Origin of the sequence: Jeotgalibacillus proteolyticus (assembly GCF_002926065.1) — a bacterium.
Classification (GTDB): domain Bacteria; phylum Bacillota; class Bacilli; order Bacillales; family Jeotgalibacillaceae; genus Jeotgalibacillus; species Jeotgalibacillus proteolyticus.
In genome coordinates this window covers 1-115,343 of sequence record NZ_PREZ01000007.1, presented here as the reverse complement: position 1 = coordinate 115,343, position 115,343 = coordinate 1, and the positions used below count along the sequence as shown (strand labels likewise).

Genomic DNA, 115,343 nt, shown 5'->3' with positions numbered 1-115,343 from the left:
TCGGGATGTTCATTGCCAGGGTTTCAAAAGGAAGAACCGTTCGTGAGTTTACCGTAGCCGTTCTGTTGATTCCAACTGCCTTATGTGCATTTTGGTTCACGGTATTTGGAGGAACAGGTATTCAGATGGAACTATTAAATGGCATTGATATCTCAAGCCAGCCAATTGAAACAGCCCTGTTTATGGTATATGATCAATTGCCTTTAGGCGCAGTTTTATCCCTGATATCAGTGCTGTTGATTTCCACCTTTTTTATTACCTCTGCGGATTCTGCAACGTTTGTATTAGGAATGCAGACCACTGGGGGGATGTTAAATCCGCCAAATCGTGTGAAAATCACATGGGGACTGATTTTATCAGCTTCTACGCTTGTGCTGCTGTTTTCAGGAGGACTCGACGCTCTGCAAACGGCCATTATCGTAAGTGCTTTGCCGTTAACGTTTATCTTACTTGTTATGGCATACAGTCTATTAAAATCATTTAAGCAGGAGCTGAGGGCAGGACGCACAGCCCAGCCGCGCCGGAAAGAAAAGATTTCGTCATAACAAATTAAGAGAACCATTCGCAATGAATTGTATTGCGGATGGTTCTTTTTATTTTACAAAACAGTTGACGAGGAACCTTTCTTGACTTATGGTTATATACATAACTATATAACCATATAACAAAGAGAGGTGAGTTCTCATTGAGCCATTCATTTAACGACAGTAAGCCAATCTTTATGCAAATTAAGGATCGTATCGAGGACCAGATCGTTAATGATCAATTAAAGACAGATGATCAAATTCCATCCACCACTCAGCTTGTGACCTTCTATAAAATTAATCATTTAACCGTTGCGAAAGGAATCAATTTACTTGTAGAAGCAGGTGTTATTTATAAAAAAAGGGGAGTAGGAATGTTCGTTGCAGAGGGGGCAAAAGAAATGTTAATTGAGCAAAGGAAAAAAAGCTTTGTGGATCAATTCATGCTGCCAATGATTCAGGAAGCACAAAAGCTCGGGATACCTGAAGATGAATTAACGAGATTGATTAAACAGCTGAAAGGGCGTGAGCGAGAATGAAGAAGGATGTTGTTTTAAATCATGTCACAAAGACGTTTGGAAACGTTAATGCAATTGAAAATGTGTCGCTGCAATTTGATGAAGGAAAAATATACGGGCTAATTGGCCGGAATGGTGCTGGTAAAACTACACTCCTTTCACTTCTTGCGTCATTTTCTGAGCCTTCCCAAGGAACCATTGAAATGGACGGAAAACCACTTTTTGAAAATGCTGACCTTATGGAGCAAATAACCTTCGTCTATGAAAGAGACTATCAGGAAAATTCAGAAAAAGTGAAAGAGCATTTAGAGGCAGTTGAAGCGTACAAACCTTATTATGATAAGGATTATGCTATGGAACTGATAAAGGATTTTAAGCTTTCTCTAAAAACGCCTTTAAATCAATTGTCAAAAGGTATGAAGTCTGTGTTAAATGCCATTATCGGCCTTGCCAGCCGTTCTCCAGTCACGATCTTTGATGAAATCTACAGCGGAATGGACGCACCGACACGGGAACTTTTTTATCAAAAAGTGATCGAGGATCATGCGCTTCATCCAAGAACGATGATTTTATCCACTCATCTTGTGTCAGAGATGGATTACTTATTTGAAGAAGTGGTAATTCTGCATAAAGGAAAAATGCTGTTAAAGGAACCGGCTGATGAGCTGCTTGATAGAGGAGTTTCAGTTACGGGAGCTGCAGAGGGTGTCGATCGGTTTATTCAAGGGTTGAAAACAATTAATACGCAAACGCTAGGCGGCACGAAATCAGTAATGGTTATCGAACAGCTTACTGAAGAGCAGCGCCGTAACGCCAGACAGGAAGGTTTGGAGATCGGTCCTGTTTCGCTCCAGAATTTATTTATTCACCTGACGAAAGAGGGGGAGCATAATGAAGAAAATTAATCGTAATGACTTCAAGGTTGCCTACGATATGATCTTTGTTCAGCTGGGATGGGCTGCCTGGATGATTTCAATTGCACTTGTGGTATATATTGGTCTTCGGTATTTTTTAGGCACTGATGGTATTGGGAGTGGATTTTTCAGCTTTATCGAAAATCCCTATAAGATCTTTATGCTGGTCGTTGGTATCCTTTCCGTGCCCAGCTTCTTAAGCTACTACGTAAAGCTTGGGGTCACTCGAAAGCATTATTTCACAGGAGCCGCTCTTTCCTCTGCAGCATTATCTTTGATCTTTATGATTATTGCTGTGATCATCACCGGGGTCGAGCAGATAATTGCAGCTACTGATGTTGAAACCTTTTTGGGAGTTAACACCTCGTGGATGTTAATTTTCTTCGTATTCAGCTTAAATATCTTTATTTATTATGCAGCCGGCTGGCTTATTGGTGCAGGTTATTACCGTTTTGGAGGGTGGGGACTTACCTTTTCGATTAGTGGAGCGCTTCTCTTAATTTTTATGATGGACCTTCTTTGGTCAGGTGAATTAAATACACCGCTCCATAGAGTACTTTCTATATCGGCACCTGAAAACCTTTCTCTTATCTTGTCGTTTGGAGGATCATTTCTTCTGGGCGGTCTTGCAGTATGGGGTATTCATAGAATGACGAAGAGAGTGCGAGTGAAATTGTAGGCAATGCTTAGTATGGGTCATCAATAAAAGAACAGAAAAAAGAGCCAGAGACATAACAATCATTTTAGAAATGTAAGGTGAACAGAGCTGCCGATGATGGGGAAGTTTGGTCTCGAACGGGAGGAAGCCTATCGTGAGAATGACGGTCATCAGAAAGTGAAGGATGTATTCAGCCCGGAATTCCAGAAGATTTAAATTAGTTAAATTATAACTCTGATGTCCAGGTTCGCGGCTATTATCCCTCCTATGCATTTAAGGAGTTTGAGAGAGAGAGGGGTACCAGATCAACTTTGAAAAAGAAGATGAAGAGATCCTTCGGAATGGTAAGGTAGATTATCTTGGCTTCAATTATTATATGTCTACGACGGTAAAAAGCGATATCGAAAGTGATAACCGAGGCGACAACGTGAACGGCGGTCTGCCAAACGGTGTGCCAAACCCGTATGGGCTATACTCCTTGGGGAATCATCGATATTGTTTCCTTACAACCGGAGAAATGAAAAAGCGCTACGGCATGATCTATGTTGACCGGGATAACGAAGGCAATGGCTCGATGCAGCGCTATAAGAAGGATTCCTTTGAGTGGTATAAAAAAGTTATTGAAACAAATGGACAGGACTTGTCCTATAAGAAATAAGGAACGATTAGTAAAATATAAGGTTTTTCAAAGTTTAATAAACTTTGAAAAACCTTTTTTATATTATTAAGAAGCTTGTAAATAGTGTTATCTACCGCATAAAGCTTTCACGTTTTCTAGATTATTAGGGGATAGCATGTATTATCCTTTTAAAAGCAGGATATTTTAAATAGAGAGCGAACAATGAGGGAGGAATACTTACCTTAAAAAGGAGTGATCTTTCTTGGATAAAAATACTGGTAAAGAACTCACGCAGGAGCAAAAAGAGGAGCTTATGCAAACGCTGAAGGAACGCTTTACTCAAAACATGAATCGTCATGGAGGACTGGAATGGGCTGAAATTGAGGCAAGGCTTGAATCGGATGCATCAAAATTATGGTCGCTCAGTGAAATGGAGAAGACAGGAGGGGAGCCTGACGTCATAGGATTTGATGAAGAGAAGGACGTTTTTCTATTTTGCGACTGCTCAGCGGAAACTCCCAAAGATCGCAGAAGCTTTTGCTATGACCGTGCGGCACTGGAATCAAGAAAGAAAAATAAGCCCATAGATAACGCAAAAGACAGGGCTGCTTCGATGGGGGTTGAACTATTAACAGAAGAGCAGTACCGGAGGCTTCAAACACTTGGCGAGTTTGACCTGAAAACCTCAAGCTGGGTTCAAACTCCTGCTGAAGTGAGAGATCGTGGAGGTGCCCTTTTTTGCGACAGACGGTTCGGGCGGGTATTCCTTTATCATAACGGAGCAGAATCCTACTATGCTGCCAGGGGATTTCGTGGGTTCTTGGAGGTTTAAAAGCTGGAAGAACTTTGTTAATAAACGAGCTGACTCGTTTAGGAGAAACCTTTGCAGGGTAATGAGCAAAATAGAAAGAGTAGATATTATCCAGGGGGTGAGAGTATGAGTGTTGATCAAAAGTTCAAAGTTACGTATCATCTTTCAAGCGGAGCAAAGGTTGTAGATAATGTGGAAGCGGAAGATAAACATAGCGCCGCTTTAAAGTATGGTCATGACGAAACGAAATTCGTTGAGAATGAAGACGGAATCCTTCACAAATTTAATCTGAAGGACGTTGTTTTAATTTCTGTAGATCCTGCTTAAATAGCATTTAAAAATAAAGCATCCTGCGGGGTGTTTTATTTTTGAGCATTTTGGCCCCCTCCTTATTAGTACACTTACGAGATTGCTTAACACAGAGGGGTCATTCCAGCTGCAAAACATTCATTCCAATAGTTAATGGTCCATGCCTCTTCATATGGTACGATTAAATTATCACTGAATAGAGGAGATAAGGCATGGCACAACTACACTTTCACCTCGCAGACTATACCGTTACGTGGAATGGAGAGAGCATTCCCTTGCTTCGAAAAGAATTTTATCTTCTTCAATACCTCTATGATCATTCCCCCCAGGCCTTCTCAAGAGAGCAGCTTTTGTCAGCTGTGTGGCCGATGGAAACTCCATCTGACCGTACAGTCGACGATCATATTTATAGGCTGAGAAAAAAGCTGGGCAGTTGGTTTGGTACAGTCAAGATTGAAACGGTTAAAGGGTATGGCTACAAACTAAGCTATGAGAAAGAGAATCATGCACCTTTACCTGTCATTCAAGACCCTGAATTTCAGGAGCTGCTTCAGCAGGTGCTGGGGAAATATCATCTGTATGGTCAGGGAGAAGCGGTTAATGCCTTTCTTTCAAAAAAGGAAATGGGTATTGAAGCTCCTCAGGGGTACGAGGTAATTCTGGCTTACTTGAGAGGCGATCTATGGTGGTTTGTAGAAGACCAAAAGCTTCCCATGAATGAAAAGCTATATTTTATCATTATTATTTATCAAAGTCTGACAAGGGATTATGCCAAAGTCATTTCGTATTTTGAACAAGGAATTAAACAAAATGCGTTTTCACCTAAAACACATTTTGAAGCTAAAACGCTCGGTCTGTTTTTTTCCTACGTTTTCAATAAACAATTTAGACGTGCCAATGACTATTACAGTCAGCTGACAAAGGATATTGCCCCGGAAATAACAGATGAAGAGCATGGCTTCTATCCATATTTAATGAATGTGAGGCTGATGCTGGCTCTTTGTGAAAAAGACCAGGATGAAGTTGACTTGCTTTTGATTAAAATGGAAACGTTCTTCGAAAGAAAGCCGTATCAACGTGAACTTGGGGTCTTTAACATCATAAAAGGCGTTAATTTACTCCGAAATGGTGAGAACGTAAAAGGAAGAGAAATGATTGAAAATGGATTTAGTATAACAAAGGGAACTCATTTTAAGGGGCATCTTTTTCTCGCACTGGATCTCACTCTCTTTTTTCTTGAGCTGGATGGTACTGACCCCGGGTTATTAAAGATGATACAGGAGAGAAAAAATAAACTTAAGCTTGAATATCATCCTTCAGAGTTAGTTAAAGAAATAGTAAAGATCCTGGATATTCATTTTATTTGACCATATGATATTCCTCTGACATTGGGAGCTTATTCTGTAAAAAAAGAGATAACAGGATAGGTGAAGACAATGAAAGAAAAAAGTTATCATCCTTCAATCTGGCGCAATACCGTTTTTATGAAGCTGTTTGCGTCGTATTCAGTTTCGATGATGGGAAATTATTTTGATGCGATTGCCATCATGATTATTTTTGGCTATGTGTGGCAGGCGGAGCCGATAATGATTGCCTTTATTCCAGTTGCAATCGCCCTGCCCCAAGCGCTTCTTGGACAGTTTGCAGGGGTGCTGACGGACAGGATGAACAAAGTTAAACTCATGATGATTGCTGACATTTTAACTGCCCTGCTAACTCTTTTGTTAATGGTTACTCCAAATCCATGGCTTGCACTGATCGTTATTTCGATGAGGTCTGTGGTGAATGTCATTCATTTTCCTGCCCAGCAGGGATTAATTAAGCAGGTGGTCGGCGAGGAGCATCTTGTTAAAGCTTTTTCACTGAATGGAATGATGATGCAGCTGTCAAAAATTATAGCGCCTCTTCTTGGGGGGATGGTAGCAGGTGCAGCTTCACCTCAGCTGTGTCTATTAATAAATGCAATTGCTTTTTCTCTGTCTTCACTCATTTTGTTCTCGATTTACAGGAAACAAGAAAAACCGGATTTCTTCTTGAGCAAAACAGAGAATAATGACCAGATGTCGTTCTGGCAATCTTGGAGGGAAGGCTGGGGCCTTGTGCTTCAAAGCAGGATCCTGTTCGTCAGCTTCTGTTTTTCTTTTACAGGGCTCCTGTTTATCCAAATGATTGATGTGCAGTTTATTACATGGTTTAGGGATCTAGCGCCAACACGTCCTGAAATGATCGGCTGGCTTTTTGCTTCTTCAGGATTCGGAGCCGTAGTAATGATTATGGGGTTAAATCGATTTAAGGCATTTCGAAGTTATGGCTGGCTTCTTGGAGGAAGCATGTTATGTATCGGAATTGGCTTTGCCGGTGTAGGGCTTTTAAAGCCAGGGTTTGATTTGTGGCTGCCTGTCCTATATGGAATAGTCGTCGGCCTTGGGGTTGGCTTGTACACGATTGGTTTTCAATACATTATCCATAAAAACACGACCGAGGATTCAATAGGCAGGGTTTCTGGAATTAGCAACTCCATCGCCAGCCTATGCGTGGTGCTGGCGCCTCTCATCGGGGGAGCGTTAGTGCAGGCATTCGAAGCGGGTGCGGTTTTTACTGGAGTTGGGGCTATCTGTTTAGTTCTTGGCATCATAGGGATATTATTTCAGAAGTTCCTTTGGGCGGAGACTGTATTTCTTAAAGTATCAAGCAATTAACCGGACGAAATAGGTTGAGACATCACATTTGTCTCAGCCTATTTTATTTCGTTAATTTACGATCGAAACTTTTTCCCTAAATAAACGCAAAATAAAAAAATATCACCACAAAACCAACAGCTGAAAGAATCAAAGAAAAAAGCAAAGAAGAACGTTTTGCTGATTCTCCGAGGATCTCCCTTACCGTAACCATCACAATTAATCCTACTGCCACACTGGTCACATACGCCCACAGCATTGGATGGTCAAGTCCAATGAAGCTCCCGGCAAAGGAACCGAGTCCAACAGGCAGGGCAACGAGAAGTGAGAAAAAGAGCCAGGTAAAAAAGCCAAAGCCAGCCAAAAATAAAGGAGTAAACAGTATCATTCCTTCAGGAACATTGTGAAACATAAGCGTTTGAAGGAAGGAGACCGTAAGCGACGAGGTAGTAGTCGAGCCAAGAATGACACCAAGAGGGAAATTATGAACAGAAATACTTAAGGCTAAAAGCATGCTGGCATGAATCATCATATTCTTTTCAGCGCTAGTGGGATGGAAAGTGATCGAATGTGAAGCTCTATGTATCAATTCATACAATAGGGCGCCCGTCAAAAATCCGAGGAAAAAAATGATCCAGTCACCTAATTCTACGGCTTCGGGTGCCATTTCGAGGCTGACAAGACCAATAATTAATCCTGAGCATAAGGAAGAAATAGAATGAATGCTTCTTTGGAACCCTTTAAGAAACCATGCCAACACACCACCCAGACCAATACCTGCTGCAGTCGAGAGAAAACCCGCCAGCCAAATGAAGGACATATCCTCACACCTTTTCAATTAGTAAACTCGAGCTTGCGCCACTAAACATATGTCCTGCAGTGGACAAACATGCCAATCCTTTGGTCATGATACTATCAAGGTGCGGTTTTCTTAAATATGGAGTATGTATTGTTTACAAAACTGTAGAAAATAACAGGAAATAGTTGGACCCTAAGATGATAAGATTGAAAAGACCTTTTTTCATCCTTAAAAAATTTCGAGAGGTGTTCACATGCCAAATAAAAAATTTCAACTGATTATCCTTGCTGCTTTGCTTGTATTTGCGATCGTGACTGTGGCTGTTGTTGTGGTCAATAATAACCAAAGCAATGAGACAGTGCATGATGATCAGCCGTCCATTGAGGGGCAGCCAACCATTGGAGAAGCGGATGCGCCTGTTCAGATTGTAGAGTTTGGAGATTTCAAATGCCCTTCCTGCAAGGCTTGGGAGGAAGTGATTTTCCCTCAGCTTGAAAATGATTATCTTGATAATGGAGATGTTTCATATTCGTTTATTAATGTGCTTTTTCATGGGGAAGAGTCTAAAATAGGATCATTAGCTGCAGAATCAGTTTTAGAGCATGACCCTGAATCCTACTGGACATTTCATAAAAAAATGTTCGAGGAGCAGCCTGCACAAAATCATGACAGTCTCTGGATTACTCATGACAAAATGGCAGAAATTGCAGAAGAAACAACTAGCATGAATGTCAGCCAGCTAATGAGTGATCTCGAGCAGGAAACAATGGCAGAGCAAGTCAATCAGGATATGGATCTTGTAGAAGAGTTTGATGTTCAATTTACACCAAGCATTATGGTCAATGGAACCATGATGGAAGATCCGTTTGATTATGAAGCGTTAAAAGCGCTGATTGATCAGGAACTTGAGGGGTAATCAGCATGAGCTCAAATCAAACGAAAAGTCAGCTTTTTTTGCTTCTCGCCTGGCTGGTATCAATGGTGGCCACATTAGGGAGTCTTTATTTCAGTGAAATCCGGGGATTTATCCCATGCGATCTTTGCTGGTTCCAGCGAATCTTTATGTATCCCCTGACGATTATCCTTGGAGTAGGTGCGTTTCAGAATGATTTGTCCGTTAAACGATTTGTATTTCCAATGGCACTGATTGGCGGTTCAATTTCTGTGATGCATTATATGGAACAAAAGATTCCAGGCTTCGGCGGAATTAAGCCGTGCGTGAGCGGTGTACCATGCAACGCTCAGTATATTAACTGGTTTGGCTTTGTCACCATTCCATTTCTTGCGTTAACCGCCTTTCTTTTGATTACGATCTTTATGGTATTGGCGCATGTTTACTCAAAGAAAGTCGATTAACCAAAAGGGATTAAACGAATTTAGCTATATAGTCACTGAACGTTAAAGTGAAGCGTCCACTTGATAAGCAGTGGTCCAGTTTTAAAGAGGTTGAGACATCTGCATGTCTCAGCCTTTTTGTGTTAAATAAGTCTTAACGAAATGATGCTTTTAAGAGATAATTAAGTTAAAAGAACAGGAGGAACCACTATGGAACTCTTTACATCATACATAAAAGGCTTCGATAATCCTGAACACCGGGAAAGGCTGGAAGAGATTTATGCCTGGATGGCTAATACTTTTCCTCAGTTAGAGCCTGTGCTGAAATGGAATACACCTATGTTTACCGATCATGGTACCTTTATTATCGGCATTGACGCTGCAAAGCACCATATGAGCTTTGCGCCGGAAGCAGTCACGATGACCCGCTTCGCTGATGATATAAAAGAGGCCGGATACAGTGCCACAAAGGGCTTGTTTCGCATTAAGTGGAATCAGCCGGTGGATTATGAGCTGCTAAAACGTATGATTGAATTTAATATTGAGGATAAGGCTGGGCATGAGGGGTTTTGGCGTTAGTGTGTATACCTGAAGTTAAGTGATCAGAGATAGAAAATCTTTGATCTCTTTTTTTACAGTAATAAGAGAAAACCTTTAAAAACAGCATGAGGAATAGGCGTCTTAGTGGTAAGATGGAAACAGATGGGATCGTTTTGGTACATACTGCAATAGGACACAGATAAAAGCATCATGAGAAGGTGAAAAGGGGGATTACCAGTGGATAAAAGATACTTAGACCTGCTTGCTGAAAAATACGACCGGGAAGAAAAAGTCGTCACTGAAATCATTAATTATGAAGCCATTCTTAATCTGCCAAAGGGCACTGAGCATTTTGTCAGTGACCTGCACGGGGAGTATCAGGCCTTCCAGCATGTTTTGCGTAATGGATCGGGTCGTGTGAAAGAGAAAATACGGGACATCTTCAGCGGGGTCATTTATGAAAAAGAAATTAATGAACTCGCAGCCCTGGTATACTACCCGGAAGAAAAATTAAAGTTGATAAAAAACAGTGTTGAAAATGAACAGGAGCTTAATAAATGGTATAAAGACAGCATTGAACGCATGATTAAGCTGATTGCTTATTCTTCTTCAAAATATACACGCTCCAAATTGCGTAAGGCGCTGCCTGAGCAGTTCGCTTATATAATAGAAGAGCTTCTTTATAAAACAGATGAATTTGCCAATAAGGAGCAGTATTATTCTAAGATCGTCCAGCAGATTATCACGCTTGGCCAGGCAGAAAAGCTCATAATTGGCCTTGCCTACAGCACGCAGCGGCTTGTGGTGGATCATTTGCATGTTGTTGGTGATATTTATGACCGGGGACCTGAGCCTGATAAAATCATGGAGGCTCTCATAAACTATCATTCTGTTGATGTTCAATGGGGAAATCATGACGCGCTGTGGCTAGGTGCTTTTGCCGGTTCAAAGGTTTGTCTTGCAAATATTATCCGGATCTGCGCCCGTTATGACAATCTTGATATTATCGAAGATGTTTATGGCATAAATCTCCGACCGCTATTAAATCTGGCAGATAAATACTACGAGGATAATCCGGCATTCAGACCGAAAATCCATTCAGATAAAAAAACATCTGATCACGAAAAGCTGCAAATCACAAAAATCCATCAGGCTATTGCGATGATTCAGTTTAAGCTTGAAAGCCCAATTATTAAAAGACGTCCGAATTTTAATATGGAAGGCCGGCTGCTGCTTGAAAAAGTAGATTACGAGAAAAGTGAGATCACGATTAATGGCGTGACGTACCCACTTGAAGACACCTGCTTTAAAACGATTAACCCGGAAAAGCCTGATGAGCTGCTTGAAGAAGAAGCGCAGGTAATGGACAAGCTGTTATTTTCTGTGCAGCATTCAGAAAAGCTCGCAAGACATATGAATTTCCTTATGAAAAAAGGCAGTCTTTATTTACGATATAATGGGAATCTCTTAATTCATGGCTGTATTCCGCTTTGTGAGGATGGACCTATGGAGAAGATGGAGATAGAGGGAAAAGCGTATAAAGGACGTGAACTGCTTGATGTATTCGAGCAGTACTTACGGAATGCATTTGCCCATCCTGAAAAAACAGACGATCTGGCAACGGATATGGTCTGGTATTTATGGACCGGTGAGTATTCCTCCTTATTTGGAAAGCGGGAAATGACCACCTTTGAACGGTATTTTATTAAGGATAAAGCCTCTCATAAGGAGAAGAAAAACCCTTATTATTCGTTGCGTGAGCAGGAAGAAACATGCCGCAGAATCCTTGAGGAGTTTGATCTGAATCCGGATAATGGTCATATTATCAATGGCCACACACCCGTAAAAGAGATTGACGGTGAAAACCCAATCAAAGCAAACGGCAAAATGATTGTGATTGACGGAGGATTTTCAAAGGCGTACCAATCCAAAACCGGAATTGCCGGCTATACCCTTCTTTATAATTCCTACGGTATGCAGCTCGTTGCCCACCAGCACTTTAACTCGAAAGAGGATGTTCTTATTAACGGGACAGACGTGTTATCCGTCAAGCGCCTGGTTGATAAAGAGCTTGAGCGTAAAAAAGTGAAGGAAACGAACAATGGAGAGGAATTGCTACAGAAGGTTGAGCTTTTAAATCGGTTGATGGAATATCGTTATATGAAGTAATGAAGGCATTAAAAAAGACATTGAAAGCTTCACTTTCAATGTCTTTTTTTCTGAATTAATCAGCTTCATCCTCACCAAGTGCAAGATAGAGATAATCAGAATCAGTGATCAGGTCAATTGTTGTTTCTCCATTCTGGTAAGAAACCCAAGCTCCCTCCCGATTTGTTTCTTCCCAGCCGGCAAATTTAATTTTCATTTCATAACTAAAAGGAATTCCCTCATCGCCTGATGCTCGTCCCCAGGTAAAGGTCATCGAACTGCCCGTCTCTCCAGCTACTTGTGCACCCTTCGGAACAGGGAACTCGTCCAGCTTAGCGGAAACGTCATAAGAGAACGTGACAAAAAGTATGAAAAGAACCGGAATACCAAGAAGCACAGTGAAAAGCCAGGTGAAAGATTTTTTACTCATATAGAACCTGCTTTCTTTTTCTAAAATTGTTTTATATACCCATATTACTCGTCGTTTGGGTAATAGGAAAGAAATACTTTTTTTCAAGCAGAGAAAAAATATCGTTATAATAATGAAGAAGAATTCTAAAATTAGGAAGCGAGTGAGAATACATGAAAAATGTTTCTAAAATGAGGATTTACACGTCTGCCAAAGAGATTTTTGAAGCGTTTGTTGATCCTGAAAAGATTGGGCGTTTTTGGTTCTCATCAAGCTCTGAAAGATGGGAAGAAGGAAAAACAGTCACATTGCGCTATGAGGAGTATGAAGCGGAAGGGGATATCTTTATTAAAGTAATTCAAGAGAACCAAAAAATTGTTTTCGAAGACGATGACGGTCATAAAGTCACAATAAATATTTTAGAGGAAGCCAAAGACAATTCGATAATTGAAGTGATAGAAGAAGGGTTTGATTCTAGAAGTGATCATCTCATCGATCAGCTAGTAGATAATAAAGAGGGATGGATATATATGCTAACCTGTTTAAAAGGCTATCTGGAATACGGTGTTAACCTCAGAGCCTCGTTGGAAAAATAAAAGTAAATCACTAGTAAATTCTTTTAAAAAAGGGAGCCATAAAGAGTTACAGGGTTTTACAATAGGAAAAAGAAGGAATGAAGGGAAGAGAGAGGATATCATTTAATTGTTTCTCTTTAATTCTTATATAAACTGGAGGCTTCCACAATGGTAACTGCTAAAGCTAGAGCTGTAAATGGTCCGGACCAATCCTTCCGTGCTGCTGAAATTGAGCGGCGGAATCTTGACGTGAGTGACGTTTTGATTGAGATTAAATTCGCTGGAATCTGTCATTCTGATATTCACACTGCTCATGGAGAGTGGGGAGAAGTAAATTACCCGCTTGTCCCAGGACATGAAATTGCAGGAATTGTCTCAGAGGTTGGATCTGAGGTAACAAAGTATAAGGTTGGCGACAGAGTAGGCGTTGGCTGCATGGTTGACTCATGCGGCGAGTGTGAGAACTGCCAAAAAGGTGAAGAACAATATTGCCTTAAAGGAAATATCCCTACTTATGCCGGTGTCGATAAATACGGGGAGCCTACTCAAGGCGGCTATTCCTCTCATATCGTCGTAACGGAGGATTTTGTCGTCAGGATTCCTGACAACATTGAACTAGATGCTGCTGCACCATTGCTTTGCGCAGGGATTACGACTTATTCTCCGCTAAACCATTGGAATGCCGGACCGGGCAAGAAGGTAGCGGTGGTCGGAATGGGCGGTCTTGGTCATGTGGCTGTTAAGATTGCCCACGCTATGGGAGCAGAGGTTACGGTTCTTTCCCAAACCTTAAACAAGAAAGAAGACGGGCTGGCATTTGGTGCTGAAAGCTACTACGCAACAAGCGATTCAGAAACCTTTGAAAAACTTGCCGGCACCTTCGATTTAATTATTAATACGGTAAGTGCGAAGATTGATATCAATGCCTATATCTCATTGCTGGCTTTGGATGGAACACTGGTAAATGTAGGTGCTCCTGCTGAACCGCTTGAAGTGAATGCGTTCTCGCTGATCCCTCATCGCCGTTCTTTTGCAGGCTCTATGATCGGCGGTATTCGAGAGACACAGGAAATGCTTGACTTCTGTGCGGAGCATTCAATCGCTCCCCAAATTGAAGTAATCTCAGCAGATCAGATTGATGAGGCTTACGAACGCGTTCTTGCTTCTGATGTGAAATATCGATTTGTGATTGATAATAGCACGCTCTAAGAATACTGAATGATGGCCCTCTGTCTTATTAGGCAGAGGGGTTTTTTACGTTCTTAAAAAATACAGTCCTCTAACAAAGTAATCATACATGTGTCATCATTCTGCATTAGCTGCACCTATCTATCCTCCTGGTTAAATAAGAATGTTTCACTGCCTTTTAAGTTGAGCTTTGGTCAAAGTAATAAATCCATCCTTCTTCTTTAATGAGGGCGTTCTTTTCTTTAGGCGGGTGCTTTATTTTTGGCAGTACTTTTCCGTTGCTTCCAAAAGCCACAGCAAAAAGGGCACAGAGGGAGGCGTCATAAGCATCTGTACCTGGAGAAGTGTCTTCAGGTAAAAAGCGTGTTAAATAGGTATGCGCTTCTTCAAATCTTTTTTCCTTCACCAAAGCAGGATAGACTTCGATAATCAGACGGTGATCCGTGTCACTTGCTTCTTTTAAAGGCAGTGTTTTGAAGCCTGCTTCTTCTTCCCATCGTTTTGTATGAATCATCGCTGCAGTTGCATTATTTCCAATCCGGTCATAAGAAGCCGATAACGGTTTCTTTCCGAATACCCTATAAATCTCCTGGTCCGTAAACCGATAAGCGAGCGGGTTGAAAATTTCTTTCTCGGGTTTTTTCATTTCGGGTCTTTCTCCATTAATAAGACGGTTAAAAGCTGCAGGGTAACCTAAAGGAGCATCAATACCAATGATTACTAACGTGTCGGAGTCAACTGCTTCAAGTCTGAAGGAGGGATCAACTTCTGAAATGAGATGATCCAGAGTCAACAGCCCCCGGTCTGGAATCGATATTTCTGCAGCTTTGCCTGACCAGGAGATCTCATTTGTCCTCCGATCCCACTGACACATCGCCACACCGTGGTTATTTCCCATCCAGCCGCCAACATCCCAGCCAAGTCCGATTACTTTTGAAAATGCCATATATATCTTCCTTTTTATGAGTATTCGAGTTTGTATCTTCCCTTTTAATTATAGGATCAAGCCTAATCTTTTTAAAAGGTACCTGACTTGTTTTCGTCATTTGCCCAAACCAAGGAAGAGCAGTTTTAGATGCTTGTAAAGTTCAAAAAAACAGGAAGTAGAAATTAAGAGGATACGGGAATGAGTGTACACTCACTTCCAATACTTAAATTCTGTTCCCTTAAAGCAAAAATGGACATGTTTCTTTTTCATTAATCAATTAAGATTAATACATGGGGTGAGGAATATGAACTGGATCCAGTCTCTTCAGGCATCAATTGATTATATAGAAGACCATCTATTAGAAGACATTGAAATTACAAATGTTGCTAAACAGGCAATGGTGTCCCCGTTCCATTTCCAACGGATGTTTGGACTGCTTACAGGCATGCCGGTCGGCGAATATATTCGCAGAAGAAGATTAACTCTTGCAGCGCACGAGCTAGTAAAAGAAGATGTGAAAATTATTGATGCAGCCCTAAAGTTTGGGTACAACACTCCGGAATCATTTTCAAAGGCATTTCGAAAACAGCATGGACTTTCACCAAGAGAAGCAAAAAGCGGGAAAGGAAAGCTTCACTATTATCATCGCCTGGTAATCCAGGTGACTTTGAGAGGAGAAACGCCGATGAAGGTTGAAGTGATTGAAAAAGGTTCGGTGCAAGTCGTTGGAATCAGGCAGGAAGTGTCCTGTGCAGATGGAGAGAATTCTAGAGAAATCCCAAAAATCTGGGGAAGAGTAAATCAGGATGGAACAGCTGACAGTCTGGCTTCAATAAATAATGGGGAGATCAAAGGAGTATTAGGCATTTGTGTAGACAAAAGCAAAGATAAGCCCGACACGATTGACTATTGGGTGGCGGCTGCCCATGAAGGCGACCGTCCGGAACGATTTGAAACAATGGAGCTGCCCGCTTCTAAATGGGCAGTGTTTGAAGTAAGAGGGGCTATGCCGCATGCGATTCAAACGATGTGGAATCGGATCTATACAGAATGGTTCCCGGCAAGCAATTATAAACATGCCGGAACACCGGATCTCGAGGTCTACTCGGGTGGTGACCCCATGTCAGAAGAATACATTTCTGAAATATGGATTCCTGTAAAATAGGATAATAGGTAAGATTAGCAGGGGGAGCCGTTCATTGCGAACGGCTGTCGCTGCTTTTTTCTCGTTTAATTTAAGTGTTTTGTCCGGAAAGAAGGGTATCGTAAAGTAGGATTGTTATGTACTTAATGAATGGTAAAAACGTTAAAAGACCCCTACGGAATGAAAGGAGCTCTCTCTATGGCTGTGATTGAAACAGATGTCATTATCATTGGGGCCGGGCCAGCCGGGCTGATGGCTGCGAATGTCCTGCAGAAAAGAGGAGTGGATTTTGTCTGTCTTGAGAAGAAGCCGGGACGCTCTGTGCTATCAAAGGCGCTTGGGATTCAGGCAAGATCGCTTGAATTGTTTGAGTTTTTAGGTGTGAATAAGCCATTTGTAAAAAGAGGCTATCCGGGACCTGGAGCAAAAATTCATTTAGCCGGCAAAAAGCCCTCCTACGTGGAAATGTACCATGTGAAAAGCAGATACCCTTACTTATTAATTATTCCTCAGCATGAAATTGAAGAAATTCTTGAAACTCATTTAAACGATCGGGGTGGTGTAATCTCAAGGGAGCATGAGGTCCTTAATGTGGTTCAGGAACAAGAAGGAGTTTATGTCACCGCGAGTCATAATGGGGAAACTAAACAGTATTTAGCTAAATATGTTCTTGCCTGTGACGGCGCCCACAGCAAGGTCCGGCAGCTGTTAGATGTTGAATTTGTCGGAGAAGATGAGGGCATCACGTTCTTCACAGGAGATGTTGAAATTCCTGAAATGAAGGAAATTCATATAAACCTGCACATTAATGACCGGGGGGCTGCCGCCTTTTTCCCGTATAAGGATGGTTCTTACCGGGTTGTAGGCTTTGACCGTACAAGACAAAAAGGCCCTCGCAGAAAAGAGATGAAGCTGCAGGAGCTGCAGACTTCACTCGACACGATTTTAACGACCTCCTATCAGGTGGAGAAGCCAAGGTGGCTCGGCTATTTCGGAACAGCTCACAGACAGGTACCAAATTACCGGGAAGACCGCGTCTTTTTCGTTGGTGATGCTGCTCATATTAACAACCCGCTTGGCGGCCAGGGAATGAATATCGGACTTGAGGACGTGGCGAATCTCTGCTGGAAAATCGATACGGTTCTAAAAGGATACGCAGGGAGCCCCTTTCTTGATACGTATCACGAAGAACGCGCACCTGTTGCGAAAGAGGTAATCCGAAATACTACACTCGAGCTTAAAATGATTCAGTTAAAAGGTTTTCCCGGTAAAGTCCGCAACTGGGCAGGAAAAGCAGCGCTGACACAAAACTGGGTACAGGCCATTTTTGCAAAAGCCCTGTCCCATGTTCATAATGATTATGATAAAACACCGATCAACCGGTCATTTAAGGACAAATCCCTACCAAGAAGAGCAATTCAGGCAGGAGAACGCGTGCCGGATCAGCTGCTGTTTATGAACGGAACAACAGATGAGCGGCTTTTCCCTCTTATCCAGCGCCTCGGCTATGTGTGTTTAATCTATATTGATTCCTATCAGCCGGATCTTGTTGACTTTGCCTATGCTTTTGCAGAAAAAGCAAATGAAGCCTTTCCGGATATGATAAAGGTTTTCCTTGTGGCAAGAGGCGGAACCGTTCTGACCGAACGAAACGAACTTCCGATTATCTATGATTCGTACCGTCATCTCGATCGGAATTTAGGAATGAGAAAGGGAAGCATGCTTTTCATCCGACCGGATGGGCATGTTGGATTCCATGACGGATCAGCGGATTTGAAGAAGGTGATGGGGAAATTGAAGAGGTATTTTATTTAAACGAAAAAACGGCTCGCTGGGATATTCAGCGGGCCGTTTTATTTAGATCGTACGTTTAAAAGCCTTTACAATCACGCCGTCATTGGCGGGTTCAAAGTCGTACTGAGGCAGCCGTTCAAATCCATGCCTCGTGTACAGGTCAATGGCTTCTTCCATGAATTCACCAGTATGAAGGCCAATTGCGGGGTAGCCTTTTTCTTTTGTCCGGTCGATGCACGCCTGAATAAGAGCTGAACCAACGCCTTTTCCACGCGCTTTGCGGGAGACAGCAAGCACCCGGAGCTCCGGATAATCAAGCTCATCAACGTACCCTTCATAAGCATCCGTCTTCGCAGGAAAGAGTGCGACACTGCCTGCAATTTCACCTTCCCATTCAGCAACGAGCAGCTCCACGCCTGGCTGCTGGTCTGCTTCTGAAGAAATGGCTTTTTTAAGCGCCTGCCAATGCTCCTCAGAAATTCGGTTTGTATGCTCGCTATAGGCTTCGATCCGCTGCTTTCGAATCAGCGGCAGCTCTTTTTTTTTGGCTTCCCTGATATGAATAGTCATGTCGTTACTCTCCTTGTCTACGAAACTTACCTTGTCTGCTGCTTAAATGCTCGCGTCCATGCGGTTTTTCCCATAAAGACAAGTCAGGTCCTTTTGGCAGTATTTTCGTTTCTGTTTTATCTGCATTGATTGTTATAGACAAATGGTAATGACGCTTAATCGCATCAAAATCCGTCGTGTCGCCAAAGCCGGGTGTCTGGTACAAATCACGTGCATAGGCCCAGAGGTTTGGCATTTCACGAATTAAATTTCGATTTGTATTAAATCCGTTATAGTAAGCAGCATCAAACCGGGCGAGTGTGGTGTATAACCGTACATCAGAATCGGTAACGAAATCGCCGTGAAGAAAACGGCGGTCTGAAAGCCAGTCCTCAAGGTAGTCAAGCTTGGCAAAGAGCCGGTCAAAAGACTCTTCATAGGCTTCCTGCGACTGAGCAAAGCCGCATTTATAAACACCGTTATTAATGTCATGAAAAATTTCTTCATTTAAGGTGTCAATTGTTTCCCGGTGTTCCTCAGGGTATAAGTCGGGAGCATCTTCTTTATGAAACTCCTTCCATGCAAGTTCATAGTAATTGGTTAAACGCGGGTAATCATTATTAACGGCTTTTTTATCCTTTAAATCTACCATAACAGGCACCGTTGGACGCCCATCATAGTCAGGGTCTGCATTCAGATAAACCTCACTGACATATTGAATCCCGAGAATCGGGTCAACATTCTTTTCATCAAGCGAAAACTCCCAGTCCACCCGGCCGATAGCAGGCCTCATAGGGCTTGCCGTTCCTAAGCTGATGGCATCCTCCAGCCCCAGTAAGCTCCGGACAATAACTGCGCGGTGAGCCCATGGACAGGCTGGCGACCAAAGCAGGCGGTAGCGGTCTTTTTCAACAGGCAGCTCACCTTCATTTTGACCGAATGCTTTAGTAAAACGATTTGTTTGCCGCTTAAATGATCCATCCTGGCTTATTTCTTTTGGTTTTTTGTCAGTCATGATTAATTCCCTCATTTCAGATATAAATATATATCGCTTATTCAGTTATCCCATGTTCTTTCATGACAGTCAAAAATAATTAACTATTCTGAATGTATTTGTTGTTTTATGAAACAAAATGTAAGGTTATTCCGTATAATTATTACGACTGGAGGCGAGAGAAATGAAAAAATACATAATGCTGATTTTAACTGCTATCCTGCTTTCTGCCTGCTCAGATACGGGAGGAGAAGTAGAAGCACCGGTACAGAATGACCCGGCTGAAGAAACTGAAGAAGAAAGGGAACAGGCACCGGAGGAAAATGAAGCTTCAGATGATGACCTGGAGACAGTTGAGACTCTCGGGCTTGTGTCCTCTTTTGAAGATTTAACAAAAAATGAAAGCGGCGAATTGACAAAGGAGTATTCATTGCGTGATGAAACGAACAGCTTTGCTGCTATTAATCCTTTAGAAGGAATTGAAGAGGATTTTATGGCGCAAATGCAGGGAAAAGAAGAGATTGAAGATCCAGAGCGTGTACTAGAGCAGCTGCAGGCTTTACTTGGAAATGGAGCTGTTGGTGCATTAGCCGAAAAGCTGAACAAATTTAAACCCACTTTTTCTGCACCGCTTCTTCCTGAGCCGGAAGAAATGGACGCAGGAGCAGAAGGAGAGGAGCCCCCTGCACATGCCATGATTCTTTTGGATGCGAGCTCGAGTATGCTTTTGGATGTGGACGGGGAACAGAAAATGATGGTGGCAAAGGATGCGGTACTTGATTTTGGAAAAACGATCGGTGCAGCAAGTGAGGTTTCCCTGTATGTGTATGGACATGAAGGAACGCAGGAGGATGAGGACCGGGAGCTATCCTGCTCAACGATAGATGAAATCGTGCCGATGGGTGAGTATAACGAAGAGAAATTTTATGAATCAGTAAACGGGGTTGAAGCAAAGGGCTGGACTCCGTTGGCAGAAGCGATAAAAAAAGCCAAAGAAGACAGCAGCCAGTACGAAGGTAAATTGACTGTATTTATCGTCAGTGACGGAATGGAGACCTGTGGGGGCGATCCGATAGCAGAGGCGGAAGCATTTGTCGAAGAGGATGAGGATCGCAAAGTGAACATTATTGGATTTAATGTGGATGAGGAATCCGAAGAGCAGCTCAAAAAAGTAGCAGAAGCAGGCTTAGGAGACTATCTTGCGGCCGACACCGCAGAAGATCTGCAATACAGCATGAAGAAAACATGGGTGCCGAGTGACATGGAAGTGATTAATAAATCACTTTCATCCCCTAAAAACGGCTTCGCTGTTCCGTTTCAAAATCTCGAAATTAACGACACTGCTATGGATTTAGGCTTCGCTCTGAGCCGTGAAAATGCGCGATTTAAACGCGGTGTTGAAATACTGAAAAATGAGGAAGTAATTACAGAAGAGATTGCCCGGAAAACAGTCGAGCTCATCGATTCTCAAAATGAAGTTAAAAAACAGCTGATCGATGAGAAGAAGGAAGAAAAGCTTCAGGCAATTGAGGATGAAGTAAACAGAATTGATGAGGAGATCAATGAGTGGGTTGAGCGAATGGAGAAATTGAAGGAGGAGCAGGGGTAAAGAGGATTTCCCGGATCTGGGCAAGGATCCGGGGATTTTTTTTTGCATTGTTTTTTTCTAAGTAAATTTTACAGTGGATTTATGGCCTGCTGGGGTTCCAGTTTTATGCTTAAAAATGAAGTTACAAAGCGGCTAAGTCATCTTTATACCAAGATGATTCGACAGATTCAATGAGTACGAACTATCCGTTACTTTTTTGGAAATTTCCTTTTAAAGTTAGTTTAATCACTATACAAACTATCAAAAGACTGATAGAATATTTTTGTGAAAACGATTTCTTATAAAAAGGAGGTAGGGGTAGTTACTAATTCTGCTCTGAGAAAAATGAAAAAGAATAAGAGTCTTTATATCATCATGATTACACTAGTGGCTACACTTGGCGGACTGCTTTTCGGATACGATACAGCCGTCATCTCCGGGGCGGAGTCGTCACTCCAGGCCTACTTTGCTGATGGGTTAAACTTAAGCTCCCTTGTACATGGACTGACGGTTTCGAGTGCATTAATCGGATGCATTATCGGCGGGCTGCTGTCAGGTTATTTCTCTACCCGGTTCGGTCGGAAGAGAACGCTGATTTTAGCGGCTGTTTTGTTTTTGTTATCTGCTATCGGTTCCGCTTATCCTGAGCTGTTGTTCTTTACGGCAGGTGAGCCTACGTATTCTCTGCTTATCACATTTAATCTTTACCGAATAATTGGAGGAATTGGTGTAGGGCTTGCTTCGGCTGTCGCTCCGATCTATATCGGTGAGGTAGCACCGTCCCATATTCGGGGTAGGCTGGTGTCTTTAAACCAATTTGCGATTATATTTGGAATGCTTGTTGTTTATTTTGTGAACTGGGGGATTGCCAGAGGACAGACGGAGGCCTGGGTAAATGATATTGGCTGGAGAATGATGTTCGCATCTGAAGCAATTCCGGCACTTCTATTTTTGCTGCTGCTATTTTTAGTGCCTGAAACCCCTCGTTATTTGGTATCCCAGCAGAAAAATGACGAAGCGATGAAAATACTTACAAGGATCTACGATACAACGATGGCCAAGGCCACCTTATATGAAATCAAGCAGTCATTTGATACGAAAAAAGGAAAGCTGTTCTCCTATGGTGTACCAATTGTCGTAATTGGAATTTTGCTTTCCGTTTTTCAACAATTTGTAGGAATCAATGTCGCCTTGTACTATGCCCCTCGAATTTTCGAAAGCATGGGTGCAGCGAGGGACGCATCTATGTTCCAGACGATTATTATGGGACTTGTAAATGTTGTTTTCACTATAATTGCGATTTTAACGGTCGATAAATTCGGCAGAAAGCCGCTGTTAATCATCGGTTCGATTGGAATGGCCATCGGAATGATCGGTGTGGCAGGCTTAGCATTTGCCAATGCGATTGGGATTGCCACGCTCGTATTTATCATTATTTATACAGCATCCTTTATGATGTCCTGGGGACCAATTGTCTGGGTGTTAATTTCAGAAATATTCCCAAATAAAATTAGAGGGCAGGCAGTAGCAATTGCTGTTGCAGCTCAATGGGCAGCAAACTATTTCATTTCCTCAACCTACCCGATGATGATGGAATTCAGCGGAGGATTAACCTATGGCTTTTATGCGCTCATGAGTATTTTATCAGGACTATTTGTTTGGAAGTTTGTACCTGAGACGAAAGGCAGATCACTAGAAGAGCTAGAGATGATTTTAAAGAATAAACGTTCTGCAGAAGAAAAGAAAAGATCCTACGCTCAATAAGATCTAAAGGGTGAAAAATGCTATTAATTATTTTTTAAATTCTTTGTTTATCGAATAGACAAACTAATTTAAATCTGATAATCTTTAATTAGCAAATAAAGAAAGCGGTTACGAAAATAAAAAATTAACTACTATTTTCTATAATTTAGGAGGAATTATGAATGGCTTATTTTAATTCAGTTGAAAAGATTAAGTATGAAGGCGCAAGATCATCCAATCCTTTTGCATTTAAGTTTTATAATCCTGAAGAAGTAATCAACGGAAAATCAATGGAGGAGTACCTGCGATTTGGCATAGCATACTGGCACACTTTTACAGCAGATCTTTCCGATCCATTTGGTTCAGGTACAGCGATCCGGAAATGGGACAATTATTCAGAAATGGACAAAGCGAAAGCCAGAGTAGAGGCAGCTTTTGAATTTTTTGAAAAGCTGAGTGTTCCTTACTTCTGCTTCCATGATGTGGATATTGCTCCTGAAGGAAACAGCTTAAGAGAATCAAATGAAAACCTGGATACAATCGTTTCGATGATGAAGGATTATATGAAGGACAGCAAAACGAAGCTTCTTTGGAATACAGTAAATAATTTTACACATCCAAGATTCGTCCATGGTGCAGCTTCTTCTAACAACGCAGATGTTTTTGCTTATTCAGCTGCGAAAGTAAAAAAAGGGCTTGAAGTAGGGAAAGAATTAGGAGCAGAGAATTATGTGTTCTGGGGCGGACGCGAAGGCTACGAATCTCTGCTTAATACAAACATGAAGCTTGAACAGGACAATTTAGCACGCTTCTTCCAAATGGGAATAGATTACGCAAAGGAAATCGGATTTGATGCACAGTTTCTAATTGAGCCAAAGCCGAAGGAGCCAACCACTCACCAATATGACTTTGATGTGGCAACAGGTTTATCCTTCCTGCAAAAATATGATCTTAAGGATCATTTTAAATTTAATATTGAAGCAAACCATGCAACACTTGCAGGCCATACGTTTGAGCATGAGCTTCATACTGCGCGTATTAACGGCGTTCTTGGCTCAGTCGACGCCAACCAGGGCCATCCGCTGTTAGGCTGGGATACGGATGAATTCCCAACGGACCTTTACTCTACTACGCTTGCAATGTATGAAATTATTAAAAATGGCGGACTTGGGAGCGGCGGCTTGAACTTCGATGCGAAAGTCCGACGTGGATCCTTTACACCTGAGGATTTATTCCATGCTCATATTGCAGGAATGGACAGCTTTGCAGTCGGCTTAAAAGTGGCACAAAAACTCTATGATGACCGCGTTCTTGAATCAATCATTGATGAAAGATACAGCAGCTTTGACAGCGGAATCGGAAAAGATATCGTGGAAGGCACAACTGATTTCCACAAGCTTGAAGAGCATGCGCTGCAATTAGGAGAAATTGAAAATCAGTCCGGTCAGGTTGAACGAATTAAATCAGTCATCAACCAATATCTGCTTACGTCCTACGCAGGGGAATGATGACAGTGAGCTATGTAATTGGAATTGATTTGGGAACCAGTGCGGTGAAGCTGCTGCTTTTTAATAAGCAGGGAGATATTGCTTATCAGGTTTCAAAAAACTATCCGCTAATTCAAGGGAAAAATGGCTACAGTGAGCAGGAGCCTGAAGCCTGGGTGCAACAGACCTTTGCCGGACTTCGCCAGCTTATTCAGGAGGGGCCTTGTTCAGCACAGGAAATTGAAGGAATAAGCTTTTCAGGTCAAATGCATGGCTTGGTGCTGCTTGATGAGCAAAACAAACCATTGAGAAACGCCATCTTATGGAACGATACAAGAACCACTGAGCAATGCAGGCAGATTTATCAAGCCGTCGGTGAGGAACGATTATTAAGAATTACTAAAAATCCGGCTCTTGAGGGCTTTACTTTACCTAAGATTTTATGGGTAAAGGAGCATGAGCCGGAACTGTTCCAACAGGCGAAAACCTTTTTGCTTCCAAAGGATTACTTACGCTACCGCATGACCGGTGAAGTTGCAATGGATTATTCTGACGCTGCAGGAACTCTTCTATTAGATATGGAGAAAGGGCAGTGGAGTGATGAGCTCTGCCGGATTTTTGAACTGAACTTAGCACTGTGCCCGCTGCTTGTTGCTTCCTACGACCAGACGGGGACAGTTATGCCCGAGGTGGCTGATGAAACTGGGCTGTCCGCTCAGACAAAGGTATTTGCAGGTGGTGCAGATAATGCATGCGGTGCAGTCGGGTCTGGTATTTTAGCCGATGGCCAGACGCTTTGCAGCATCGGCACCTCAGGCGTTATTCTTTCCTATGAAGCAAGCAGTGACAAGGATTTTAACGGTAAGGTTCACTACTTTCATCACGCGGCGCCGGATGCCTATTATACGATGGGGGTTACCCTGGCTGCAGGCTACAGCTTAAGCTGGTTTAAGGAGGTCTTTGGAGCAGAAAGCTCCTTTGAAGAGTTTGTCAAAGACATTGAAACCGTTGAACCGGGATCTAATGGATTGCTTTTCACCCCGTATATTGTTGGGGAAAGATCGCCTCATGCAGATGCTGTCATCCGGGGAAGCTTTATTGGAATGGACAGCTCTCACAGGCAAAAAGAGTTTGTTCATTCGGTGATGGAAGGAATCACATTTTCGTTAAATGATTCGGTTGAAATTTTCAGGGAGAATGGCAAAAACATTCACTCGATCGTTTCAACAGGCGGTGGTGCAAAAAATGAATATTGGCTGCAGATGCAGGCGAATATTTTTAACGCAGATATCGTAAAATTATCGAGTGAACAGGGTCCCGGTGTAGGGGCTGCCATGCTTGCCGCTTATGGCTGCGGGTGGTTTGCAACTCTCAAGGACTGTGCAGATCAATTCCTTCAGGTGGATCGCGTGTATTCTCCACAGGAAGAAAAGGTTCAGGTTTATAAAGAGCTGTTTGCGATTTACCAGGATGTGTATCATCAGACAAATTCGTTAAATGAAAGGCTAAAAGCCTATAGAAAGTAAATTAAAAAGCTGTCGGGGAAGCTCCCGGCAGCCTTTTAATCTTCTAGATAGGAAAAACCGTAATTCACAAAGCTGTTAATCATCAGCGCCATCTCGCCAGGGGTCTGATCCATGTCATTATCTATCCAGTCCTTAATCACATGAATCGCTCCGCTGATCACAAACGTACTCAGGAACTTCGATTTTTCCTCTTCTACATTGCTTTCCTTCATCCAATTATTCAGCATGTAACGGCGGGTCAGCGTCATCATTTTTTGTTCGAAATGCAGTGAGCTGTTGCTGTTTAAAAGGGTTCGCAGAATTAATTTGTTGTCATTAATATATTCAAGTATTTTTTCAGTAATTTGAATCGCTTCTTCTTCAACCTCATAGCTGTAGCTGTTCAGGTAGGCATCCATTTCCTCGGTCACTTCATTTTCTATTTTGTTTAACAAATCCAAGTGATCGGAGTAGTGGGTGTAAAAAGTCGACCGGTTAATGTCGGCTTTTTCGCAAATTTCCTTAACAGTAATCGACGAAATGGGCTTTTCCTGAAGAAGGGAAATGATGCTTTTCTTTAAAACATTCCGCGTGTATTTTTTTCGGTTATCTAATCTTTTGCTCATTATCCACTCATCCTTTTGTTAACGATTTGTGAAAATCCAACACAAAACAACATTGTGTTGGATAACTGACGCTGCTGCCGATACTGTTTGTTGAATATCCAACACAGTGTCAATACAATAGTAGAATGTAGACAGTGTATATGCAAGAGAGGATGACGCTTTATCGACTGGACAGGACAGGTCATTAAACATAAAAAAGGAATTGTTATACTATTTTTCATCATTGCAATGCTTTGTGCAGCGGCACAATTTGCTGTATCAGTTAATTACAACATGGCCGATTATCTGCCGGAGGATTCTCCTTCCTTACAGGCAGTTGACCTGATGGAAGAAGAGTTTGATGACCCAGTGGCGAATGCAAGAGTCATGATTAAACATGTCTCAGTGGCAGAAGCCCAGGATTATAAAGAGGAGCTTGAAGCCATAGACGGAGTAAGCGGCGTTATGTGGCTCGATGATGTCGTAGATTTAAAAGTTCCGCTGCAGGTGGCCAATCAGGATACAGTCGAAACCTATTACAAGGACGACACTGCACTGATATCTATAAGTATTCGTGATGGAGACGAAGTGGAGGTCACGCAAAAAATTTATGACCTGATCGGTGAGGACAACGCCATCACCGGTGAAGCCGTCACCACAGCAGTTTCGCAGGAAATGGCAGGGGAGGAATCCATGTATGCGGCCCTCCTGCTTGTGCCAATCATTATATTAATTTTAATCCTATCTACGAATTCATGGGTTGAGCCGGTGCTGTTTTTAACGGCAATCGGGGTCTCGATTCTGATTAATCTTGGAACGAATATTTTTATTGGGGAAGTATCGTTTATCACCCAGTCGGTGGCTCCGATCCTGCAGCTGGCTGTGTCGCTCGATTATGCCATTTTCCTTCTGCACAGCTTTTCAGATTACCGCAAAAAAGTGGCAGATCCGACTGAAGCGATGAAGCTTGCGATGAAGCGTTCATTTCCAGCTATCGCAGCTAGCGCATCCACGACCTTTTTTGGCTTTATGGCACTGACCTTTATGGAGTTTGGCATTGGCGCCGATTTGGGCGTTAACCTGGTAAAAGGTATTTTATTGAGTTTTATTTCTGTTATTGTCTTTTTACCGGCACTTACTCTGCTTTGCTATAAATGGATTGACCGGACAAAGCATCGTCAGTTGATCCCTGACTTTAAAGGAGTAGGCAAGCGTGTGATCAAGCTGCGTGTGCCTAGTCTAATTATCGTCATGCTGCTGATAGTCCCGGCCTTTTTAGCGCAAAGCAACACCACTTTTATCTATGGTGCCGGTGAGCACCCAGAAAACATGCGCGCTGGTCAGGATGCTAGAGCGGTAGAAGAGGTCTTTGGAAAAGAAATGCCGATTGTACTTTTAATTCCTGAAGAGGACAGAGGAAAAGAAGAGGAGCTTGTCCAGGAGCTTGAAGGTCTGCCAAAGGTTTCAAGCGTCATTTCCTACGTTAATATGGTTGGCGCTGCCATCCCTCCTGAATACCTGGAGGAATCAATGATCGACCAGTTTTATTCCGGTAACTATGCGAGAATTACACTTTACACGGAAACAGAGGCAGAAGGAGAAGAAGCGTTCTCACTGATTGAACAAGTGGCAGAGACAGCTGATTCCTATTATGACGAAACTCATCTGCTGGGTGAGAGTGTTACCTTATATGATATGAAAAACATCGTTCAGCACGATAATACCTTCGTAAATGTAATGACGATTGTAACGGTGGCACTTGTTCTGCTGATCACCTTCCGCTCGTTGTCTGTTCCGGTGGTGCTGCTGCTGACGATCCAGGCGTCTGTTTGGATTAACCTTGCGATTCCATATTTTACAGACGATCCGCTTGTTTATATAGGCTATCTGCTGATCAGCACCATCCAGCTTGCGGCTACGGTTGATTATGGAATTTTGTTTACTGAGAATTACTACAAGCTCAGACAGGAAATGACGGCTATGCAGGCTATTAAGAAAACCGTGGATGAAAAGCTTTTTGCGATTTTTGTATCAGCATCCATTTTGTCGAGTGTAGGGTTTATCTTATGGCTGACTTCCACCAATCCGGTTGTCTCATCCATCGGATTATTATTAGGCAGAGGAGCGCTTTTAGCGTTCATTATGGTCGTATTCCTGCTGCCTGCCTTATTGGTTTTATTTGACCGTGTGATTGAAAAAACAAGCTGGAAAGCAAACTTTTATAAGGGGAAATGACGATGAAATTTAAACGCACAGGTGCTGCCTTTACAGCCATTCTTCTCGCAATGCCGACACTGCTTGTATCAGCTGAAACAAATGATACTTCAAAGGAGGAAGATTCTCCTCAGGGCGAGGGATCTTTTTCAGCAAAGCATGAAGTGGTTTATGCGACGTTAACTGCCACAGGTGAACCGGGAGAGATGTATGTCGTTAACAACTTCACTGTTGAAGAACCGGGAAAATTGATGGATTACGGCCCTTATAGCAGTGTTCAGAATTTGACTGACCTGACCGGGATTGAGCAGGAAGGGAACGAGGTCCAATTTACTGCAAAGGAAAATGAATTCTACTATCAGGGGAATCTGGACAATATGCCGCTTCCCTGGAACTTTACTGTTACGTATCTTTTAGATGGAAAAGAAATAGATCCTAATCAGCTCCCTGGAGAAGATGGGGAGATTGAACTTCAAATTGAAACAACGAAAAATGACAGTGGTGAGGAGCTTTTCTTTGAGAATTACCTGATGCAGATTTCATTGACATTAGATTCGAACCGCTTTAAAAACATTGAAGCGGAGGATGGAGCGTTAGCAAATGCTGGGAAGGACAGGCAGGTGACCTTCACTGTACTGCCTGAGAAGGAGGAAACCTTCTCTGTGAGGGCAAATGTAACGGACTTTGAAATGAACGCGATTGAGATCGCGGCTGTTCCTTCCTCCATGTCAATTGATGCTCCTGACACAGATGAGATGCAACAGGAAATGATGTCATTATCCGATGCGACAGCAGAAGTTAATCGTGGAGTTGGCGGGCTTAAGGATGGAATCTCTGAGCTAAACAGCGGAGTTGCCATGCTCTTTGACGGATCTGCTCAATACCGCGACGGCATCTCACAGCTTCAGGCAAACTCATCCGAGCTTGTGAACGGCTCAGCATCTATTCAGTCAGCGCTTCAGCAGATGAATGATGCAGTTGGAGGAGCCGGCTCTGGAAGCGGCATGGATGTCAGCCAGTTTAGCCAGCTTGGAGAAGGACTGCGGCAGATTGCTGGAGGACTTCAGGAAGTTGAAAATGGTCTTTCAAATCTTAGCGGACAATACGCCCAGGCCAACGAGGCACTGGGCCAGTCAATTAACTCCATCCCGGAGGCGTCAGTTTCTGAAGAGGACATTCAAGCGCTATATGAAAGCGGAGCAGATCCTGCCGTTGTAGACGGGCTAGTTGAAAACTACCAGGCTGCACAAACGGTCAAAGGCACCTATGCCGCTGCGGGCGAAGCATTCCAGGCCATTTCACCGGCACTTGATACAAGCGCTGGCTCACTTAATGAAATGAGCTCAAATTTAACTGCAATGGCCGACCAGCTTGACAGCAGTCTTGCTTCGGTTGATATTGATGAATCGATTGCTCAGCTGCAGGGAGGGCTGGAAACTCTTTCAGCCAATTACAATGCGTTTCATTCCGGGCTGACAGAGTATACAGGCGGAGTTGATCGTCTGGCTGGCTCTTATCAGGAGGTCTATTCAGGAATCTCCGGCTTAACAGGAGGAACTGCAGAGCTTGAAGGCGGAGCGTCCCGCCTTCATAATGGAACGGCTGAACTCGCTTCAGCGACAAGCGATTTGCCTGATCAGATCCAGGTGGAAATCGATGAGATGATCAGTGAATTTGATAAATCCGATTTTGAACCAGTATCCTTTGTTTCAAACGAAAATGAAAACGTTGAAGCTGTTCAATTTGTAATTAAAACAGAAAGCATCCAGAAGGATGAAGACGATCAGGAAGAGGAGTCTCAGGACGAAGAAAAAAGCTTTTGGGACCGTCTGCTGGATTTGTTTAGATAACCACTAACACAATATATCTTCAGAAACGTTATGCGAACGAAGCGGAAAGCGTTAACCTGAATGCAGTGAACCGGTTGAAAAAGGCTGAGACATACATTTGTCTCAGCCTTTTTACTTACTATGTTTTTTTAGAAAATTTAAAAAACAATTGACACCTTACTACCAGGGTAGTAAGGTTAAAAATAATAATATACTACTCTCGTAGTAAAAAAAGAGGGGTTTTGTATGGAAGAAGTTATAGTGACATTAAAAGAATTCGGAATGACAGAATATGAAGCGAAGATTTATTTATCCCTTTTGCAAAATCAGCCTTCAAATGGAAATAGTATTGCAAAGCTATCAGGAGTTCCTGCGCCAAAGGTATACGGGGCATTACAAAAAATGAAGGAACAAGGCCTGGTGTTTACCGTATCAGGAGGAAACAACGGGAAGCTCGTTCGATATAGTCCTCTTCCATATAAAGAGCTTTTGAAAACGAGGAAGAACACCTTTCTCGATCAGCTCGAATTTTTGGATGAATCCCTGGCAGAGGTTTCTTCAAAGAGTGATGTAAATTGGTCTGAATTATTTTTAATTGAGGGTTACTCCGCTTCAATGGAGGTTGTCCAGTCAGCTATTTCGGAATGTGAAACGGAGATTATTATAAGCTGCTGGAGCAGAGAGCTTGAGGTATTAAAAGAACTTCTGTTTGAAACACATGAACGCGGAATAAAGATTGTCACCCTGGTTTTTGATCGAAAACAGATGGATGTTCCCTGGAAAAGCTTTTCACATTACAAGGGAGACTCTGCATTAAATCGCCACAGCGGTGAGTTTTCAATTGTCGTTGATAATAAAAAAGCCATCCTTCTTCAATCTCTTGAAGGTTCTCCACACTCAGTCGTTTCAAGCCACCCTGTCATGGTTTCGACGACAAGAAACTATATAAGGCATGATATTTATGTTAATCGAATGCTTGCTGATTTTGAAAAAGACGTCACCACGTACTATGGAGATGAGTTGGAAAAATTAATTGATGATTTCTAAGCTGCCTTAGACGTCATGACCATTTTTTTGAAAGCGCTTTAATACTTTGAACTATTTTAGGAGGAGATACATATGGAAAAACTCATTATTACCGTTGCTCCTACAGGGGCTCAAACTACACGTGAACATACCCCTTATGTGCCGTTATCCCCGGAGGAAATTGCTGATTCAATTTACGAATCCTATAAGGCAGGGGCCTCGATTGGTCATGTGCATGTAAGAGATATTATGGGTGAAAACTCAATGGACTTAAGGATCTATCAGGAAATTATCGACCGCGTTCAGGAAAAATGCGATATCATTTTAAACTTAACAACAGCAGGGGGATTAGAAACGACTGAAGAAGAGCGCTTGCGGGTTTGTGAGCTTAATCCGGAAATGGCTACATTTGATGCAGGCTCAATGAATTTCGGTTCAAGTGTTTTTCTGAATACCCCAAGCTTTTTAGAAAAGCTGGCTGCTGTGACAAAAGAGCGCAATATAAAGCCCGAAATTGAAGTGTTTGAAGTGGGAATGATTCAAAATGCATTGCGTATTGCCAAAAAGGGGTTAATTGAAGAACCATTTCATTTTCAGTTTGTCTTAGGGGTGCCGGGCGGAATGCCGGCAACGCCGAAAAATCTCATGTACCTTGTTGAAAATCTGCCAGAAGGATCCACCTGGTCAGCCATTGGGGCCAGCAAACAGCAATTAACCATTAATACTATGAGTATTTTATTAGGCGGTCATGTACGGGTGGGGATGGAGGACAGCGTTTATTTTCGTAAAGGAGAATTAGCCAAAACCAATGCCCAATTTGTTACACGTATAGTGGAGCTGGCAAAAATAGTTGGAAGAGAAGTGGCAACACCTGATGAAGCGAGAGAGCTTTTAAAGCTTAAGACGAATAATAGAGTAGGTGGCAAAGCATGAAAATAGCCGTTTTAGGGGCCGGTTCCCTTGGAATCATTATTGGTGCATTAATTACAGAAGCCGGGCACGATGTTGAGTTAATCGATATTGACCAAAAAAACGTAGATGCCTTAAATGAAAACGGGGCAAGACTTACCGGTTTTTTAAACAGAACAATACCGGTCACAGCAAAGCATCCGAATAACCTGAACTCCCAATATGAAGTAGTTTTTTTACTTACAAAGCAAGTCTTCACTGAAGCATCTTTAACGAATATACTTCCTTACCTTCACAATGAAAGCATAGTTTGTACGCTGCAAAACGGTGTGCCCGAGGAGTATGTAGCTTCAATTGTCGGCAGCGAAAGAACAATTGGAGGGGCAGTAGGCTTTGGGGCAACCTGGGCAGGCCCTGGTGCTTCTGAACTGACAACTGAAACCGAAACGATGAAGAAATATGCATTTGATGTAGGTGAAATAAATGGTGAGATCACTGACCGGATCAAACAGGTGAAGAACATTTTAGACGCAGTTGGCCATTGTGAAATTACCACAAACATCAATGGGGTGAAGTGGTCTAAGCTGCTAATGAATGCAACCTTCAGCGGAATGTCAGCTGCTCTTGGCTGTACATTCGGAGAAGTGCTGAAGAATTCAGATGCAATGACCTGTCTCGCTACTATTGCTGATGAAACCATTAAGGTTGCCCGCTCTCATGACATAAGGCTCGAAACCATGCAGGGGAAGGATTTTGAACTTCTGGAGCTGAAGGATCAGAACAGTATCCATGAAAAGCTCCCGTTTTATCAGGAAGTATGGGGGCCTCATGCAAATCTAAAAGCGAGCATGCTTCAGGATCTAGAAAAAAGAAAACCCACAGAAATTAATTATATAAATGGTTATATTGCTGAAAAAGGAAAACAAAAGGGTGTGCCTGTCCCTTATAACGATTTCGTCTGTCAGCTTGTCCGTGAGGCGGAGAAAGAAAGGAAGACACCTGATTTTAATGAAAATCTTACAAAATTCAAAGCTCTTTTCAAAAATAATGTAAGCGTATACAAGTAATTCTTATTTTAATACTAAAAACGGAGGTGTGATCAAATGTTTATTGCCTTTTTAATCTGGATCATCATCATTATTTTTGCCCTGATCCTTGGAACGTATTTATGCTACAGAATTGAAAAGCATGGAGTCAAACGCTGGGGAGCTACAGGAAGCCTTTTTAAATATAATCCAAAAAGTGAGGAGTAAATAAGATGATCTATTTAGTTATTCTTGGTTTATATGCAGCCTTTATCGTTTGGACCTCGATTAAAAGCCTGAAGCAGGCTGAATCAATGTCTGACTTTACAACCGGCGGCCATCGGATGGGACTCCTGCTTGGTATTGGAACTACCACAGCCACCTGGGTCAGCGTTGCATCTGTCATGGGGGTCCCGGGTTACCTATACAGCAACGGAGTCTCAGCAATTATCGGCTGGGTTGCCGGGTGGTTTTTGGCAACATCTCTCATACCATTAGTAGCGTACAAGATTAGAAGACCAAAAACACCTGCCCGAACGTTTCCTGAATACATACATCTCCGGTTTGAACCATTTCGAAAGGTTAGTCATTTACGGACAATCGTAGGGCTGACTATGTTTGTTGGGTACTTTTTGTTCGTGCATCTTCAGGTAGTGGGCTTTGGTATCGTTTTTTCTACTATCACAGGAATTGATTACAAGTTTGCTATCTTTGCTTTTCTAATTTTCCTGCTCTTCACTAGTATTGGAGGCTTCTGGTCAGTTGCAGCAACCGATACATTGAATACTTCCTTAATTGTCATAGGCGTTATTCTTGGCGGCGCATCTGTGCTGGTCGCTGCAGGAGGCTGGGATTCGATCGTTAATACGATTTCTACAACGACGAGCCCGACAAATATAGGGGGAGAAGCATTGGCTGCCGGTTCCATGATATCTCCTATCGGTACATTTGGTCTTGGTGCTTTATTTGCGATCTTTATGTCTAATGCGGTAGGTTCCATTGTTTCGCCGCACTGGGTCACAAGGATGCTTGCGCCTAAAAACATTAAAGTTGCTGTTCTTCAGATTATGGGATCTGTTTTAGTCCTGACTGTCATATTTATTCCTTTAATTATTATGGGTCTCGGGGCAAAAACACTAATACCGAGTTTACCTGAGGGACAGACAACAGATTATATTATTCCCGTGATCATCCAGCAATACACGCCGCCGCTAGTCGGTGCTCTTACACTCGTCGCCCTTTGTGCGGCAGCTGTTTCTTCAGCAAATTCAATGCTTTTACATTGCGCAACATCTGTCTACTATGACGTTTACTTAAATATTTTCAGAAATAAGAAGGTTACAGAAAAGAAATTTAATATGAATCTGAGAATCGGCATGTTCCTCATCGCGGTCATTGCTGTATTTAGTGCCATCACTCCGCCATGGTTCCTGGCAATGGGCTTTACCTATGTTTATGGAGGGTTTGGGGCCGTATTCTTTGCTGTTGTGATCCTTGGACTCTATTGGAAGCGTATGAACAGAGCTGCTGCTTATGTGTCCATGCTCGTTGGACTGGCGACTTATGTCATCGCCATGATCGCCAGTGCGACCAATCCGTTCCTCATCGCATTAATCGCTTCTTTGATTGGTGTTATGGCGGTTGTATTTCTTACCAAAAAACCGCCTGTGGAGGCGTATGAGCCATATTTTGAAACTGATATCAGCCCATCAACAGAACAGGTTTTTACAAATGTCCAGCGAAATGAAGATAAAATCGTGGCCGATGGAGAGGAAAAGATGATTAAGAAAGATGCTTAAAGACTGAATGAAAGATACCGAGGTGAGAGAAATGAAATTGACAAATAAAACGGCTGTTATTACCGGAGGCTGCAAAGGGATCGGTTATGCAACAGCCAAAACATTTCTTGAAGAAGGGGCAAAAGTGGTCATTATTGACCTGAAAAAAGAAGAGATCATCAAGTCTATTGAGAGCCTTAAGCAATTTGGAGAACATATTGAAGGGTTTGCTGCTGACGTTACGAGTAAGTCCTCAATAATGGCAGCGATGGATTTTACCCTGAATACATTTGGATCCATTGATATTTTGATCAATAATGCAGGGATCGTTGCAGATGCACAATTATTAAAAATGGAGGAGGAGCAGTGGGATAGGGTGATAAATGTTAATCTAAAGGGTGTCTTTATCACCACTCAGGCGGCTGCTTTACAGATGAAAAAACAAAAAAGCGGCGTGATCCTAAATGCATCCTCTGTTGTCGGACTTTATGGTAATTTTGGTCAATCAAATTATGTGGCTGCAAAGTCCGGAATAAACGGCATGACAAAAACCTGGGCCAGAGAGCTTGGGCGCTATAATATACGGGTAAATGCTGTTGCCCCTGGCTTTGTCTTAACGGATATGGTAAAGCAAATGCCTGAGAAGGTCACAAGCATGATGAAGGAAAAATCCCTGTTAAATGAAATTGGGAAGCCTGAAGACATTGCTAACGCTTATGCATTTTTAGCATCAGACGAAGCTGCCTTTATTACCGGCACAGTACTTAGTGTAGACGGCGGATTAACACTTTGATTGCCAAACCCCATCCATTTCCCTTAGGTTATGGATGGGGTTTTTCGTTTAAAAATAAACATTAAGGAATCAACACATCGATTCCTTCCTCGAGAACAATTTTCCCACCAATTGCCTGCAGGACCAAACCCATTGCTGAGGTCAGATTTCCTTTTATAGAAAGCTTTCCTCCCTCAACAAACAAAGGATGATTAATATTGATTGCAGTTACCTGCTTCGCCACCCCAAGTGATGTCATAAAATCTCCGATGGTTTGAATCCAAACGCCGAAAAGAATAAAGTCTTCACCCTCTGACTCGGGCTTCAGTCTGTAGGATTTCGTAATCAGAACAGCCTCAGTAAGCTTAAGGCCAAACTGGATCCAAAGTATACTGGAAACCTTTCGATCCAGTTCAAGTATTTCAAGGTCATTATTGTCCACACACATCACCTGCTATTTTGTAAATGGATCAAGTGATTTTTCTTAAGAAGGGATGTGAAAGCCTCTTTTATATTCTGATGGGCTTCTGCGAGCAGATAATCTAAACCTGTATGGGAATCGTCATCAAGCGCTTCATATACGGAAAGAAGCTTTTTAAAAGCTTTTACTAAATCAAAATGCTCCATTGAAAATTCAAACGGCACCTGAATCCCTTCAAGCTGATCCACTATAGCAGCACAAATTTTTGCGCTCTCACCAGGTGATCGCTTGTCATAGCTTACACACGATTTCGCAAGCGTATTGCCGATATGCGCTAATGATCGTCCATAGCTGACAATGTCCATAAAATCACTCCTGCCACGGTTGATATCTTTATCATATGCGAGCGAAGAAGAAATGACTGTTGAAGTAAAGGACACTCGCTCACAAATCAACGGAGATTAAAATCACGCTCATAAATATCAAATATGGTCCATAAAATTGGGATCGCGCTCACAAATCTTCAGGTACGGTTTATAAATCTAAAATAACCTCATAAACCCTCACTTTTACTAAGAATAAATGCTTTAACATAATTTCTTTATACTTTTACCATGTTTATTTTCAAAAAATTCATTCAAAATCAGTAGATAGTTCGCCGGTGATTTGAAATAATTATCACAAGGGTAAAAATAAGCGGGATGAGGGTTTTAATATGCAGAAGCTGTTTGAATATAACTGGCAGGTGCGGGAGGACTGGTTTAAATGGTGCAAGGCCGTGCCGGAAGAAGAGTTAGTTAAAGAACGTACTGGCGGAGTAGGAAGTATTTTGTTTACGCTGGTACATATTATCGATGTTGAATACAGCTGGATACTGGAGCTGCAGGGCAAGGAGGTACCCCCTGCACCAAACTCTGAGGAAATAAAAAGCGTAGATAAAGTAAGGGAGTTTTCAGCCCAATGCCACGAGGAAGTGAACGCTTTTGTAACAAGCTGGACGAGTGAACTGGAAGAAAAGGTCTTGGAGGAAACAAATTCATCCGGAGAAATTGAGCGTTTAAAGTATGGGGAAGTGATGCGTCATGTCATTGCTCATGAAATCCATCATATTGGGCAGCTGTCAATCTGGTCTCGGGAAATGAATCGGCAGCCGGTTACTGCAAATTTAATTAGACGTGGATTGTTTGAAAATTAGTGCACATACGAGGAGGAGATTTTATTGCAGCAGACCTTATTAATAATCGATGCACAGCAGGAATTAATAGAAGGAAATAGGGAAGAAGCAGGTGTTGCTGACATAGAAAACCTGATCCAAAATATTAATACAGTAATTAACAAAGCAATAGGTGAGGAGATATCTATTGTATTCGTTAGGGATTTAGATGTTTCAAATGGAGAAGGACCAGGATTCCAAATCCATAAAAATATACATGTGCCGGAAACCGTACATATCTTTGACAAAGCCGCTACAAATTCATTTTACGGCACACCGCTGCTTGGCCATTTACGTGAAAACGAGGTTGAGCATCTGGTTATTATGGGCTGTAAAACTGAACACTGTATCGATACGGCAGTAAGAACGGCTACTGTTAATAGATTTGACGTAACGTTGGTAGGAGATGCCCATTCGACTGCCGACTCCGCGGTATTACCGGCCGCACAAATCATTGCTCATCACAACCAGATACTTCATGGCCATTATAATGTAGATCATTTTTCAGTTGTCAGAAATTCTGACGAAGATCTGTTTAATCCAATCCACCATCAATACCGCTAATCATTAGTTATCTGCAGAATTAGGGCGCTTAATCCTAAGCGTCCTTTTTGTCATTCTAATGAGTTTTTCGATTTTGGGTAAAATAACATCCACAATCACAAAAACGGGAGGGGTTATGCATGATTATAGGCAGTCATGTTTCGATCAGGGAAGGCTACACAGGAGCAGCGAGAAAAGCAGCTGCCTTACATGCAAATGCCTTTCAATATTTTCCGAAAAATCCAAGAAGCCTTATTGTAAAAGAATTTGATAAGGAGGACGCGGGGCAGTGTCAGGAATTTTGTACAAAGAATAAACTTGTATCCGTTGCCCACACACCCTATCCAACAACGCTGACTCCCTCAAGCGATTCCAAAAGAGAGCTGGTTGTCGCTTCGCTATTAAATGATTTAGAAATTGCTGATGCCTGCGGTTCGTTAGGGGTTGTTGTTCATTTCGGGAAAGATATTTTTCACTCTGACCAGCTGAAAAGCTATCGATTAATGATCGACGTATTAAATAATGTGTTAAGCGAGTGGCAGGGAAAGTGTAAAATCCTTCTGGAAAACATGGCAGGGAAGCCGGGTGCGATGGGAACAACTCTTGAAGAACTCGTCCAGCTTAGAGCATTGTGTGAGACTCCTTTGAAAATTGGTTTTTGCTTTGATACATGTCATGCTTTTGCAAGCGGACTTTGGGATGGGAACAACTGGGCGGAGGTGGAAGCGAATGGCGTAAAGCTTGGCTACCTGGATCACCTGGCTGTCGTTCACCTAAACAATTCAATGTATGAATCAGGATCGGGCAAGGACCGGCATGCAAATATCTTTGGGCAAGGGTACATAAAAGAAGAACAGTTTGATCAATTAATTACGTCAAAGAGGTTAAAACCAATACCATTTATTCTGGAAACCCCAAAAGCAATAGTTTCCCACGAAATGGAAATTCGTCAGCTGCAGAAAAAGTGGGGAAGAGAAAAGTAGCAAAAGCTTATTCTTTTTGCTTCCTGCCCAGTAACATCATTCCCCCCTTGTATCATACACTGATCTAGGGGTGAGAATATGCCAAGAGTTAAATATACGGATTCTGATGTTGCTTTAATGGCAAGGATGATGAGAGCCGAGGCAGAAGGTGAAGGAAAAACCGGTATGCTGTACGTTGGAAATGTTATTGTGAATCGGGCGAAAGCAGATTGTTTGGATTTCGAAGATGTAAGAACCATTCGTGATGTGATCTTTCATGTCCAGGGAAATAACTATTCATTTGAAGCGGTTCAAAAAGGAAATCTGTTTTATAATCGGGCAAGATCGGTTGAAAAAAGATTAGCCAAGAAGAATCTGGATTACTGGACACAGCACCCTGCAAAATATGCTCTTTGGTATTTCAATCCATACGCTCCATGCCCGCCAACCTGGTACGGCCAGCCCTTTTCAGGTCAATTTAAAAACCACTGCTACTACGAACCCGCACCCGGAACCTGCGAAAGCGTCTATATCGGAGGATAACCACTATCCACATAAAAATCAAAAAGGAACCCCTCAACTGAGGAGTTCCTTTTTATCGTTTCTGTATTAACTACTGCTTAGGATGAGCGGTTGCAAACAAGAAAAGTATTCACCCATAACATTTCCCTTATTAAGCAGTAAATAAATTACCCAGAAGTTGATTGCAGTGGAAGGGGCTGACTCCTGCGGGAAGTAGCGGGAAGGCTGAGATCCACTTGCGACAGCAAGTTAGCTCAGCTCCCGCCCCGCGGAAAGCATGCCCCTGCAGCGGAAATCAACATGCTTCATTTAAAGGCATTTATTCATAACTCTACATTTGGACCGTATTTAATCCGCAATCAAACCTTATTCACAGAAGCATCATAAATCGAATCCACCGCTTCCTTCAATGCATCATTAAACTCTTCTTCCGTCTGGCTAGCAGTAAGCTCAGCAGACAAAGCGCGTGAAAAGCTTGCAACCAGGCCATCATTCTCCTGCAGCTTCTCATTAGCATCCAAGCGTGAATAACCGCCCGAAAGCGCCACAACGCGCAGCACACGTGGATGTTCAACTAAATCCTTATACGCATTCGCTTTCGTTGGAATCGACAGCTTCAGCATGACATACTGATCTTCAGATAATGCATTTAACTCATTAAGTATTTCTTCACGCAAAATTTCTTCGCATTTTTCCTTATTCTCACTATAAATATTCACTTCAGGCTCAATAATCGGAACGAGTCCGGAAGCAATAATCCGCTTTCCGATATCGAATTGCTGCTGAACCACTTCTCTAATTCCGGTTGTGTTCGGCTCATTTATGACTGAGCGCATTTTGGTGCCAAAAATGCTCCGTTCTCTAGCCCGGCCGAGGGTCTCGTCCAAATTATCAATCGGCTTCATCAGCTGCACGCCATTTTCCTCTGAAGCAAGTCCCTTATCGACCTTCAGGAAAGGCACGATGTCTTTCTCAGCAAGATAATCTCCTGTGTACATTCCTTCAATTTTGCGATCCATCGTCTGTTCAAAAAGAATAGCTCCAAGAATACGGTCACCGTTAAAAGCAGGGGCTGTAATGATTCTTGTCCGCATCTCGTGCACCAGGTCGAACATTTCTTCCTCACTCGAATAAGAATCCTCCGAAACTCCATAAGCTGCCAGAGCCTTCGGGGTGCTGCCTCCGCTTTGGTCGAGCGCTGCGATAAATCCTTTTCCATTTTTAATTTTTTCGAATTGATGTTCGTTCATGCTACCACTCCTTTTTAGAAATGAAGAATCCATTATACTCTTCCCGTTTATCTCTTTCATGTAACTAAAAAATGGCAGGTTATTTTTAATCTTTAACCAGAGTCATCCAGCAAACATAAAAAAGAGGACCCATCCCCATGGATCCCTGCTTTTACGGTTGATAAGGATAATGATAATTGTAGGAGTAGCCCTGAGGGTACCAGTAAGGTGAGGCGGTTTCGGTATATGGTCTATTCTGTGCCGGTGCACAGCTGGGACCTATATACGTATTCGGGTTCACAGTGGCTGTTGTTTTAATCCATTGATTTTCATCCATGCAATAGTTATGAGCCATTACGTTTGAAGGAGTAAATTTTAAAATGTTTGAACCAAGGATGACCAAAGGAGTCGGTGCATCAAAAATAGCGAGCAAGTGAGTGCGGTCTGCTAATGCCTCCTCGTAATGCCACCAGCCCTGCGGAACATTGGCTACTTGCCCGGGCGTAATCGGGTAGGTTTGAATTTCGTTGGTAAAAGGATTGAGCATGGAAACATTGGCCTTACCGGAAATACAATAAACAAGCTCAGAAGCATTTTGATGGTAATGGGGCTCAACAAAATTAGATTTACTTAGGAAAATGTCAAGAAGAGAAGAGCCCTCGAGTGTGTTTAATTGATTAACACCCAGTACATTTATCAGGTTGTAGTTGTCTTTTTTATATAGATTGCTTGTATTCAGATCAAAGGTGAACTGAGTATCAGGAGAGGTATAGTCCATGTATTTTGTCAATTTAAACTCACACTTTCTGCATGGCTGCTTTTTGTCCTTAGTGTATGAGCATATTTATCGTTAGGTGATTATCTGTTTTTAGTTTAAGCTTACGGACATTTTTAGTGAAACCGCATAGGATAATAAATCATCACTAAAGGAGCTGAAGATTGTGTACGATCAATATGGTTATCCGTATTATTATTATCCACCTGGTTATGGATGGGAAGGCCAGCCGGTTTACGGAACATATCCAGATCAGGCAGATTGGAGCGGTCAAACGAACTCCTACCGTTATCCAATTAGCACCCCTTTAACAGATTATGGGCCACAGCCTTTTGTGATTAATATTAATGCAGCGACAAAACAGAATAATACGTTCCGAACCGCTTTGTGGACAGGGAAGCATTTACAGGTAACCTTAATGAGTATTAATCCGGGCGAGGATATTGGCCTGGAAATTCATCCTGAAGTGGATCAATTCCTTCGTATTGAACAGGGAAGGGGGATGGTTCAAATGGGTAGTGATCCAAACAATTTATCCTATCAAAGACATGTCTTTGATGATTCTGCCATCATGATTCCTGCAGGGACCTGGCATAATGTCACCAATACGGGAAATATTCCGTTAAAGCTTTATTCTATTTATGCGCCGCCTAACCATCCATTTGGAACGGTCCATCCGACAAAAGCAGATGCAGAAGCGGCTGAGGGTGGTCAGTAGCTTTCACTAAAGTACATGAAGAATGCCTGCTATTCGTCCAATAAGGACAAAAGCAGGCTGCTTCTGCTGCTATTCATTTTCTTTTGTTTCTTCCTCTTTCTCTCTACGGTCCTTAATGTACTGGTACCGCTGCCGCTGTCTGTAGCCATAAGTTGAGGATAAAACAACCTCCTCCTCCTCAAGTGCTGAACCCAAGGCACCGATAATAGTCGAAATGCTCGTCGCGGTCCAGGCGATATAAAAATAATTGATATAGCCTACTTCCCCTGAAACCTCTGACTGGAGCAGACTGATCGGAATAAGTATAATAACTGCGACTGAGAAAAGAATAAACAGTAATGAATAGTATAAGCTGACGGATACAAATAAGGTCAGTGCTGTTGTTGTATTATAAAGATTTCGAATATAGTCTGTCTGGTTTGATGATGATTTTTTCTCCCAAAGCTTATGGGCAGTTATAATCCAGGTAACCATTGCCGAAATGGAAATAACGGTAAGCAGTAGCATCCGCCAAGGGCTATATTCATTGCTTAGCGTCCATAACGTAGGAAAGACAAGGGCGTAGGCACCAGTCGTAAACGCCAGAATAATGACTTTAATAAAAGAGGGAAACAAGGTCCATGGCCGGTTTGCCCGAACCATGCCGGTCAAAAGTCGAATGGCGCTTCCAAAATAGGAGTCGACTTTAAAACGTACATCAATATGCTCTTCATTTTCCTCAGGTGCTTCTCTTTTAATAGGAGAAAGCCTGTCAAAACCATGTCTGCCAACAAGGCGTTTTGGATGCCTGTTTTTCAGATTCTTTTTATTCTCCCTGTCTTTTTTCTGCAGTCTTTTTTCTGCTTCTGCACGGCCTTCCTCAGAGCTGTCAAAGGTCATTTCGTTTACAAGCTGCAAAATGGAATCCCTGATCCTTCTGCCAAGTGGAACTGCGCCAAGTCCGGGCAGGCTGATTAACGCAATGCATTCTTCTTCTAGTGCTTCAGCTATGATGACCTTCTTGTTTTTAAGCAGAGGAAGATCTGTGATTGCAACGGTAAAATCCCATTCATTTTTACTTTTAAACTTAACAACCTCCCGTAAAACCTCCTCGGAATTATCTGTTCCTCCTGTAAGAGAATCAACCGTCAATTCAATTTTCCATTCACATTGATCGTCTACATAGTAGCTGAGAAGCTCAGGTAGATCGTCCTTTATTTCAGTAATTAATTTTTCCGGGTAGCCGGGGGCTGTAATCAATCCCAGTTTATTGATTTTACCACTCATATTTTCACCCCAGATCCTTCAGCCGTTTTTTGTCAAAGTCTCTTTATGTAATAGCCTTAAATAAGTGTTTTAAAAACAAAGCAGAAAATATTTCACTGAAATTTTTCTTTTAGGCTGAATAGGGCTAAAAATAATGAAAATTTTGTAATTTAAGTTTAGTTAAGGAAGAAGAGGATCAAGTATACTAGAAGCAGGAAGAGATAGGGGAGCAGGATGATAATACGGCAGGCGCACTTGTCAAAAGTTGCTTTAGAATTTCTTTTAATATTGTTGTTAAGTCTAAGTTTAAAGATTCTCCAAGAGTAAAGAAATTGACATTGATCATTAAACCAACGCTTGCGATTTTGCTCGCTGTGGTGGCATTTCAGTTTTTTGAAACATCATGGGAAAAGTGCTCTAGCTTATGGGGCTATTATTCTTTCGTAGCTTTACGTCTATTGGCTGATGACGAAGTATGTATTCAAAGGCTTAAAATCGCTTTTTCTGTTTACATACTTTTTACAAAATATAATTCATTCTTTCTCTCATCAAATCAGAATTATCTGATATAATAGATTTACATTTCACCCAGAGGAGGATGTTCCATGACAGATGTTGATGGCCGCGAAAAAAAGCAGACCGAGCAATCTAGAGAAAATAAATCCTCATTTGATCTTCTGAAGGAAAAACATGAAAAAGAAATGAACGAACTATATGTAAGACTGCAGGAGCTGCTGGACGAGTTTAAAATGTGTCATTATTTTAAGAACAATCGTCACGTGAGATAGATAGCAAAAAGGCCTGGCTCAGGAGTTAGGCTTTTTATTATGGGGAAATACTATTAAATAAAAAGATAAATAGTTTATAAATATATTATTTAATGATAAAATTTTAACTAATAGTAAAATACAGAGAGCATATACAAGTGTAAATAGTATGCTTAAAATCTGCAAAACCCCCCAATTTTAAATCGAAAAGTGATTGTGATTTCATGTTTAATTCGTGAATGCTAGGAATATTTAGGGGGATAATGTAGTATTTTGTAATGAAAGTGAAATATGACTGTTATTCTCTTGTAACTCTTACCGATTATACTAGGTTTACATTCTAGCAATCGGGGGTAAAATACTTTGTTAAAAAGAATACTTGGAGTTTTATTGATTCTTGCATTAGTACTTTCCGTCGCACCGTCATTTGATAAGGCTTCAGCATCTGGAGCTACTTACTATGTTAATATAGATTCCGGGAATTTGAATTTACGTAAATCTGCTTCCACTTCGTCAACGATTATAGGCAAACTGCAACGAAATCAATCCTTAACTGTCCACTCTCAGTCAAATGGATGGGCTAAAGTAACGGCTATTGGAAAAACAGGTTATGTAAGTACACAATACATAGCGAAAAGTAAGCCTAAAGCAGCCGCAACAACAGATTATAAATCAAAAGCAATTTCAGTTGCAAAAAATAATATAGGTGTCAAATACGTATGGGGTGGAACAACTCCTAAAGGCTTCGATTGTTCAGGTCTTGTAAAGTATTCATTTGCACAGGCTGGAAAGACACTTCCACGTACAGCTGCTGAAATGTATGGACAAGGAACAAAAGTTAGCACTTCATCATTAAAAGCAGGAGATTTAATGTTTTATGCAACATCTGGCGGTTCAAAGGTTACTCATGTTGCGATTTATATCGGAAATGGACAAATCATCCATTCTACATCAACTAATGGCGTAAGAATTGATAATATCAGCAACTCTTACTGGAAGCCTAGATTCGTTGGAGCTAAACGTCTTTAATAAATAGAGAATTAAGAGATGAATGATATACTCCCCTTTAAGGAGACAGATTTAATCAACAAAAATCTGCCTCCTTAAAAGGGAGTTTTTATTTTGACTTCAAGTATGCAGATGTTTCCAGATGTTAAGGCCTATCATACATTACTCACATACACAGCCATAATATTGACATGACCAACCTCATTCAGTATATTTCTTCTTACAATAATACTGGATTAATTAGAGCCTTCCCGGAATTAACCTTGTAATTTTGTAAAGATCTTTTATCTGTCTGCCAGTTATTGGCGCACACTATTAAAATAGAAGATTTTTTTGAAAAAAATGAACAGCAGGAGGAACAGCATGAATAATGAATCACCTAAGAGCAATCCTTATGCTCTTATTCCATTTGGTCTTTTTATCTTATTATTTATAGGCTCAGGCTTAGTGACCGGAGACTTTTACGTAATGCCAGTGCTGGTAGCTCTTTTTACAGCTATTTTACTGGCCCTAATGATGAATCGTAAAACTGATTTTCAAACAAAGGTACTGCAATTATCTCAGGGGGGAGGCCATCCCAATATTATATTGATGGTCCTTGTTTTCCTGTTGGCAGGAGCTTTCGCATCGGTTGCGGACGGGGCAGGCGCAGTGGAATCAACGGTTAATCTCGGGCTGACACTGCTTCCTCAAAACCTTCTTGTCGTTGGATTATTTGTCATAGGCTGCTTTATTTCTATTTCCATGGGGACATCAATGGGAACGATTGTTGCCCTCGCACCGATCGGAGTCGGGATTTCTGAGCAAACAGATATCGGTGTCGCGCTTGCTATGGGTGCGATCATCAGCGGAGCAATGTTTGGTGATAATCTTTCCATAATTTCTGACACCACTATTGCAGCAGTTCGAACGCAGGGAGTAAAAATGAAAGATAAATTTAAAGCGAATTTCTTCATTGTTCTTCCGGCGGCTATTCTAACTGCCATTATTTTTGGGGTAATGACAGCCGGGTCTGAAGCAGCTATTGGAGGATCCCATCCATTTAACATCGTACAGGTTCTCCCGTATTTAGCCGTTCTTATTTTTGCCCTTGCCGGAGTAAATGTCATCTTAGTGCTGATTGGCGGAATCTTATTTGCCGGAGGTGTTGGACTGGCACTTGGAGAATTTGGCTTTCAGGATTTTATCGGTCTTATCGGCAGCGGTTTTACGAATATGCAGGAGCTCGCTTTAATCGCGATTTTACTCGGAGGGCTAGTTGAACTAATTAGACAAAATGGAGGAATTACTTATTTACTTGAGGCTGTGACCAATCGGGTCCGAACGAAAAAAGGCGGAGAGGCTGGCATTGCAGGTCTTGTAAGTATGGTGAACTTTGCCACAGCAAACAATACGATTTCAATCATTACAGCAGGGCCATTAGCAAAGCAGATTTCAGATAAATACCAGATAGACAATCGGCGTTCTGCCAGTTTGCTTGATATCTTTTCAAGCTCGGTACAGGGGGTTATTCCTTACGGGGCGCAGCTTCTTGCTGCAGCAGGAGTGGCGGCTATTTCACCTGTCGCACTTATTCCATTTTGTATCTATCCGATTTTAATCGCCATCTCAGGTATGATTGCTATCGCTGTTCAATACCCTCGTTTTACAGCTAAGGCAGAGAGTAGGGAAGGATAGGGAATACGCTTGTTTATCCATAAGTTGAACTTTAATTCACTGATTAAGATTTTATAGATTAAAGATCATGCCTTAAGGGTGTGGTCTTTTTTTATTTTAGAATGAAGTTAGACGTTCATTCATTCTTAATAAGTATATTAGCAGAAAATTTCACTTGGAGAGGTTAAGTCTCGTACTAAATTGGTTTATAATGATAAGACTTTATCTATTCACACCAACCCTATATAATGATCAATTGATAACACTAACAAGAAAGGCCAAGTGACAATGAAACGATTATTTATTACTTTTTCTTCTATACTTATCATTTTATTTATATCCCTCCTTTTTTTTGAAAGCAGAGAATGGGGAGCTGCAACCAGAACCAACTTAGCTGAAGAAGAGTGGATTGGTGCCTGGACTGCTGCCATGCAGGAGCCTGCTGAAAAGGGACCCTCGAGGGAAGGATTTGAAAATAAAACAATCAGACAGGTGATTCATCCCCATCTTGATGGAAAAAGCATGCGTATTCGTCTCTCGAATGAATTCGGAACAGAGCCGCTGATGATTGAAGAGGTACGGGTAGCCCGTTCAAAAAGCGGAGCGGAACTTATTTCCGGTTCTGATCAGGCGCTTACCTTCAACGGACAAAAAAAGGTGACGATTCCTCCAGGGGAGAAATTGCATAGTGATGCACTGTCATTTGAGGTGACTGCGGGACAAAATCTTGCAGTCAGCATTTATGTCCAGAAAGCAACGGGACCGGCAACCTTTCACGCAAGATCGATGCAGACGACTTATATTGCCAAAGATAATCACCTCAAAGATTCCGGAACCCAGGCTTTTACGGAGGAGGAAGAAACATGGTTTTGGCTTGAGGGCTTGGATGTTGTGCCTGCTTCGTCAGTAAAGGGAGCGCTTGTCATCGTGGGAAGCTCCATTGAAAATGGCAATTACTCAACGGTTAATGCAAATCATCGCTGGCCGGATTTTTTAGCAAAACGATTTAATGAATCTGCTGGTGAATGGTCGGTGTTAAACGCAGGGATATCAGCAAATCATTTAATTAAGAGTCATGCAGATAAAGGGGAAAACACGCTGAATCGCCTGGAGCGCGATGTTTTCAGTCAGCCAGGGGTAAAAGCAATGATTTTAAATCAGGGGATTAATGATATTCGCCATTATCCTGATTACACCTCTGAGGACCTTATTAATAAGATGGAAGAAGTTATTCAGGCGGCTCATGATAAGGGGATCGCTATTTACGGAGGAACCTTGATGCCTTTTAAAGGTTCAAGTAAGTACTCAGATGAAAAAGAAAAAATCCGTGTAGAAGTCAACGAATGGATCCGCACAAGTGGAGAATTTGACGGAGTAATCGATTTTGATGAAGCGTTAAGAGATCCCGATAATCCAGAACGCTTTCATCCTGATTTCGACGCGGGAGACCATCTTCATCCTAATGATAAAGGATATGAAAAAATGGCAGAGACGGTAGATCTGACGATGTTTGAATAACATAACTTCAAAAGCTGCTTCCGTTAAGGATGCAGCTTTATTACCCTCTATTCTGCTTCCTGTTGTTGGGTGTTGAGAGGAGACTTTAAATCGTCCAGCATTTGCATTACCCGTAGAAGATCCTCCTCAGAAAATTCCTTTGCCTTTCGGAGAACCAGCTTTGACTTTTTCGTACCTAACTCCCGGATCAGCTTTTCTATCTCCGTATCATTGCCCATAGAATTACGCTTACTTTCTCTTTCAAGCAGCTCTGATGCAGGCACGTCCAGGACAGTAGAAAGCCTCAGAATCGTCCTGGTGTCTGGCACCCGGATGCTTGCTTCATACTTTTCAATTGTCTGAAGACCTAAACGTGCCTGGATGGCCAGCTCTTTTTGAGAAATATTCCTTTCTTCACGAATTCTTCTTAAATTATCACCAAAGTGCGACATGCTGATTCCCTCCCTGGTTTTATTTATTCCTTCTCCTTCTATTTTATCATTACATGGAAAAAATAGTCTCTTCTCCCATGAACAAAATAAGACAACATTAAAAAACTTTATCGACAATTCTTTCTTTAATCAGTTTGACATTCAATGCAGGATAAAATATACTAGGTGAAATTGAATTTTCGAATAATTATCAAATTAAATAGGGTCTTATCAAGAGAGACGGAGGGATTGGCCCTTTGATGTCTCAGCAACCAGCTCTAAAGGTGCACGGTGCTAATTCCAATGGGTAAACAGCCTAGAAGATAAGAAGAATGTTTGTAAACCCGGACCTTCTTCTTATGAAGAAGGTTCTTTTTATATGGGTGTATATCCGACTAAATCTATTGGTTTATTAATTTACAGGGAGGAAGAATCAAACTAACGGAGGCCAGCAATTAAGAGTAAAAGCAAGAAAGCAAGAAAGCTAAAATAAATGTTTATGAGGTGGGAAATTTGCAGCTGCATGTGAAAAATAGTCCTTTCAATGAAGAACAAACGGAACTTATTAATCGTTTAATCCCGACGTTAACTGACCATCAAAAAGCCTGGCTGACAGGTTATTTATCAGCAGCTCAGGCAACACAAGCACTTCCTTCAGCAGATCCTGCTGAAAAGAGCCAGGTGCAGCAGGGAGCAGGTTCACAGGGAACAAGTCCTGCTGTCACAAGAGAAGTGACTCTGTTAATCGGGTCGCACACCGGGAACGGTGAGTCAGTGGCGAATGACGTAGAAGAAACATTAAAGAAAGAACAAATAAAGGTGTCCCGCTTTTCCATGGATGAGTTTAAGCCAAAATCTCTTAGTAAAGTGGAAGATCTGCTTGTTATCACGAGCACACATGGAGACGGTGACCCGCCTGATAATGCACTTGAATTACATGAGTTTTTGCATAGTAAACGGGCGCCAAAGCTTGAGGGAGTAAGGTTTTCTGTTCTTTCACTTGGAGACAGCTCCTATGAATTCTTTTGTCAAACCGGTAAAGACTTCGATCAGCGTCTTGAAGAGCTTGGCGCAAAAAGGCTATTTGACCGTGTAGATTGTGATCTTGACTTTGAAGAACCGGCAGCCCAGTGGCTTTCTGGGGTTCTTGGCGTTCTGAATGAATCAAAGGCAGCGGATGTTTCTGCACAGGAGACGTCAGAAGCTGCGGAAAGTTCTTCAGTGAATCAGCCGGCTTACTCCCGTACAAATCCTTTTCATGCAGAAATATTGGAGAATATAAACCTTAATGGACGCGGCTCAAATAAAGAAACCCGTCATATTGAATTGGATCTAGAAGGCTCTAATTTGTCCTATCAGCCAGGGGACAGCCTCGGAATCATTCCGGAAAACGATCCCGCACTTGTCGATCAATTGATTGAAGCGGCGGGGTGGGACCCTGATGAGTCTGTATCAATTAATAAAGACGGGGACATTCGCTCATTGCATGAAGCATTGATCAAGGTTTTTGAGATTACAAGTCTATCAAAGCCTCTAATTGAAAAAGCAGCAGCTTTAACGGGGAACGAGGGGCTTAAGGAGCTTTTGAAACCTGAACAGAGCGAAAAGCTAAAAACATACATTTACGGACGCGACCTGATTGATCTAACAGAGGATTATGGACCTTGGGAGGTTCCTGCCAAGGAATTCGTAGGCATTCTTCGTAAAATACCGGCAAGGCTTTATTCCATTGCCAGCAGCCCAAACGCTAATCCTGATGAAGTTCACTTGACAATTGGAGCCCTGCGCTATGATTCAAATGGACGCAACCGTACAGGTGTCTGCTCAGTGCAATGTGCAGAGCGATCAGAACCTGGCAGCAGCCTGCCTGTATTCGTTCAGTCCAATAATAACTTCAGACTGCCGGAAAATCCGGATACGCCGGTCATAATGATTGGCGCGGGCACAGGTGTTGCGCCTTACCGTGCCTTTTTAGAAGAAAGAGAGGAAAGCGGAGCGAGCGGGAAGTCCTGGCTTTTCTTTGGCGACCAGCATTTTGTGACGGATTTCCTTTATCAGACAGAATGGCTGAAATGGCTGAAAGAGGGCGTACTTACCCGCATGGATGTGGCCTTTTCACGGGATTCAGAAGAGAAGGTTTACGTACAGCATAGAATGCTTGAAAAAGGCAAAGAGCTTTTTGAATGGCTTGAAGCGGGTGCGAATGTCTATGTTTGCGGTGATGAAAAGTTCATGGCAAAAGACGTCAATGCGGCTCTTTTATCGATTATTGAAAGAGAAGGAAACCTGACTTTACAGGAAGCAGAGGCATACCTGGCCAATTTACGCAGTCAAAAACGCTACCTGCGAGATGTGTACTAAAAAAAGATTATCCTTAAAACGAGGGGAGATACACCATGACCAATAAAGAATTATCCCGCCAGGATGGACCGCCTAATGAAATGGAAAAGATCAAAGAAAGAAGTAATTTTCTCAGAGGAACGCTTACAGAAAGCTTTGAAGAGCGCCTTACAGCATCCATTCCTGATGACGACGGAAAATTACTGAAGTTCCATGGAAGCTATATGCAGGATGACCGGGATATTAGAAATGAGCGTAAACGCCAAAAGCTTGAGCCGGCGTATTCATTCATGATTCGTGTACGCCTTCCGGGAGGAGTTGCAACACCGGAGCAGTGGCTGACGATGGATCATCTTGCAAATACTTACGGAAATGGAACGCTTAAGCTGACAACACGCCAAACATTCCAGCTGCACGGCATTTTAAAATGGAATATGAAAAAAACGATTCAGGAGATGGACCGTGCGCTGATGGATACCATTGCAGCATGCGGGGATGTAAACAGAAACGTAATGAGTACATCCAACCCATACCAGTCAGACGTTCATGGAGAGGTGTATGAGGTCTCGAAGAAAATCAGTGAGCACCTTCTTCCAAAAACCCGTGCGTACCATGAAATTTGGCTGGATGAAGAAAAGGTTCTTGAGAGTGCAAAAACAGAAGAAGAGATCGAGCCTATCTATGGAGCGCTTTATCTGCCGCGTAAATTTAAAATTGGGGTTGCTATCCCGCCCTCCAATGATGTTGATATTTATTCACAAGACCTTGGCTTTATTGCCATCATTGAGGATGGAAAGCTGCAGGGCTTTAATGTAACAGCGGGAGGCGGCATGGGGATGACTCATGGCGATACGAATACGTACCCTCAATTAGCGCGGGTTGTCGGCTTCTGTCCGACTGAGAAGGTTTCGGAAGTAGCTGAAAAGATTCTTACGATTCAGCGTGACTACGGAAACCGTTCTGAACGAAAAAACGCACGTTTTAAATACACGATCGATAAAAGAGGCCTGCCTTGGCTGAAGAATGAATTAAATGAACGGTTAGGGTGGGATCTTGAAGAAGCCCGCGCCTTCCATTTTGATCACAACGGTGACCGATATGGCTGGCTTGAAAACGATGGCAAATGGCATTTGACGCTGTTTATTGAAAACGGACGGGTAAAAGACACTGAAAATTACCCGATAATGACAGGTCTTCGTGAAATTGCGAAGGTTCATAAAGGATATTTTCGCCTGACGGCTAATCAAAACCTGATTATCAGCAATGTGAGCCGTAGAAACAAGAAAAAAATCGATGAACTGGTGGCACAATACGGACTTACGGACGGCAAAGAAAATTCTGCTCTGCGCAGAAATTCAATGGCCTGTGTGGCCCTGCCTACATGCGGACTGGCCATGGCGGAAGCTGAGCGTTATCTGCCAGTACTCGTGACAAAAATTGAGGACCTTCTAGAAGAAAATGGTCTTCGGGATGAAGAAATCATTATCCGCATGTCCGGCTGTCCAAATAGCTGTTCAAGACCGGCGCTGGGTGAAATCGCCTTTATTGGGAAAGCTCCCGGCAAATACAATATGTATATGGGCGCGGGCTTTGCAGGGGATCGCCTGAACAAGATTTACCGCGAAAATATTGGTGAAGAGGAAATCCTGGAAACATTAAAGCCAATCGTTTCACGCTATGCGAAAGAACGCCATGAAAACGAACATTTTGGTGATTTCGTTATTCGTGCAGGCTACGTTGAAGAAGTGACATCCGGACTGAACTTTCATTCATGAGTTTTAGTTGATTGGAGTGTTTTATGTTGAAGTATAGCTACGTTTCCCACCTCTATTGTCCAAAATGCGGGAATGAGTACGATACAGCGGGAAAGCAGCAGCTTTGCTCGTGCGGGTCTCCACTTTTAGTAGAGTATGAGTGGGATGAACTAAAAAAAGTACTAACACCTGAACAGCTGACAAAAAGAGAGAACTCCCTATGGCGGTATCATGAGATGCTTCCTGTTGAAAATGAGGAGCATGTTGTTTCCCTTGGAGAAGGGATGACTCCGCTGCTAAAGCTGCCTGTTCTCGGAAAAGAAATGGATATTCATAACCTCTACATGAAGGATGAAGGGCTTGTTCCCACCGGAACCTTTAAAGCGAGAGGTGCTGCAGTCGGCGTTTCAAAGGCAAAGGAAATCGGTGTAAAGGAATTTGCCATGCCGACAAACGGCAATGCCGGAGCAGCCTGGGCTCTTTACGGGGCAAAGGCAGGGATCAAATCCACAATCGTTATGCCAAAGGATGCACCGAAAATTACGCGAAATGAGGTTGCCCTATCCGGCGCAAATTTATATGTTGTAGACGGACTGATCAGTGATGCCGGGAAAATCGTCGGGAAAGCTGTGAAAGACTACGGGCTGTATGACGTTTCAACGCTTAAAGAGCCGTACCGGATTGAAGGCAAAAAGACAATGGGCCTTGAAATTGCAGAGCAAATGGGCTGGGAAATGCCTGGTGTGATTCTTTATCCTACCGGCGGCGGAGTCGGGCTGATCGGCATTTATAAGGCATTAAAGGAATTACAGACCTTAGGATGGGTGAAAGGAAGACTTCCGCGTCTTGTTGCCGTGCAGGCTGCAGGCTGTGCGCCTATCGTAAAAGCATGGAAGGAAAAGAAGACAGAGTCTGAATTCTGGCCAAACTCTGAAACAAAAGCCTTTGGAATTAATGTACCAAAAGCACTCGGTGATTTTTTAGTGCTCGACGCCATTTATCAAACAGACGGCTGTGCTGTTGAAGTAGAGGATGAATCCATGCTTGAAGAGCAAAAAAGAATTGCACGTCTTGAAGGAGCCTTTATTTGCCCTGAAGGTGCTGCTGTATTTTCCGCTATTCGCCGCCTAAGACGAGATGGCTGGATTACCCGGGATGAGACGGTTGTAGCCTTAAATACAGGCGCTGGAATCAAATATCCAGATACTGTAGACAGTGACGTTCCTGTTATTAAGAAAGATACTTCTATCAAAATCTGATCGATTAGTTCTTATTAGGATGACGAAAAAGTATTTCTTAAGGTAAACCAGATGTCCTAAACGATAAAAGAGGAAGAAATGATTTAGTTTTAAACTTGTAAATATGCTACGATTCTATTAAAGATAAACGTCCTCTTTCAAGAGGGCGTTTTATTTATGTGAAAACACAACTAATCGCTTGGCTCTTACCATTCATGTTAATGAATCATGCTGAAATAGGGCATTTACAAACATTTAACAAATTTAATTAAGAAAAGGGCTAAACAAGCGAGTGATCCTAATGGTAGTATGGTAAGAGGAGTCTTGAATCCGCTTTTTTTAAAAAGGATAACAGGAATCAATAATGCATTTCATTGGGCATACTGACTCTTACATAATCAATAAAAAGTAATAAAGGACTTGGAAATGGAGTTGTCATGATTGGCTGATTTAAGATCACCAGAAAAAAGATTTCGCCCGGAGCTCGAAGGGGTTAGAGCGGTAGCGGCACTCCTGGTTGCTATTTATCATATATGGCTTGGTTCAGTATCAGGCGGAGTTGATGTGTTTTTCATTGTTTCAGGCTATTTGATCACGACCTCTTTGCTATCGCGTATGGAGAGGGAAGGGAAAATCAATTATCCTGAGTATTTGCTAGGGCTGGGGAGAAGGCTTTTCCCTATTGCATTCACCGTCATTTTAGTAACCGGTGTGCTGTCAATTCTGCTAATTCCAAAGACTGTTTGGACACAGACTGTACCTCAGTTATTTTCCTCTGCTTTTTACTTTCAAAATTGGCAGCTGGCAAATAATGCAGTTGATTATCTGGCTCAAAACAATGCTGCCAGCCCATTCCAGCATTTTTGGGCTCTATCCATTCAGGGACAGTTTTACATAACCTGGCCGCTTTTGATTCTGGCTGCTTATTTAATAGCAAAAAAGGGGTTAAAGTTACCTGTCAGAAAAACGTTGTTAACAATTTTGGCGATTGTTTTCACCATGTCGCTTTCCTATTCCATTTACATAACAAATGCGAATCAGCCATGGGCTTACTTTGACACCTTTGCCCGCGTTTGGGAATTCAGTCTTGGAGGTATGCTTGCTCTTGTTATCCCGTATTTAAGCTTTAAAAAACCGATTACTTTTATTATTGGCTGGCTTGGGCTGGCGATTATCTGTTTAACAGGGATTCTTCTTCCAGTTTCAAACGTATTTCCAGGCTATGCTGCCCTGCTGCCGACAAGCGGTGTCATTCTTGTGATTATCGCGGCTGAAAATGGAAGCCGCTTTGGGGTTCAAAGATTACTTGGGTCGAAGCCATTCCTGTACTTCGGTAGTATTTCTTACGGATTTTACTTATGGCATTGGCCGCTTTTAATTTTCTATTATGCGTATTTTGGAAGAGAGACAATTTCTTTTGCAGGCGGTATTTCAATTTTATTGATTACCTTTTTGTTATCCATTCTCTCAGTAAAGGGAATTGAAGCGCCGTACCGAAAAATGAATATTAAAACGTCAAAAGGAAAAACAGCTGGTGTTCTTGCAGCCCTAATGCTCCCTGCTCTGATCGTAGGCTCAACCTGGGGAATCTATGTTAATCAGACCCAGGCGGTTGGGGAATCCACCATCGGGGATCATCCAGGTGCACAGGCTATTTCAGATAATATCCAGCCTAACCCGGCTGCTGAAGTGATTCCTGATCTCATTGCTGTTAAATCGCATCTTCCTTCCTTTTATAAGGAGAAGGGTTGTTATTCTACCGGTGAGAGCGCCGTGGTGACCAAATGCTCCTATGGTGTAACTGAGAATCCTGATTACACGATTGCAGTTGTAGGGGGCTCTCACTCTGGCCACTGGGTCCCGGCATTAGAAGCGATGGCTGAAGAAATGAAATTAAAAATTGACGTCTACAACAAAGATGCCTGCAGGTTCTCAAATGGTGACCATCCGAAGCAGCTGACTCCGTCCTGTACTGAATGGAATGAAAGTTTGATGGAGCCTTTAATTGCAGGAAAACCGGATTTAGTTTTTACTACAGCAAATAATAATATTGGAGATACAGTTCCCTCAGGATATATAAGCAAGTGGAAAGAGCTTGAAGGAATTGCCACTGTATTTGCTGTGAGGGATAATCCGAGGTTCGAAGATGATATACCGACCTGTGTAGAAGAAAAAGGACCTGAGGCATGCTCAGTTCCAAGAGAAGAATTGCTTTCATCCACTATTCCCTGGGAAAACACAGAAAATATTCCGGACAATGTCTATTTTGCAGATATGACGGAATACTTTTGTGATGATCAAGCCTGTCACGCTGTGATAGGGAATGTGCTAGTTTATCGGGATCGCCACCATATCAGTACAGTTTATGCAGAGACATTGGCTAACGGGCTAAAGGTGCATATACAGGAAGCCCTTAAAAATAAAGAATAAGTTTAATGAACGAAAAGGTTCCCGTCACAGGGGGCCTTTTTTGTATAATAAAGGATTTTTTTGTCGCTTCATAGGTTTTTCACATAAAGGAGAGGGTAGAGGGAACGGAGCAGTAAACAGAAAGTGTTAAGGAGGAAGGAGGATTTTATGAAAAACAATAAATTAATTGATTATCAAATTTTTATTCCCTCACTTCTGATCGTTGCTGCTATAAGTGTTCCATTTGCTTTATTTGAGGCTGAGTCATTAAGCGTGCTTAATTCAATATTTGATTCAATTGTAAGCGGGTTTGGCTGGGGTTATTTATGGTATGGAATCATTTTGGTTGCAGCGGGACTTTATTTATCCTTTTCAAAATATGGTCAGGTCGTTTTAGGCGATCCTAATGAAAAGCCGCGTTTTACGCTGTTTGAATATGCCTCTATCCTTATTGCGATGGGGCTTGGGTCGACCATTATGCGAACGGGGATGCTTCAATGGTCATCAGTTGCGAATGATCCTCCTGCCGGAGTTGATATCGGGTCAGCTGAAGCTCTTTTATGGGGGAATTCCTACAGCATGTTTTTATGGGGATTTCAGGTATTTGCTATATTTGTCATGATTGCCCCTGCCATGGCTTATGTACTTCATGTTAAAAAACGTCCGCTTTTAAGAATTTCAGAGGCCTGCAGAGTGCTTTTAGGTGATAAGCTGACAGATGGCTGGGCTGGCAGAGTTCTTGATATCTTATTTTTAATTAGTATCTTAACCGGTGCTGCTGTAACACTTGGTCTGGGTGCTCCTATCATTACCTATAATCTTTCAGCGCTTTTTAATATTGAAGTTACCTTTGGGATGACGATTATTGTAACGATTGTCTGGGTGTTCCTATTTTCTCTTAGTGCATATCTTGGAATTGACAAAGGGATTAAACGATTGAGCACTTTTAATATGTATCTCGCTGGACTATTCGCTTTATTTATTGTGCTGGCAGGACCAGGGGTATTCATTTTAAACTATTTTTCAGACACTGTTTCCTTTTTGCTCACGAATTATCTGACCATATCTTTAAATACGGAATCAGTCTTTGAAGGAGAGGCGTCCCATATCCAAAGCAATACTGTTTTCTGGTATGCCTATAGTGCTACCTGGGCGATGCTGCACGGAGTATTCGCCGCTAAGATCTCTAAAGGAAGAACAATAAAGGAAATGATACTGACTTATTTACTTGCTCCAACCCTGATCTCCTGGATCGCAACAGGGGTCCTTGGAGGACTTGGCGTTCACCGCTATTTAACTGGTGAAGTTCCTGTGCTTGATTTAGTCCTGGAGGATGCAGCAGAAGGAATGTCTGTTATTCCGGAAATTCTTGCTACTCTTCCGCTTGGAGGATTTGCGATTGTCGTGTTTATAATCATAGCGTTAATTTTCCTAACAACCACTCTTGATTCCACGACGTATACAATCGCAGCTTATACGAGTACAAATGACATGAGTGAAAAAGAACCGCCTAAAGTTCTGAGAATTATAATGGCTGCTATTATAACTGTTCTTGCTCTAATTTTAATGCGTGTCGGAGGGCTTGCCCCATTAGAGGTCATATCCGGTCTGATGGGTCTGCCGATCATTTTTATTCAGTTTCTTCTGATCTATGCAGCAAAACGAATGATTGATAGGGATCAGGCATGGAGACACAATGTAAGAAAAGAAACAAACTAAAAGCGCGTGCACCGGTTATTCCGGTGCATGTTTTTTACGGTATAATAAAATAAATTAGCCAAAGAAAGGGATGGTCAAATGTACAAAGGAATTCATCATGTATCAATTATTGTCACCGATATAGAGCGATCAATGAGATTTTATGAAGAGGTTTTGGGATTTGAGAGAAGTAACGAGCGTCCGGGGTTTGACTTCGATGGAGCATGGTATCAGATAGGAGAAACACAGCTTCATTTGATTGCATTTAAGGAAGGAAAAACATTAAGGGGAACGACTTCAATTGACTCAAATGATGGACATTTTGCCATAAGGGTTGAAGATATTGAGGGATTTATAAAGAGAATGGAAGAAAATCAGGTAGCTATTTTAAATAAGCCTGTGAACAAAACAGATTGGCATCAGGTATTCATTAGTGATCCGGATGGAAATTTGATCGAATTCAATCAGTAGTTCAACTGTGTTTTTATGTAAAGTACTTCTTATTAAAATCTTACATAAGTCAACAAGACTGTCAGACGGAGTAATTCAGTGGTTTATTAACCACCTGAGGCAGTAATTACCGCTATACTCGTTTCAAAATAATTATTATTATACTAATTATGAAACATATTAAACGATTTACCTCATTATTCTTGCTGTCTATTGCTTCAGTCTATGGTTTTAGTGAATCCGGTGCGAAAGCTTCCTCAGCACATACGGTTTCATCCGGGGATACCATGTGGAAGCTGGCTGTCCGCTATGAAATAGGCGTAACGGAAATTATTCAGGCTAACCCTCAAATCGAAAACCCGGACATGATTTACCCTGGGCAGCAGCTGACTATTCCAAGTGTAAGCAGCTTTGTTTCAGTAGAGGAGGAAGTTGTTTCTCTTGTAAACCAGGAACGGGCAAAAAATGGTTTGAAGCCGCTAAAAGGGGATTGGGAGCTTTCACGTGTTGCGCGTTTTAAATCAGAAGACATGCGTGATAAAAACTATTTCAGTCATACTTCTCCTTCATACGGAAGTCCTCATCAAATGATTCGTGATTTCGGCCTTACATACCGAGCATCAGGAGAAAATATTGCAGCCGGCCAAACATCAGCTCAGGCTGTCTTTACTGCCTGGATGAATAGTTCTGGCCATCGCCAGAACATCTTATCCCCAAGCTACACACATATTGGTGTAGGATACGCTAAAGGAGGATCGTACGGCCATTATTGGACTCAGATGTTTATTGCAGAACAGTAGAAAACGGGGGGAAAACCTCGTTTCTTTATTAATTATTGTAAGACGTGATGAGTGTCTATGCCAAAGAGTACCTCTCTTCATAATGTAGTAGTGTACCTTCGTTTTCAGGGTAATGAAAATGAAATAAGGCTGCAGATAGGAGGGTTTTACATGGGCTATGGATATGGCGGATGGGGCTTTGGCGGCGGCCACGGCGGCTGCGGCGGCTATGGCGGCGGTTACGGTAACACCTTTGTGCTGATCGTTGTTCTATTTATTTTGCTTATCATTGTCGGCGCAACTTTTTACTACTAGGAGTATAAACGGATTATCCAGTTGCCGCTTTGTCTGCCTCCCCTTGACAGGCGGTTAAAAAAGATAACCGTAAAAGACCTCTTCCTTGGTTAAAAGGAAGAGGTTATTTGTTTTTTAATGGCTCATATCATAAAGACCGCAAAAGAATAAACGTCTTAAAGATTTTAGCCCGTGTGATCCATCCATTTAGCCGGAAGCAACTTTAGTTACTAATAGGACTGCAGCAGACCAGATGATACAGGATTGCTGCAGTCCTATATTTATATTTGTTATTACTCATAATAAATATCGCTCCTATTCTCTTAAATTAGTTAATCCTCTTGTAAAAATAGGAAGAGTAGGATAACATGTAAGCACTTACATACAGAGTCATCTGATGACCATATGAGTTATGGAGAATTAGTAGAGATTAGATTCTGGCAGTGTTGTCTGTTTATAAGGGTTTATTATGGTATGCTGTTTTGCTTGCTTTTTAAAAGATGAGATGGAGGGTGATAAGAATGAAGGTTTCATTATTTGTAACCTGTCTGGCGGACGTCTTTTATCCGGGAGTTGGGAAAGACACAGTTGAAGTGCTTGAACGATTAGGCTGCGAGGTGGATTTTCCGGAGAAACAGACCTGCTGCGGCCAGCCGGCTTTTAACAGCGGGTATCACATAGACACAATAAAGGTGGCGAAGCATATGATCACGACCTTTGAGCATGCCGATTACGTCGTGACGCCCTCCGGCTCTTGTGCAGCCATGCTTAAGGAGTATCCTGAGCTTTTAAAAGAGGAGAGGGATTGGGAAAAGCGTGCAGAGCAGCTTGCGAACAAAACCTTTGAGTTTACCCAGTTCCTGGTCCATGTCCTGAAGATTGAAAAAGTAGATGCTGAACTGAATGCCAATGCCACCTATCATACATCATGCCATATGACCAGGCTGCTTAGAGAAACAGAAGCTCCATTAAAGCTGCTTAACGGAGTAAAAGGGCTGAATCTTGAAGAACTCCCTAATCGTGAAGCGTGCTGTGGATTCGGAGGGACGTTTGCAGTGAAAATGTCCTCTATATCAGAGCAGATGGTGAATGAAAAGGTTATGCATATTGAAGACACGAAAGCAGAGGTATTAATTGGTGCAGATTGCGGGTGTCTCATGAACATCGGGGGCAGACTGGAACGAAGCGGAAAGCAGGTAAAGGTTATGCATATTGCACAGGTGTTAAACAGCCAGGAATCACTTACGAAGGGGTGAGCGCAAAATGCCAATGAAAATAGGAGATCCAAGCTTTGATACCCGCGTAGAAAAGGGACTGAAGGATACGTTTATGAGACAGGCTGTCACGTCAGCTCAGGAGCGATTAAAGCTTGCGAAAGGAAAGGCGGAGGAAGAACTTGGAAACTGGGAGGAATGGCGCAGTCTGTCAGAGGAAATTCGTGCTCATACGCTTGAAAATATCGATTACTACCTGCACCAATTAAGCGAAAATGTCAGTAAAAATGGCGGTCACGTATTTTTTGCTCAAACGGCGGAGGATGCCAATGCGTATATTAAAGAAGTAGCTCAGAAGAAAAACGCTAAAAAAGTGATTAAATCAAAATCCATGGTTACTGAGGAAATTAGTATGAATGAGGCTCTTGAAAGCGTGGGCTGTGAAGTCATTGAATCCGATCTTGGCGAGTACATTCTTCAAATTGATGACCATGATCCGCCCTCTCATATCGTGGCTCCTGCTCTCCATAAAAACAAAGAGCAAATCCGGGACACTTTCATTGAAAAAAAGGGCTATACCAAATCCTCTAATCCGCAGGAGCTTACGCTTTTTGCAAGAGAACTTCTTCGAAAAGAATTTCTTGAGGCAGATATTGGCGTAACAGGCTGTAATTTTGCTGTAGCTGAATCAGGAAGCATTTCACTAGTGACAAATGAAGGGAACGCGAGACTCGCGACAACTCTCCCTAAAACACAAATTACAGTCATGGGAATGGAGCGGGTGGTGCCTACCTGGGAGGAGCTTGATATTTTAGTCAGTATGCTCTGCCGCAGTGCGGTCGGTCAAAAGCTGACAAGCTATGTCACAGGGCTTACCGGAGCAAGAGAAGAAGGAGATGTGGATGGACCTGAAGAATTCCACCTGGTCATTGTTGATAATGGCCGATCAAAAATTTTAGGCACCGAGTTTCAGGCCGCACTGCATTGTATTCGCTGTGCAGCGTGCATTAATGTTTGTCCGGTTTATCGTCATGTTGGCGGCCATTCATACGGCTCGATTTACCCTGGACCAATCGGTGCTGTTCTGACACCTCTGCTCGAGGGCTATGATGATCATAAGGAGCTGCCATATGCGTCTACACTTTGTGCAGCCTGTACAGACGCCTGTCCGGTAAAAATCCCGCTCCATGAAATGCTTGTGAAGCATAGAAGGAATATCGCAGAGGAAAAAAGGACAACCCTTTCTGAAACCTTTGCAATGAAAGGCTTTGGCTTAGTGGCAAGCTCACCTGCTTTATTTAATATGAGCACGCGGACTGCCCCATTTATGTTATCTCCTTTCACAAAGGATGGATCGATCAAAAATGGACCGGGACCGATGAAAGGCTGGACCGATATACGTGATTTTCCTGAAAGCAAAAAAGAAAGATTCAGAGATTGGTATAAACACCGTGAGAGCAAAAAAGGAGGGGGCAGTAAATGATTCAGCATCGTGAAACGTTTTTGGAGAATGTAGCCAAACAGCTCGGACGTCCTGGAAGGACCTCCGGAGTTAAACGGCCAGTCTACCAGAAGAGCCCCCAGCACAATGTGATGAAGGATCATTCTAAGGATGAACTCCTTGCTATTTTAAAGGATCAATGTCTTGCCATTCATACAGACTTTAAGCAAACAACTCATGATGGGATTGAAAAAGCAATTGATGAAGTGCTGGAGGAGTATAAGGCAAGCTCCGTCATTACGTGGAATGATCCGAGATTTGACGCTTATGGCCTGAGTGATTTTCAAAAAAGGGAAAATGTTGACGTATGGGATGCTGGAAAGGAAAGCCGGTCAATTGAATTAGCGGAAAGAGCGGATGTGGGGATTACTTTTTCTGATTATACTTTAGCGGAATCAGGAACTGTTGTGCTCTTGAGTAATAAAGGGAAAGGGCGTGCAGTTAGTCTGCTGCCTACCTATTACATTGCTATTATTCCAAAAAGCACCCTTGTGCCGAGGATGACCCAGGCGACAGATGCTATTCACAAAATGGTTGAAGCAGAAGGCGCCCGTCTGCCTTCCTGTATTAATTTTATCACTGGTCCAAGCAATAGCGCCGATATAGAACTAAATTTAGTGGTTGGTGTTCACGGACCAATCCGCGCCTGTTATATTGTGGTGGAGGATCGATAGGAAAGATATAGACCATACAATAAAAGCATTTGAGTTGAACGAGGTGCAGAAATGGCATTTAAACAAGTACAGGCCAAAAAGATTTCAGAGGTCATTTGTGAGCAGCTTGAGCAAATGATTCGCGAGGGAGAAATCAAACCCGGGGAAAAACTTGATTCAGTGGAGAAGCTGGCAAGGGAGTTTAATGTAAGCCGTTCCGCTGTCAGAGAAGCGCAAAGTGCTCTTCGTGCAATGGGTCTCATAACGATAAAACAAGGGGAAGGCACCTTTGTAAATAAATATGATTTTTCAACAATGGTATCACCTGTATCTCCGGAAAATATCATTACTAAAAAAGAAATACTTGAGTTATTTCAACTCAGAAAAATTATTGAGGTTGGAGCTGCCAGCCTTGCAGCCGAGCATCGAACAGAGCAGCAGCTGGCTGAAATGAAAAAATCTCTCTTTGAAATGAAGCAGACAGAAGGCGATCAGGATCTCGGTGAAAAAGCGGATATGAAATTTCATCTCTGCATTGCTGAAGCAGCCGGAAACAGTCTGATCATCGACATGATGCAGAGAATATCTAATACCTTAAGCAAGACAATGTATGAAAGCAGGCGGATTTCATTATTTACCACAAAGCAAACCTTCACCCGTCTTCAGACGCAGCACGAAGCTATTTACGAGGCAATTAAAGCGATGAATTCAAAAGAAGCGAACCGGACCATGCTTGAGCATCTGGTAAATGTAGAAGGGACGCTGATTGATTATCATGAACAAAGATAAAATGAGAAAGAGGCTGGGACAAAACGATCGTTTTATAAATGTGAGGTGAACGGAGCGGAAGGGGGCGACTCCTGCGGGATGAAGAGGGAGCTTGAGATCCACTTGCTGAAAGCAAGTTAGCTCAAGCCCCTCCCCGCGGAAAGCGTCCCCCTGAAGCGCAGTGAACCGGGCCAAAGGGGGTGAGACACAATTGTCCCACTCCCTTTCATTTTGTAAATCAAACCTTATCCTCCCGAAAATCCACATAAACCGTCCCATCCTTTTGCATACCTGCATAAAAAACATCCGATAGAGATTTTACACCGGAGGCTTTTAAGCTTTCCACCAGCCATTCCTTACTTATATTTAATTTCTCCAGATTTTGTTCAATGATTTTCCCGTCAGAGACTAGGGCAGTTGTGAGTGGAATTACTTCAAATGGAGGCTTAGTTCCAGTCAGTTCCTTTTTCATCACAGACAGTTTTCCATCTGTTTCAAATATGGCATAGTCCACATCAAAAGAGAGAAAATGTCCTTGCTTCGCAATAAAGAAAGTAACTGATCAACAGTCAAACGTGATTTTTTCAGTTCGGCCTCCATGATCTTTCCTTTTTTAACAAGAATGCTTGGTTCACCATCTAATGCCTTGCGTATCTTTGGAAATTTAATATCAATCGTTTCAAGCAGGAGGGTGATAGAGACATAATAAAACTCCTTTAAACCTGCTGCTAATCAGTATTCCTTGGATTCAGCTGCTATATTCAATAAAAATCATTAAGATTTCTAAAATAAAGCTTTTTTGAGAGCATGTTGTCGTGTATCAGATAGGGTGTAGAAGTATTCAGTCAGATGAATAAGAAGTACCGGATTAGACTCTGAATATAGGTAAATTTCTGAAAGAGAGTAATATTTATATACTATTAAATGAATAAAAATTCACTACAAAAGGAGTGTTTTTGAGTTATTATTCAATCATTTATTACGATTGCCGGAATGTTCTGCTATATTACATAAGGAAATGCTTATTACACTATTTGGAGAGGCAGGAGAAATCTATGAAAAAAGTTGCATCACAATGGCTTGCACTAATTTTGGCAGTAGCACTTGTGCTGCCTGCGTCGCTTGCTGTGAATGAAAGCAGTCCGGTCCAGGCGGTAGAATCCACAGAATTAGAAGTCAGCAGAACCAATTTTTCACTAACAGAAGTACGAACAGTGGAGATTAAGGCTGACTTTGGAACAGAAATAAATCCTGATCAGCTGGAGATTCAATTTGGCGGAAAGGATCTTTCCGAATGGAAGAAATGGACAAGCGGGACGCAGTATGATGGTGAACCGTTTATCAGAGTAATTGAAGGGCCTTCTTATATTGAAGGAACGACTGAAATAGCCGCAACCATTGAATTTGGTCTGCTTTATGACCGCACGGATCTTTCCAACAGAACGATCAGAACGCAGTATCAGCAGTTTATTGGAAACTATGAACTGGCATTGATCGATACAGAGAGTGGGAACAGGGCGGCATCAACTGTAAAGCTTAATGTTTATGATGAGTTTTTATTTAACGATGAAATCAAGCCTGCTATTGATGAGGTGTTTGCTCAGGCAGAGGCAGATGGAAAGAATGGTCGTTACTTAGAATATCAAAAGCTAGGAGAATCTGTTGAAGGGAGAGACCTTCACTTTGTCATCTTAGCGAGAGACAAAGAGGCAGTGGATACATACTTAAACGAAACCTTGCCGGCTGCATTGGAAGACCCTGAGAGCCTACTTGAAAAGCTGGAAAATGGAGAAATGGAAGATTACCAGGTTCCGGTCTGGTTTAATAATATTCATCCTGATGAAGTAGAGGGTGTCGATGCACAGGTTGAACTGTTAAAGAAGTTTGCACTTGAAGATGAGGTCACTTTTACGAATACAGATGAAAACAATAACGAGATTCCCACCACTTTAAAGGTGGATGAACTTTTAGATGATGCGATTTTTCTTTATATGTTTACCAACAATCCGGACGGCCGGGTAGCCAATACGCGTGCAAACGCTGAAGGCTTTGATCTTAATCGTGATAATACAAACCAGACTCAAGTGGAGACTCAGCAGATTACACAGATTATTGCCGAGTGGACTCCGCTGTCATTTATTGATATGCATGGCTATGTGGACGGATTTTTAATAGAGCCGACTACACCGCCGCACAACCCGAACTATGAATACGATTTATTAAATGATCATTTAATTGAACAGGCACATTCAATGGGAAGAGCCGGAGTTGGGAATTCTGACTTAACCTCTTACTTTATCCCTAAGCTTGAATGGGAGGATGGCTGGGATGATATGACGCCGGCCTATACTGCCATGTATGCCATGCTTCATGGATCACTTGGGCATACGGTGGAGGTTCCGTCGTTAAGCCAGAATTCGTTACATGCCATGGTGGGGGCCGGTCTTGGTTCAGCCCTGTTCGTTACCCAAAATAAAGATGAACTATTTCAAAAGCAATTAAAGATTTTTGAACGCGGGGTTAATGGAGAGGACAACCGTGCAGTAGATAAGTATTTTGTTAATGCTTCCGGTGAATCAATTGGCCGTAACCGAAGCGGAAATGACAGCTTTTTCCCTGACTATTATGTTATACCGAGTGATAAAAAAGTCCAAAAAAATAGTTTAGAAGCCGCAAATATGGCAAACTACCTTATTCGCAACGGAGTTAAAGTAGAAGAAACCACCCAGCCAGTCACAATTGATAATATTACTTACCCAAAGGGAACGTACATTGTACCGATGAATCAGGCAAAGCGGGGCTTAGCCAATGCGGTTCTTTATAAAGGAGATAATGTCTCTGACTGGAACGCTATGTATGACCCGATTGTTGTAAATTTCCCTGATTTAAGAGGTTTTGATATTCTGGAGGTTCATGAAGGAGGTCTTTTTGAAGGGAAGACATCTGAACTGAAGGATGTAACGACGCCTTCTGCAGATGTGAAAGGAAATCCCCCGAAGCAAATAGTAGCTAACAGCACAAATGATACAGTAAAGCTCGTTAATGCACTTCTAGCCGATGGAAAAACAGTGGAAGTCGTAACAGAAACCAAAGGAAATGCAGTTAAAGGCGATTATATTATTGAATCAAAAGATCTTCATGCGTATGCAGACACGTATTATTTCGAAGCCAAATCGGCAGGAAACGCGAAAAATATTAAAACAAGCAAGCTTTCACAGCCAAAGGTGGCAGCATCTGGCTCTGCTCAGTTAAACTTCTCTTTAAGAGCGCTTGGATTTAATCTGGTGGAGCAGACTGAAGCTGATGTAATTGTGAGTGATGGAGGTTCTTTCAATAGCGATGCTGTTGCAGGAAAGTCTTATATCGGCATTGGTGTATCCGCACTGAATGCTGTTCGAAACAGCGCAGTTCTTCCAGGTTTTAATTTTAATTTCACCCGCTCCTCTCATGAAGGACTGGTAAAAGCTGATCTAAAGGACCATGCTCTTACAGCAGGCTATGAGGCAGATGAGCTGCTGTATGTTGCAACCGGTTCATGGATTACAGATGTTCCTGAAGGAGCAGACGTACTGGCTTCCTTTAAGAATACAAATGATTTTTATGTCTCAGGCTGGTGGCCTGGAAATGAAGCTGCACAGGGGCAGGTTATGGCATTCACTTATGAAGAGGACGGCACTGATTATACCCTTTTTGCCAATGAGCTGGCGTTTAGAGGGCACACCCAATACAGCCACCGCCTGCTTGCAAATACGATTTTTAATTCAACTTCAGAAGAAGCGGTTGAATCTCCAAAAGGAAACAAAGGAAATAACGGAAAGAAAAATAACGCTTCAGTAGGAAAAGATAAGATTAATGTACAAAAATCCAAGGATTCAACTAATCAGAGTAAAGTAAATGTAACTGTCAGCAAGGATGCATTTGCTGAAGCAGCGAAATCAAATCAGCAGATTGACAAAATCACGATATCTTCTGGTGTTACAGAAGAGGAGAATGTACTTGAAGTAACAATTCCTTCAGCAGCTATTGAGGAGCTTAAAAAGGCACAAAAGTATGCAAGCCTTGAACTGGGGTCAGGGGATTCTGTTTATGTGATACCTTTAGCGGATATTGATCTGGATAAAGTGTCAAATATTGGAAGTAATTTCACGGTTTCCATCGAAATTACAGAGGAAGCTGAAGTCACTACAAGCAGAGATCCTGATAGACAGGAAGTCATCGTGCATCAGATTAAAGTAAAAGGAAAGTCAGGTAACAGAACAGAAACGATTGTTGATTTTAAAACATTTGAGGGAGACCTATCTGTTGAGTAAGTAAGCAGCTTATCTAAACAATTGCCCCAAAAACGTAACGGGTTTTTGGGGCTTTTTCTATAGGGTAATCGATCCGCTTTAAGAAAAGGAACACCCAATAAATTCATTTATCCGGTAAGCATAATGCAGCCTTTCCAAATAATCATTTTTTCTTACTGCTGTTTTGGGTACTAACGAATCCTTTGGAGTGGTGTCCTCTTTTGTAAGATAAGGATAAGCGTAAAGCTTAGGCAATTCCAGAATAAAGTGACCGTTAGAAAACAGGGAGCGATAATGAGCAGAGGCGCGCCCAAGAGTTAATAGATCAGGGCGATCTCCTCCGGTAAATATAAACGGAAGCTCTAACACAGCCGCAGCCTGGGCGCTTTGTCTGCTTGTACCTGAGACAATCAAATTGACAGAACTGCAGTCTGCTTTTTCCTCAATCAATTTTTTACTGCTTTGCACCCGTTCAATAAAAACTGAATTAGTGGTGGCGAGCTTTAGCTTATTTAAAGTTAAATGTTCTCTGGAATTCTCCAGTATTAAATCAAGTCGTTGAATTTCAGCTGAACAAAGGTACTTTAAGAATTGATTAACGGAATGATTTTCATCTTCGGGATCGAGGCTGAGTTTAATACCAATTCTGATTGTATCCGTGCGTGTTGTCAGAGTGGAGATAACCTCGGCCAGCCGGAAATTGTAGGATTTAAAATCAGAGGCATCAAGCAGCATGCGTCTGTATCCCAGCCTCTCTGCTAATTGCACCTGCTGTATCACTTTTTTAATGTATTCCCTTTTAAAAAGCGATGAATAAAACGGAGCCTTTTCAAGTAATCCGAATTGATAATTCATAGGAAATCTCCTCCCATTTTGTTCTTGCACACAGTGTCTGATGAAGTATAGTGACTAGTTAGCCGTTTATTAACAGAAATACAAAAACAGGCGGCAGCATACTAAATTAATCAGATGTAATTTTGTGGGCTTAGGGCTGAGAGATTCCAAATAAAAACAAAATCCAACCTCTGTTAGAAGAGGTTGGAAGATAAAGCCTCTCCTTATTTTTCAGACAGTTGTCTGCTGGAATGAGCACCTTCTATTTATCAATAGAGGTTGCTGCGGGATCACAAGACCAGATTCCTCCCCCGGCTCTTCATAAGGATTAGTGCATTTTAAGTTATGTTTTAATTTATAAGACAGCAGGGGATATGTCAAATGATTAGTGGAATAAATTTGATTTCAAAAATGAAATTCAAAAAATTTAAAATTTGGTGTTGACAGAGTTTGGATATCGATTTAGAGTAGTTACTAATTTCAAATAAAAAAACAGTTTTGCCAGCTGGATTTTAAAAGTCCGGTTGTAAACTGTTTTTTATTCCCTTTAAAACCGATTTAACAGGTAGGTTTAATTGAATTTAAAGTGTTTTGATTAGTTGGACCAGGTTTACTCCGGCACGCTGATCGGTTCACCGAAGGCATACATAAGTATACTAAAGCTGTGAAAGGAGGCATTGTGGTGGCGATTATCGAACAGGAGCAAATTGATCATATTATTTCAAGCTTAGAACGGCTTCAATTTGGAACACTAACCATTACCGTTCACGATGGAAAAATTCAGCAGGTTGACCAGACAGAAAAGAAAAGATTCGATCATTCAGGTAAAAAAGAAAGAAAACGTACTCCATCAGCCAAATAATACTAATCAGTATTCATACCACTACCGGACAACCGGAGCCAATAATTAATGGTTTCGGTTTTTTGTGTTTTTAAAATGAGTTTATTCGTAATAGGGAGGAGATCTATGATGAACGTTTTCTGGTTTTTGCCTACACACGGGGATTCGAGACATTTAGGTGTTACAACAGGTGGGAGAAGTGTTAATTATCCTTATTTAAGACAAATTGCTCAGGCAGTAGATGAATTGGGGTACACAGGAGCTTTATTGCCAACTGGAAGATCCTGCGAGGATTCCTGGGTCATTGCCTCTTCTTTGCTGCCGGTAACGACAAGAATGAAATTTCTAGTTGCCATTCGTCCCGGGCTAAGTTCTCCTTCACAGGCTGCACGAATGGCAGCAACCTTTGACCGAATATCCAATGGGCGGCTACTGATAAATGTAGTTACAGGAGGCAACCCTGTTGAGCTAGCGGGAGATGGGTTGCACTTAAGCCATACAGAACGTTATGAATTAACAGATGAATTTCTTGAGGTTTGGCGTGATCTTCTAGCCTCTGGTGAATCAGACTTTAACGGAGAATATCTAAAAGTAGATAATGGAAAGTTATTATATCCTCCTGTTCAAAAGCCTTATCCCCCTCTCTATTTTGGCGGGTCCTCCGAAATTGGCCAGGAGGTTGCGGCTAATCACGTCGATGTATATTTAACATGGGGAGAGCCTCCTGAAAAAGTAGCTGAGAAAATTGAAAAGGTCAGAAAAAAAGCGCAGGCAAAAGGAAGAACACTGAAGTTTGGTATTCGTCTTCACGTAATTGTACGGGAAACAGAGAAAGAAGCCTGGGAAGCGGCTGAGGATCTTATTAAATACGTGGATGAAGATTTAATTGCAGCCTCACAACAAACATTTGCCAGCTATGATTCGGTAGGTCAGCAAAGAATGCGCGAACTGCATAACGGGCGTAAGGATCAGCTTGAAATAAGTCCTAATCTTTGGGCGGGGGTGGGCCTTGTCCGGGGCGGAGCGGGGACAGCATTAGTAGGTGATCCTGAAACAGTAGCTGCCAGAATGAAGGAATACGAAGATATTGGAATAGAGACCTTTATTCTTTCAGGCTATCCGCATTTAGAAGAATCATATCGGGTAGCAGAGTTGTTGTTCCCTCATCTACCTTTAAAAGGTCAATCTAATAGCAATGAAAAAAACGGACTAGTAGAGCATTTTGGAGAGATCGTTGCAAATCATCATCTGCCAAAAAAGAAGGTATCAAATAAATAAAATGTATTCATTCAATCCTTAAAAGATTCTTATGAAGGAATGGCAACTATCGTTAAATACGACCTTATAACACAATTAAATGATCTTATTGAGAGAGGTGGAGGGAATTGGCCCTATGAAGCCTCGGCAGCGGACTCTAAAAAAGAGAACTGTGCCAAACCCAACAAGCGGCAGCTTGAGTGATAAGAAAAGTCAGGAAAAAACTCCTTCTTTCATGTCAATCAAGCACATGAAGATGGAGTTTTTATTTTGTCAGCCAATCAAATAACCAGATATTTTTATTTAACAAAAGATAAATCGACTGGACCACCAGAGATTTTCTCCATTCGAGAGAAAGCTCTGGTTTTTTATATTTTTTAAAAAGGGGAGATTCAGATGACACTGCTGGATTTAAATGACGTCAGTAAACGTTTTATAACAGAAAAAGGGATAACGAGGGCTCTGGACGATATTGAGCTTGACGTGAAGAAGGGGGAATTTATAACGATTATCGGTCCGAGCGGCTGCGGGAAAAGCACTTTGCTAAAGATTATTGCAGGACTAGATACAGAGCATGAGGGAGAGGTTCTCCTGGATGGAGACGCTGTTTTAGGACCCAGCATCGATAAAGGTTTTATCTTTCAGGAGCCGCGTTTATTCCCATGGCTGAATGTAGAAAAAAACATCTCAGCTAATCTACCTGTTACAAAAGAGGTGAAAGAACATGTGCGGGAGCTGATTAAGCTTGTTCGGCTGGAGGGCTTTGAAACTGCTTACCCAAAAGAGCTATCGGGAGGAATGGCTCAAAGGGTGGCCATAGCAAGGGCACTGCTCAGAAATCCGAAGGTGCTGCTGCTAGATGAACCTTTTGGTGCACTTGATGCTTTTACAAGAGCCCATATGCAGGAGGTTCTTCTTGATATCTGGCAAAAAAATAAAACAACGATGATTTTCGTTACGCATGATATTGACGAAGCAATATACCTCGCTGATCGGGTGGTTATCATGAATGCCCGTCCGGGAACGATACGCAAAATGATACCGGTTGGGGTGACACATCCCCGAAAAAAAACCAATGCTGATTTTCAAAAGATAAGACAGCAGGTGCTCACTGAATTTGAGCAGGTGGAGCATGGGAAGAGTTTAGCGGTAAGTCATTCTTAAAAAAGGAGAGATGAAGATGAGTAATCAGGCAGGAGTATTATCCAGAAGAACGATAGATGAAAAGGAACTTGCATTAAAACGCCAAAGAAAACAATCGATCACCTCTTATTGGGTCAGAGGATTAGCACTTCCGGCATCCATTATTCTTATTTGGGAGCTTGCGGGTCTGTTTGAATTAATTTCTGCGACACTTTTACCCAGGCCAAGTGAAATTCTGGCCGCTTTTAGAGACTTGATTGTGAGCGGTGAGCTATTCAGCCATTTCACAATCAGCCTGTTGCGCGCGATTGGAGGATTTTTACTTGGAGGAGCGTTAGGTCTGGCAGCCGGATTAGCGGTAGGTTTTTCAAAAAGAACCGAACAAACGCTGGACCCAACCCTTCAGATGCTTAGAACGGTGCCGACACTTGCAGTGATCCCTTTGTTTATCCTGTGGTTTGGATTTGGAGAGGTATCGAAAATACTTCTAATCTCCAAAGCTGCTTTCTTTCCTTTGTATGTAAATGCTTTTCTGGGAATTAGAAGTGTTGACTCAAAGCTATTTGATGTAGCTAAGGTGCTGCAGTTTAGCAAATGGAAGCAAATCACCACCTTAATCCTGCCAGCTGCTCTGCCAAATATTCTTCTTGGATTAAGATTATCGCTTGGAGGTGCCTGGCTCGCGTTAGTGGCTGCAGAGTTAATGGGCTCAAGTGAAGGAGTAGGTTACTTAATCATGGACGCAAGGCAATTCTCCCAGACCTCTATTGTTTTTGTCGGAATTATCATTTTTGCCGTTTTTGGAAAGGCATCGGATTCCTTTGTCCGTTATTTTGAGAGGAGACTGCTTAAGTGGAGAGAGAATTATATTGGCTAAGGTAAAAATATAAATTATCCAGGGGGAAATGAATATGAAAAAAAATATATGGTCATCCGCAGCTCTATTTTCAGCAGCTTTATTTTTCATTATTGTTCTAACAGGTTGCGACCAAAATGGGAGCACGAGTGCAGATTCAAATAAGGATATAACGATAAACATTGGCGTTCAGGGAGCTACCGGCGTGCTGCCGTATGCAAGAGAGAAGAAGGTTTTTGAGGAAGCGTTTGAGGAAAAAGGCGTCAAGGTAGTCTGGAATGAGTTTGCCAGCGGTCCTCCTCATTTTGAAGCACTTGCTTCTGGCAGACTTGATTTTGGTGCAACAGGAGGAACTCCTCTTATCGCAGGCCAGTCGGGTAATGTTGATTTTAAAGCAATCGCTGTAACCAGTGACGGAAAAAGGGGTAATTCCATTGTTATTCCTAAAGGCAGTCAGATAAAAGACTTAAAAGATCTTAAAGGAAAGAAAATAGCGGTTGCGAAAGGAAGCAGTGCCTATAACTTCCTATACATGGCGCTGGATCAGGCGGGTCTGACTGATGATGAGATTGATGTTGTGCAGCTGCAGCCGGATGAAGCAAGACCGGCGCTTGATAATGGATCTGTGGATGCCTGGTCTACATGGGAGCCCTATGCCACAACGGCAGTTTTTCAGACTGAGGCAAAATCATTAGCGGATGGAGAAGACCTGAATATTAATGCACCAAGCTTTTTAGTAGCCAGAACAGATTTCACTGAAGAACATGAAGATTTAACCGTATTATTCTTACAAACGTATGAAAAGGTTTTGCAGGAATTTATTGATCACCCTGATGAAGTTGCCCAGGACATCGCTGGTTTTAAAAACCTGGATGTAGAGATTGTCACTACAGTGCTGGAAAAATCCAATTTAATTCTGTCACCAACAACAGAGGAGTTTGCAGAAGCTCATCAGGAACAGGCAGATTTCCTTTACAAGAGCGGTGGAATTAATCAGAAGCTGGACACATCAGAAGTAATTGAGAATAAATTTGTAGATGAAGCGCTGAAATCATCACAATAATAATCGAATAATTTTAAATTTTTACGATATTCTTTAAAAAGGTTAGACAGAGGAGGAGGTTTACGCTATAATCCTATTATTCTAATAAAACATACCTGCTTACTTGGTTATTAAATCCTATTGTTCAAACAAAGGACAAAAGTTAGGCGGGAGGAGCTCTTTCTTGGTTTTACAGCCGAAGCCGATCAGACAAACTGAAGGCAGACTTCTATTTACCACACATTTAATCATGTGCAGGTGATGGGGTCTGCCTTTTTTTCGGCTTACTAAGGAACATTCAAAAAAGACATCCGAAGCTCTGTAAAATCAGACCAGAAAAATTAAACGAAAAGAGGTTTTTAGCATGAAGAAAAAATTCACTAAGTTCAGCTGGCCTGTTTTAACAGCAGCCCTTTTATTATCAGCATGCGGAGGAGACGGGCAATCAGCTGACGGAGAAGCTTCGGGCTCTCAGGAGTCGGTTGAGTTATTAAATGTATCCTACGATCCGACCCGTGAATTATACGATGAATTTAACGAAGCCTTTGCCGCTCACTGGAAGGAAGAAAACGGTCAGGACGTAACCATTCAGCAATCCCACGGTGGCTCCGGCAAACAGGGGAGATCTGTTATTGACGGACTTGGAGCAGATGTTGTAACGCTCGCTCTGGCTGGGGATATTGACCAGATTTCAAAGGCGGGACTGCTTGCTGAGGATTGGCAAACGCGTTTAGACGATAATTCAACCCCTTATACTTCAACCATTGTTTTACTGGTGAGAAAAGGTAATCCAAAGGACATACAAGACTGGGATGATCTGGCTAAAGAAGATGTTTCCATTATTACCCCTAACCCGAAAACATCAGGCGGGGCAAGGTGGAATTACCTCGCTGCCTGGGCTTACGCAGACCAGAAATTTGGAGGAGATGAAGAGAAAATTAAATCATTCGTAGGCGACATTTTCAGAAATGTTGAAGTGCTGGATTCAGGTGCGCGAGGTGCCACAACAACCTTTGTTGAACGAGGAATTGGCGACGTACTGATTGCATGGGAAAATGAAGCGTTTCTTTCTATAAATGAACTCGGCGATGATAAGTTTGAAATTGTCGCACCGTCCATCAGTATTTTGGCAGAGCCTCCGGTAGCAGTAGTGGACAGGGTAGCCGAAAGAAACGGTACTACGGAAGTGGCTGAAGGCTACCTGGAATACTTGTATTCTGATGAAGGACAGGAGATCGCGGCAAAGCATTATTACCGTCCACGTAACGAAGAAATACTGGCTGAGTATGCCGATCAGTTCCCTGAAATTAACCTCGTAACTATTGATGAGGATTTTGGCGGCTGGTCAGAGGCACAGGCAAAGCATTTTGATGATGGCGGGACGTTTGATGAGATTTATGTACCGCAATAATAATTTTGAAAAAGGAGGCTAAGGACTAACCATCAGTTTATAAACGTGAGGTGAACGGAACGAAAGGGGGCGACTCCTGCGGGAGAAAGCGGGAGCTTGAGATCCACTTGCGAAGCAAGTTAGCGAAGGGCCCCGCCCCGGGGAAAGCGTCCCCCTGAAGTGCAGTGAACCGGGTTTAGGAGGGGGAGGCACATTTGTCCCTCCCCCTTTTTATCTTTTTAAAGTGCAGGTGAAAACATGAAGAAATTAAAGCTGAAAAAACATAGTATTTTACCAGGCTTCGGACTGTCATTGGGCTTTACCACTTTTTATATCAGTTTGCTGATTCTTCTGCCGCTTTCCATGATTTTTATTAATACAGCATCAATGAGCTGGCAGGATTTTTGGACCACCGTCACTGAACCGCGTGTGATGGCCTCCTACAGACTGAGCTTTGGCGCTTCTTTTGCTGCTGCAAGTATTAATGTCGTTTTTGGTGTGCTCATTGCCTGGGTGCTAGTCCGGTATTCATTTCCCGGGAAGCGGCTGATTGACGGACTTGTGGATCTGCCATTTGCTTTGCCGACAGCTGTGGCTGGGATAGCCCTGACAACTTTATATGCTGAGACAGGATGGGTTGGTCAATTTTTGCCTTTCAGGGTGGCTTTTACACCTCTTGGCATTACCATCGCCTTAACCTTTATCGGGCTGCCATTTGTTGTTCGGATGGTGCAGCCGGTTCTGCAAAGCTTTGAAAAGGAAACGGAAGAGGTTTCTGCTATTTTAGGCGCTACCCGCTTACAGACATTCCGAAAAGTCATTCTCCCAGAGATTTTTCCGGCTGCTCTTACTGGATTTGCTCTCGCCTTTGCAAGAGCGCTTGGCGAGTATGGATCGGTAGTCTTTATCGCTGGAAATATGCCGATGAGAACGGAAATAACGCCTCTTTTAATCCTGACCAAGCTTGAGCAGTATGATTATGCCGGCGCGACTGCTATTGCTGCAGTGATGCTAGTGATTTCATTTGTTTTGCTGCTGCTGATTAACGGACTGCAATGGTGGACAAATAAGAGAATTGCACATTAATGAAAGAAAGGAGCAGGTAAGATGGCAGGACAAATTCCATTGCAATTAGGCGCCAAAAAGACAAAATCCCAGTCTGTTACAGAACCGCCCTGGGTACGCAGAGTTTTAATTTCTGCAGCTTTATTATTTTTAGCATTATTTCTTGTACTACCTTTAACGGCAATCTTTATTAAAGCGTTTGAGCAGGGTATCGATGTATACACAGCCTCCATTACTCACCCGGATGCGCTTTCTGCCATTAAACTGACCCTGCTGGTCGTTGTTCTGACGGTGCCGCTGAATGCCTTATTTGGAGTAGCGGCAGCATGGGCGATTACGAAATTTGATTTTAGAGGAAAGAGCATTCTTGTTACGTTGATTGATCTTCCTTTTGCTATATCGCCCATTATTGCGGGACTTGTTTTTGTTTTACTCTTTGGGTCAACCGGACTCTTTGGCGATTTTTTATTTGAACACAACATCCAGATTATATTTGCAGTACCAGGAATTGTACTTGCCACTTTATTTGTAACCTTTCCATTTGTGGCAAGAGAGCTTATTCCTTTGATGCAGGCTCAAGGGTCAGCAGAGGAAGAAGCCTCGCTGACACTTGGAGCAAATGGCTGGAAAACGTTCATGCGGGTAACTCTGCCAAATATTAAGTGGGGTCTGTTGTATGGCATTATTCTTTGTAATGCACGAGCCATTGGAGAATTCGGAGCAGTATCGGTCGTATCCGGCCATATTCGGGGGCTGACCAATACGATGCCGCTGCACATTGAGATTTTATATAATGAGTACCAATTTTCAGCTGCATTTGCCGTAGCTTCGTTAATGTCCATTTTAGCAATCGTTACATTAATCCTGAAAAACATTATCGAATGGAAAGCAGCGCAAAGAGAACAACAGGAGGACGTAGTATGAGTATACAAATAAATGATGTATCTAAATCTTTTGGCTCCTTTAAAGTATTAGAGGACATCTCCATCGACATTCCAACTGGAGAGCTTGTCGCCCTGCTTGGCCCATCCGGCTCAGGTAAAACCTCCTTGCTGCGTATTATTTCAGGACTTGAGGAAGCGGATCAGGGAGCAATTTTATTTAATGGTGAAGATATGACGCACATTCAAACAACAGAGCGGAAGGTAGGCTTTGTTTTCCAGCATTATGCTCTGTTTAAGCATATGACGGTTTTTGAAAATGTAGCTTATGGACTAAGGGTTCGGCCGAGAAAAGAGCGGCTGTCTAAAGTAAAAATCAAAGAGAAAGTGGAGGAACTGTTGGGTCTGGTCAAGCTTGAATCCTTAGCAGGACGTTATCCCTCTCAGCTGTCAGGAGGACAAAGGCAGCGTGTTGCATTAGCTCGGGCACTGGCAGTAGAGCCTAAAGTGCTGCTGCTTGATGAACCGTTTGGAGCGCTTGATGCCAAGGTAAGAAAAGATTTGCGAAGATGGCTGCGCAGGCTGCATGATGAATTCCATATTACAAGTATCTTTGTCACACATGACCAGGAGGAGGCGCTTGATGTAGCTGATCGGATCGTTGTCATGAATGACGGTAAAATTCAGCAAATAGGCACACCTGAAGAAGTGTATGATCATCCAAACAGTCCCTTTGTTTATGATTTTCTTGGTAATGTAAATCTTTTTCATGGCAGACTTGAAAACGGCAAGCTGGTGAATGGGCATGCCGAAATTGAAGCATCGACTGCGAAGGAATCAGAGGGAAGAGAAGCAATCGCCTACGTAAGGCCACACGATGTGGTAATCGAACGTGAGCGAGTATCAAAAGAAGCTGTACCGGCTGAAATTGTTCATATTCATGTGGTGGGCAGGACTGTTCATGTGGAATTAAAACGAAAAGATGTTGATGAGTTTTTAGAGGCAGAGCTGCCAAAAGAGCAGTACCGGAAGCTCGCTCTTGAGCATGGTCAATCTGTGTTCATTCGGCCAGGTCAGCTGAAGGTTTTTATTCCTGAGGATTTTTCAATTTAGATCCATTGCACTATTTTTTCATTCATAAAGGGGAGCAGCTCAAAGCTGCTCTCTTTTTACGTGAAAAATTAGTTAATAAATGAGAGAATATAGAAAAGCCTCTTTTTATTTCCCGGGAGATAACTTACTATTAAAAGTGGCTAAAAGTATTGTAGGAAGTAATTGAGGTGTTTCCCCATGGAGTTTATTTTTTCGTTTGACCAGCTTTTAAAGAGAGTGGAGGAAAGAACCCGCATAGGCACTATTTTGATTCTCTCCCCGGATCTTAAACCGGATAAAAACAAGAAGAAGTGGCGTTATTTTGGACTGGCATCAGGTCTTATCGTTTTATACTCCGTTTTGCTTCTGCTTTATATTGGAAGCTGGCTTTATTTGGTTCTCGTGAATGTTCAATTAACAGAGATTTTCGCAATTGTTCTCACCTTACTAATTTCCTTCCTGCCAATTATGGTCATACTATTACTCTTCATAAGGTATACTTTCAGACTTTATCCCTATTCATATAATGGTATTTATTCTTTAACCTATCCCATTATTTCAGAGGAGTTTCAGATATGGATATTCGAAACACAGCACAGCAGAAAAACGGTAGAGGAATACATTATTCCTTATTTGCGTGGAGAGATAGAAAAAAAGAATGAGAACCCGATTCTTACCTTTGTAAGAAAGCTATTACCTTCGTTCATGACCTATTCAAAAACCGTTCGACTTAAGCAGCTCGAGCAAGTAATTTACGGCTATTTAATTGACGCAGATTCTCCAAAGGATCCCCTTACATTTCCACCGAGAAAAAGCAGGGGACGATACTAGCTGAAAAACAGGTAAGCCCTGGCCGAACGCATCCCAAGAGATGCATTCAGTCTGGGCTTTTTTGTTATGGAATTGATTTTTAAGCGGAACATGAATACTCTAATAAACCAAAAATATGATAATAGTGGACTGACAAAGTCGGAAGCGGTATATACGCTTAGGCAGAGAGGTGAGAGGAATGGCAGCCATAAATGGATCAGAATATATTAAGAGGATCGACAGCTTAAACAGCGAGGTCTGGATTGAAGGCGAGCAGGTAAGAGGGAAGATTTCTGAGCATCCTGCATTTAAAGGAATCATGAAGAGTCAGTCAACGCTTTACGATTTGCAGCATAAAAAATCCCTGAAGGATATTATGACCTTCGTTTCTCCTGGAACAGGAAATCGGATCGGAACTTCCTTCCTGCTGCCAAGAACAAAAACGGATCTTAAACAGCGAAGGCTAATGATACAGGAGTGGGCTAAAACCAATGCCGGTATGATGGGGAGAAGCCCCGATTATATGAATACCGTGCTGGTGTCGCTTGTGGCATCAATCGATCTTCTTAAGGAAAGAGAAAATTGTTTTCCTGAGCATATTTTAAAATTTTATGAAAAAGCCAGAGAACAGGACTGGTCATTTACCCATACATTCATTGATCCGCAGGTGAATCGTTCGCCATTTCATATTCCAAACGGAGACGGAGAAATCATTGCAGCTAAAATTGTGGACCGTAATCAGGATGGGATTGTAATAAAAGGAGCAAAACTCCTTGCAACCCAGGGAGGAATTACGGATGAGATCCTGGTCTATTCGTCAGCTGGTTTAATTGATAATGCTTATTCCTATTCATTTTCCATCCCGAGCAATACGAAAGGATTAAGGTTTCTCTGCAGACAGCCCTTTAACCATAGGGAATCATCCTTTGATTCTCCCTTAGGGTCGCGTTTTGAGGAAAGTGATGCGATTGTCGTTTTTGACGATGTGCTTGTACCATGGGAGCGGGTTTTTCATTACGACAATATAGAAGTAACAGACACCTTATCCAAAAAAGGAGCCTATACACAGCTTGCTTTGCATCAGGTGGTGTCCCGCCAGGTCATAAAGGTTGAGTATATTCTTGGCGTCGCTCAATTGATGGTGGACACGATAAATACAGGGGGATACCCTCATATACGAGAAAAAATAGCGGAAATCATTGTAGCGCTTGAAACGATGAGGGCCTTTTTAGTCGCCTCTGAAGCAGGAGCTGCTGTGCATAATGGCTTTATGCTGCCGGACTTGAATCCCCTGCGTGCAGCAATCAGCACCTTTCCCCGACTTTATCCGAGACTGACAGAAATCCTGCAGCTCCTTGGAGCAAGCGGAATGGTCTCCATTCCAACAGAAAAGGATTTCAGCAGTGAGATAAAAGAAGATCTTAATTTATTTCTGCAATCCAAAACAAAAAATGCAAAGGACCGGGTCAGACTTTTTCGGCTGGCGTGGGACACCTCGATGAGTGAATTTGGATCGAGGCAGACCTTATATGAGCGTTATTTTTTTGGAGATCCAATCAGATTAGCAAGTACGCTTTATCAAATGTATGATCGAGACGCTTATGTAAAGCGGGTGGAGAATCAGTTTTTAAAAGAATAAAGGATAGAAAAAAGGAATTGCCGGGAGCAATTCCTTTTTTCATGGTTAACTGGCTGTATTAGGCAATTCCTGCTTTCATAAGCATTCCATCAAGTGGACGCTCCATCACTTCTTCCATCCACGCTGCGGTATGAATCAGCTTTTCAAGGTCTGTGCCAGTTTCCACGCCCATACCGTGAAACATATTAACCATATCCTCTGTACAAACATTTCCGACAGCCTTTGGAGCAAAAGGACATCCGCCAAGACCTGCAATGGAGGAGTCAAATCGTTTAACACCGCTTTGATAGCCTGCGAGTGTATTGGCAAGACCAAGGCCGCGGGTATTATGAAAGTGAAGCCCTAATAAAATATCATGCCCAAAGGCTTCTCTAAAGGAGCTGACGACAGAGGTAACCTGAGATGGGTTTGCCATGCCAGTAGTGTCTGCAAGTGTTATTTCTCTGCATCCAGCCTTTAGAAAGGCTTCGGCTGTTTTGAGAACGCGATCTACAGGAACCTCTCCGGCATAAGGGCATCCAAAGGCCGTGCCAAGAACCCCTGATGCGCTTTTTTTGGCAGCGATGCCTTCAGCTATTACTTTGCTCAGTTCAGAAACGCTCTGGTCAACTGTGCGCTTCGCGTTTTTTAAATTAAATTCATCACTTGTAGTAGTGACGACATGAAGATAGTGAATATCCGTTTTCAGTGCTCTTTCAAGACCTGAATAGCTTAAAACAAGACCTCCATACCGAACATCCTTATCTTTTGGAAGTCCTTTAAGCACGTCTTCTGCATCCGCCATTTGAGGAACAACCTTTGGATTTACAAAGGAAGAAACTTCGATGTTTTTAATTCCTGCAGCAATCAGCTTTTCAATTAGTTTAATTTTCATTTGAGTGGATACAATCTTCTTTTCATTCTGCAGCCCGTCTCTTGGGCCTACCTCGCAAATTTCAATCATGCTGCTCACTCCTTCATTGTTTTCAGTTCATGAAAATGAAGCAGAACCTGATCTCTCCCCTGGAAAATATGCTCATGCATCGCAATCCGGGCTCTTTCTGTATCCTGATTAATAATGGCTTCTAAAATAATTTTATGATAATCAAGGGAGCGTCTAAGTTTTTCCTCTGAATACCAATAAAAAGAACGAAAAACGATAGGGACGACTACAACCTTGGAAATATGGAAGTGAATATGCTCATTTTTCGAGGCATTGATGATGGCCTCATGAAACTGCTGGTTCATTTCAACAATTTTAATAATATGTGAAAAATCATTCTTCACATACGTATCGATTGCGTCTTCATAAAGGTTATAGGCACTCCTTATTTTTAAAAGATCCTCCTCTGTTCGGTGAAGAGCCGCCTGTGCTGCCGAATATCCTTCAAGCAGGGTACGTAAATCATAAATCTGACGTATGTCTTCTTTTGAAAAATCCCGGACACTAACGCCTCGTTTTAACGGTACAATTAATCCCTCTGACTTTAATTGGTTAATTGCTTCTCTAATGGGTGTTCGGCTTAGGGATAGCTCCTGAGCGAGATTTTCTTCTGTCAGACGCATGCCTGGCTGATATTTTCCCTGAATTATATTATTTCTAATTGTATTGTATACATCCATGACGACACCTCCATTTTATTGTATACAATAAAATCTATTCTTTCAATATTTTCAGAAAATTTTTAAAGGAAATCAATTAAAATAGTAAATTTATAATTCTTTATACCTAAAAAGAAAACGCTTCCAAAATAATGTTGATTTATTGTATACAAAGATATAAGATTGTACACAACATTCAGAAAGTTCTAATAAAAAGAAGCTTTAGGAGGAAAAAGGGATGGAAAAAAGTAATGAAAGACTTCCATTAGAAAATATTCGGGTACTGGAGCTTGGAACCTTACTTGCAGGACCATTTTCAGGCAGACTGCTCGCTGACTTTGGAGCTGAAGTGATAAAAGTGGAGCCGCCGGGAAAGGAAGATCCCATGAGAAAGTGGGGAAAGGAAAAGAACGGAACCGGCTTATGGTGGCCGATACAATCACGTAATAAAAAGTCGATTACGTTAAATTTACGAGAAGAAGAAGGACAGACTCTACTAAAAGAACTCGTTAAAAAAGCGGATGTCGTAATTGAAAATTTCAGACCTGGAACAATGGAGAAATGGAATTTATCCTATGAAGAATTATCGGAAATTAATCCAGGCATTATCATGGTAAGAACATCCGGGTTTGGCCAGACCGGTCCTTATAAAAAACGAGCGGGTTTTGGCAGTGTAGGAGAAGCTATGGGCGGTTTACGTCATGTAACAGGATATGAGGACAGAGCTCCTACAAGGGTAGGAATTTCAATAGGGGATACGCTTGCTGCACTTTTTGCCACGATTGGCTGCTTAGTCGCAATCAACGAAAGGCACATATCAGGAAAAGGGCAGGTAGTAGACACGGCATTATATGAATCTGTTTTTTCAGTAATGGAAAGCCTGATTCCTGACTACTTGCTGGCTGATTTTGTAAGAGAGCGAATGGGGAATATTCTGCCGGGCGTTGCGCCTTCAAATATCTATTTTACTAAGGATGAAACGTATATTGTAATCGGAGCAAATGCAGACGGTGTTTTTAAAAGACTTTGTGACGCAATGGGTCAGCAGGAGCTTGCAGAGGACCAAGACTACAAGACTCACGAGGCACGCGGGAGAAATATGAAAAAGCTGGATCTGTTAATTGAAGAGTGGACAAAGTCACTGCCTTCAAAGGAGCTACTATCCATCCTGGAGGAGAAAGGAGTTCCTTCCGGCTTAATTTACTCAGCAAAGAATATCGTTGAGGATCCTCACTATCAGGAACGTGAAATGATCGTGACAGTGGACCACCCGGAATTAGGTGATTTTCCAATGCCGGGCGTAGTGCCTAAGCTGAGCCGGACGCCAGGAAAAATTAAATTCCCGGGTGCTGAAAGGATGGGTAAGCACAACGGGGAAGTTTATAAGAATTTACTTGAATATTCAAGTGAAGAACTGAAAGGGCTGCAGGAAAGAGGGATCATATAGTCCCTCTTCAAAACGCATTAAGAGAAATATACCTTTTTTAAGACATAAAGTAAGCGTTTACATAACGCTGTCTATTTTTGAAATCAGCTTTACAGTCAAAGCAAAGATCTGCCGGTAAGCAGAAAGGGAGTGCATGCATTGAGTAAAGATCAAACAAAAGAGCCAATCAGAAAAAAGTGGATTTGGATAGGACTTGTTATTATAATGCTCGGAATTGTCCCCTGGTATTTTCCTAGAGGCACTGAGGTTCCTATCATTTTGGGCTTTCCTTACTGGGCGCTGATTTCCTTGTTTTTCTCATTGTTACTTTGCGGTTATTTAAGTTGGTTATGTGTCAGTCAGTGGAATATTGTTGAGGACATTGAAGAAAATGAGGATTAATGGTTGGGGAGGGAGAGCGTATGAATCTAACATTTGCAGGAGTTGATGGAATTATTATTCTATCCTCCTATGCTGTGATCATGCTGGTAATCGGCTACCTTGCAGGAAGAGGTAAAAACCTGAGTAAAAGTATGTCAGGTTATTATCTTGCCGGAAAAAATCTGGGTTTTGTTGCATTGTTCTTTACCTTGTATGCTACTCAATACAGTGGTAATACCATCATTGGATATGCTCCATCTGCGTATCGGACAGGCTTTACCTGGCTGCAGTCCATTTCCTTTATGACTATTATTATAGGTGTCTATCTGATGTTTGCCCCGCGCTTATACGTCATATCCAAAAGACTAAAATTTGTTACACCTACAGATTGGATTCAGCACCGGTTTAAATCAAAGGCTGTAACCATTCTAAGTATATTTTTAATGCTTTGGGGATTGGGAAATTATTTGCTTGAGCAGCTGGTTGCGATCGGACAGGCTGTTGCAGGACTGACAGGGGGAACGATTCCCTATCAATATGCTGTGATCGCATTTGTCGTTGTTATGCTTGCATATGAGTGGATGGGTGGAATGAAGGCGGTCGCTTTTACGGATGTTATGCAGGGAATTGTCCTTATGATAGGCATCATCGTATTTCTAATTGGTGCTTTGTATTTAGTTGGAGGGAATTTTGCCAGTGTTACAACCTTTATTGCAAGTACTGAACCGGCAAAAGTAGGAGTGCCGCCGGCTGATGCAACCGTTAACTGGCTAAGCATGCTATTGCTTGTCGGCTTTGGAGCAGCTATTTATCCGCATGCCGTTCAGCGTATTTACTCAGCAAAAAGTGAACGCATCTTAAAAAGATCGTTTTCAAGAATTGCCTGGATGCCACCCATTACGACAGGGCTTGTATTTGTTATAGGGATCATTGGCATCATGATGTTCCCGGGACTTGATACCGGTGGCTCTGAACAGCTTGTCGGGATGATGGCAAATGAAATTGCTGCTATTAACCCTTTCTATTATTGGGTTATGATTTTATTTTTTGGTGCGATTGTTGCTGCGATTGTCTCAACAGCGGATTCGGTTCTGCTAAGTTTTTCTTCTATGGTGTCCAATGATGTCTACGGCAAATTTATTAATCCTGAAGCAACAGAACACAAAAAAGTTATGGTCGGAAAGTACAGCGGAATTGCTGTGGTTATTCTTTTACTTTGGCTTGCCTGGAATCCTCCGGGGACTTTATATCAAATATTCGTGCTGAAGTTTGAATTATTGGTCCAGGTTGCACCTGCATTTATTCTGGGTTTATATTGGAATAAACTTTCAGCTATACCTGTATTCTGGGGAATGCTTTCTGGAGCGCTTTTAGCAGGCTTACTGACGTTAACAGGAAATAGTACCGTTTACGGTGTTCATGGCGGGGTTTTAGGTCTGGCTCTAAATTTCCTGGTTGCAGTAATAGGATCATACTATGCATCCGTTTCGTCTGCTGAGGAATCAGAGGCAAAGGAAATGACCTCATTAAAAATTGAAGCATAGAAGCTCACGTAAAAGAGATGATGATCTATGAAAGAAGTGTCCATAACATCCGGGATGATTAATCGGATAAACCCCTGGAAAATGCTTATTTGGCTTTTGATTACTCAAATTATGGTAGCGTTTATCGGTCGGAGTCTCGGACCGCTTGGGATTTTAATTGGAGAGGACTTTTCGTTGACGAAAGCACAAATCGGAATTCTGCCGGCTGCCCTCTTCCTTGGGCAGGCACTGGCATCTATTCCTGCAGGTTTTTTAGTAGACCGGCTCGGTTCAAGACTGCTTCTGATGATGGCTGCTGCTATAACCGGAATTAGCTTCATTATTCTGACGGTGAACGCGAGCTATTGGATTTTAATTGTATTGATCGTTTTAGCAGGGGCAGGATACGGGTCGATGCATCCGGTGTCAAACAGAGGCATTATCTATTGGTTTAAGCAACGGCAGCGGGGGACTGCAATGGGAATTAAGCAAATGGGGATCACGCTTGGTTCTGCCCTTGCCGGTCTCCTGCTCCTCCCGCTGGCAGCGTCCTATGGATGGCGCCCGGTGTTGGGACTTGCAGCAGCAGCTCTGGTATTTACAGGCTGTCTGGCTTATATTAACTATAAAGATCCTGTAAAAATAAAGGAGAAGGATCCTAATCAGTCGATAAAAGCTTTTTATATTTCTCTGCTGAAAATGACAAAAAATAAACCATTAGTCTACGTAAGCGTTAGCGCATTGTTTTTAAATGGCTCTCAAATGTGTTTAAACACGTATATTGTTCTGTATGCTTATGAAAAAATTGGCCTTAGCTTATTTATGGCGGGAATTCTATTTGTCATTTCTGAAGTCAGCGGCTCCTTTGGCAGAATCGGATGGGGAATTATCAGCGATCGCTTATTTGATGGAAAAAGGGTCATAATCCTTATTTTCATTGCCATTCTCACTGCTGGTGCAAGCTTAATGATTGCCTTTATCCCTGAAGGAACGTCTTTTACGGCTATCGCTCCAATAGTCATGGTTTTTGGCTTTGCTGTTTCAGGCTTTAATGGAATATGGATGAACCTGGCCTCAGAGCTCGTTCCTAAAGAACAGGCAGGTTTATCAAGTGGATTCAGCATCATGGTAGGGTCACTTGGCGTCATCATGGTTCCTCCATTTTTCGGATTTATGGTGGACCAGACCGGCAGCTACACAACCGGCTGGGTAACGATCTCTTCTTTTATGGGACTTGTCCTATTCTTTTTACTCTTACTTTCCAAGAAAAATAACAATTAGTGAACCCGGGAGGAAAACAATGAAATTTAATCCAGCTCAGCTCGAGCCAAAGCAGGTCTATAAATTGTTAAGCGGTTCTGTTGTCCCTAGGCCCATCGCATGGGTTTCAACTATTTCAAAGGACGAAACGCTCAATCTTTCTCCATTCAGCTTTTTTACGGTTGCTTCAAGACAGCCGCCAATGCTTTGTATTTCAATTGGTCCAGGTGTAGGGGAACGGGAAGGAACGATTAAAGACACCTTAACCAATATTCAGAATCAAAAAGAATTCGTCATCAATATCGTCCCTACATTTTTAGGAAATGAAATGCAACAAAGCGCTGAGAATGTTCCAAGCAATGTGAATGAATTTGAACTGGCAGGTTTGACGCCGGTGGATAGTGAGCTGGTAAAACCAAAAAGAGTAAAGGAATCCCCTATTCAAATGGAGTGTAAATTACATCAGATCATTAATTTGGGCAGTGATTATTTAATTATAGGGGAAATGGTTTTATATCATATAGATGAAGAATTTTATGCTGGCAATTATAAAATAAACCTGGAAAAGCTTCGCCCTCTTGGAAGACTAGCGGGGAATTACAGCGAAAGTGCCGATTTTTTCACCCTGCCTAACAAAGACTTAAAATAAGTTTAGAAAAAACGTTATTAAAAGATTTGCCTATTGTATATTGGGCAGGTCTTTTTTGTTTTTTAATCTTAAAATCATTTTTCAAATGGTGCAACCTGCGTTATGCAGGGATTTATTTACATCAATTGAGGGTATGATGAAAGGAGCGGTACAAAGAATCAGGGGGGATGGTAATGAGTCTTCATCCAATGGTATTGTCAGCTAAAAAAATGATTAGGGAAGCATTTGAAGGGCCGGTCATTCCTGTTAAGGAGACTGCGTTTACAAATAGAGAGGCAAGTTCCGGTATTTTTGGGGTCCTTGAAAATCTCTCACCGGAAAAAGCGTCTCAAGATGTAAATGGCACGACAGCTGCGGCTCATATCGATCACATCCGATATTATATCTGGGGAACGAATGAGCTGCTGAAAACGAACAAGCTGCCTGAAATGAACTGGGAGCAAAGCTGGAGAATCGACTCAGTAGATGAGGCACAATGGAATAAAATAAAAGCTGAACTTCACAAAGAATACGACTTCCTAATGGGAGAGGTTGAAAAAATTAAATCCATTGACGTACACACAAATGAAGTATTAGGGTCCCTCGCTCACTCTGCCTATCATCTGGGTGCGGTTAAACAGATGCTAAAGGCATTAGAAAAATAGAGGGTCCGCGTGAAGCGCAGTGAACCGGATAAAAGGGGTTGAGACGCGCAGTTGTCTCAACCCCTTAATTAACTTTCCGCTTAAAAAGGGACAGTTTAAAATGATCACGGATTTTTTTGATTAGAAAACGCCCTACCCTTTACTCCTTCCAGCCATTCCCTTAAACTAATCGTCATAATGCCAAAAACAAAAAGGGGCGTTCACCTTTGAAGCACGTACATAGCGATATTCTTCAATTCAGAGGAACTCATTACGACTTTGGATATAAGCAGGGAGAGCTGCTGAAAAATTCACTCACCGTTAAGAACCGTGAAAAGCAGTGGAGAGTGAGAAAGCCAAGATTTAAAGTGGAGGAAGCTGAAGTTAAGGAAGCCATTACAAACTTTGCCCCAGGAGTGTGGGAGGAGCTTATCGGTATTCGTGATGCCCTGCACTGGCCAATGGAAAAGGTCATGATGGAGTTTGGCGGCTACCGGGTCGATTATAAGCGTTCCGGCTGTTCAATTATGACAGGTGACGGTTATTTAATTAGAAATTATGATTACATGCCAAAAACCTATGAAGGACGATACTGCTTCTATCAGCCAACAGATACAGGCTATGCCACAGTTGGTCCTACTCAGCGCATCACCGGACGGATGGACGGGATGAATGAGCATGGACTTGCAATGGGTTATAATTTTATGCACCGGAAAAAGCCTAGAGATGGGTTTATCTGCTGTACGATTGGAAGATTCATACTGGAATCCTGCGCCACTGCTGAAGAGGCGGTTTATATGCTGAAGCAGATCCCGCACAGGCATTCGTTCAGCTACACAGTATTTGATAAAAGCAATCAATCCTATGTAGTAGAAACGTCCCCGCGCGGAGTCGAGGTCCGTCAATCTAATGTGTGTACCAATCATTTTGAAATCATGACGGAAGAAAACCGAAATCATCTTGATGATTCGATGAAGAGAATGAATGCTATTACAAACCAGCGAAAAACCGTAAGCTCTGCTTATGAGGCATTCCGGCTGATGAACGGTACCGAAAAAGGTGTCTTTTCAAAGCAATATTCCAATTGGGCAGGCACAATTCATACATCAGGCTATTTACCGGGAGAAATGAAGGCCTGGTTTGCGCTCGGAGGGGACCAGGAGCCGGTAGAGCTTAATTTAGGAGAATGGCTTAATGGTCAAACAGTCCCGCTTGAACAAATGTCCGGGCAGGTGGACACAGATATTCCTTTCGTTCATATGGAAGAAGGGGCTTATTGGACAAGTAAATAGAATTAAGAAGAAGGTTGGGACAATTGGATGTCTCAGCCTTTTTCGTCCGGTTTACTGCGATTAAGTCGGGATTTTGCAGGGCCAGGTTGTTATGAAACGGACTTTTTCTAAAAAAAGGTAAATTAAAAACAACCTTAAAATACATAAAGTGGTAAAATGAGAGAATAAAAGATGTATAAGGAGGATACAAATGATTAAAAATAATAAATTCTTATTCTATTCCATCATAACTATTCTTGGAATCTTTGTTCTTTTACTGATTTTCGGTATTATCGGGCTTTTTGCATAAAGGGAAATGCTTTTAAAGAGCGAGCTTTTTACTATTTGTTTATGGAAAGTTCCTGATGAACGGCTCTTCCGGTATAAATTCCTGATAAAATAGCGCTCTCCACACGGGTCCGCCCACTTGAGTCATTTTTCGTTAAGAAGCTGTCACCAGCGAGGAAAATGGGTTTTTGGTCTAAACGAAGAAAAGGCTGGCGATACACATTAACGGCTTCAGCATAACGCCAACGCTTCAGCAGTTTCTTTGAAATGATCCTCGGACTTAGTATTTTGTTTAAAGAAGAGATAATCTCCTCGAGTATGTTTTCTTCCACTTGATTATAATGAGCTTCACTCCAATCAGCATCCATATAAATAGAAAGAACAGGTGTAGAAGATATCCCTTTTTGATCATTTGCAATGATTTTATCCACTCCGTCTGGAAGGTTTTCAGAAATAATTCCCTTTTCACCAATTTCAAGCGTCTCTGTTAAGGAAATGAGTCCTACAAGGCAGGGTCTGAAAGCTGAAGCATAAAGAATCTTTTCACTGGATGGAGACAGTACCCCGGGAGAATTTTTCAGCAGCTTTAGCGATTGAGGTACAGGAGCAGTCAGAATAACAGCGTCGTACAAAGACTCTCTGATTGAAGAGATTACATTGACTCTCTCCTGATCGAATGATAAAAAAGTCACCTGCTCATTAAGTGAAATCTCCAAATCCTCTGAAAGGCTTTTGATAAAAGGACCCATGCCGTTTATTCCTGTATATCTTGGAAAATCGTCTCCAAACCATTTCTTCACCAAGCCGCTTTCGAGCCATTCGTCAGTTAAGGCACTCAATTCCTTTGAGCGTACAGTAAAAAACTGAGCACCGCTGTCTGCATGTCCATTGCCAATAGGATGGGTAGCCATTCTACCGCCTATGCTGCTTTTCTTTTCAATAATAGTTGAGTGATGACCAAGCTCAACGAGCGTTTTAGCTGCAAAAATCCCGCTTACTCCTGCACCCACAATAGAAATATTCATAGGAATGAACCCTCCGTTTGTCTAAATATGTACTTATTTCAATAGACTGTTAATCCGATCAAGTTGTCGGGTAAAAGTAACTATTTCCTCATCGCTGAATTCTGTATGAAGAAGTTCATTTAAATGACCAAAAATGATCGCTTCACTTTTTTCAATAAGTTTTATTCCTTTTTCAGTGATTTTAACACTGCGTTCTCTTTTATCACGGCCGGAGTCAATGATGATCAGACTGTTTTGCTCAAGTTTTTTTATGCGGTTTGATATGGCTGTTTTAAAGACGCCTTGAATAGCAGCGATTTCCCCCTGGGAGATGTCGGGGTGTTCGTTGATGATCCGCAGTGTTTGAAGCTGCTGGGTTGAATACGGCTTCAGTTCAGCGTCCTGCGCCATGATCCCGCCTACATATGCATTAATACTCCATATAGCTTCACTGAATTGAATAAAAGCTTTTGTCATTTCTTTTGACATTAGTACACACCCTAAACTATAATGTATTGTACATGCCATGAACTAATTATTGTTGATGGCATTTTTTTATTCCTATTGATTAAGAGATTAAGGTTTTTGACCAGGCTAAGAAAATTTTAGCTTCAACATAGGAGAGAGGATGTTAGATATGAATACTAAACAATCAATCCCACAGCCAAAAACGTATGGACCGCTTGGTAATCTGCCTTTAATTAATAAGGATAAGCCTACATTGTCACTTTGTAAACTGGCCGAGGAGCATGGAGGTATTTTTAGATTTGAAACCCCTTCAGCTTCAGCCATTATGATTTCAAATCCTGAACTGGCGGCTGAGGTTTGTGATGAATCCAGGTTTGATAAAAGCATTGAAGGAGCGCTGGAAAAAGTTCGTGCCTTTTCAGGCGATGGACTCTTTACCAGCAGAACAAATGAGCCAAATTGGAAAAAGGCACACAATATCCTCATGCCTACTTTTAGCCAGCGTGCAATGAAGGATTACCATTTGATGATGGTAGATATTGCTTCCCAGCTCGTTCAAAAATGGGCACGGCTCAATCGAAATGAAACAATCGATGTGCCGGATGATATGACCAGACTAACGTTGGACACGATTGGCCTATGCGGTTTTAATTACCGTTTTAACAGCTATTATCGTGATACACCTCATCCATTTATCACCAGCATGGTACGGGCGCTCGACGATGCGATGCACCAAATGCAGCGGCTTGATATTCAGGATAAGCTGATGGTAAAAACGAAACGGCAATTTCAACAGGATATTAAAGAGATGTATTCATTAGTCGATCGATTGATAGCTGAAAGAAAAGATAATGATGAGGAAGAATTTAAAGATCTGCTTTCCCGCATGCTAAACACAGCTGATCCTGACACTGGTGAAATGCTGGATGATGAGAATATCCGCTTTCAGATTATCACCTTTTTAATTGCAGGGCATGAAACAACAAGCGGGATGTTGTCCTTTGCAATTTATTATTTGATTAAAAATCCAGAAAAACTTGAAAAGGCATATGAAGAGGTCGACAGGGTGTTTTCATCGGATGCACCTTCATATAAAGAGGTTACACAGCTTAACTATATCCGGATGATTTTAAATGAGTCGCTGCGCCTTTGGCCGACAGCTCCTGCATTTAGTTTGAATCCAAAACAGGATACTGTCATTGGCGGTAAATATCCTGTCAAAAAAGGAGAGAGGGTTACGGTCCTGATTCCTCAGCTGCACCGGGATAAAGATGCCTGGGGAGAGAATGCCGAGAGCTTTGTTCCTGAACGCTTTGAGGATCCCAAAAGTATTCCACGTGATGCCTACAAGCCCTTTGGGAATGGGCAGCGGGCATGCATTGGAATGCAGTTTGCGCTCCATGAAGCAACCCTCGTGCTCGGCATGATTTTAAAGCAATTTAGATTAATTGATCACTCGGATTATGAGCTTGATATTAAACAAACATTAACGCTAAAGCCGGGAGATTTTCATATAAAGGCGGAGCCAAGGGAAAAGAAAAAGACCAGCCTGGTTTTTGCAGGTTCTCAGCAGGAAGAAAAACCGCAGCAAAAAGACTCTCCCATGTCTTCTGCTGTTAAAGGAGCTGAAAACCTCTCACTGCTTCTACTTTATGGATCGGATATGGGGACGGCTGAAGGAGTAGCATATGAGCTTGGAGAATTGGCGGGATCACGTGGAATTCAAACAGAAGTCGCCTCTCTTAATGACCGGGCAGGCAATCTGCCGAATGAGGGAGCTGTTATCATTGTGACTTCCTCCTATAACGGGAAACCGCCAAGAAATGCAGGGAAATTTGTAGAGTGGCTGAATGAACTCAGGTTAGATGAACTTAATGGCATACAGTATGCTGTATTCGGATGTGGTGATCAAAATTGGGCAAGCACGTATCAGGATATTCCGAGGCAAATTGACGAACAGTTCTCTGCAAAGGGTGCTAAACGTTTTATTGAGCGCGGAGAAGGAGACGCAAGCGGAGATTTCGAGGAGCAATTTGACAGCTGGAAAGAAAAGCTTTGGGCAAATGCCATTGAAACGTTTAATCTGGAGCAGGATGTTTCTGATAAAAAAGACAGCAGCACCTTACATGTAGAAATTGTCAGCGGCTATGAAGAATCACCTTTAGGCCGTACGTACAATGCAGTAAGTGGTTGGGTTGCTGAGAACAGTGAGCTGCAGCTTCAAAATAGCGGGAGAAACACCCGCCATCTTGAAATTCGGCTGCCTGAGGATACCACCTATCAGGAAGGGGATCATCTGGGTGTTCTGCCTCAAAATAGTGACCTGGCAGTTTCCCGTGTCCTTAAAAGGTTTCATCTTAATGGAAGAGAACAGCTTATTTTATCAGGAAGCGGGCGGAGCACGGCACATTTTCCACTCGATCGGCCAGTGAATATATCAACGCTTTTACAAAGAAGTGTGGAGCTGCAGGATGCCGCATCCCGTTCGCAAATAAAGGAAATAGCAGCTTATACCGTATGTCCGCCGCATAAGCATGAGCTTGAACAGCTTACAGAGGAAGAGACATATAAAAAAGAAATTTTGTCTAAGCGGGTTTCAATGCTGGACCTTCTTGAAAAGTATATGGCTTGCGAAATGCCTTTTGAACGGTTTTTAATGCTTTTACGACCGCTTAAGCCGCGGTATTATTCTATTTCAAGCTCACCGCGAAAAAACAAACATCAGGCAAGTATTACCGTTAGTGTTGTGCGCGGCCCTGCCTGGAGCGGAAAAAGTGACTATTTCGGAGTAGCTACCAATTATTTGGCAGGCTTACATGAAGGAGATGAGGTTCAGCTTTTTATCAGAACTCCTGAAACTCATTTTCAGCTCCCGGATGATCCTGCCACACCCATTATAATGGTCGGACCCGGTACCGGAATCGCCCCATTCCGGGGATTTCTTCAGGCGCGGGAGCAGCTTAAACAGAATGGGGAAGCGCTTGGCGAAGCACATCTTTACTTTGGCTGCAGAAATGAATCAGATCATCTTTACAAAGAGGAGCTTGAATCCTATGAGAAAAATGGGATCGTCACGTTAAATACTGCTTATTCACGACATGAAAATGATGGTAAAACGTACGTCCAGCATTTAATGGCTCAGCATAGAGAGAAATTAATTACCCTTCTTGAGGATGGAGGAAGGCTTTATATATGCGGAGACGGTTCGAGAATGGCCGTTGATGTTGAAAAAGCTATCAGAGAAGCTTATCAGAAGGTGCGGAATGCAGGGTCAGAAGAGTCTGCTGAATGGCTAAAAACACTTGAAGAAGAGGGACGTTTTGCAAAGGATGTCTGGGCAGGTGTGTAAAAAACAAACATAAATAATATACAAAAGATCAGTGGGCGCTATCAACGGATGATGGTGCCCACTGACTTTTTATCTTTCTTTTTAAATTCACGAAAAGATTAAACAAGGAAGGGAGTGGAAAATACATAAAGTAGATAATAAAAATTACCCGTTTTTTAAAAAAGGGAGTGATTTACTTGTATAAGGATATCATGAAGTCCATAGAACACAGGAATTCTCCATTACCTAAAGGGCCATGGCTTTTGACACAGCGATGGGAGCATCTATTATTTATGCATTATCCTGTTTTAAAGGAACGCCTTCAGGAACTTGTTCCAAAGGAGCTTGAAATAGACACGTTTAAAGGTCAAGCCTGGATTACTGTTATCCCGTTTAAGGTAAGCGATATGCGCCTTCGCTATCTTCCTCCTTTTCCTTATTTAAATACCTATCTTGAATTAAATGTAAGAACCTATGTTAAAAGGAAAGGGCGCACCGGCATTTATTTTTTTAGCCTGGATGCAGACAAAATGGCAGCTGTTTTAGGAGCAAGAGCCGGGACGCTGCCTTATTATTATGCCAAAATGAAAATGCAGCAGGATAATGGACGGTTTTATTTCGAAAGCATAAGGAAGGATGTGTCAGGTGCTGCCTTAAAGGGCAGCTACCGTCGTGATTCAGCCCCTTATTTTCCGAAAAAAGACGGCCTGGACTTTTGGCTGCTTGAGCGGTATTATCTTTGGTCATATAAAAAAGGGCAGCTGTTTTGTTTAGGAATTCATCATAAAAGATGGGAAGTCAGTGAGGTTAAGGCTGAAATCTCTTCACATCAGCTCGTGCCATTTCTGCCAGGAGAAGAGCTTCCCAAGCAGCCTCTTATGCATTACGCCGAATCAAAAAGAGTTTTATTCTGGAGGTTAAGAAAATCTCCTTAAGTGTTTGATAGAAAGTTTCTTTGGATAAGAAAGGCTGATTCTAGTTATTTTTGTCGATAATTGGTATGATGAACAAGATGATTCTATTTGATAAAAAAATTTACTATATAGGTGAGATAAATGGCGCAAAAACTGACAGAAAGTGTTAATGTAGGCGGATTGCAATTTGGATGGAATATTGAAAAAGGTCAATTCATCTTTGAAGGGGAAGATGCTGTTCTTTTTTGGATTTCAAGTGCGATGGGCACTTTTTTTGACACGATAGAAGAGATATCGGGCAAGGAATCCTCCAGTCTTGTTTTTGAAGCAACCGGATTCAGGCAGGGACTTGTTGTAGGGGAATACTTTGAAAAGATGAAGGATGTTGACGTGGAAACAGCTGCGAAGTTGATCACTAACACCTATGCATCTGCAGGCTGGGGTAATACGATCATTAAAGATTTAAACTATGAAACAATGACCCTCACTGCATTATTAAAGGACAGCTGGGAGCATAAGATTAATAAAAACCAGGGGAAAACAGTGGGCGGCTCTTATCTTCCTGCGCATTATGCTGGAATTTTTACTGCCATGTTTGGCACAAATATCTGGTATAAGGTTAAGCATGATCAGCTTAAAGGATATGACTATACAGAAGTAGAATACTTTCCTTCTGAGGTAACGGTGGCTGAAAATATTCATCAGCTTGCAAGAAAGAGAGAGTCTGAACAGATTCTCCAGTTAGAAGCATTGGTGGAAGATAAAACGAGAGAATTAAAAACGCTTATTAAAGAACTTTCTTCACCGATCATCCCTGTGCTAGACGAGGTGGTAGTCGTACCTTTACTGGGTAAATATGATGAAGAGCGTTCCGAAGAGCTCGTTTATAAAACACTCACAAATCTGCCGGCTTATAAAGCAAGCTATCTTATTTTGGATCTTACAGGATTAAATAAAGATATTAGTCAGCATACGGCAAGTCTTATTGAAAAAATAGGCTCTGCCTCTGCCTTAATCGGTACAAAGACGGTACTCGTGGGAATATCCGCAGAATTAAGCATGGTTATATCAGAGTCTGACATTGATCTATCAAAGTTTGACTGCTTCCAGACGCTTCAGCATGGTATTCACTATGCGCTTAGTCAGCTTGGAAGAAGCATTGTTTAATATTTTTACCTAAGCTTATCTTCATTTACCGGGTTGTGGGACCTATTTAGAAACGAACTAAAGCCGTTGAGACAGTTGTCTCAGCTGCTTTTTTTTTTGAATATTTTTCGATCGGGGATTCGGGTTTTTTATTTTTCTGACAAATGAAAGGGTTTTCAAAATATTTGTCGAAAGCTGTAGTGTAGACCTAATAAGAAATTAAATGAGGTGGTTGAGATGAAAGGGGCTATACGTTTTTCAAATTCATTGATGGAACGGTATTTGCCAGACCCGTTTTTGTTTGTAGGAATTTTAACATTAGTTGTTTTTGGTCTGGGTCTTGGCTTAACAGGTTCATCTCCGGTTGAAATGGTTGCGCATTGGGGTGGAGGCTTCTGGGGTCTGCTGGCCTTTTCCATGCAGATGGTGCTTGTATTAGTTACAGGCTTTGTTCTGGCAAGTTCACCTATTTTTAAGAAAGGTCTCGGAAAGCTTGCAAGCTTCGCCAGCTCACCGGGAAGCGCGATCATATGGGTAACTCTTGTTTCTATCGCTGCAAGCTGGATTAATTGGGGATTTGGATTAGTCATTGGAGCATTATTTGCAAAGGAGCTTGCTAAGCGTGTTGCAAATGTTGATTACCGCCTGTTGATCGCAAGCGCTTACTCAGGGTTTATTATCTGGCATGCTGGGTTTTCAGGCTCAATCCCGCTTTCAATAGCGACGGACGGTCACCCCTTCTTTGATAAAATCGGAATCATCCCAACAGGCCAGACCATTTTTGCGAGCTATAATTTAATTATTATTCTTGCACTCATCATTATCCTGCCTATTTTAAATCGGCTGATGATGCCCAAAAAAGAAGAGACGGTGACAGTGAATCCTGAAATGATTAAGGAAGAGCCAGCGGAGGCACCGGCAGACCGTTCTACATTAACTCCTGCTGAAAAACTGGAGGGAAGCTGGATTCTTTCTATGATCATTGGGTTATTGGGAATTGCCTTTTTAGTGTATTATTTCACTCAAAACGGCTTTGCCCTAACCTTAGATATTGTGAACTTCTTATTCCTATTCCTAGGCATCCTTTTCCATGGAACGCCTAAAAATTACTTAATTGCCGTACAAAATGCGGTTAAAGGAGCAGGCGGCATTATTATTCAATTCCCTTTTTATGCAGGAATCATGGGGATGATGACAGATTCCGGACTTGCTGAAATGATGTCCAATGCTTTTGTTAACATGTCCACTGAGACAACCTTTCCGCTCTTTGCGTTTTTAAGTGCCGGAATCGTAAATTTCTTCGTGCCCTCAGGTGGAGGACAATGGGCTGTACAGGGGCCAATTATGCTCGACGCTGCTCTCATGCTCGGGTCAGATCCCGGAAAAATAGCAATGGCTGTAGCCTGGGGAGACGCCTGGACCAATATGATTCAGCCGTTTTGGGCGCTGCCGGCTCTGGCGATAGCAGGGTTAAAGGCAAAGGATATCATGGGCTTTTGTCTTATCGTATTATTTGTCAGTGGAGCGGTGATCGGACTTGGACTAGTCTTTTTGTAAAAAATAGTAAGCCTTCACGAGCATTCGTGAAGGCTGTTTCTTTTTAAATGGAGTGCTTTAGCATCGTAATCAGCCAAGAAGCTTGTACCAGACAGGCGGTAAGAGTAAAATGTTAGTAAATTAGTCAAAACCTTAGGGGGATGGTGGATGAAAAGAGCATTGATTAACATTGATTACACCAATGATTTTGTAGCTGAAAACGGAGCGCTGACCTGCGGTGTTCCCGGTCAGGAGATTGAACACCGCATCACTGAGCTGACAAAACAGTTTCATGAAAATGGAGATTTAGTCGTTTTTGCGATCGACCTTCATGACGAAGGAGACGATTATCATCCCGAGACAAAATTATTTCCCCCTCATAATCTGAAAGGCACAGCCGGCCGGGATCTCTATGGTTCACTTCAGGAACTATATGATATGATTCAGAAAGATGAGAATGTATGGTATTTGGATAAAACACGGTACAGTGCTTTTTCAGGAACAAATCTTGAACAAAAGCTAAGAGAACGTAATATCAGTGAGCTTCATTTAGTAGGGGTCTGTACAGATATTTGTGTCCTTCATACAGCTGTAGATGCTTATAACAAGGGGTTTAAAATTGTTGTCTACCAGGATGCGGTAGCAAGCTTTAATCCAGCAGGCCATCACTGGTCACTTCAGCACTTTACTTCCTCGCTTGGAGCAGAGGTAATCTAGTATTTAATTAAGGAGCTAATGCAATGAATAAGGGTTTTCAAGATGACAGCTTAATGCTACATACTGATTTGTACCAAATTAATATGGCTGAAACATACTGGGAAGATGGCATGCATGAAAGAAAGGCAGTATTCGAGCTTTACTTCAGAACACTTCCCTTTGGTAATGGCTACGCCGTCTTTGCAGGGCTTGAAAGATGCCTCAATTTCTTAAATGATTTTCGATTTTCAGAAAGCGACCTTGAATACCTGGAATTTGAGCTGGGTTATAAAAAAGACTTTGTCGCTTTTTTAAAGGATCTCCGGTTTACCGGGACAGTCCGATCCATGCGTGAAGGAGAACTGGTTTTCGGCAACGAACCGATTATGCGCGTTGAAGCGCCGATTATTGAAGCACAGCTTATCGAAACAGCCCTGTTAAATATTGTGAATTACCAAACCCTGATTGCCACTAAAGCTTCAAGAATTAAGCAGGTAGTAGGGAATGAAACGCTGATGGAATTCGGCACCAGAAGAGCTCATGAGCTCGATGCAGCCATCTGGGGCACGCGAGCGGCCTTTATCGGCGGTTTTCATGCAACGAGCAATGTCCGGGCCGGTAAAATGTTTGATCTCCCGGTTGCCGGGACTCATTCTCATGCAATGGTTCAAGCATACCGAGATGAGTATACGGCCTTTAAAAAATACGCAAGAAGACATAAGAACTGCGTATTTTTAGTGGATACCTATGATACGTTACGTTCAGGTGTGCCGGTGGCGATCCGGGTGGCGAAAGAGCTTGGAGATGAAATCAATTTTGCCGGTGTCAGACTGGATAGCGGGGATATTGCTTATTTATCAAAGGAAACCCGGAAATTGCTTGATGAAGCAGGCTTCCACGATACTAAAATCATTGCTTCAAATGATTTGGACGAGTATACCATTCTTAACTTGAAGGCTCAGGGAGCAGTGGTAGATGTGTGGGGGATCGGCACGAAACTGATTACCGCGTACGATCAGCCTGCTTTAGGCGGCGTTTACAAGCTGGTGTCGATTGAGAACAGCGAGGGTGAAATGACCGATACGATAAAAATTTCAAGCAACGCTGAAAAGGTTACCACTCCAGGAATCAAGCGTGTTTACCGGATTATTAATAATTCAAATAATAAATCCGAAGGGGATTACATTACGCTTGAAGGGGAAAACCCTCAGGAAGAAGATCATTTGAAAATGTTCCATCCGGTTCATACCTTCGTTACAAAATTCGTCACTAATTTTGAAGCAAGAGATCTTCATCAGGTTGTGATTGAAGGCGGAAAACAGTGTTACACCACTCCGCCGATAGAAGAAATTAAGGCCTATGTAACTGAAAATCTTGAATTGCTTTGGGACGAGTACAAGCGTTCAATGAATCCGGAAGAATACCCGGTAGACCTCAGCCAGCTATGCTGGGACAACAAGATGCGGAATATTCAGGAAGTCAAGCAGTCTATTCGCAATGCCAGAGCGGGGTTTTAAAGTTTATCATTAAAATTTATATTGAGGTGATTGAAAAATGGCAACACTGCAGCAGCAGATTATTGAAGAAATGTATGTCCAGCCGACGATTGATCCAAAGCAGGAAATCAGGAAAAGTGTGGGTTTTTTAAAGGAATATATGCAAAAGCATTCCTTTCTAAAAGGGTATGTTCTGGGGATTTCAGGCGGCCAGGACTCAACCCTTGCCGGTAAGCTTGCCCAAATGGCTGTTCATGAATTAAATGATGAAGCAGGCGAAAAGAAGTATACCTTCACCGCTATCAGACTTCCTTATGGTGTTCAAGAGGATGAGCAGGACTGTCAGGATGCGATTTCCTTTATTGAAGCAGACGAGGTGGTAATCGTTGACATTAAACCTGCAGTAGATCAGAGTGTGAATTCGTTAAAAGAAGCAGGGATTTCGATTTCTGATTTTATTAAAGGTAATGAAAAAGCCCGCGAGCGAATGAAGGTTCAGTATTCTGTCGCTGCCGTGAATAGTGCAGTAGTGCTCGGAACAGACCATGCAGCAGAAGCGGTTACCGGCTTTTATACGAAGCATGGAGATGGCGGAGCTGATATTCTTCCGTTATTCCGCCTAAATAAGCGCCAGGGGAAACAGCTGCTAAAAGAGCTTGGATGTCCGGAGCATTTATATACGAAGATGCCGACTGCTGATTTAGAAGAAGATCGTCCACAGCTTTCAGATGAAGAAGCGCTCGGTGTTACGTATGAACAGATCGATGATTATTTAGAGAATAGACAGGTGAGCGAGGAAGCGCAAAAAACAATCGAAAAGCATTATTTAGCTACACAGCATAAACGCAATATGGCAGTTACGCTTTTTGATGATTTTTGGAAATAATTTAGAATTGTTGATTAAATAGTGGAGATAGAGGCAATAAATGGGACATCCCCTTTTGTTGTTCATACCTTCCCTATGAACACATTGGAAAACCTGATCGAAAAAAGGGGCAGCCCTTTATTTGATCAGGTTTTTGTTTTTATTAGATTACATATGCGGCTAACTCCTCGAGGTCACAAGTCATTTCACTGCGGTGGTAAAGAACGCCCTCCTCGTGAACTGCCTTGTGCTTGTCGGAGCTAACCGGGCACTTCCGCTTTTCTTGATGTCCAGCTGCAGCGGCTAGCTCCTCGAGGTTTTAAGCCAGGCTGACTTGCTGACAAAAAGCGTCAGCCTGCCAGCCCGTCTTAAACTTGTCGGAGCTGAACAGCCGCTTCCGCTTTTCTTGATGTCCAGCTGCAGTGCCCAGCTCCTCGAGTCACAAGTCATTTCACTGCGGTGGTAAAGAACGCCCTCCTCGTGAACTGCCTTGTGCTTGTCGGAGCTAACCGGGCACTTCCGCTTTTCTTAAAGCAGGAATGTTTATTATATTCGAAATATAGCGTATGATTGGTAGTAGAATGGCTTATATTATTGGATTTTAGTGGATTTTTGGAACTTTAACATAGATTGCATACAGCTCTATATGAACATGTCCGGGAGGGAATAAAATGTATCACGCTAAGTTGGAAACAATACTGCATAATATTGAAAATGTCATGATTGGAAAACGTACAGTGGCTGAGTTGAGTGTAGTGGCTTTATTGGCACAGGGGCATATTTTACTTGAGGATGTTCCTGGTGTTGGTAAAACCATGATGGTTCGCGCACTTGCTAAGTCAGTTGGGGCAAATTTCACCCGGATACAGTTCACGCCGGATCTACTGCCGTCAGATGTAATGGGCGTTTCTATTTATAACCCTAAGGAAATGGAGTTTCAATTCCGTCCAGGCCCGATCATGGGGAATATTGTCCTTGCCGATGAAATTAACCGTACATCTCCTAAAACCCAATCGGCTTTGCTTGAAGGGATGGAAGAGGGAAGCGTTACCGTTGATGGAGTTACTAGATCGCTTGAGAAGCCGTTTTTTGTAATGGCTACTCAAAACCCTATAGAATACGAAGGTACTTATCCGCTGCCGGAAGCCCAGCTTGACCGTTTCTTATTAAGAATGAAAATGGGCTACCCAAGCGCTCAGGAAGAAATGGAAGTGTTAAATCGAATCCAGTTTTCTTCTCCGATCGATGAACTTCAGCCGGTTATTTCACTTCCAGAGCTTCAGCAGCTCCAAAAGGAAGTAAAGGAAGTTTTAGTAGATGATACCATTAAAAGCTATATCGTGGAAATTGCAGGCAAGACCCGCTCGCATGCAAATGTTTATCTGGGCGTAAGTCCCCGAGGTTCTATTGCTTTAATGAAGGCAAGTCAGGCATATGCCATGCTCCATGGAAGAGACTATGTACTGCCGGATGATGTGCAGTTTTTAGCCAGCTATATTTTCTCGCACCGGATTATATTAAATTCAGAAGCCAGATATGAAGGTATTAAGGCGGAAGAGGTAATTGAGAGAATTGTTGCTAGGACCCGAGTTCCGGTACAAAGGCTCGCGAAATAATGATGAAACACCTTTGGAATCGGCTTCAGGAGGTAAGCAAGGTGCTTCTTGTTCTGGTGCTCCTTGCAGGTACCTTTGCTTTTGCCATGTTTCAGGGAGGGTTTGTCAGCTGGTTTTTATTCTACAGCTTTTTGCCATTCTCTCTTTATTCCCTTCTAGTCATGATTTATCCTTTATCTGACTTCACCGTGTCCCGCAGTATAAAATCACAGGAATTAAAAGCTGGTTCAAGTGTTATTATTACTATTCAATTAAAAAGAAGCTTCCCCGTCCCTCTGTTTTACTTAGTCCTGGAAGATCAGGTTTCAACAAGTATTTTTTCCACCTCTCAAGTCTCTCAAGTGAAGAAATTGATTTATCCTTGGTTTAAAAAAACAATAAAGCTGGAATACGAGATTGAAAATCTTCCTCGTGGGGAGCATGATTTTACCAGTCTTGAAATAAAAACGGGCGATTTTCTCGGCATATTTCAAAAAAGCAGGAGGCTTCACCTGAAGGATGTTATTTTAGTTTACCCTTCATACGTCCAGATGAATTATCAGCCTCTGAATGTACGGTTTGATCAAGGGGCAGCCTCGGCAGATATGAAAATTCAGCGGGATACAACAGTTGCTACCGGCTTGAGAGAATACCAGCCGGGTGATCGGGTTTCCTGGATCCATTGGAAGTCCTTTGCGCGGACAAATGATTTAATGACAAAGGAATTTGAAGAGCGGAAGTCGCACGATACGTTCTTCGTCTTGGACCGTACACCTTCTTTATTATTTGAAGATATGGTAACATTTACCTCTTCTTTGAGCCGTGCTGTGCTGAAAAAAGGCGCCCAGGCAGGTTATTTCTCGTCGGGTTCATCAAATCAGCTGGTGCCGGTTAAGAGCGGAGAGCTCCATCAGAGACAGATTGACTATCAGCTCGCGAAGGTGCAGCCTGACAGCAGGCGGTCTTTTAATGAAGTCATAAAAACAGAAGGCGTCAGCATGGCGCCTACAGCTATCATGATGGTCGTAACATCCCAATTAACACGTGAACTTATTGAACAGATCCATGAGTCTTCCAAGACAAGTACGGTGATGATTTTTTATATTAAAGCAAAAGGTGTACAAGGCAGTAGTGAGGAGCAGCAGATTAAGGCGTTGGCTTCATCAAAAGGAATTCTTGTAAAAGAGAGCTATGCCGGCCATTTTGCTAATGTTTTTTCGGAGGTGAAACAGGCGTGATTCGTTCTTCCGGGTTTTCAAAACTCATCTTTTTTGTGCTGTATTTCTTAAGCTTTATGCTGCTTTGGGAATGGGTCCGTCCAATTGATCAAATTACTAATACAGGCTTTTTGCATTTCTTTGTTATGTTTGCGGGCTTGTCTTTGCTTTTGTATTATTTTGGATTAGACTGGAGAATTTCCGGCCTCTTTAAAATCGGGTTCATTATTGCGGTTCTTCAGCAGCTTTATTTTGAAGCTGCCTTTCTTCAATTCGGCTCCTGGATTCCTGATTTTATCGCTTCTATTGGAAGAAGCCTTGCCCTGACGATTCAGCAGGACTGGAATGCAGTCAGTGATGTTTACCGCAGCCTGTTATTTTTCATTTTGCTGTGGCTTACCACTTATTTAATTCATTATTGGATTTCTGTACGAAAGCAGTTATTTCTGTTTTACCTGTTTACGGTCATCTATGTGGCGCTCTTAGACACGTTCAGTCCTTACAGTGCTGAATTCTCGATTGTCAGAATCATCTTAATCGGGTTCTTATTAATGGGAATGCTGACTCTGCAGCGGATTTTGGATCAGGAGCAATTAAAGCAGTCAGCTAATCAGTATCAAAAATGGATTGTCCCATTAGTAGTAATGATCGCTTTTAGTTCAGTAGCTGCTTATGCAGCTCCTAAATCAGAGCCGATCTGGGATGATCCTGTCCCGTTTATTACAGGCATTGCCGGTGGTAATGGGACTGGAACGGGCGGCGTTAACCGTCTTGGGTACGGCGTGGATGATTCCCAGCTTGGCGGATCCTTTGTCGGGGATGATACGACAGTATTTACAGTAGTCACGAACGCACCTCAGTATTGGCGCATTGAAATGAAGGACCGGTATACAGGAAAGGGCTGGGAAAGTTCTTCTGCTATAACAGGGGAAGGGCCTGGTTTTACGATCGGGGAAGAAGTCCCATTGGAGCTGTCTGTAGTTAACGAGGAAGAAGAACCTGTAACAGCCACTTTTGATATTCAGCTGCCATACAACCATGTTGTCTATCCTTATAATCCGCTTCAGCTGGAAGAAGGAGATGCTGAGCGCTTTGTACTCGATCCTGTAAACGAAAAGATTACTTCCTTTAACGGCCCTGAACGAGTGGAGCTGGACACCTATGAATGGACCTTTGAAGAGCCAAGATATAGCTTGACAGCTCTTAGAGAAACGACCGAGCTTGGTGAATTCAGCGAAACTGGCGAGCTGGATCAATATTTGCAGCTGCCTCAAGAGCTTCCTGATCGGGTCTATGATTTAGCAGAAGAAATTACAGAGAATGAAGACAACTGGTATGGAAAAGCGAAAGCGATTGAACGTTATTTCTCTCAAAATGATTTTACCTACGACCAGGAGAATATTCCTGTCCCTGGAGAAGGAGAGGATTACGTTGATCAATTTTTATTTGATACAAAAAGAGGATACTGTGATAACTTCTCTACTTCAATGACTGTCCTGCTGCGTGCTGTTGATATTCCTGCACGCTGGGTAAAGGGATATACAGACGGGGAAATGATTGGTCAGGTAGAAGGCGGTCTTAATGAGTATGAGGTAACGAATAATAATGCCCACTCCTGGGTAGAGGTATTTTTCCCTTCAGTTGGCTGGGTGCCGTTTGAACCGACAATCGGTTATTCGAGCAACGTATCTCTTGACTATGATATAGAAACAAATAGGGATACAGAGCCTGTTGAAGAAACAGAGCCTGAAGAACAGGAAGATACTTCGACTCCGGTTCCTTTAGAAGATGAAGGGCCGACGGATGAAACAGGAATGGAAGGGCAGGGTGTATCAGCTACTACCTTCTGGGAAAACGTCCGCGCCTTTATTACTGAAAACCGAATGGCCTTAATTTTCTCCACTTTGCTAGTTGCAGCTCTTATGACCTTGATTTACCGAATGCGTTTCCGCTGGCTCCCGAGAGTGCTGATTCTTTATTACAGCTTCAAAAAGGACGACGATATTTTCGTCAAAGCTTATATGTCCCTATTAAAGCAGCTGGATCGATACGGATTAAAACGGGAAGAAAACCAGACGCTTCGTGATTATGCGAAAAAAATTGATGCCTTTTTCGGTACAAATGAAATGGGCAAACTGACCGCACAGTATGAACGGATTTTGTACCGTCAGGAGAAGCAGGAGCCTAATTGGCGTGATATGCGTGAATTATGGGAAAATTTAATTAAACGTACAACCGGTTGACCCGCGTCATTTCAAACGTTAAAATGATTTCAATTAACAGAAACAGAATACGCCCCTTCATATATGTTCGATAATATGGATCGAATGTTTCTACCAAATCACCTTAAATGATTTGACTATGAGGGCGGTCTTTTTGATGATTGTCGAATTTTGAGGATCTTTGTTAAAAAGACTGCCTGATGTGAAAAAGCCGGAACGCTTGAAGGGAAGGAGTTAGTGCTCTTTTTCATGCCTGCGTTCTTTTTTTATTCTGTTGACAGATTATAAAAATTTGATTTATGAGGTGACACGATGCTAGGTAAGGAAGAAATGCACAATCAGGAAATGATCGTTGTACTCGACTTTGGCAGTCAGTATAACCAGCTGATCACACGCCGTATCCGTGAGTTTGGCGTCTACAGCGAGCTTCACCCGCACACCATTACAGCTGAGGAAATTAAAGAATTAAACCCGGCAGGAATTATTTTCTCAGGCGGACCAAACTCCGTTTATGATGAAAATTCATTCCGCGCTGATGAGCGGATTTTTGATCTTGGTATTCCTGTTCTTGGGATCTGCTATGGGATGCAGCTAATGACGATGCATTTTGGGGGCAAGGTTGAAAAAGCGAGAAACCGTGAGTATGGGAAAGCGGAAATTGATGTGAAGGAAGCAAAAGGATTATTCAAGGGGCTGCCGACTAATCAGCTTGTCTGGATGAGCCACGGAGACCTTGTGGTAGAAGCACCTGAATCATTTGATGTAGTAGCAACAAACCCTTCCTGCCCGATCGCTTCAATCAGCAACGAAGATCAAAAATTATATGCCGTTCAATTCCATCCGGAGGTTCGTCATTCTGTTCACGGCAATGACATGCTTAAAAACTTTGTTTTTGACGCATGTGAGTGCAAAGGTGAATGGTCGATGGAAAACTATATCGAAATTGAAATAGAAAAAATCCGTAATGAAGTCGGGGACCGTAAAGTGCTTTGCGCATTGAGCGGAGGAGTTGACTCTTCTGTTGTAGCGGTACTTATTCATAAAGCAATCGGTGATCAGCTGACATGTATGTTTGTTGACCACGGCCTTCTTCGTAAGGGAGAAGCGGAAAGTGTCATGAAGACATTTGCTGATGGCTTCAATATGAATGTGATTAAAATCGATGCACAGGATCGTTTCTTATCGAAGTTAAAAGGGATTTCAGATCCTGAACAAAAACGTAAAATCATTGGAAATGAATTTATTTATGTTTTTGATGATGAAGCGAAAAGGCTTGAAGGTTTTGACTTTCTCGCCCAAGGCACCCTTTACACAGATATTATTGAAAGTGGAACAGCCACTGCGCAAACAATCAAGTCCCACCATAATGTAGGCGGGCTTCCTGAAGACATGGAATTTACGTTGATTGAACCATTAAATACATTATTTAAGGATGAAGTGCGTGCACTTGGAAGTGAGCTCGGCATTCCGGATGATATCGTGTGGCGTCAGCCATTCCCGGGACCTGGTCTTGGAATTCGTGTGCTTGGTGAAATTACAGATGAGAAGCTCGAAATTGTTCGTGAATCTGACTGGATCCTGCGTGAAGAAATTAAAAAAGCCGGCCTTGACCGAGATATCTGGCAATACTTTACGGTTCTACCTGACATCAGAAGTGTAGGGGTTATGGGAGATGCGCGTACGTACGATTATGCGATCGGGATTCGTGCTGTTACATCCATTGACGGGATGACATCTGATTGGGCGCGTATTCCATGGGATGTACTTGAGAAGATCTCAGTACGACTGGTGAATGAAGTGAATTCAATCAACCGCGTGCTGTATGATGTTACGAGCAAGCCGCCTTCCACCATTGAATGGGAATAAGCGAATATTTCCAACAAAAATATTCGACAATGTTCGTATTTAGGATTGACTGACTTTTGTGATCCTGATACAATTTAACTAGATTAATTGAATAGACATTCGTCGTATAACGTCGGGAATAGGGCCCGAAAGTTTCTACCAAGCCACCGTAAATGGCTTGACTACGAGGTATTGAATGAATAGGACACGTAAAAGCTCCAGCATAATGGATCTTTTAGCCTTTCAATCGATAAATTCAGCCTCCAAACGACAACGATCGTTTAGAGGCTTTTTCTCGTTATACGGATTGAACAATTTTGGAGGGACAAGGAATGAAAAAGTATTTTCAGTTTGAAGAGCTCGGTACTAATTACCGCAGAGAAATTATAGGGGGGCTGACGACCTTCCTTGCAATGGCGTATATTCTGGTAGTAAATCCGATTACGCTTACGCTTATGGATGTAGAGGGGCTGCCGGACGCGCTCCGTATGGACTATGGCGCTGTATTCGTAGCAACAGCTTTAGCTGCTGCGATCGGTTCACTTGTTATGGGAGTCATTGCAAAATACCCGATAGCCTTAGCTCCAGGTATGGGACTGAACGCATTTTTTGCTTACTCGGTTGTTCTTACGCAAGGAATTCCATGGCAAACAGCTTTAACAGGTGTTTTATTTTCAGGACTTATCTTTATGGTTCTTACTCTTACAGGCATTCGTGAGAAAATTATTAATTCTATTCCAGCTGAACTGAAATTTGCAGTAGGTGCAGGGATCGGATTATTCATTACTTTCATCGGCCTTCAGAATGCCGGCATTATCGTAGGTGATCCTAACACGATGGTGGCGCTTGGAGATCTTACGCAGGGGAGCACACTGCTAGCAATATTTGGTATTTTTATTACAGTTATTTTCATGACACGTAAGATTAATGGCGGTATCTTTTTTGGGATTGTCTTAACGGCTATTGTCGGAATGATCGTCGGGTTAATCGACAGACCAAGCGGCATAGTAGAGCCCGCCCCGAGTCTTGCGCCTACATTTGGTGCAGCTCTTGAGCCGATCTTCAATAGTCCTGGTGAACTGTTCACGATTCAAATCCTGGTTGTTGTTTTAACATTTTTATTCGTTGATTTCTTTGATACAGCCGGGACCCTTGTTGCTGTAACAAATCAGGCTGGCCTTATGAAGGATAACAAGCTGCCTCGTGCAGGCCGTGCATTATTTGCTGATTCAACGGCAACTGTATTTGGTGCCGTTCTTGGAACATCAACAACTACTTCTTATATTGAATCCACTTCAGGGGTAGCAGCAGGTGCCCGTACCGGATTTGCTTCTGTCGTAACGGCGCTATTATTTGTACTATCAATTTTCTTCTTTCCTTTATTAGAGGTTATTACGAGTGCAGTTACTGCTCCTGCTTTAATTATTGTGGGAGTGCTGATGGTATCAGCTCTTGGCAAAATCGACTGGACACGTTTTGAAATTGCTGTGCCTGCATTTTTAACTATTATTGCCATGCCATTATCCTACAGCATCGCGACAGGAATTGCGATCGGCTTTATCTTCTATCCGATTACGATGATTGTCAGCGGAAAAGCAAAACAAATTCATCCCATTATGTATGGCCTGTTTGTAATCTTTATTCTTTACTTCATATTCCTTTCATAATAAGCTAAAAAAGGAGCCGTAATCCTAGGCTTCTTTTTTAATTGGTTTCTACTTATGTCCTTGTACCTAATTTAAAGCTTCAGGGTTAACTTGCGATCCTTACCATAATGGGATGTGAATGATAAATGGCTTATAAGATAACAAAAATCCTTAATAATAATGTGCTGATTGCACAGGATGAGCTGGAAACAGAAGTAGTTCTGATCGGAAAAGGGATCGGCTTCAAAAGGCAGGTTCAAGCCTCCATTAAACAATCCGAGATCGAAAAGCTTTTTGTGCTCCGAAATCATTCGGAGCAGGAGCAATTTAAAAAGCTTCTTCCATATGTAGAGGATGACCTACTGAAAGTAATTATCTCTTCTATTGAATTAATTCGGGAAAGAACAAAAACGTTCTTAAACGAACATATTCACGTAGCGCTAACAGATCACCTGGTCTTTGCAGTCAATCGGCTGATGAGGGGAATGGCTATTTCCAATCCCTTTTTATTAGAAACTAAAGCGCTTTATCCTTATGAATATGAAATAGCAAAAGAAGTTGTAAAGCTGATTAATGACCGTGCCCACATATATTTGCCCGAAGGTGAGATAGGGTTTATCGCGCTTCATATTCATAGTGCGATGATGAATCGAAATGTGCATGAAATCAGCTCTCATTCGCAAATGATCGGCAAGCTGATTCAGGTTATCGAACAGCAATTTGATGTTGAGATTGATCGGGAAAGTATCGATTATATGAGACTGGTTCGCCATATTCGCTATACGATCGAACGGGTAATCCGGGGAGAGCGGGTGGATGAACCGGAAAAAATAGCAAAACTGTTGAAAGAAGAATATCCCTTATGCTATAATCTCTCATGGAAACTGATTAAGATCATGCAGCAGACATTAAAAAAACCAGTATACGAAGCAGAAGCAGTATATCTTACAATGCATCTGCAGCGTATTCAAACAAAAATGAAATAGATCTATTACAATTCTTTACGTGTTACTGATTCGATCAGGCATGAGTAAGGAAGGTAATAAAAGCTTCGACATGTGATTTCACACTTGTCTGCTTTTTAATACCTTCTTCACTCATGCCTTTTTTGTTTGTTTGTGTGAAATTAATCAATACTAAACTATAGGAGGCTATTATGTTTAAAAAATTATTTGGCTCATTGCAGAAGATCGGTAAAGCCTTAATGCTTCCGGTCGCAATTCTCCCTGCAGCAGGTTTGCTGTTAGCTTTTGGTAATGCGCTGCAAAATGATACGCTAACAGCGCTCGCGCCTTTCCTAACAAATGACTGGATTGTCATGGTGGCAAGTATAATGGAAGAGTCAGGCGGAATTGTATTTGATAATCTTCCATTACTATTCGCTGTTGGGGTTGCCATCGGTTTAGCAGGAGGAGATGGTGTTGCCGGACTTGCTGCAATTGTTGGGTATTTAATTATGAATGCAACAATGGGAACAGCGCTTCAGCTGGACTTGGGCATGGTGACGGGTGAGAATGTTGACCCTGCCCACGCCTTAGTACTCGGGATACCTACTTTGCAAAGCGGGGTGTTTGGCGGGATAATCGTCGGGGCTCTTGCAGCATCTATGTACAACCGTTTCTATGATATTGAACTTCCAACCTATCTTGGCTTCTTTGCGGGTAAACGTTTTGTCCCAATTGCAACTGCTGGATCAGCAGTATTGCTTGGACTCGCTATGCTTCTTGTGTGGCCGTTTATCCAAAGTGGTTTAAATTATTTCTCGAACAGCCTGCTCGGAATTAACATGGCTCTATCTGCCTTTATCTTTGGAGTTATTGAGCGTGCTTTGATTCCGTTTGGTCTTCACCATATCTTCTATACACCATTCTGGTTTGAGTTTGGATCTTATGTTAATGCTGCAGGAGACACTGTACGCGGAGACAATCATATTTTCCATGCCCAAATTAGAGACAACGTACAAGATTTAACTGCAGGAACATTTATGACTGGGAAGTATCCGTTTATGATGTTTGGACTTCCTGCTGCTGCACTTGCAATTTATCATGAAGCACGCAGCGAAAAGAAAAAACTTGTGGCAGGTATTATGGGTTCTGCTGCACTGACTGCATTCCTGACAGGGATCACAGAGCCGATTGAATTTGCTTTCCTTTTCGTTGCGCCGCTATTATTTGCTGTGCATACATTATTCGCCGGATTATCATTTTTAACCATGCACCTTTTAGATGTAAAAATCGGTATGACATTCTCAGGCGGTTTAATAGACTTCCTATTATTCGGTGTCCTTAATTCTCAAACAAACTGGTGGCTTGTTCTGCCGGTAGGTGCTGTGTTTGCATTAATCTATTATTTCGGCTTCCGGTTTGCTATCCGTAAATTTAACCTGGCTACTCCGGGAAGAGAGACGGATGAAGGAGAAGAAGATACACCAGCTAAAGCTTCATCGAAATCTGATCTGCCATATGACATTCTGGATGCATTTGGCGGCTCGTCAAACATTTCTAACCTGGATGCATGTATCACGAGACTTCGAATTCAAGTAAATGAGCCATCTCAAGTAAATAAGAAAGAGCTTAAAAGATTAGGAGCTGCCGGAGTGCTTGAAATCGGAAATAATATACAAGCGATTTTTGGTCCGCGCTCTGATAGCTTGAAGCATCAAATGAAAGATATTATGGACGGGAAATCACCAAGACCGGTTAAAGTTGATACTTCCGCTGAAGTTGAAAAAGAAATTGATGAAACAGTTTCACCGGCAATGCAGAATAACCCTGAAACATCTCATAGCTTTGTTTCACCTCTAAACGGCCGTGCAGTGCCAATTACAGAAGTGCCGGATCAGGTGTTCTCAGGTAAAATGATGGGAGACGGTTTTGCGATTGTGCCATCAAGCGGAGAAGTATTTTCACCTGTTGACGGAAAAATTGTAAATGTTTCTCCGACTAAACATGCAATTGGAATTGAATCCGATCAGGGAAGAGAGATCCTAATCCACTTTGGCATTGATACAGTTAAGCTAAAAGGGGAAGGATTTGAAACGAAAGTAAAAGAAGGGGACACTGTAAAAGCTGGGGACCTTCTATTAGAAGTAGATTTGGAGTTTGTAGAAGCGAATGTTCCTTCTATTATTACCCCTATCATTTTTACAAACCTCATGAACGGGGAAGAAGTGGCAGTTACTAAAAAAAATGTCCATGCTGGAGACAGTGATATCATTGATATCAAATAGTCAGGGTAAGGGAGCCGCGCTTGTGGCTCCCTTTATTTTTTCTTAAAAAGAGAAAAAATAAAAATTTTAAAAATATAAGTTGAAATATTCTGAATAATAGTTTATACTGAAATTGTCCCAAAATATATTGACGTCGAACTAGGAGGTGTGGTAAATTAATAAAGCTCTCGTTTGAGAGATAAGTAATTTCATAAATTATGTAGGTTTTTTTGTTTTCTATTTTTTCTCTTTCATTATATAGTGAGGAAAAAATAGTAAACATCTTATAAAAAAACTCTTTACAAGAATATGAAACACATGTTATTATAGTTAAGTCGCTTGAGAGAGCGGTGCGAAGAAGCACATTGAACCTTGAAAACTAAACAACCAAAAACGTCAACGTTAATTCTTGATTTAAATGAAACAAATGAGCTTTTCAAACACTTTACGGAGAGTTTGATCCTGGCTCAGGACGAACGCTGGCGGCGTGCCTAATACATGCAAGTCGAGCGGATCGTTTGGAGCTTGCTCCAAACGATTAGCGGCGGACGGGTGAGTAACACGTGGGCAATCTGCCCGTAAGACTGGGATAACTCCGGGAAACCGGGGCTAATACCGGATAATTCCGGCTCTCTCCTGAGAGCCGGCTGAAAGATGGTTTCGGCTATCACTTACGGATGAGCCCGCGGCGCATTAGCTAGTTGGTGAGGTAACGGCTCACCAAGGCGACGATGCGTAGCCGACCTGAGAGGGTGATCGGCCACACTGGGACTGAGACACGGCCCAGACTCCTACGGGAGGCAGCAGTAGGGAATCTTCCGCAATGGACGAAAGTCTGACGGAGCAACGCCGCGTGAGTGAAGAAGGTTTTCGGATCGTAAAACTCTGTTGTTAGGGAAGAACACGTACGAGAGTAACTGCTCGTACCTTGACGGTACCTAACCAGAAAGCCACGGCTAACTACGTGCCAGCAGCCGCGGTAATACGTAGGTGGCAAGCGTTGTCCGGAATTATTGGGCGTAAAGCGCGCGCAGGTGGTTCCTTAAGTCTGATGTGAAAGCCCCCGGCTCAACCGGGGAGGGTCATTGGAAACTGGGGAACTTGAGTGCAGGAGAGGAAAGTGGAATTCCACGTGTAGCGGTGAAATGCGTAGATATGTGGAGGAACACCAGTGGCGAAGGCGACTTTCTGGCCTGTAACTGACACTGAGGCGCGAAAGCGTGGGGAGCAAACAGGATTAGATACCCTGGTAGTCCACGCCGTAAACGATGAGTGCTAAGTGTTGGGGGGTTTCCGCCCCTCAGTGCTGCAGCTAACGCATTAAGCACTCCGCCTGGGGAGTACGGCCGCAAGGCTGAAACTCAAAGGAATTGACGGGGGCCCGCACAAGCGGTGGAGCATGTGGTTTAATTCGAAGCAACGCGAAGAACCTTACCAGGTCTTGACATCCCACTGCCCGGTCTAGAGATAGACTTTTCCCTTCGGGGACAGTGGTGACAGGTGGTGCATGGTTGTCGTCAGCTCGTGTCGTGAGATGTTGGGTTAAGTCCCGCAACGAGCGCAACCCTTGATCTTAGTTGCCAGCATTCAGTTGGGCACTCTAAGGTGACTGCCGGTGACAAACCGGAGGAAGGTGGGGATGACGTCAAATCATCATGCCCCTTATGACCTGGGCTACACACGTGCTACAATGGACGATACAAAGGGCAGCGAGACCGCGAGGTGGAGCTAATCCCATAAAATCGTTCTCAGTTCGGATTGTAGGCTGCAACTCGCCTACATGAAGCTGGAATCGCTAGTAATCGCGGATCAGCATGCCGCGGTGAATACGTTCCCGGGCCTTGTACACACCGCCCGTCACACCACGAGAGTTTGTAACACCCGAAGTCGGTGAGGTAACCTTTATGGAGCCAGCCGCCTAAGGTGGGACAGATGATTGGGGTGAAGTCGTAACAAGGTAGCCGTATCGGAAGGTGCGGCTGGATCACCTCCTTTCTAAGGAAATGGCCGATGGCT

Annotated in this window: 99 protein-coding genes, 1 rRNA gene, 2 pseudogenes and 5 riboswitches (1 of these 107 running past the window's edge); of the genes and pseudogenes, 84 read left to right on the top strand and 18 right to left on the bottom strand. The window is 42.3% G+C overall.

Translation table 11 applies throughout. The features are described from left to right. The 9 genes and pseudogenes from C4B60_RS17470 to C4B60_RS17430 all read left to right on the top strand — a co-directional run. A protein-coding gene (locus tag C4B60_RS17470) for a glycine betaine uptake BCCT transporter (RefSeq protein ID WP_104059321.1) crosses the window boundary here: on the top strand, window positions 1–545 show its 3' portion. 973 nt of this gene lie to the left of the window's left edge; 545 of the gene's 1,518 nt are visible here — the last part of the coding sequence; its start codon lies off the left edge, out of view; the stop codon is at window positions 543–545. A gap of 140 nt (window positions 546–685) precedes the next feature. After that, window positions 686–1,063, top strand: a complete 378-nt coding sequence (locus C4B60_RS17465) for a GntR family transcriptional regulator (protein WP_104059320.1) — start codon at window positions 686–688, stop codon at window positions 1,061–1,063. Continuing rightward, on the top strand, window positions 1,060–1,947 hold the full coding sequence (locus C4B60_RS17460) for an ATP-binding cassette domain-containing protein (protein ID WP_104059319.1): 888 nt from the start codon (window positions 1,060–1,062) through the stop codon (window positions 1,945–1,947). Before C4B60_RS17465 ends, C4B60_RS17460 begins: the two co-directional genes overlap by 4 nt. Next, window positions 1,934–2,635 carry a hypothetical protein gene (locus C4B60_RS17455; protein ID WP_104059318.1) on the top strand — a complete coding sequence of 234 codons (702 nt, stop codon included), beginning with the start codon at window positions 1,934–1,936 and terminating at the stop codon, window positions 2,633–2,635. Before C4B60_RS17460 ends, C4B60_RS17455 begins: the two co-directional genes overlap by 14 nt. Before the next feature lie 215 nt (window positions 2,636–2,850). Continuing rightward, window positions 2,851–3,272, top strand: a pseudogene (locus tag C4B60_RS17450) (family 1 glycosylhydrolase); the annotation flags it as partial. A gap of 274 nt (window positions 3,273–3,546) precedes the next feature. Further along, window positions 3,547–4,065, top strand: coding sequence for a DUF4256 domain-containing protein (locus C4B60_RS17445; protein ID WP_104059428.1), 519 nt, complete (start codon window positions 3,547–3,549; stop codon window positions 4,063–4,065). Between the two features lie 105 nt (window positions 4,066–4,170). Further along, on the top strand, window positions 4,171–4,371 hold the full coding sequence (locus C4B60_RS17440) for a hypothetical protein (protein ID WP_104059317.1): 201 nt from the start codon (window positions 4,171–4,173) through the stop codon (window positions 4,369–4,371). A 194-nt stretch (window positions 4,372–4,565) separates the two neighbouring features. Beyond that, window positions 4,566–5,720 carry a winged helix-turn-helix domain-containing protein gene (locus C4B60_RS17435; protein ID WP_104059316.1) on the top strand — a complete coding sequence of 385 codons (1,155 nt, stop codon included), beginning with the start codon at window positions 4,566–4,568 and terminating at the stop codon, window positions 5,718–5,720. A gap of 69 nt (window positions 5,721–5,789) precedes the next feature. Then, window positions 5,790–7,052: an MFS transporter gene (locus tag C4B60_RS17430; protein WP_104059315.1), complete on the top strand. Its 1,263-nt coding sequence runs from the start codon at window positions 5,790–5,792 to the stop codon at window positions 7,050–7,052. Between the two features lie 76 nt (window positions 7,053–7,128). On the opposite strand, the gene C4B60_RS17425 is transcribed toward C4B60_RS17430, so the two are convergent. Continuing rightward, window positions 7,129–7,851 (bottom strand): ZIP family metal transporter, encoded by a 723-nt coding sequence (locus C4B60_RS17425; RefSeq protein ID WP_104059314.1) that lies wholly within the window; start codon window positions 7,849–7,851, stop codon window positions 7,129–7,131. Between the two features lie 232 nt (window positions 7,852–8,083). On the opposite strand from C4B60_RS17425, the gene C4B60_RS17420 reads away from it, so the two are divergent. From C4B60_RS17420 to fbp, 4 genes are all read left to right on the top strand, one after another. Continuing rightward, entirely contained in the window at window positions 8,084–8,746 is a 663-nt protein-coding gene (locus tag C4B60_RS17420) for a DsbA family protein (RefSeq protein ID WP_104059313.1), read from the top strand. Between the two features lie 5 nt (window positions 8,747–8,751). Continuing rightward, window positions 8,752–9,186: a disulfide oxidoreductase gene (locus tag C4B60_RS17415; RefSeq protein WP_104059312.1), complete on the top strand. Its 435-nt coding sequence runs from the start codon at window positions 8,752–8,754 to the stop codon at window positions 9,184–9,186. Window positions 9,187–9,375: 189 nt separating this feature from the next. Next, complete coding sequence (locus tag C4B60_RS17410; RefSeq protein WP_104059311.1) at window positions 9,376–9,744, top strand: iron chaperone; 369 nt, start codon at window positions 9,376–9,378, stop codon at window positions 9,742–9,744. A gap of 198 nt (window positions 9,745–9,942) precedes the next feature. After that, window positions 9,943–11,874 carry a fructose-1,6-bisphosphatase gene (gene fbp / locus C4B60_RS17405; protein WP_104059310.1) on the top strand — a complete coding sequence of 644 codons (1,932 nt, stop codon included), beginning with the start codon at window positions 9,943–9,945 and terminating at the stop codon, window positions 11,872–11,874. Window positions 11,875–11,929: 55 nt separating this feature from the next. On the opposite strand, the gene C4B60_RS17400 is transcribed toward fbp, so the two are convergent. Then, on the bottom strand, window positions 11,930–12,283 hold the full coding sequence (locus C4B60_RS17400; protein ID WP_104059309.1) for a fibronectin type III domain-containing protein: 354 nt from the start codon (window positions 12,281–12,283) through the stop codon (window positions 11,930–11,932). Between the two features lie 152 nt (window positions 12,284–12,435). Between C4B60_RS17400 and C4B60_RS17395 the strand changes: the two genes are divergently transcribed. Continuing rightward, complete coding sequence (locus tag C4B60_RS17395) at window positions 12,436–12,858, top strand: SRPBCC domain-containing protein (RefSeq protein ID WP_104059308.1); 423 nt, start codon at window positions 12,436–12,438, stop codon at window positions 12,856–12,858. Between the two features lie 147 nt (window positions 12,859–13,005). Continuing rightward, window positions 13,006–14,046 carry an NAD(P)-dependent alcohol dehydrogenase gene (locus C4B60_RS17390; RefSeq protein ID WP_104059307.1) on the top strand — a complete coding sequence of 347 codons (1,041 nt, stop codon included), beginning with the start codon at window positions 13,006–13,008 and terminating at the stop codon, window positions 14,044–14,046. A gap of 157 nt (window positions 14,047–14,203) precedes the next feature. Here C4B60_RS17390 and C4B60_RS17385 read toward each other — a convergent pair whose 3' ends face one another. Next, a complete protein-coding gene (locus C4B60_RS17385; protein WP_104059306.1) occupies window positions 14,204–14,971 on the bottom strand; it encodes a DUF429 domain-containing protein in 768 nt (255 codons plus the stop codon). A 286-nt stretch (window positions 14,972–15,257) separates the two neighbouring features. On the opposite strand from C4B60_RS17385, the gene C4B60_RS17380 reads away from it, so the two are divergent. Continuing rightward, the gene (locus tag C4B60_RS17380) at window positions 15,258–16,118 is read left to right on the top strand and encodes an AraC family transcriptional regulator (protein WP_104059305.1); all 861 of its coding nucleotides are present in this window, start codon (window positions 15,258–15,260) and stop codon (window positions 16,116–16,118) included. A gap of 177 nt (window positions 16,119–16,295) precedes the next feature. Continuing rightward, window positions 16,296–17,912: an FAD-dependent monooxygenase gene (locus C4B60_RS17375; protein ID WP_167578696.1), complete on the top strand. Its 1,617-nt coding sequence runs from the start codon at window positions 16,296–16,298 to the stop codon at window positions 17,910–17,912. 42 nt (window positions 17,913–17,954) lie between these two features. Here the strand turns inward: C4B60_RS17375 and C4B60_RS17370 are convergent, their stop codons facing one another. Together C4B60_RS17370 and C4B60_RS17365 are read right to left on the bottom strand one after the other, a co-directional pair. Further along, window positions 17,955–18,461: a GNAT family N-acetyltransferase gene (locus C4B60_RS17370; protein ID WP_104059303.1), complete on the bottom strand. Its 507-nt coding sequence runs from the start codon at window positions 18,459–18,461 to the stop codon at window positions 17,955–17,957. Between the two features lie 4 nt (window positions 18,462–18,465). Then, on the bottom strand, window positions 18,466–19,455 hold the full coding sequence (locus tag C4B60_RS17365; protein WP_209020107.1) for a glutathione S-transferase family protein: 990 nt from the start codon (window positions 19,453–19,455) through the stop codon (window positions 18,466–18,468). Between the two features lie 163 nt (window positions 19,456–19,618). Here C4B60_RS17365 and C4B60_RS17360 point away from each other — a divergent pair, with 163 nt between their 5' ends. The 4 genes from C4B60_RS17360 to xylB all read left to right on the top strand — a co-directional run bounded on the left by C4B60_RS17360 (window position 19,619) and on the right by xylB (window position 25,778). After that, window positions 19,619–21,043 carry a VWA domain-containing protein gene (locus C4B60_RS17360; RefSeq protein ID WP_104059301.1) on the top strand — a complete coding sequence of 475 codons (1,425 nt, stop codon included), beginning with the start codon at window positions 19,619–19,621 and terminating at the stop codon, window positions 21,041–21,043. A gap of 324 nt (window positions 21,044–21,367) precedes the next feature. After that, window positions 21,368–22,786 carry a D-xylose transporter XylE gene (gene xylE, locus C4B60_RS17355; RefSeq protein ID WP_104059300.1) on the top strand — a complete coding sequence of 473 codons (1,419 nt, stop codon included), beginning with the start codon at window positions 21,368–21,370 and terminating at the stop codon, window positions 22,784–22,786. Between the two features lie 161 nt (window positions 22,787–22,947). Further along, window positions 22,948–24,273: a xylose isomerase gene (xylA, locus tag C4B60_RS17350; protein ID WP_104059299.1), complete on the top strand. Its 1,326-nt coding sequence runs from the start codon at window positions 22,948–22,950 to the stop codon at window positions 24,271–24,273. Window positions 24,274–24,278: 5 nt separating this feature from the next. Beyond that, window positions 24,279–25,778, top strand: a complete 1,500-nt coding sequence (gene xylB, locus C4B60_RS17345; protein ID WP_104059427.1) for a xylulokinase — start codon at window positions 24,279–24,281, stop codon at window positions 25,776–25,778. Window positions 25,779–25,813: 35 nt separating this feature from the next. Here the strand turns inward: xylB and C4B60_RS17340 are convergent, their stop codons facing one another. Next, complete coding sequence (locus C4B60_RS17340) at window positions 25,814–26,383, bottom strand: TetR/AcrR family transcriptional regulator (RefSeq protein WP_104059298.1); 570 nt, start codon at window positions 26,381–26,383, stop codon at window positions 25,814–25,816. Between the two features lie 228 nt (window positions 26,384–26,611). Here C4B60_RS17340 and C4B60_RS17335 point away from each other — a divergent pair, with 228 nt between their 5' ends. From C4B60_RS17335 to C4B60_RS17305, 8 genes are all read left to right on the top strand, one after another. Next, complete coding sequence (locus C4B60_RS17335) at window positions 26,612–28,597, top strand: efflux RND transporter permease subunit (RefSeq protein WP_104059297.1); 1,986 nt, start codon at window positions 26,612–26,614, stop codon at window positions 28,595–28,597. 2 nt (window positions 28,598–28,599) lie between these two features. Beyond that, window positions 28,600–30,426, top strand: a complete 1,827-nt coding sequence (locus C4B60_RS17330) for a YhgE/Pip domain-containing protein (RefSeq protein ID WP_245154039.1) — start codon at window positions 28,600–28,602, stop codon at window positions 30,424–30,426. 225 nt (window positions 30,427–30,651) lie between these two features. Then, the gene (locus C4B60_RS17325) at window positions 30,652–31,452 is read left to right on the top strand and encodes a TrmB family transcriptional regulator (protein WP_104059295.1); all 801 of its coding nucleotides are present in this window, start codon (window positions 30,652–30,654) and stop codon (window positions 31,450–31,452) included. A 72-nt stretch (window positions 31,453–31,524) separates the two neighbouring features. After that, complete coding sequence (locus C4B60_RS17320) at window positions 31,525–32,364, top strand: beta-keto acid cleavage family enzyme (protein ID WP_104059294.1); 840 nt, start codon at window positions 31,525–31,527, stop codon at window positions 32,362–32,364. Continuing rightward, entirely contained in the window at window positions 32,361–33,407 is a 1,047-nt protein-coding gene (locus tag C4B60_RS17315) for a ketopantoate reductase family protein (RefSeq protein ID WP_104059293.1), read from the top strand. Before C4B60_RS17320 ends, C4B60_RS17315 begins: the two co-directional genes overlap by 4 nt. Window positions 33,408–33,443: 36 nt before the next feature. Then, a complete protein-coding gene (locus C4B60_RS21540) occupies window positions 33,444–33,593 on the top strand; it encodes a hypothetical protein (RefSeq protein WP_167578695.1) in 150 nt (49 codons plus the stop codon). A gap of 5 nt (window positions 33,594–33,598) precedes the next feature. Further along, the gene (locus C4B60_RS17310) at window positions 33,599–35,164 is read left to right on the top strand and encodes a sodium:solute symporter family protein (protein WP_104059292.1); all 1,566 of its coding nucleotides are present in this window, start codon (window positions 33,599–33,601) and stop codon (window positions 35,162–35,164) included. A gap of 31 nt (window positions 35,165–35,195) precedes the next feature. Then, window positions 35,196–35,936 carry an SDR family NAD(P)-dependent oxidoreductase gene (locus tag C4B60_RS17305; RefSeq protein WP_104059291.1) on the top strand — a complete coding sequence of 247 codons (741 nt, stop codon included), beginning with the start codon at window positions 35,196–35,198 and terminating at the stop codon, window positions 35,934–35,936. A 61-nt stretch (window positions 35,937–35,997) separates the two neighbouring features. Here C4B60_RS17305 and C4B60_RS17300 read toward each other — a convergent pair whose 3' ends face one another. After that, window positions 35,998–36,357 carry a hypothetical protein gene (locus C4B60_RS17300; protein ID WP_104059290.1) on the bottom strand — a complete coding sequence of 120 codons (360 nt, stop codon included), beginning with the start codon at window positions 36,355–36,357 and terminating at the stop codon, window positions 35,998–36,000. A gap of 5 nt (window positions 36,358–36,362) precedes the next feature. Then, the gene (locus C4B60_RS17295) at window positions 36,363–36,701 is read right to left on the bottom strand and encodes a hypothetical protein (protein WP_104059289.1); all 339 of its coding nucleotides are present in this window, start codon (window positions 36,699–36,701) and stop codon (window positions 36,363–36,365) included. Window positions 36,702–37,051: 350 nt separating this feature from the next. Between C4B60_RS17295 and C4B60_RS17290 the strand changes: the two genes are divergently transcribed. From C4B60_RS17290 to C4B60_RS17275, 4 genes are all read left to right on the top strand, one after another. Further along, window positions 37,052–37,531: a DinB family protein gene (locus C4B60_RS17290; protein WP_104059288.1), complete on the top strand. Its 480-nt coding sequence runs from the start codon at window positions 37,052–37,054 to the stop codon at window positions 37,529–37,531. A gap of 24 nt (window positions 37,532–37,555) precedes the next feature. Continuing rightward, window positions 37,556–38,113 (top strand): isochorismatase family protein, encoded by a 558-nt coding sequence (locus tag C4B60_RS17285; protein WP_104059287.1) that lies wholly within the window; start codon window positions 37,556–37,558, stop codon window positions 38,111–38,113. A gap of 119 nt (window positions 38,114–38,232) precedes the next feature. Then, entirely contained in the window at window positions 38,233–39,075 is an 843-nt protein-coding gene (locus C4B60_RS17280) for a deoxyribonuclease IV (RefSeq protein ID WP_104059286.1), read from the top strand. Window positions 39,076–39,153: 78 nt separating this feature from the next. Next, the gene (locus tag C4B60_RS17275) at window positions 39,154–39,597 is read left to right on the top strand and encodes a cell wall hydrolase (RefSeq protein ID WP_104059285.1); all 444 of its coding nucleotides are present in this window, start codon (window positions 39,154–39,156) and stop codon (window positions 39,595–39,597) included. 338 nt (window positions 39,598–39,935) lie between these two features. Here the strand turns inward: C4B60_RS17275 and C4B60_RS17270 are convergent, their stop codons facing one another. Continuing rightward, window positions 39,936–40,826 carry a fructose bisphosphate aldolase gene (locus C4B60_RS17270; protein ID WP_104059284.1) on the bottom strand — a complete coding sequence of 297 codons (891 nt, stop codon included), beginning with the start codon at window positions 40,824–40,826 and terminating at the stop codon, window positions 39,936–39,938. A gap of 151 nt (window positions 40,827–40,977) precedes the next feature. Continuing rightward, window positions 40,978–41,595: a cupin domain-containing protein gene (locus tag C4B60_RS17265; RefSeq protein WP_104059283.1), complete on the bottom strand. Its 618-nt coding sequence runs from the start codon at window positions 41,593–41,595 to the stop codon at window positions 40,978–40,980. Between the two features lie 151 nt (window positions 41,596–41,746). Here C4B60_RS17265 and C4B60_RS17260 point away from each other — a divergent pair, with 151 nt between their 5' ends. Further along, window positions 41,747–42,298, top strand: coding sequence for a cupin domain-containing protein (locus tag C4B60_RS17260; RefSeq protein ID WP_245154038.1), 552 nt, complete (start codon window positions 41,747–41,749; stop codon window positions 42,296–42,298). 69 nt (window positions 42,299–42,367) lie between these two features. Here C4B60_RS17260 and C4B60_RS17255 read toward each other — a convergent pair whose 3' ends face one another. Then, entirely contained in the window at window positions 42,368–43,564 is a 1,197-nt protein-coding gene (locus tag C4B60_RS17255; RefSeq protein WP_104059281.1) for a hypothetical protein, read from the bottom strand. A gap of 584 nt (window positions 43,565–44,148) precedes the next feature. Between C4B60_RS17255 and C4B60_RS17245 the strand changes: the two genes are divergently transcribed. From C4B60_RS17245 to C4B60_RS17230, 4 genes are all read left to right on the top strand, one after another. Continuing rightward, complete coding sequence (locus C4B60_RS17245; protein WP_104059280.1) at window positions 44,149–44,331, top strand: hypothetical protein; 183 nt, start codon at window positions 44,149–44,151, stop codon at window positions 44,329–44,331. A 342-nt stretch (window positions 44,332–44,673) separates the two neighbouring features. After that, window positions 44,674–45,339, top strand: a complete 666-nt coding sequence (locus tag C4B60_RS17240; protein WP_135122139.1) for a C40 family peptidase — start codon at window positions 44,674–44,676, stop codon at window positions 45,337–45,339. Between the two features lie 342 nt (window positions 45,340–45,681). Continuing rightward, window positions 45,682–46,995, top strand: coding sequence for a Na+/H+ antiporter NhaC family protein (locus C4B60_RS17235; protein ID WP_104059279.1), 1,314 nt, complete (start codon window positions 45,682–45,684; stop codon window positions 46,993–46,995). Window positions 46,996–47,262: 267 nt separating this feature from the next. Continuing rightward, complete coding sequence (locus C4B60_RS17230; protein ID WP_104059278.1) at window positions 47,263–48,492, top strand: SGNH/GDSL hydrolase family protein; 1,230 nt, start codon at window positions 47,263–47,265, stop codon at window positions 48,490–48,492. Between the two features lie 47 nt (window positions 48,493–48,539). Here C4B60_RS17230 and C4B60_RS17225 read toward each other — a convergent pair whose 3' ends face one another. Continuing rightward, window positions 48,540–48,923 carry a helix-turn-helix domain-containing protein gene (locus tag C4B60_RS17225; RefSeq protein WP_104059277.1) on the bottom strand — a complete coding sequence of 128 codons (384 nt, stop codon included), beginning with the start codon at window positions 48,921–48,923 and terminating at the stop codon, window positions 48,540–48,542. A 204-nt stretch (window positions 48,924–49,127) separates the two neighbouring features. After that, window positions 49,128–49,232: riboswitch (SAM riboswitch) on the top strand. Window positions 49,233–49,415: 183 nt separating this feature from the next. Here C4B60_RS17225 and C4B60_RS17220 point away from each other — a divergent pair. The 12 genes from C4B60_RS17220 to C4B60_RS17165 all read left to right on the top strand — a co-directional run bounded on the left by C4B60_RS17220 (window position 49,416) and on the right by C4B60_RS17165 (window position 64,021). Then, entirely contained in the window at window positions 49,416–51,263 is a 1,848-nt protein-coding gene (locus C4B60_RS17220) for an assimilatory sulfite reductase (NADPH) flavoprotein subunit (protein ID WP_104059276.1), read from the top strand. A 35-nt stretch (window positions 51,264–51,298) separates the two neighbouring features. Continuing rightward, window positions 51,299–53,017, top strand: coding sequence for an assimilatory sulfite reductase (NADPH) hemoprotein subunit (cysI, locus tag C4B60_RS17215; protein ID WP_104059275.1), 1,719 nt, complete (start codon window positions 51,299–51,301; stop codon window positions 53,015–53,017). 26 nt (window positions 53,018–53,043) lie between these two features. Beyond that, entirely contained in the window at window positions 53,044–54,255 is a 1,212-nt protein-coding gene (locus C4B60_RS17210) for a threonine synthase (RefSeq protein WP_104059425.1), read from the top strand. Between the two features lie 420 nt (window positions 54,256–54,675). Continuing rightward, on the top strand, window positions 54,676–56,664 hold the full coding sequence (locus tag C4B60_RS17205) for an acyltransferase family protein (protein WP_104059274.1): 1,989 nt from the start codon (window positions 54,676–54,678) through the stop codon (window positions 56,662–56,664). 147 nt (window positions 56,665–56,811) lie between these two features. Continuing rightward, on the top strand, window positions 56,812–58,362 hold the full coding sequence (locus C4B60_RS17200; RefSeq protein WP_104059273.1) for a BCCT family transporter: 1,551 nt from the start codon (window positions 56,812–56,814) through the stop codon (window positions 58,360–58,362). A gap of 78 nt (window positions 58,363–58,440) precedes the next feature. Further along, the gene (locus tag C4B60_RS17195) at window positions 58,441–58,812 is read left to right on the top strand and encodes a VOC family protein (RefSeq protein WP_104059272.1); all 372 of its coding nucleotides are present in this window, start codon (window positions 58,441–58,443) and stop codon (window positions 58,810–58,812) included. Window positions 58,813–58,961: 149 nt separating this feature from the next. Continuing rightward, a complete protein-coding gene (gene safA, locus C4B60_RS17190; protein WP_104059271.1) occupies window positions 58,962–59,591 on the top strand; it encodes a SafA/ExsA family spore coat assembly protein in 630 nt (209 codons plus the stop codon). Between the two features lie 150 nt (window positions 59,592–59,741). Beyond that, window positions 59,742–59,885 carry a YjcZ family sporulation protein gene (locus C4B60_RS17185; protein ID WP_104059270.1) on the top strand — a complete coding sequence of 48 codons (144 nt, stop codon included), beginning with the start codon at window positions 59,742–59,744 and terminating at the stop codon, window positions 59,883–59,885. A gap of 500 nt (window positions 59,886–60,385) precedes the next feature. Beyond that, window positions 60,386–61,120, top strand: coding sequence for a (Fe-S)-binding protein (locus tag C4B60_RS17180; protein ID WP_104059269.1), 735 nt, complete (start codon window positions 60,386–60,388; stop codon window positions 61,118–61,120). 7 nt (window positions 61,121–61,127) lie between these two features. Further along, complete coding sequence (locus C4B60_RS17175; protein ID WP_104059268.1) at window positions 61,128–62,561, top strand: LutB/LldF family L-lactate oxidation iron-sulfur protein; 1,434 nt, start codon at window positions 61,128–61,130, stop codon at window positions 62,559–62,561. After that, complete coding sequence (locus C4B60_RS17170) at window positions 62,558–63,253, top strand: LutC/YkgG family protein (protein ID WP_104059267.1); 696 nt, start codon at window positions 62,558–62,560, stop codon at window positions 63,251–63,253. The genes C4B60_RS17175 and C4B60_RS17170 overlap by 4 nt, the downstream gene beginning before the upstream one ends. Window positions 63,254–63,304: 51 nt before the next feature. Further along, a complete protein-coding gene (locus C4B60_RS17165) occupies window positions 63,305–64,021 on the top strand; it encodes a FadR/GntR family transcriptional regulator (RefSeq protein WP_104059266.1) in 717 nt (238 codons plus the stop codon). A gap of 217 nt (window positions 64,022–64,238) precedes the next feature. On the opposite strand, the pseudogene C4B60_RS17160 reads toward C4B60_RS17165, so the two are convergent. Beyond that, window positions 64,239–64,624 (bottom strand): annotated as a pseudogene (locus C4B60_RS17160) (DUF421 domain-containing protein). Window positions 64,625–65,055: 431 nt separating this feature from the next. Here C4B60_RS17160 and C4B60_RS17150 point away from each other — a divergent pair. Continuing rightward, window positions 65,056–68,310 (top strand): M14 family metallopeptidase, encoded by a 3,255-nt coding sequence (locus C4B60_RS17150; protein ID WP_104059263.1) that lies wholly within the window; start codon window positions 65,056–65,058, stop codon window positions 68,308–68,310. 78 nt (window positions 68,311–68,388) lie between these two features. On the opposite strand, the gene C4B60_RS17145 is transcribed toward C4B60_RS17150, so the two are convergent. After that, window positions 68,389–69,144: a hypothetical protein gene (locus C4B60_RS17145; RefSeq protein WP_104059262.1), complete on the bottom strand. Its 756-nt coding sequence runs from the start codon at window positions 69,142–69,144 to the stop codon at window positions 68,389–68,391. 200 nt (window positions 69,145–69,344) lie between these two features. Continuing rightward, window positions 69,345–69,451, bottom strand: a riboswitch (SAM riboswitch). Between the two features lie 354 nt (window positions 69,452–69,805). On the opposite strand from C4B60_RS17145, the gene C4B60_RS17140 reads away from it, so the two are divergent. The 11 genes from C4B60_RS17140 (at window position 69,806) to hpaB (ending at window position 81,139) form a co-directional block, all read left to right on the top strand. Beyond that, complete coding sequence (locus C4B60_RS17140; RefSeq protein WP_104059261.1) at window positions 69,806–69,985, top strand: YezD family protein; 180 nt, start codon at window positions 69,806–69,808, stop codon at window positions 69,983–69,985. A 108-nt stretch (window positions 69,986–70,093) separates the two neighbouring features. After that, window positions 70,094–71,242 carry an FMNH2-dependent alkanesulfonate monooxygenase gene (gene ssuD, locus C4B60_RS17135; RefSeq protein WP_104059424.1) on the top strand — a complete coding sequence of 383 codons (1,149 nt, stop codon included), beginning with the start codon at window positions 70,094–70,096 and terminating at the stop codon, window positions 71,240–71,242. A gap of 82 nt (window positions 71,243–71,324) precedes the next feature. Further along, window positions 71,325–71,431: riboswitch (SAM riboswitch) on the top strand. 180 nt (window positions 71,432–71,611) lie between these two features. Further along, window positions 71,612–72,385, top strand: a complete 774-nt coding sequence (locus tag C4B60_RS17130) for an ABC transporter ATP-binding protein (protein ID WP_245154048.1) — start codon at window positions 71,612–71,614, stop codon at window positions 72,383–72,385. 16 nt (window positions 72,386–72,401) lie between these two features. Then, entirely contained in the window at window positions 72,402–73,241 is an 840-nt protein-coding gene (locus C4B60_RS17125) for an ABC transporter permease (RefSeq protein ID WP_104059259.1), read from the top strand. A gap of 34 nt (window positions 73,242–73,275) precedes the next feature. Beyond that, window positions 73,276–74,283 carry an aliphatic sulfonate ABC transporter substrate-binding protein gene (locus C4B60_RS17120; protein ID WP_104059258.1) on the top strand — a complete coding sequence of 336 codons (1,008 nt, stop codon included), beginning with the start codon at window positions 73,276–73,278 and terminating at the stop codon, window positions 74,281–74,283. A gap of 343 nt (window positions 74,284–74,626) precedes the next feature. Continuing rightward, window positions 74,627–75,673 (top strand): sulfate ABC transporter substrate-binding protein, encoded by a 1,047-nt coding sequence (locus C4B60_RS17115; RefSeq protein ID WP_104059257.1) that lies wholly within the window; start codon window positions 74,627–74,629, stop codon window positions 75,671–75,673. 237 nt (window positions 75,674–75,910) lie between these two features. Next, window positions 75,911–76,738 (top strand): sulfate ABC transporter permease subunit CysT, encoded by an 828-nt coding sequence (gene cysT, locus C4B60_RS17110; protein ID WP_104059256.1) that lies wholly within the window; start codon window positions 75,911–75,913, stop codon window positions 76,736–76,738. A 21-nt stretch (window positions 76,739–76,759) separates the two neighbouring features. Then, entirely contained in the window at window positions 76,760–77,641 is an 882-nt protein-coding gene (cysW, locus tag C4B60_RS17105; RefSeq protein ID WP_104059255.1) for a sulfate ABC transporter permease subunit CysW, read from the top strand. Further along, the gene (locus C4B60_RS17100; RefSeq protein ID WP_104059254.1) at window positions 77,638–78,711 is read left to right on the top strand and encodes a sulfate/molybdate ABC transporter ATP-binding protein; all 1,074 of its coding nucleotides are present in this window, start codon (window positions 77,638–77,640) and stop codon (window positions 78,709–78,711) included. Before cysW ends, C4B60_RS17100 begins: the two co-directional genes overlap by 4 nt. A gap of 177 nt (window positions 78,712–78,888) precedes the next feature. Further along, the gene (locus tag C4B60_RS17095) at window positions 78,889–79,521 is read left to right on the top strand and encodes a hypothetical protein (protein WP_104059253.1); all 633 of its coding nucleotides are present in this window, start codon (window positions 78,889–78,891) and stop codon (window positions 79,519–79,521) included. Between the two features lie 178 nt (window positions 79,522–79,699). Beyond that, window positions 79,700–81,139: a 4-hydroxyphenylacetate 3-monooxygenase, oxygenase component gene (gene hpaB, locus C4B60_RS17090; protein WP_104059252.1), complete on the top strand. Its 1,440-nt coding sequence runs from the start codon at window positions 79,700–79,702 to the stop codon at window positions 81,137–81,139. A gap of 58 nt (window positions 81,140–81,197) precedes the next feature. On the opposite strand, the gene C4B60_RS17085 is transcribed toward hpaB, so the two are convergent. Beyond that, a complete protein-coding gene (locus C4B60_RS17085) occupies window positions 81,198–82,082 on the bottom strand; it encodes a hydroxymethylglutaryl-CoA lyase (protein WP_104059251.1) in 885 nt (294 codons plus the stop codon). Window positions 82,083–82,087: 5 nt separating this feature from the next. Further along, window positions 82,088–82,741 carry a GntR family transcriptional regulator gene (locus C4B60_RS17080; RefSeq protein WP_104059250.1) on the bottom strand — a complete coding sequence of 218 codons (654 nt, stop codon included), beginning with the start codon at window positions 82,739–82,741 and terminating at the stop codon, window positions 82,088–82,090. A gap of 217 nt (window positions 82,742–82,958) precedes the next feature. Between C4B60_RS17080 and C4B60_RS17075 the strand changes: the two genes are divergently transcribed. The 7 genes from C4B60_RS17075 (at window position 82,959) to C4B60_RS17045 (ending at window position 89,874) form a co-directional block, all read left to right on the top strand. Continuing rightward, a complete protein-coding gene (locus tag C4B60_RS17075; protein WP_104059249.1) occupies window positions 82,959–84,167 on the top strand; it encodes a CaiB/BaiF CoA transferase family protein in 1,209 nt (402 codons plus the stop codon). Window positions 84,168–84,305: 138 nt separating this feature from the next. Next, a complete protein-coding gene (locus C4B60_RS17070; RefSeq protein WP_104059248.1) occupies window positions 84,306–84,548 on the top strand; it encodes a hypothetical protein in 243 nt (80 codons plus the stop codon). A gap of 20 nt (window positions 84,549–84,568) precedes the next feature. Continuing rightward, window positions 84,569–86,071, top strand: a complete 1,503-nt coding sequence (locus C4B60_RS17065) for a sodium:solute symporter family protein (RefSeq protein ID WP_104059247.1) — start codon at window positions 84,569–84,571, stop codon at window positions 86,069–86,071. 27 nt (window positions 86,072–86,098) lie between these two features. Next, window positions 86,099–87,331, top strand: coding sequence for an MFS transporter (locus tag C4B60_RS17060; protein WP_104059246.1), 1,233 nt, complete (start codon window positions 86,099–86,101; stop codon window positions 87,329–87,331). Window positions 87,332–87,350: 19 nt separating this feature from the next. Beyond that, on the top strand, window positions 87,351–87,959 hold the full coding sequence (locus tag C4B60_RS17055; RefSeq protein WP_104059245.1) for a flavin reductase family protein: 609 nt from the start codon (window positions 87,351–87,353) through the stop codon (window positions 87,957–87,959). 173 nt (window positions 87,960–88,132) lie between these two features. Then, a complete protein-coding gene (locus C4B60_RS17050; protein ID WP_104059244.1) occupies window positions 88,133–88,603 on the top strand; it encodes a hypothetical protein in 471 nt (156 codons plus the stop codon). 206 nt (window positions 88,604–88,809) lie between these two features. Then, a complete protein-coding gene (locus C4B60_RS17045; RefSeq protein ID WP_104059243.1) occupies window positions 88,810–89,874 on the top strand; it encodes a C45 family autoproteolytic acyltransferase/hydrolase in 1,065 nt (354 codons plus the stop codon). Between the two features lie 320 nt (window positions 89,875–90,194). On the opposite strand, the gene C4B60_RS17040 is transcribed toward C4B60_RS17045, so the two are convergent. Further along, window positions 90,195–91,166, bottom strand: coding sequence for an NAD(P)/FAD-dependent oxidoreductase (locus tag C4B60_RS17040; protein WP_104059242.1), 972 nt, complete (start codon window positions 91,164–91,166; stop codon window positions 90,195–90,197). Window positions 91,167–91,199: 33 nt separating this feature from the next. Next, a complete protein-coding gene (locus C4B60_RS17035; protein WP_167578693.1) occupies window positions 91,200–91,634 on the bottom strand; it encodes a MarR family winged helix-turn-helix transcriptional regulator in 435 nt (144 codons plus the stop codon). 148 nt (window positions 91,635–91,782) lie between these two features. Here C4B60_RS17035 and C4B60_RS17030 point away from each other — a divergent pair, with 148 nt between their 5' ends. From C4B60_RS17030 to C4B60_RS16955, 15 genes are all read left to right on the top strand, one after another. Then, window positions 91,783–94,962, top strand: a complete 3,180-nt coding sequence (locus tag C4B60_RS17030; RefSeq protein ID WP_104059423.1) for a bifunctional cytochrome P450/NADPH--P450 reductase — start codon at window positions 91,783–91,785, stop codon at window positions 94,960–94,962. Between the two features lie 191 nt (window positions 94,963–95,153). Then, a complete protein-coding gene (locus tag C4B60_RS17025; RefSeq protein ID WP_135122138.1) occupies window positions 95,154–95,876 on the top strand; it encodes a YqjF family protein in 723 nt (240 codons plus the stop codon). Between the two features lie 120 nt (window positions 95,877–95,996). Next, window positions 95,997–97,022, top strand: a complete 1,026-nt coding sequence (locus C4B60_RS17020; protein ID WP_104059239.1) for an STAS domain-containing protein — start codon at window positions 95,997–95,999, stop codon at window positions 97,020–97,022. 216 nt (window positions 97,023–97,238) lie between these two features. Then, a complete protein-coding gene (locus C4B60_RS17015; protein WP_104059238.1) occupies window positions 97,239–98,558 on the top strand; it encodes a short-chain fatty acid transporter in 1,320 nt (439 codons plus the stop codon). Between the two features lie 147 nt (window positions 98,559–98,705). Beyond that, on the top strand, window positions 98,706–99,254 hold the full coding sequence (locus tag C4B60_RS17010; protein ID WP_104059237.1) for a cysteine hydrolase family protein: 549 nt from the start codon (window positions 98,706–98,708) through the stop codon (window positions 99,252–99,254). Window positions 99,255–99,277: 23 nt separating this feature from the next. Further along, the gene (locus C4B60_RS17005; RefSeq protein ID WP_104059236.1) at window positions 99,278–100,750 is read left to right on the top strand and encodes a nicotinate phosphoribosyltransferase; all 1,473 of its coding nucleotides are present in this window, start codon (window positions 99,278–99,280) and stop codon (window positions 100,748–100,750) included. 37 nt (window positions 100,751–100,787) lie between these two features. Beyond that, window positions 100,788–101,615 carry an ammonia-dependent NAD(+) synthetase gene (gene nadE, locus C4B60_RS17000; protein WP_104059235.1) on the top strand — a complete coding sequence of 276 codons (828 nt, stop codon included), beginning with the start codon at window positions 100,788–100,790 and terminating at the stop codon, window positions 101,613–101,615. Window positions 101,616–102,265: 650 nt separating this feature from the next. Then, entirely contained in the window at window positions 102,266–103,210 is a 945-nt protein-coding gene (locus C4B60_RS16995) for an AAA family ATPase (protein ID WP_104059234.1), read from the top strand. Between the two features lie 41 nt (window positions 103,211–103,251). Next, window positions 103,252–104,427, top strand: coding sequence for a DUF58 domain-containing protein (locus C4B60_RS16990; RefSeq protein ID WP_245154037.1), 1,176 nt, complete (start codon window positions 103,252–103,254; stop codon window positions 104,425–104,427). Then, window positions 104,424–106,649, top strand: coding sequence for a transglutaminase TgpA family protein (locus tag C4B60_RS16985; RefSeq protein WP_104059233.1), 2,226 nt, complete (start codon window positions 104,424–104,426; stop codon window positions 106,647–106,649). The genes C4B60_RS16990 and C4B60_RS16985 overlap by 4 nt, the downstream gene beginning before the upstream one ends. 37 nt (window positions 106,650–106,686) lie before the next feature. After that, window positions 106,687–106,788, top strand: a riboswitch (purine riboswitch). A gap of 152 nt (window positions 106,789–106,940) precedes the next feature. After that, window positions 106,941–108,494: a glutamine-hydrolyzing GMP synthase gene (guaA, locus tag C4B60_RS16980; RefSeq protein WP_104059232.1), complete on the top strand. Its 1,554-nt coding sequence runs from the start codon at window positions 106,941–106,943 to the stop codon at window positions 108,492–108,494. A gap of 82 nt (window positions 108,495–108,576) precedes the next feature. Continuing rightward, a riboswitch (purine riboswitch) is annotated at window positions 108,577–108,678 on the top strand. 127 nt (window positions 108,679–108,805) lie between these two features. Continuing rightward, a complete protein-coding gene (locus C4B60_RS16975; RefSeq protein WP_104059231.1) occupies window positions 108,806–110,140 on the top strand; it encodes an NCS2 family permease in 1,335 nt (444 codons plus the stop codon). 125 nt (window positions 110,141–110,265) lie between these two features. Next, entirely contained in the window at window positions 110,266–111,105 is an 840-nt protein-coding gene (gene glcT, locus C4B60_RS16970) for a glucose PTS transporter transcription antiterminator GlcT (RefSeq protein WP_104059230.1), read from the top strand. Window positions 111,106–111,275: 170 nt separating this feature from the next. Beyond that, window positions 111,276–113,348: a glucose-specific PTS transporter subunit IIBC gene (gene ptsG / locus C4B60_RS16965; RefSeq protein WP_104059229.1), complete on the top strand. Its 2,073-nt coding sequence runs from the start codon at window positions 111,276–111,278 to the stop codon at window positions 113,346–113,348. A gap of 423 nt (window positions 113,349–113,771) precedes the next feature. Then, window positions 113,772–115,322, top strand: a 16S ribosomal RNA gene (locus C4B60_RS16955). The last annotated feature ends 21 nt before the right edge of the window (window positions 115,323–115,343 follow it).

Bases quoted from the DNA above. Each gene is read 5' to 3' on its own strand.
- C4B60_RS17325 (WP_104059295.1), top strand. From the start codon at position 30,652: ATGGAAGAAGTTATAGTGACATTAAAAGAATTCGGAATGACAGAATAT.
- C4B60_RS17365 (WP_209020107.1), bottom strand. From the start codon at position 19,455: ATGACTGACAAAAAACCAAAAGAAATAAGCCAGGATGGATCATTTAAG.
- C4B60_RS17435 (WP_104059316.1), top strand. From the start codon at position 4,566: ATGGCACAACTACACTTTCACCTCGCAGACTATACCGTTACGTGGAAT.
- C4B60_RS17060 (WP_104059246.1), top strand. From the start codon at position 86,099: ATGAAAGAAGTGTCCATAACATCCGGGATGATTAATCGGATAAACCCC.
- C4B60_RS17255 (WP_104059281.1), bottom strand. From the start codon at position 43,564: ATGAGTGGTAAAATCAATAAACTGGGATTGATTACAGCCCCCGGCTAC.
- C4B60_RS17385 (WP_104059306.1), bottom strand. From the start codon at position 14,971: ATGGCATTTTCAAAAGTAATCGGACTTGGCTGGGATGTTGGCGGCTGG.
- C4B60_RS17115 (WP_104059257.1), top strand. From the start codon at position 74,627: ATGAAGAAAAAATTCACTAAGTTCAGCTGGCCTGTTTTAACAGCAGCC.
- C4B60_RS17015 (WP_104059238.1), top strand. From the start codon at position 97,239: ATGAAAGGGGCTATACGTTTTTCAAATTCATTGATGGAACGGTATTTG.
- C4B60_RS17125 (WP_104059259.1), top strand. From the start codon at position 72,402: ATGAGTAATCAGGCAGGAGTATTATCCAGAAGAACGATAGATGAAAAG.
- C4B60_RS17055 (WP_104059245.1), top strand. From the start codon at position 87,351: ATGAAATTTAATCCAGCTCAGCTCGAGCCAAAGCAGGTCTATAAATTG.
- C4B60_RS17360 (WP_104059301.1), top strand. From the start codon at position 19,619: ATGAAAAAATACATAATGCTGATTTTAACTGCTATCCTGCTTTCTGCC.
- C4B60_RS17200 (WP_104059273.1), top strand. From the start codon at position 56,812: ATGAAAAACAATAAATTAATTGATTATCAAATTTTTATTCCCTCACTT.
- C4B60_RS17395 (WP_104059308.1), top strand. From the start codon at position 12,436: ATGAAAAATGTTTCTAAAATGAGGATTTACACGTCTGCCAAAGAGATT.
- C4B60_RS17440 (WP_104059317.1), top strand. From the start codon at position 4,171: ATGAGTGTTGATCAAAAGTTCAAAGTTACGTATCATCTTTCAAGCGGA.
- C4B60_RS17075 (WP_104059249.1), top strand. From the start codon at position 82,959: ATGGAAAAAAGTAATGAAAGACTTCCATTAGAAAATATTCGGGTACTG.
- C4B60_RS17280 (WP_104059286.1), top strand. From the start codon at position 38,233: ATGATTATAGGCAGTCATGTTTCGATCAGGGAAGGCTACACAGGAGCA.
- C4B60_RS17245 (WP_104059280.1), top strand. From the start codon at position 44,149: ATGACAGATGTTGATGGCCGCGAAAAAAAGCAGACCGAGCAATCTAGA.
- ptsG (WP_104059229.1), top strand. From the start codon at position 111,276: ATGTTTAAAAAATTATTTGGCTCATTGCAGAAGATCGGTAAAGCCTTA.
- C4B60_RS17290 (WP_104059288.1), top strand. From the start codon at position 37,052: ATGCAGAAGCTGTTTGAATATAACTGGCAGGTGCGGGAGGACTGGTTT.
- C4B60_RS17375 (WP_167578696.1), top strand. From the start codon at position 16,296: ATGGCTGTGATTGAAACAGATGTCATTATCATTGGGGCCGGGCCAGCC.
- C4B60_RS17170 (WP_104059267.1), top strand. From the start codon at position 62,558: ATGATTCAGCATCGTGAAACGTTTTTGGAGAATGTAGCCAAACAGCTC.
- C4B60_RS17085 (WP_104059251.1), bottom strand. From the start codon at position 82,082: ATGATTGAAATTTGCGAGGTAGGCCCAAGAGACGGGCTGCAGAATGAA.
- C4B60_RS17025 (WP_135122138.1), top strand. From the start codon at position 95,154: ATGAAGTCCATAGAACACAGGAATTCTCCATTACCTAAAGGGCCATGG.
- C4B60_RS17030 (WP_104059423.1), top strand. From the start codon at position 91,783: ATGAATACTAAACAATCAATCCCACAGCCAAAAACGTATGGACCGCTT.
- C4B60_RS17425 (WP_104059314.1), bottom strand. From the start codon at position 7,851: ATGTCCTTCATTTGGCTGGCGGGTTTTCTCTCGACTGCAGCAGGTATT.
- C4B60_RS17120 (WP_104059258.1), top strand. From the start codon at position 73,276: ATGAAAAAAAATATATGGTCATCCGCAGCTCTATTTTCAGCAGCTTTA.
- C4B60_RS17035 (WP_167578693.1), bottom strand. From the start codon at position 91,634: ATGTCAAAAGAAATGACAAAAGCTTTTATTCAATTCAGTGAAGCTATA.
- C4B60_RS17370 (WP_104059303.1), bottom strand. From the start codon at position 18,461: ATGACTATTCATATCAGGGAAGCCAAAAAAAAAGAGCTGCCGCTGATT.
- safA (WP_104059271.1), top strand. From the start codon at position 58,962: ATGAAACATATTAAACGATTTACCTCATTATTCTTGCTGTCTATTGCT.
- hpaB (WP_104059252.1), top strand. From the start codon at position 79,700: ATGGCAGCCATAAATGGATCAGAATATATTAAGAGGATCGACAGCTTA.
- C4B60_RS17150 (WP_104059263.1), top strand. From the start codon at position 65,056: ATGAAAAAAGTTGCATCACAATGGCTTGCACTAATTTTGGCAGTAGCA.
- C4B60_RS17420 (WP_104059313.1), top strand. From the start codon at position 8,084: ATGCCAAATAAAAAATTTCAACTGATTATCCTTGCTGCTTTGCTTGTA.
- C4B60_RS17095 (WP_104059253.1), top strand. From the start codon at position 78,889: ATGGAGTTTATTTTTTCGTTTGACCAGCTTTTAAAGAGAGTGGAGGAA.
- C4B60_RS16995 (WP_104059234.1), top strand. From the start codon at position 102,266: ATGTATCACGCTAAGTTGGAAACAATACTGCATAATATTGAAAATGTC.
- C4B60_RS17335 (WP_104059297.1), top strand. From the start codon at position 26,612: ATGCTTTGTGCAGCGGCACAATTTGCTGTATCAGTTAATTACAACATG.
- C4B60_RS17430 (WP_104059315.1), top strand. From the start codon at position 5,790: ATGAAAGAAAAAAGTTATCATCCTTCAATCTGGCGCAATACCGTTTTT.
- C4B60_RS17005 (WP_104059236.1), top strand. From the start codon at position 99,278: ATGAATAAGGGTTTTCAAGATGACAGCTTAATGCTACATACTGATTTG.
- C4B60_RS17080 (WP_104059250.1), bottom strand. From the start codon at position 82,741: ATGGATGTATACAATACAATTAGAAATAATATAATTCAGGGAAAATAT.
- C4B60_RS17275 (WP_104059285.1), top strand. From the start codon at position 39,154: ATGCCAAGAGTTAAATATACGGATTCTGATGTTGCTTTAATGGCAAGG.
- C4B60_RS17040 (WP_104059242.1), bottom strand. From the start codon at position 91,166: ATGAATATTTCTATTGTGGGTGCAGGAGTAAGCGGGATTTTTGCAGCT.
- C4B60_RS17145 (WP_104059262.1), bottom strand. From the start codon at position 69,144: ATGAATTATCAATTCGGATTACTTGAAAAGGCTCCGTTTTATTCATCG.
- ssuD (WP_104059424.1), top strand. From the start codon at position 70,094: ATGAACGTTTTCTGGTTTTTGCCTACACACGGGGATTCGAGACATTTA.
- C4B60_RS17050 (WP_104059244.1), top strand. From the start codon at position 88,133: ATGAGTCTTCATCCAATGGTATTGTCAGCTAAAAAAATGATTAGGGAA.
- C4B60_RS17410 (WP_104059311.1), top strand. From the start codon at position 9,376: ATGGAACTCTTTACATCATACATAAAAGGCTTCGATAATCCTGAACAC.
- C4B60_RS17235 (WP_104059279.1), top strand. From the start codon at position 45,682: ATGAATAATGAATCACCTAAGAGCAATCCTTATGCTCTTATTCCATTT.
- xylE (WP_104059300.1), top strand. From the start codon at position 21,368: ATGAAAAAGAATAAGAGTCTTTATATCATCATGATTACACTAGTGGCT.
- C4B60_RS17175 (WP_104059268.1), top strand. From the start codon at position 61,128: ATGCCAATGAAAATAGGAGATCCAAGCTTTGATACCCGCGTAGAAAAG.
- C4B60_RS17330 (WP_245154039.1), top strand. From the start codon at position 28,600: ATGAAATTTAAACGCACAGGTGCTGCCTTTACAGCCATTCTTCTCGCA.
- guaA (WP_104059232.1), top strand. From the start codon at position 106,941: ATGCTAGGTAAGGAAGAAATGCACAATCAGGAAATGATCGTTGTACTC.
- C4B60_RS17165 (WP_104059266.1), top strand. From the start codon at position 63,305: ATGGCATTTAAACAAGTACAGGCCAAAAAGATTTCAGAGGTCATTTGT.
- C4B60_RS17460 (WP_104059319.1), top strand. From the start codon at position 1,060: ATGAAGAAGGATGTTGTTTTAAATCATGTCACAAAGACGTTTGGAAAC.
- C4B60_RS16975 (WP_104059231.1), top strand. From the start codon at position 108,806: ATGAAAAAGTATTTTCAGTTTGAAGAGCTCGGTACTAATTACCGCAGA.
- C4B60_RS17185 (WP_104059270.1), top strand. From the start codon at position 59,742: ATGGGCTATGGATATGGCGGATGGGGCTTTGGCGGCGGCCACGGCGGC.
- C4B60_RS17100 (WP_104059254.1), top strand. From the start codon at position 77,638: ATGAGTATACAAATAAATGATGTATCTAAATCTTTTGGCTCCTTTAAA.
- C4B60_RS17305 (WP_104059291.1), top strand. From the start codon at position 35,196: ATGAAATTGACAAATAAAACGGCTGTTATTACCGGAGGCTGCAAAGGG.
- C4B60_RS17320 (WP_104059294.1), top strand. From the start codon at position 31,525: ATGGAAAAACTCATTATTACCGTTGCTCCTACAGGGGCTCAAACTACA.
- C4B60_RS17455 (WP_104059318.1), top strand. From the start codon at position 1,934: ATGAAGAAAATTAATCGTAATGACTTCAAGGTTGCCTACGATATGATC.
- cysI (WP_104059275.1), top strand. From the start codon at position 51,299: ATGACCAATAAAGAATTATCCCGCCAGGATGGACCGCCTAATGAAATG.
- C4B60_RS17270 (WP_104059284.1), bottom strand. From the start codon at position 40,826: ATGAACGAACATCAATTCGAAAAAATTAAAAATGGAAAAGGATTTATC.
- cysW (WP_104059255.1), top strand. From the start codon at position 76,760: ATGGCAGGACAAATTCCATTGCAATTAGGCGCCAAAAAGACAAAATCC.
- glcT (WP_104059230.1), top strand. From the start codon at position 110,266: ATGGCTTATAAGATAACAAAAATCCTTAATAATAATGTGCTGATTGCA.
- C4B60_RS17010 (WP_104059237.1), top strand. From the start codon at position 98,706: ATGAAAAGAGCATTGATTAACATTGATTACACCAATGATTTTGTAGCT.
- C4B60_RS17390 (WP_104059307.1), top strand. From the start codon at position 13,006: ATGGTAACTGCTAAAGCTAGAGCTGTAAATGGTCCGGACCAATCCTTC.
- C4B60_RS17380 (WP_104059305.1), top strand. From the start codon at position 15,258: ATGAACTGGATCCAGTCTCTTCAGGCATCAATTGATTATATAGAAGAC.
- C4B60_RS17225 (WP_104059277.1), bottom strand. From the start codon at position 48,923: ATGTCGCACTTTGGTGATAATTTAAGAAGAATTCGTGAAGAAAGGAAT.
- C4B60_RS17415 (WP_104059312.1), top strand. From the start codon at position 8,752: ATGAGCTCAAATCAAACGAAAAGTCAGCTTTTTTTGCTTCTCGCCTGG.
- C4B60_RS17400 (WP_104059309.1), bottom strand. From the start codon at position 12,283: ATGAGTAAAAAATCTTTCACCTGGCTTTTCACTGTGCTTCTTGGTATT.
- cysT (WP_104059256.1), top strand. From the start codon at position 75,911: ATGAAGAAATTAAAGCTGAAAAAACATAGTATTTTACCAGGCTTCGGA.
- C4B60_RS17295 (WP_104059289.1), bottom strand. From the start codon at position 36,701: ATGGACATTGTCAGCTATGGACGATCATTAGCGCATATCGGCAATACG.
- C4B60_RS17315 (WP_104059293.1), top strand. From the start codon at position 32,361: ATGAAAATAGCCGTTTTAGGGGCCGGTTCCCTTGGAATCATTATTGGT.
- C4B60_RS17020 (WP_104059239.1), top strand. From the start codon at position 95,997: ATGGCGCAAAAACTGACAGAAAGTGTTAATGTAGGCGGATTGCAATTT.
- C4B60_RS17180 (WP_104059269.1), top strand. From the start codon at position 60,386: ATGAAGGTTTCATTATTTGTAACCTGTCTGGCGGACGTCTTTTATCCG.
- C4B60_RS17340 (WP_104059298.1), bottom strand. From the start codon at position 26,383: ATGAGCAAAAGATTAGATAACCGAAAAAAATACACGCGGAATGTTTTA.
- C4B60_RS17195 (WP_104059272.1), top strand. From the start codon at position 58,441: ATGTACAAAGGAATTCATCATGTATCAATTATTGTCACCGATATAGAG.
- C4B60_RS17065 (WP_104059247.1), top strand. From the start codon at position 84,569: ATGAATCTAACATTTGCAGGAGTTGATGGAATTATTATTCTATCCTCC.
- C4B60_RS17445 (WP_104059428.1), top strand. From the start codon at position 3,547: ATGCAAACGCTGAAGGAACGCTTTACTCAAAACATGAATCGTCATGGA.
- C4B60_RS21540 (WP_167578695.1), top strand. From the start codon at position 33,444: ATGTTTATTGCCTTTTTAATCTGGATCATCATCATTATTTTTGCCCTG.
- C4B60_RS17230 (WP_104059278.1), top strand. From the start codon at position 47,263: ATGAAACGATTATTTATTACTTTTTCTTCTATACTTATCATTTTATTT.
- C4B60_RS17310 (WP_104059292.1), top strand. From the start codon at position 33,599: ATGATCTATTTAGTTATTCTTGGTTTATATGCAGCCTTTATCGTTTGG.
- nadE (WP_104059235.1), top strand. From the start codon at position 100,788: ATGGCAACACTGCAGCAGCAGATTATTGAAGAAATGTATGTCCAGCCG.
- xylA (WP_104059299.1), top strand. From the start codon at position 22,948: ATGGCTTATTTTAATTCAGTTGAAAAGATTAAGTATGAAGGCGCAAGA.